The sequence below is a fragment of the Synechococcus sp. BO 8801 genome (assembly GCF_002252675.1).
In the GTDB taxonomy this organism is placed as follows: domain Bacteria; phylum Cyanobacteriota; class Cyanobacteriia; order PCC-6307; family Cyanobiaceae; genus Cyanobium.
In genome coordinates, this window is sequence record NZ_NQKY01000008.1 from 46,317 (window position 1) to 141,840 (window position 95,524).

89 protein-coding genes and 1 tRNA gene are annotated in these 95,524 nt (G+C 70.5%); 20 read left to right on the forward strand and 70 right to left on the reverse strand.

The window, feature by feature from the left end; translation table 11 throughout:
- Together CJZ86_RS08010 and queA are read left to right on the forward strand one after the other, a co-directional pair.
- Nucleotides 1-978, forward strand: a 978-nt coding sequence (locus tag CJZ86_RS08010; protein ID WP_233133914.1) for a dihydrolipoamide acetyltransferase family protein, incomplete at its 5' end; no start/stop codon positions are given.
- Between the two features lie 31 nt (nt 979-1,009).
- Nucleotides 1,010-2,131 carry a tRNA preQ1(34) S-adenosylmethionine ribosyltransferase-isomerase QueA gene (gene queA, locus CJZ86_RS08015; RefSeq protein ID WP_094585513.1) on the forward strand — a complete coding sequence of 374 codons (1,122 nt, stop codon included), beginning with the start codon at nt 1,010-1,012 and terminating at the stop codon, nt 2,129-2,131.
- A 51-nt stretch (nt 2,132-2,182) separates the two neighbouring features.
- Here the strand turns inward: queA and CJZ86_RS08020 are convergent, their stop codons facing one another.
- From CJZ86_RS08020 to CJZ86_RS08030, 3 genes are all read right to left on the reverse strand, one after another.
- The gene (locus CJZ86_RS08020) at nt 2,183-2,782 is read right to left on the reverse strand and encodes a superoxide dismutase (protein ID WP_094585426.1); all 600 of its coding nucleotides are present in this window, start codon (nt 2,780-2,782) and stop codon (nt 2,183-2,185) included.
- Nucleotides 2,783-2,851: 69 nt separating this feature from the next.
- On the reverse strand, nt 2,852-3,517 hold the full coding sequence (locus CJZ86_RS08025; RefSeq protein ID WP_094585427.1) for an FKBP-type peptidyl-prolyl cis-trans isomerase: 666 nt from the start codon (nt 3,515-3,517) through the stop codon (nt 2,852-2,854).
- Nucleotides 3,518-3,554: 37 nt separating this feature from the next.
- Nucleotides 3,555-3,896: a phasin family protein gene (locus tag CJZ86_RS08030; protein WP_094585428.1), complete on the reverse strand. Its 342-nt coding sequence runs from the start codon at nt 3,894-3,896 to the stop codon at nt 3,555-3,557.
- Nucleotides 3,897-3,964: 68 nt separating this feature from the next.
- On the opposite strand from CJZ86_RS08030, the gene CJZ86_RS08035 reads away from it, so the two are divergent.
- Nucleotides 3,965-5,536, forward strand: coding sequence for an apolipoprotein N-acyltransferase (locus tag CJZ86_RS08035; RefSeq protein ID WP_094585429.1), 1,572 nt, complete (start codon nt 3,965-3,967; stop codon nt 5,534-5,536).
- Here CJZ86_RS08035 and CJZ86_RS08040 read toward each other — a convergent pair.
- The 5 genes from CJZ86_RS08040 to CJZ86_RS08060 all read right to left on the reverse strand — a co-directional run bounded on the left by CJZ86_RS08040 (nt 5,484) and on the right by CJZ86_RS08060 (nt 10,545).
- Nucleotides 5,484-6,536 carry a mechanosensitive ion channel family protein gene (locus tag CJZ86_RS08040; RefSeq protein ID WP_094585430.1) on the reverse strand — a complete coding sequence of 351 codons (1,053 nt, stop codon included), beginning with the start codon at nt 6,534-6,536 and terminating at the stop codon, nt 5,484-5,486. The genes CJZ86_RS08035 and CJZ86_RS08040 overlap by 53 nt on opposite strands.
- An 89-nt stretch (nt 6,537-6,625) precedes the next feature.
- Nucleotides 6,626-8,203 (reverse strand): mechanosensitive ion channel family protein, encoded by a 1,578-nt coding sequence (locus CJZ86_RS08045; RefSeq protein WP_233133915.1) that lies wholly within the window; start codon nt 8,201-8,203, stop codon nt 6,626-6,628.
- Nucleotides 8,204-8,262: 59 nt separating this feature from the next.
- Nucleotides 8,263-8,916 carry a hypothetical protein gene (locus CJZ86_RS08050; protein ID WP_094585432.1) on the reverse strand — a complete coding sequence of 218 codons (654 nt, stop codon included), beginning with the start codon at nt 8,914-8,916 and terminating at the stop codon, nt 8,263-8,265.
- 97 nt (nt 8,917-9,013) lie between these two features.
- Entirely contained in the window at nt 9,014-10,024 is a 1,011-nt protein-coding gene (locus CJZ86_RS08055) for a helix-turn-helix domain-containing protein (RefSeq protein WP_094585433.1), read from the reverse strand.
- Nucleotides 10,021-10,545 (reverse strand): type IV pilin-like G/H family protein, encoded by a 525-nt coding sequence (locus CJZ86_RS08060; RefSeq protein WP_094585434.1) that lies wholly within the window; start codon nt 10,543-10,545, stop codon nt 10,021-10,023. The genes CJZ86_RS08055 and CJZ86_RS08060 overlap by 4 nt, the downstream gene beginning before the upstream one ends.
- A gap of 333 nt (nt 10,546-10,878) precedes the next feature.
- Between CJZ86_RS08060 and CJZ86_RS08065 the strand changes: the two genes are divergently transcribed.
- Complete coding sequence (locus CJZ86_RS08065; protein WP_502690427.1) at nt 10,879-11,898, forward strand: formylglycine-generating enzyme family protein; 1,020 nt, start codon at nt 10,879-10,881, stop codon at nt 11,896-11,898.
- The gene (locus CJZ86_RS08070; protein ID WP_198960102.1) at nt 11,891-14,455 is read left to right on the forward strand and encodes an arylsulfatase; all 2,565 of its coding nucleotides are present in this window, start codon (nt 11,891-11,893) and stop codon (nt 14,453-14,455) included. The genes CJZ86_RS08065 and CJZ86_RS08070 overlap by 8 nt, the downstream gene beginning before the upstream one ends.
- 31 nt (nt 14,456-14,486) lie before the next feature.
- On the opposite strand, the gene CJZ86_RS08075 is transcribed toward CJZ86_RS08070, so the two are convergent.
- The 6 genes from CJZ86_RS08075 to ftsH form a co-directional block, all read right to left on the reverse strand.
- Nucleotides 14,487-14,861, reverse strand: coding sequence for a hypothetical protein (locus CJZ86_RS08075; protein WP_094585435.1), 375 nt, complete (start codon nt 14,859-14,861; stop codon nt 14,487-14,489).
- Nucleotides 14,862-15,001: 140 nt separating this feature from the next.
- Nucleotides 15,002-15,074 (reverse strand) — tRNA-Ala (locus tag CJZ86_RS08080).
- A gap of 67 nt (nt 15,075-15,141) precedes the next feature.
- Nucleotides 15,142-15,756: a transcriptional repressor LexA gene (gene lexA, locus CJZ86_RS08085; protein ID WP_502690425.1), complete on the reverse strand. Its 615-nt coding sequence runs from the start codon at nt 15,754-15,756 to the stop codon at nt 15,142-15,144.
- 97 nt (nt 15,757-15,853) lie between these two features.
- Nucleotides 15,854-16,816 (reverse strand): ornithine carbamoyltransferase, encoded by a 963-nt coding sequence (argF, locus tag CJZ86_RS08090; protein ID WP_094585437.1) that lies wholly within the window; start codon nt 16,814-16,816, stop codon nt 15,854-15,856.
- A gap of 46 nt (nt 16,817-16,862) precedes the next feature.
- Entirely contained in the window at nt 16,863-18,398 is a 1,536-nt protein-coding gene (locus tag CJZ86_RS08095; protein ID WP_094585438.1) for a glycosyltransferase family protein, read from the reverse strand.
- A 69-nt stretch (nt 18,399-18,467) separates the two neighbouring features.
- On the reverse strand, nt 18,468-20,363 hold the full coding sequence (gene ftsH, locus CJZ86_RS08100; protein ID WP_094585439.1) for an ATP-dependent zinc metalloprotease FtsH: 1,896 nt from the start codon (nt 20,361-20,363) through the stop codon (nt 18,468-18,470).
- 105 nt (nt 20,364-20,468) lie between these two features.
- Here ftsH and CJZ86_RS08105 point away from each other — a divergent pair, with 105 nt between their 5' ends.
- The 3 genes from CJZ86_RS08105 to CJZ86_RS08115 are packed head-to-tail and all read left to right on the forward strand — an operon-like array spanning nt 20,469 to nt 21,954.
- A complete protein-coding gene (locus CJZ86_RS08105) occupies nt 20,469-21,185 on the forward strand; it encodes an SOS response-associated peptidase (RefSeq protein WP_094585440.1) in 717 nt (238 codons plus the stop codon).
- A 26-nt stretch (nt 21,186-21,211) separates the two neighbouring features.
- Nucleotides 21,212-21,466, forward strand: a complete 255-nt coding sequence (locus tag CJZ86_RS08110; protein ID WP_094585441.1) for a Nif11-like leader peptide family RiPP precursor — start codon at nt 21,212-21,214, stop codon at nt 21,464-21,466.
- A gap of 5 nt (nt 21,467-21,471) precedes the next feature.
- A complete protein-coding gene (locus CJZ86_RS08115; protein ID WP_094585442.1) occupies nt 21,472-21,954 on the forward strand; it encodes a DUF427 domain-containing protein in 483 nt (160 codons plus the stop codon).
- Here CJZ86_RS08115 and CJZ86_RS08120 read toward each other — a convergent pair.
- The 4 genes from CJZ86_RS08120 to CJZ86_RS08135 are packed head-to-tail and all read right to left on the reverse strand — an operon-like array spanning nt 21,920 to nt 27,166.
- A complete protein-coding gene (locus tag CJZ86_RS08120) occupies nt 21,920-23,005 on the reverse strand; it encodes a hypothetical protein (RefSeq protein WP_143594098.1) in 1,086 nt (361 codons plus the stop codon). The two genes, CJZ86_RS08115 and CJZ86_RS08120, sit on opposite strands and share 35 nt — an antisense overlap.
- Before the next feature lie 53 nt (nt 23,006-23,058).
- The gene (gene ribD / locus CJZ86_RS08125) at nt 23,059-24,156 is read right to left on the reverse strand and encodes a bifunctional diaminohydroxyphosphoribosylaminopyrimidine deaminase/5-amino-6-(5-phosphoribosylamino)uracil reductase RibD (RefSeq protein WP_233133916.1); all 1,098 of its coding nucleotides are present in this window, start codon (nt 24,154-24,156) and stop codon (nt 23,059-23,061) included.
- Entirely contained in the window at nt 24,153-24,662 is a 510-nt protein-coding gene (locus tag CJZ86_RS08130; protein WP_094585445.1) for a DUF3122 domain-containing protein, read from the reverse strand. The genes ribD and CJZ86_RS08130 overlap by 4 nt, the downstream gene beginning before the upstream one ends.
- Nucleotides 24,659-27,166 (reverse strand): GH116 family glycosyl hydrolase, encoded by a 2,508-nt coding sequence (locus CJZ86_RS08135; RefSeq protein WP_094585446.1) that lies wholly within the window; start codon nt 27,164-27,166, stop codon nt 24,659-24,661. The genes CJZ86_RS08130 and CJZ86_RS08135 overlap by 4 nt, the downstream gene beginning before the upstream one ends.
- A 95-nt stretch (nt 27,167-27,261) precedes the next feature.
- On the opposite strand from CJZ86_RS08135, the gene CJZ86_RS08140 reads away from it, so the two are divergent.
- A complete protein-coding gene (locus CJZ86_RS08140) occupies nt 27,262-29,376 on the forward strand; it encodes an acyltransferase family protein (protein WP_094585447.1) in 2,115 nt (704 codons plus the stop codon).
- Here CJZ86_RS08140 and CJZ86_RS08145 read toward each other — a convergent pair.
- Nucleotides 29,346-29,624 carry a DUF8678 family protein gene (locus CJZ86_RS08145; RefSeq protein WP_094585448.1) on the reverse strand — a complete coding sequence of 93 codons (279 nt, stop codon included), beginning with the start codon at nt 29,622-29,624 and terminating at the stop codon, nt 29,346-29,348. The genes CJZ86_RS08140 and CJZ86_RS08145 overlap by 31 nt on opposite strands.
- A 35-nt stretch (nt 29,625-29,659) precedes the next feature.
- Between CJZ86_RS08145 and cbiE the strand changes: the two genes are divergently transcribed.
- Nucleotides 29,660-30,955, forward strand: a complete 1,296-nt coding sequence (cbiE, locus tag CJZ86_RS08150) for a precorrin-6y C5,15-methyltransferase (decarboxylating) subunit CbiE (protein ID WP_094585449.1) — start codon at nt 29,660-29,662, stop codon at nt 30,953-30,955.
- Here the strand turns inward: cbiE and CJZ86_RS08155 are convergent.
- From CJZ86_RS08155 to CJZ86_RS08165, 3 genes are read right to left on the reverse strand one after another with little or no spacing between them, the layout of a single operon-like run.
- Nucleotides 30,909-31,418, reverse strand: a complete 510-nt coding sequence (locus CJZ86_RS08155) for a DUF192 domain-containing protein (protein WP_094585450.1) — start codon at nt 31,416-31,418, stop codon at nt 30,909-30,911. The genes cbiE and CJZ86_RS08155 overlap by 47 nt on opposite strands.
- A complete protein-coding gene (locus CJZ86_RS08160) occupies nt 31,415-32,125 on the reverse strand; it encodes a winged helix-turn-helix transcriptional regulator (RefSeq protein WP_094585451.1) in 711 nt (236 codons plus the stop codon). Before CJZ86_RS08160 ends, CJZ86_RS08155 begins: the two co-directional genes overlap by 4 nt.
- Complete coding sequence (locus CJZ86_RS08165) at nt 32,122-33,048, reverse strand: NAD(+) kinase (RefSeq protein ID WP_094585452.1); 927 nt, start codon at nt 33,046-33,048, stop codon at nt 32,122-32,124. The genes CJZ86_RS08160 and CJZ86_RS08165 overlap by 4 nt, the downstream gene beginning before the upstream one ends.
- Before the next feature lie 216 nt (nt 33,049-33,264).
- On the opposite strand from CJZ86_RS08165, the gene CJZ86_RS17105 reads away from it, so the two are divergent.
- A complete protein-coding gene (locus CJZ86_RS17105; RefSeq protein WP_094585453.1) occupies nt 33,265-34,131 on the forward strand; it encodes a sulfotransferase in 867 nt (288 codons plus the stop codon).
- Between the two features lie 61 nt (nt 34,132-34,192).
- On the opposite strand, the gene pheS is transcribed toward CJZ86_RS17105, so the two are convergent.
- Nucleotides 34,193-35,200 carry a phenylalanine--tRNA ligase subunit alpha gene (gene pheS, locus CJZ86_RS08175; RefSeq protein WP_094585454.1) on the reverse strand — a complete coding sequence of 336 codons (1,008 nt, stop codon included), beginning with the start codon at nt 35,198-35,200 and terminating at the stop codon, nt 34,193-34,195.
- A 74-nt stretch (nt 35,201-35,274) separates the two neighbouring features.
- Here pheS and surE point away from each other — a divergent pair, with 74 nt between their 5' ends.
- Nucleotides 35,275-36,087: a 5'/3'-nucleotidase SurE gene (gene surE / locus CJZ86_RS08180; RefSeq protein ID WP_094585455.1), complete on the forward strand. Its 813-nt coding sequence runs from the start codon at nt 35,275-35,277 to the stop codon at nt 36,085-36,087.
- Here the strand turns inward: surE and CJZ86_RS08185 are convergent.
- A complete protein-coding gene (locus tag CJZ86_RS08185; RefSeq protein ID WP_094585456.1) occupies nt 36,072-36,653 on the reverse strand; it encodes a DUF3611 family protein in 582 nt (193 codons plus the stop codon). The two genes, surE and CJZ86_RS08185, sit on opposite strands and share 16 nt — an antisense overlap.
- A gap of 63 nt (nt 36,654-36,716) precedes the next feature.
- Here CJZ86_RS08185 and CJZ86_RS08190 point away from each other — a divergent pair, with 63 nt between their 5' ends.
- The 5 genes from CJZ86_RS08190 to CJZ86_RS17110 all read left to right on the forward strand — a co-directional run bounded on the left by CJZ86_RS08190 (nt 36,717) and on the right by CJZ86_RS17110 (nt 40,284).
- Complete coding sequence (locus CJZ86_RS08190; protein ID WP_094585457.1) at nt 36,717-37,673, forward strand: bifunctional riboflavin kinase/FAD synthetase; 957 nt, start codon at nt 36,717-36,719, stop codon at nt 37,671-37,673.
- Between the two features lie 104 nt (nt 37,674-37,777).
- On the forward strand, nt 37,778-38,860 hold the full coding sequence (locus tag CJZ86_RS08195; RefSeq protein WP_094585516.1) for a thiamine phosphate synthase: 1,083 nt from the start codon (nt 37,778-37,780) through the stop codon (nt 38,858-38,860).
- 8 nt (nt 38,861-38,868) lie between these two features.
- A complete protein-coding gene (gene thiS / locus CJZ86_RS08200) occupies nt 38,869-39,084 on the forward strand; it encodes a sulfur carrier protein ThiS (RefSeq protein ID WP_094585458.1) in 216 nt (71 codons plus the stop codon).
- Nucleotides 39,085-39,111: 27 nt separating this feature from the next.
- Nucleotides 39,112-40,062 (forward strand): DUF1517 domain-containing protein, encoded by a 951-nt coding sequence (locus CJZ86_RS08205; protein WP_094585459.1) that lies wholly within the window; start codon nt 39,112-39,114, stop codon nt 40,060-40,062.
- A gap of 63 nt (nt 40,063-40,125) precedes the next feature.
- Nucleotides 40,126-40,284 carry a hypothetical protein gene (locus CJZ86_RS17110; protein ID WP_094585460.1) on the forward strand — a complete coding sequence of 53 codons (159 nt, stop codon included), beginning with the start codon at nt 40,126-40,128 and terminating at the stop codon, nt 40,282-40,284.
- Here the strand turns inward: CJZ86_RS17110 and larB are convergent, their stop codons facing one another.
- From larB to era, 6 genes are all read right to left on the reverse strand, one after another.
- Complete coding sequence (gene larB, locus CJZ86_RS08215) at nt 40,285-40,986, reverse strand: nickel pincer cofactor biosynthesis protein LarB (RefSeq protein WP_094585461.1); 702 nt, start codon at nt 40,984-40,986, stop codon at nt 40,285-40,287.
- Nucleotides 40,983-41,483: a TIGR03792 family protein gene (locus CJZ86_RS08220; RefSeq protein ID WP_233133917.1), complete on the reverse strand. Its 501-nt coding sequence runs from the start codon at nt 41,481-41,483 to the stop codon at nt 40,983-40,985. Before CJZ86_RS08220 ends, larB begins: the two co-directional genes overlap by 4 nt.
- Nucleotides 41,480-41,965, reverse strand: coding sequence for a 2-C-methyl-D-erythritol 2,4-cyclodiphosphate synthase (ispF, locus tag CJZ86_RS08225; RefSeq protein WP_094585463.1), 486 nt, complete (start codon nt 41,963-41,965; stop codon nt 41,480-41,482). Before ispF ends, CJZ86_RS08220 begins: the two co-directional genes overlap by 4 nt.
- Nucleotides 41,966-42,017: 52 nt before the next feature.
- Nucleotides 42,018-42,713 (reverse strand): tRNA (guanosine(37)-N1)-methyltransferase TrmD, encoded by a 696-nt coding sequence (gene trmD / locus CJZ86_RS08230; protein ID WP_094585464.1) that lies wholly within the window; start codon nt 42,711-42,713, stop codon nt 42,018-42,020.
- 7 nt (nt 42,714-42,720) lie between these two features.
- Complete coding sequence (locus tag CJZ86_RS08235; RefSeq protein WP_094585465.1) at nt 42,721-43,242, reverse strand: phycobiliprotein lyase; 522 nt, start codon at nt 43,240-43,242, stop codon at nt 42,721-42,723.
- Nucleotides 43,243-43,344: 102 nt separating this feature from the next.
- Nucleotides 43,345-44,328 carry a GTPase Era gene (era, locus tag CJZ86_RS08240; RefSeq protein WP_233133918.1) on the reverse strand — a complete coding sequence of 328 codons (984 nt, stop codon included), beginning with the start codon at nt 44,326-44,328 and terminating at the stop codon, nt 43,345-43,347.
- Nucleotides 44,329-44,374: 46 nt separating this feature from the next.
- On the opposite strand from era, the gene CJZ86_RS08245 reads away from it, so the two are divergent.
- The gene (locus CJZ86_RS08245; protein WP_094585466.1) at nt 44,375-44,950 is read left to right on the forward strand and encodes a sll1618 family protein; all 576 of its coding nucleotides are present in this window, start codon (nt 44,375-44,377) and stop codon (nt 44,948-44,950) included.
- Nucleotides 44,951-44,983: 33 nt separating this feature from the next.
- Here CJZ86_RS08245 and CJZ86_RS08250 read toward each other — a convergent pair whose 3' ends face one another.
- Genes CJZ86_RS08250 through CJZ86_RS08260 form a run of 3 tightly spaced genes read right to left on the reverse strand, consistent with a single transcriptional unit; the run spans nt 44,984 to nt 47,857 of the window.
- On the reverse strand, nt 44,984-45,664 hold the full coding sequence (locus CJZ86_RS08250; protein ID WP_094585467.1) for a hypothetical protein: 681 nt from the start codon (nt 45,662-45,664) through the stop codon (nt 44,984-44,986).
- Nucleotides 45,661-46,746 carry a hypothetical protein gene (locus CJZ86_RS08255; RefSeq protein WP_094585468.1) on the reverse strand — a complete coding sequence of 362 codons (1,086 nt, stop codon included), beginning with the start codon at nt 46,744-46,746 and terminating at the stop codon, nt 45,661-45,663. The genes CJZ86_RS08250 and CJZ86_RS08255 overlap by 4 nt, the downstream gene beginning before the upstream one ends.
- A 22-nt stretch (nt 46,747-46,768) precedes the next feature.
- On the reverse strand, nt 46,769-47,857 hold the full coding sequence (locus CJZ86_RS08260) for an SLBB domain-containing protein (RefSeq protein ID WP_094585469.1): 1,089 nt from the start codon (nt 47,855-47,857) through the stop codon (nt 46,769-46,771).
- A gap of 498 nt (nt 47,858-48,355) precedes the next feature.
- Between CJZ86_RS08260 and CJZ86_RS08265 the strand changes: the two genes are divergently transcribed.
- Nucleotides 48,356-50,716, forward strand: coding sequence for a GumC family protein (locus CJZ86_RS08265; RefSeq protein WP_094585470.1), 2,361 nt, complete (start codon nt 48,356-48,358; stop codon nt 50,714-50,716).
- 48 nt (nt 50,717-50,764) lie between these two features.
- On the opposite strand, the gene CJZ86_RS17115 is transcribed toward CJZ86_RS08265, so the two are convergent.
- From CJZ86_RS17115 to CJZ86_RS08405, 28 genes are all read right to left on the reverse strand, one after another.
- Nucleotides 50,765-51,292 carry a protein-tyrosine phosphatase family protein gene (locus tag CJZ86_RS17115; protein WP_190611074.1) on the reverse strand — a complete coding sequence of 176 codons (528 nt, stop codon included), beginning with the start codon at nt 51,290-51,292 and terminating at the stop codon, nt 50,765-50,767.
- 97 nt (nt 51,293-51,389) lie between these two features.
- A complete protein-coding gene (locus tag CJZ86_RS08275; RefSeq protein ID WP_094585472.1) occupies nt 51,390-52,055 on the reverse strand; it encodes a hypothetical protein in 666 nt (221 codons plus the stop codon).
- Nucleotides 52,052-52,990, reverse strand: coding sequence for an exosortase/archaeosortase family protein (locus CJZ86_RS08280; protein ID WP_094585473.1), 939 nt, complete (start codon nt 52,988-52,990; stop codon nt 52,052-52,054). The genes CJZ86_RS08275 and CJZ86_RS08280 overlap by 4 nt, the downstream gene beginning before the upstream one ends.
- Entirely contained in the window at nt 52,987-54,924 is a 1,938-nt protein-coding gene (locus CJZ86_RS08285) for a polysaccharide biosynthesis protein (RefSeq protein WP_094585474.1), read from the reverse strand. Before CJZ86_RS08285 ends, CJZ86_RS08280 begins: the two co-directional genes overlap by 4 nt.
- 331 nt (nt 54,925-55,255) lie before the next feature.
- Nucleotides 55,256-56,194, reverse strand: a complete 939-nt coding sequence (locus CJZ86_RS08290) for an MraY family glycosyltransferase (RefSeq protein ID WP_094585475.1) — start codon at nt 56,192-56,194, stop codon at nt 55,256-55,258.
- Nucleotides 56,191-57,114 (reverse strand): SDR family oxidoreductase, encoded by a 924-nt coding sequence (locus CJZ86_RS08295; protein WP_094585476.1) that lies wholly within the window; start codon nt 57,112-57,114, stop codon nt 56,191-56,193. The genes CJZ86_RS08290 and CJZ86_RS08295 overlap by 4 nt, the downstream gene beginning before the upstream one ends.
- A gap of 17 nt (nt 57,115-57,131) precedes the next feature.
- On the reverse strand, nt 57,132-57,866 hold the full coding sequence (locus CJZ86_RS16975) for a YdcF family protein (protein ID WP_094585477.1): 735 nt from the start codon (nt 57,864-57,866) through the stop codon (nt 57,132-57,134).
- 28 nt (nt 57,867-57,894) lie between these two features.
- The gene (locus CJZ86_RS08305) at nt 57,895-58,773 is read right to left on the reverse strand and encodes a glycosyltransferase (RefSeq protein ID WP_094585478.1); all 879 of its coding nucleotides are present in this window, start codon (nt 58,771-58,773) and stop codon (nt 57,895-57,897) included.
- Nucleotides 58,770-60,521 carry a carbamoyltransferase family protein gene (locus tag CJZ86_RS08310; protein ID WP_094585479.1) on the reverse strand — a complete coding sequence of 584 codons (1,752 nt, stop codon included), beginning with the start codon at nt 60,519-60,521 and terminating at the stop codon, nt 58,770-58,772. Before CJZ86_RS08310 ends, CJZ86_RS08305 begins: the two co-directional genes overlap by 4 nt.
- A 294-nt stretch (nt 60,522-60,815) precedes the next feature.
- Nucleotides 60,816-62,663, reverse strand: a complete 1,848-nt coding sequence (gene asnB, locus CJZ86_RS08315) for an asparagine synthase (glutamine-hydrolyzing) (protein WP_094585480.1) — start codon at nt 62,661-62,663, stop codon at nt 60,816-60,818.
- A 5-nt stretch (nt 62,664-62,668) separates the two neighbouring features.
- Nucleotides 62,669-63,889, reverse strand: a complete 1,221-nt coding sequence (locus CJZ86_RS08320; protein WP_094585481.1) for a glycosyltransferase family 4 protein — start codon at nt 63,887-63,889, stop codon at nt 62,669-62,671.
- A complete protein-coding gene (locus CJZ86_RS08325; RefSeq protein ID WP_094585482.1) occupies nt 63,886-64,920 on the reverse strand; it encodes a GDP-mannose 4,6-dehydratase in 1,035 nt (344 codons plus the stop codon). Before CJZ86_RS08325 ends, CJZ86_RS08320 begins: the two co-directional genes overlap by 4 nt.
- Before the next feature lie 106 nt (nt 64,921-65,026).
- Nucleotides 65,027-65,830 carry a glycosyltransferase family 2 protein gene (locus tag CJZ86_RS08330; protein WP_094585483.1) on the reverse strand — a complete coding sequence of 268 codons (804 nt, stop codon included), beginning with the start codon at nt 65,828-65,830 and terminating at the stop codon, nt 65,027-65,029.
- On the reverse strand, nt 65,827-67,284 hold the full coding sequence (locus CJZ86_RS08335; protein WP_094585484.1) for a hypothetical protein: 1,458 nt from the start codon (nt 67,282-67,284) through the stop codon (nt 65,827-65,829). The genes CJZ86_RS08330 and CJZ86_RS08335 overlap by 4 nt, the downstream gene beginning before the upstream one ends.
- Nucleotides 67,281-68,459, reverse strand: coding sequence for a glycosyltransferase (locus CJZ86_RS08340; RefSeq protein WP_094585485.1), 1,179 nt, complete (start codon nt 68,457-68,459; stop codon nt 67,281-67,283). The genes CJZ86_RS08335 and CJZ86_RS08340 overlap by 4 nt, the downstream gene beginning before the upstream one ends.
- Entirely contained in the window at nt 68,456-69,721 is a 1,266-nt protein-coding gene (locus CJZ86_RS08345) for a glycosyltransferase family protein (protein ID WP_094585486.1), read from the reverse strand. The genes CJZ86_RS08340 and CJZ86_RS08345 overlap by 4 nt, the downstream gene beginning before the upstream one ends.
- Nucleotide 69,722: 1 nt before the next feature.
- Complete coding sequence (locus CJZ86_RS08350; RefSeq protein ID WP_094585487.1) at nt 69,723-71,786, reverse strand: glycosyltransferase; 2,064 nt, start codon at nt 71,784-71,786, stop codon at nt 69,723-69,725.
- Nucleotides 71,783-72,718 carry a glycosyltransferase family 2 protein gene (locus CJZ86_RS08355; RefSeq protein ID WP_143594101.1) on the reverse strand — a complete coding sequence of 312 codons (936 nt, stop codon included), beginning with the start codon at nt 72,716-72,718 and terminating at the stop codon, nt 71,783-71,785. The genes CJZ86_RS08350 and CJZ86_RS08355 overlap by 4 nt, the downstream gene beginning before the upstream one ends.
- Before the next feature lie 4 nt (nt 72,719-72,722).
- A complete protein-coding gene (locus CJZ86_RS08360; protein WP_143594102.1) occupies nt 72,723-74,744 on the reverse strand; it encodes a glycosyltransferase family 2 protein in 2,022 nt (673 codons plus the stop codon).
- Nucleotides 74,737-76,092, reverse strand: coding sequence for a glycosyltransferase family 4 protein (locus tag CJZ86_RS08365; protein ID WP_094585490.1), 1,356 nt, complete (start codon nt 76,090-76,092; stop codon nt 74,737-74,739). Before CJZ86_RS08365 ends, CJZ86_RS08360 begins: the two co-directional genes overlap by 8 nt.
- Complete coding sequence (locus CJZ86_RS08370) at nt 76,089-76,973, reverse strand: glycosyltransferase family 2 protein (RefSeq protein ID WP_094585491.1); 885 nt, start codon at nt 76,971-76,973, stop codon at nt 76,089-76,091. Before CJZ86_RS08370 ends, CJZ86_RS08365 begins: the two co-directional genes overlap by 4 nt.
- A 22-nt stretch (nt 76,974-76,995) precedes the next feature.
- Nucleotides 76,996-78,117: a glycosyltransferase family protein gene (locus CJZ86_RS08375; protein ID WP_094585492.1), complete on the reverse strand. Its 1,122-nt coding sequence runs from the start codon at nt 78,115-78,117 to the stop codon at nt 76,996-76,998.
- Between the two features lie 16 nt (nt 78,118-78,133).
- Nucleotides 78,134-79,018: a glycosyltransferase gene (locus CJZ86_RS08380; protein WP_094585493.1), complete on the reverse strand. Its 885-nt coding sequence runs from the start codon at nt 79,016-79,018 to the stop codon at nt 78,134-78,136.
- Nucleotides 79,015-79,926: a glycosyltransferase family 2 protein gene (locus CJZ86_RS08385; RefSeq protein ID WP_094585494.1), complete on the reverse strand. Its 912-nt coding sequence runs from the start codon at nt 79,924-79,926 to the stop codon at nt 79,015-79,017. Before CJZ86_RS08385 ends, CJZ86_RS08380 begins: the two co-directional genes overlap by 4 nt.
- Nucleotides 79,919-81,133: a glycosyltransferase family 4 protein gene (locus CJZ86_RS08390; protein WP_094585495.1), complete on the reverse strand. Its 1,215-nt coding sequence runs from the start codon at nt 81,131-81,133 to the stop codon at nt 79,919-79,921. The genes CJZ86_RS08385 and CJZ86_RS08390 overlap by 8 nt, the downstream gene beginning before the upstream one ends.
- Nucleotides 81,130-82,680 (reverse strand): asparagine synthase-related protein, encoded by a 1,551-nt coding sequence (locus CJZ86_RS08395; protein WP_094585496.1) that lies wholly within the window; start codon nt 82,678-82,680, stop codon nt 81,130-81,132. The genes CJZ86_RS08390 and CJZ86_RS08395 overlap by 4 nt, the downstream gene beginning before the upstream one ends.
- A complete protein-coding gene (locus CJZ86_RS08400; protein ID WP_094585497.1) occupies nt 82,677-83,606 on the reverse strand; it encodes a glycosyltransferase family 8 protein in 930 nt (309 codons plus the stop codon). Before CJZ86_RS08400 ends, CJZ86_RS08395 begins: the two co-directional genes overlap by 4 nt.
- Nucleotides 83,607-83,655: 49 nt before the next feature.
- Nucleotides 83,656-85,575 (reverse strand): ABC transporter ATP-binding protein, encoded by a 1,920-nt coding sequence (locus CJZ86_RS08405; RefSeq protein WP_094585498.1) that lies wholly within the window; start codon nt 85,573-85,575, stop codon nt 83,656-83,658.
- Nucleotides 85,576-85,956: 381 nt separating this feature from the next.
- Here CJZ86_RS08405 and CJZ86_RS08410 point away from each other — a divergent pair, with 381 nt between their 5' ends.
- The gene (locus CJZ86_RS08410) at nt 85,957-87,090 is read left to right on the forward strand and encodes a TIGR03790 family protein (RefSeq protein ID WP_233133919.1); all 1,134 of its coding nucleotides are present in this window, start codon (nt 85,957-85,959) and stop codon (nt 87,088-87,090) included.
- Here CJZ86_RS08410 and galE read toward each other — a convergent pair.
- From galE to CJZ86_RS08455, 9 genes are all read right to left on the reverse strand, one after another.
- Nucleotides 87,044-88,090, reverse strand: coding sequence for a UDP-glucose 4-epimerase GalE (gene galE / locus CJZ86_RS08415; protein WP_094585499.1), 1,047 nt, complete (start codon nt 88,088-88,090; stop codon nt 87,044-87,046). The two genes, CJZ86_RS08410 and galE, sit on opposite strands and share 47 nt — an antisense overlap.
- Nucleotides 88,087-89,055, reverse strand: coding sequence for a GDP-L-fucose synthase family protein (locus tag CJZ86_RS08420; RefSeq protein WP_094585500.1), 969 nt, complete (start codon nt 89,053-89,055; stop codon nt 88,087-88,089). Before CJZ86_RS08420 ends, galE begins: the two co-directional genes overlap by 4 nt.
- A 130-nt stretch (nt 89,056-89,185) precedes the next feature.
- Nucleotides 89,186-90,310: a GDP-mannose 4,6-dehydratase gene (gmd, locus tag CJZ86_RS08425; RefSeq protein ID WP_094585501.1), complete on the reverse strand. Its 1,125-nt coding sequence runs from the start codon at nt 90,308-90,310 to the stop codon at nt 89,186-89,188.
- A gap of 329 nt (nt 90,311-90,639) precedes the next feature.
- Nucleotides 90,640-91,380 carry a Bax inhibitor-1/YccA family protein gene (locus tag CJZ86_RS08430; protein ID WP_094585502.1) on the reverse strand — a complete coding sequence of 247 codons (741 nt, stop codon included), beginning with the start codon at nt 91,378-91,380 and terminating at the stop codon, nt 90,640-90,642.
- 103 nt (nt 91,381-91,483) lie between these two features.
- Nucleotides 91,484-91,990 (reverse strand): FUSC family protein, encoded by a 507-nt coding sequence (locus tag CJZ86_RS08435; protein ID WP_094585503.1) that lies wholly within the window; start codon nt 91,988-91,990, stop codon nt 91,484-91,486.
- 10 nt (nt 91,991-92,000) lie between these two features.
- Nucleotides 92,001-93,017 carry a PhoH family protein gene (locus CJZ86_RS08440; protein WP_094585504.1) on the reverse strand — a complete coding sequence of 339 codons (1,017 nt, stop codon included), beginning with the start codon at nt 93,015-93,017 and terminating at the stop codon, nt 92,001-92,003.
- Nucleotides 93,014-93,439 (reverse strand): 30S ribosomal protein S16, encoded by a 426-nt coding sequence (gene rpsP, locus CJZ86_RS08445; protein ID WP_094585505.1) that lies wholly within the window; start codon nt 93,437-93,439, stop codon nt 93,014-93,016. The genes CJZ86_RS08440 and rpsP overlap by 4 nt, the downstream gene beginning before the upstream one ends.
- A 46-nt stretch (nt 93,440-93,485) precedes the next feature.
- Complete coding sequence (gene ffh / locus CJZ86_RS08450) at nt 93,486-94,961, reverse strand: signal recognition particle protein (protein WP_094585506.1); 1,476 nt, start codon at nt 94,959-94,961, stop codon at nt 93,486-93,488.
- Nucleotides 94,961-95,524: ARC6/PARC6 family protein (locus CJZ86_RS08455; RefSeq protein WP_143594103.1), on the reverse strand; the 564-nt coding region annotated here is incomplete at its 5' end. The genes CJZ86_RS08455 and ffh, both read right to left, overlap by 1 nt.

Below are 95,524 nucleotides of genomic sequence, written 5' to 3' on the forward strand. Positions count from 1 at the left end.
GCTCCGGCCCCCGTGGCCGCGCCCACCCCGGCGCCGGTGGCGGTTCCTGCCGCCGCCAGCGACGGCCGGGTGGTGGCCACCCCCCGGGCCCGCAAACTGGCGGCCCAGCTCGGTGTGGCCCTGGCCTCCGTTCGGGGCAGCGGCCCCAACGGCCGGATCCAGGCCGAGGACGTGGAGCAGGCCACCGGCCAGCCCGTCAGCGTGCCGCGGGTGGCCGAAGGCACCGCTCCGGCCATGGCCGCCCCGGCCGGCAACGGCGCGGCGGCCGCCCCTGCCGCCCCCGCCGGTCAGTCCTTCGGCCGTGCCGGCGAGACGGTGGCCTTCAACACCCTGCAGCAGGCGGTCGTCCGCAACATGAACGCCAGCCTGGCGGTCCCCTGCTTCCACGTCGGCTACACGATCACCACCGACCGGCTCGACGCCTTCTACAAGCAGGTGAAGGCCAAGGGCGTCACGATGACGGCCCTGCTGGCCAAGGCCGTGGGCGTCACCCTGGCCCGCCATCCCCAGGTGAATGCCTCCGCCAGCGACGCCGGCATGGCCTACCCCGCCTCCGTCAACGTGGCCGTGGCCGTCGCCATGGATGACGGCGGCCTGATCACCCCGGTGCTGGCTGCCGCCGACCGCACCGACCTCTATTCCCTCTCGCGCAACTGGGCCGATCTGGTCGCCCGCTCCCGCTCCAAGCAGCTCAAGCCGGAGGAGTACACCACCGGCACCTTCACCCTCTCCAACCTGGGCATGTTCGGGGTCGATCGCTTCGACGCGATCCTGCCCCCTGGCACCGGCGCCATCCTGGCGGTTGCCGCTTCCCGGCCCGTCGTCGCGGCCCTCAAGGACGGTTCGATCGCGGTGCGGCGCCAGATGCAGGTGAACCTCACTGCCGATCACCGCGTCATCTACGGCACCCATGCCGCCGCCTTCCTCAAGGATCTCGCCGACCTGATCGAGAACCGGCCCGAAAGCCTGGCCCTCTAGGACATCTCCCTTCCGCGTGGTCACCCCCGCCGTGCCGGATCCCGCCGACCTGCGCCTGTCGAGCTACGACTTCGCCCTGCCGCAGGAGCGGATCGCCCAGCGGCCGGTGGAGCCCCGGCACGCCGCGCGGCTGCTGGTGGTGGACCCGGCGGGGGCCGGGCCTGCCCCCCAGGCCCGCCACCTCAGCGCCTGGGATCTGCAGCACGAGCTCAGGCCCGGCGACCTGCTGGTGGTGAACGACACCCGGGTGCTGCGGGCCCGGCTGGAGGCACGGCGGCCCGGCGGCGGTGCGGTGGAGCTGCTGGTGCTCGAGCCCTGGCCGGGCGGGGCGGGGCAGTGGCTGTGCCTGGCGCGGCCCGCCAAGAAGCTGCGGCCCGGTGACCGCCTGGAGGTGGTGGCCGGCGGCCAGCCGCCCCTGACGGTGGCGGTGGTGGGCAGCGATCCCTCCACCGGCGGCCGCATCGTGCAGTTCCCGCCGGAATGCGCCGATGCGGCGGCCCTCGAGCCCCTGCTGGTGCAGTACGGCGCCATCCCCCTGCCGCCCTACATCCACGAACACGACGCCAGCGACAACGAGCGCTATCAGACCCGCTATGCCGCCCGTCCCGGCGCCGTGGCCGCCCCCACCGCCGGCCTGCACCTCAGCGACGAGCTGCTCTCGGCGATCAGGGAGCGGGGTGTCGGGGTGGCCACCACCACCCTGCACGTGGGCCTGGGCACGTTCCGGCCGATCGAAACGGAAGACCTCAGCGCTCTGGAGCTCCACAGCGAATGGGTGGAGGTCAGCCCGGCGCTGGTGGAGGCGGTGGCGGCCTGCCGGGAAGCCGGTGGCCGGGTGATCGCCATCGGCACCACCTCGGTGCGCAGCCTGGAGGCTGTGGCCCAGCTGCACGGCGGCGAGCTCCGGCCCCACACCGGCCCGGTGAACCTGGTGATCCAGCCCGGCTACCGCTTTGCCGTGGTGCAGGGCCTGCTCACCAACTTCCACCTGCCGAAGAGCTCGCTGCTGCTGCTGGTGAGTGCCCTGATCGGCCGCGAGCGCCTGCTGGCCCTCTACGGCGAGGCGATCGAGCGCCAGTACCGCTTCTTCTCCTACGGCGATGCCATGTGGATCGCGCCGGAGGCGGTGCTGCCAGGGGCCAGGCCAGCCTGAAAAAAAGCCCCCGGGGATCCCCGGGGGCTGGTGGTTGGTGCCGAAGCCTGATCAGGCGGCGGCCAGGTTCGCGGCCACGAAGTCCCAGTTGACCAGCTTGTCGAGGTAGGTGGTCATGTAGTCGGGACGGCGGTTCTGGTAGTCGAGGTAGTAGGCGTGCTCCCACACATCCATGGTGAGCAGGGCCTTCTGACCATGGGCCAGGGGCAGATCGGCGTTGGCGGTCTTGGTGATCTTCAGGGTGCCGCCATCGAGCACCAGCCAGGCCCAGCCGCTGCCGAACTGGGTGGCACCGGCCGCCTTGAACTGCTCGACGAAGGCGTCGAAGCTGCCGAAGTCGGCGGCGATCTTCTCGGCCAGGGCGCCGGTGGGGGCGCCGCCGCCACCGGGCTTGATGCACTGCCAGTAGAAGCTGTGGTTCCAGACCTGGGCGGCGTTGTTGAACACGCCCGCCTTGGAGGCATCACCGGCCACCGCCAGGATCACCTCTTCGAGGCTCTTGCCCTCGAGCTCGCCACCCTCGATCAGCTTGTTGAGGTTGGTGACGTAGGCGGCGTGGTGCTTTCCGTGGTGGAACTCGAGGGTCTGCCGGGAAATGTGGGGCTCGAGTGCGTCGAGGCCGTAGGGCAGTTCGGGCAGCTGGTGAGCCATGGGAGAGGGTTGGGGTTACGCGGCATTGTAACGATCGTCACCCGAATCCAGGCTGCCCGGGGCAGGGGCTCAGCCCTTGACCTCCAGCAGTTCCACCTCGAACACCAGGGTGGCGTTGGGGGGAATCACGCCACCGGCGCCACGCTCGCCGTAGGCCAGATCGGGGGGGATGACCAGCTTGCGCTTGCCGCCCACCTTCATGCCGGCGACGCCCTCGTCCCAGCCCCGGATCACCCGGCCGGCGCCGAGGGGGAAGGAGAAGGGGCCGCGGCCGTAGCTGCTGTCGAACTCCTTGCCGTTGGTGAGGGTGCCGCGGTAGTTGACCACCACGGTCTGGCCGCTTTTGGCCTCGGCGCCCTCGCCCATGGCCAGGTCGGTGATGCGCAGGCCGCTGGGGGTGGTGCGTTCGGTGGGGGAGACGAGCTCGCCGCCCAAGGCCGCGGCCCCGCTGGAGGCCAGATCGGCGCTGGAGGAATCGGGGGCCATGGTGAACAGGGTGGGGTTGGGGACGTCGGGGTCGAGTTCGAGCGGGGCCGCCACGGCCTGCTTCGCCGCCGGTGCGGGGTTGGCCTGGGGCGCGGTGGCGGGGCCGGAACGGGCCAGGGCCTGCTGGACGCCGGCCTCGGCCGGGGCCGGTGCGGCGGCCTCCACCTGGGAGGGCGACACCAGCTGGCTGACGAAGGCCAGCATCAGACAGGCCACGCAGACGAACGAACTGATCAGGATGTCGCGCATGCGGAAGGACCCGGATGGGGGGATTCTGCCAGTGCGATCAGTCGTTCCCTTCGCCGTTCGCCTGCCGCTGCCGCAGGGCCTGCTCCAGCCGGTCGATGCGACCGCGCAGTTCGTCGAGTTCACGCTGCCGGGCCAGGCCCAGGTCCTGCAGCAGCTGGTCACGGTTGCGCTCCAGCTGGCGTTCGGCCTGCTGTTCCACCTCCGGCGTCTCGCCCCGCAGGGCGCGCATGACGTCCTCCACCAGGGCGGAGGCGTGGCTGGGGTCGAGGCGGCCGCTGCTCACCCATTCCTGGCTGACGTACTTGAGCCGGTCGGCCACCAGCGAGGTGGTGCCGAGGCCGCGCAGCAGCAGCATCTGCAGCAGATTGCCCTGGTCCATGAAAGAGGTTTCCTTGGGGAAACGGCGTGACTCTTCCCTGACCTTGGCGCCTCCTGCGCCCGGCGACCATGGGCAATGACCGGCGTGCCGGCTGGGTCGCCGCCGCAGCCGGTGGGCTGCTGGCGGGGGCGGCCCTGCCGCCGGTGGGCTGGCCCTGGCTGCTCTGGCCCGCCGTGGTGCTGCTCTGGTCCCTGACGGAGAGTCGCATCGGCAGCGTCTCGGCGCCGCGGCGGTTCCGGCGCGGCGGGCTGTGGGGGCTGGCGGCGGTGCTGGTGAGCCATCGCTGGCTGCTCTGGCTCCACCCCCTCGACTGGATCGGGGTGCCGGGCCCCCTGAGCCTGCCCATCTGCCTGGCGCTGTGGCTGGCCATCGGCCTGGCCGGTGCCCTGCTGGTGGGGGCCTGGACGGCCCTGGTGGGTCGGCTTGATCCCGCACGACCCAGCACGGCCCTGCTGGCGGCGGCCCTCTGGGGCCTGAGCGAGGTGCTGCTGGCCAAGGGTCCCCTGTTCTGGCTGGGGCTGGGGGCGGCGGCCCTGCCGGGGGACCGGGCCCTGGCCGGCCTGGCGGCCCTTGGGGGAGCCGGGTTCCTGGCGGCGCTGCAGCTGCTGATCGGCTGGGGCCTCTGGCGGGCGCTGCGGGCCCTGCCCGCCCAGCGGGCCCGCTGGCTGCTGGTCACGCTGGCCCTGGTGGCCACCTGCCACCTGGCCGGTCTGGCCCTGCTGGCCCAGGCCGGGGCCGAGGGCCATCGCGATGGTGATGGCCGTGGCGATGGTGGCAGGACTGAGCGCTGGCTGGTGCTGCAGCCCGCCATCCCCACCCGGGAGAAGTTCGAGGCCGACCAGCAGCGCCGGCTGCTGCAGCGGCTGGCCTTCGCCCAGCGCCAGGCGGCCGCGGCCGAACCACCGGTGCAGGGGGTGCTGCTGCCCGAAGGATCCCTGGCCCTCGGCCAGCTCCTGCCGGAGGCGGCGCCGGTGGAGGTGCTCAGCGGCGGCTTCCGCCGCGAGGGCCTGGAGCTGCGCAGCAGCCTGCTGCGCTTCGAGCCCGACCAGCGCCAGGCCGGCGGCTGGGTGGACAAGCACCGGGTCGTGCCCCTGGGCGAATGGGTGCCCCTGGCGAGCCTGTGGCGCTGGAGCGGTCTTTCGGCGGTGGGGGGGATTGAACCGGGGACAGCCTCCCGGCTGCTGTCGCGGCCGGGGGGGGATGTGGCCGTGGCCATCTGCTACGAGCTCTCCGATGGGGCGGCCCTGGCCGCCGCCACCCGCCAGGGGGCCCGCTGGCTGCTGGCCAGCGCCAACCTCGATCCCTACCCCCTGCAGTTGCAGGGGCAGTTCGCCGCCCTGGCCCAGCTGCGCGCCATCGAGACCGGCCGCTGGCTGGTGAGTTCCGCCAACACCGGCCCGAGCCTGCTGGTGGACGCCGGCGGACAGGTGCTGGAGACGCTGCCCCCGGGCCGCCCCGCCACCGGCCTGCTCACCGTGCAGCAGCGCTCAACGCTCACCCCCTACGACCGCTGGGGCGAGAAGCCCCTGATCGGCCTCGCCCTGCTGGCGGGGGCCTGGCGCTGGATCGCCACGACCGCCAGCGGCGTCATGGCGACGGCGGTGGGTGGGGCGCCGCGGGGTCCTGGGGTGGGGCGGTGAAGGCGATGCCGCGGGACTGGAACGCCCGCAGGATGCCCAGATTGATGGCTTGCTGCAGGTCCAGAAATACCCCCACGTTGCTGTCTGGAACGAAGAACACGAACTGAAACTCCAGAGCGTCGTCAACGAAGCGGGTGAAGTGGCAGCGGTCGAACGTGGCCGGCGGATGGGCCTGGACGACGTTTTCCACGAGCCCTGGAATGGCGGCGGCTTGCTCCGCCGGCAGTTGGTCGGACACCAGAAGCGTGTGGGCGGCCCGGCGCCGGGGCAGATCACCGAAGTTGCGGATCGTCTTCTGAAGCAGCTCCTCGTTGCCGATCACGATCCGCTCTCCGCCCAGGCTGCGGATGGAAGACGAGCGGATTCCCACCCGCTCCACCGGCCCGAGGACATCGGCGAATCCGATCAGATCGCCGATCTGGAAAGGCTTGTCGATGACGATGGTGAGGTAGCTGAGGAAGTGGCTCAATGGCCCCCGCAGGGCCAGTCCAAGCCCGATGCCGGCACCCGCCAGTGAGGCGTAGATGGCGCCGAGTGGGACCCCCTGCTTCTGAAGAAACACCAGGCTCCCGAGCCCCCAGAAGAGGGCCCGGATCATTGGAGCCAGGGCCCTGAGGGTGCTGGTCTGCTCCTCCCTGCCCAGGCGCTGCAGAGACCGTTCCAGCAGCAGGAGCAGGCTGCGGTTGATCAGCCGCACCACCAGCACCACCGCCACCAGCAGGGCGGCGCCCTCCACCAGCCGATCGGGTCCCGGATCGATCCGCAGCACCTCCCAGCCGCGCACCAAGGAGCGCCAGCCCCAGACCACCATGGCCAGATAACCCAGCGAGGCCAGGCTGCGCAACAGCAGGGGAGCGATCAGTCCGTCCGGCAGGGTGTCCGGTCTGGGAACGGCACGCCGCAGCCAGCGGCTCAGTAACCGCACCAGAAGCCACACGCCCAGCGAACCCATCAAAACCCTGGCGAGGGCCATGAGCAGGGCGAATCCCGCGGCCTGCATCGATGGGTTCAAGAGCGGGTCCATCAGTCCAAGCAAGGATTCTGATCGGCTGATGTCCATCACCACATTGCCTTGGCGCTCGCGCAGGCTCAGGCTTCCCCGTCCGACGACGAAGCTGGCGGCGATGCTGGCGGTGGGGTCAGCCGACTCAACAAGGCGTCGGTGATGGCGAGGGGGAAGGTTACGTTGATGCTTTCGTTGCGCAGATGCAGATCTCTCTGGGGGAACGGAATGGTCAATTCGTGACGGCGCAGGATTGCTTCGATGCGGAAGTTGAGCTCGCTGCGGATCTCGTACTGTCGCCGGGGCTGGTTGATCCAGACCAGCAACTGAAAATCCAGGGAACTCTCCCCGAAGCCCTTGAAGAACACCTGGGGTGATGGGGTTGCCAGGATGTCGGAGACATCCTGGCAGGCCTCCAGCAGGGCCTCACGCACCACCTGGCAATCAGAACCGTAGGCCACTCCCACCGGAATCTTGAGACGTGCCACTGAACTCCCGTGGCTCCAGTTGACGACCCGGGACTCAAGAAACTCCACATTCGGAACGATGATCGAGATGCGGTCGAGGGTCACCACCTCGGTGCTGCGCAGATTGATGCGGGTGACGGTGCCCTGGAGGTCGCCCACTTCGACGAAATCATTCACTTTGATCGGCCGTTCGAACATGATGATCAGGCCACTGATCAGGTTCTTGGCGATCCCCTGCAGGCCAAGCCCCACTCCCACCCCCAGGACGCTGGCGAACAGGGCCAGGGAGGTGAGATCCAGGCCCCACAGCTGCAGCAGCACCAACGTGCCGAGGAACAACAGGCCGTACTGAACGATGAAGGCGATGGCCTCCTGGGAGCCGGGTTCGATGCCCGTGCGCTGCAGGACACGGACCCTGAGCAGGTCCTTGAGCAACGCCACCCCCCGCACCAGCACGAGGAACAGCCCCACCAGGACGACGGCGTCGAGCACGGAATAGCGGCGTCCCCCCAGGGGCAGGAAGGGGGATCCCAGGCTCTCGGTGAGGGCCTCCAGCAGACGGCTTGTCAGCAGCCGGGTGACCGGGAAGAAGCTGGAGATCAAAAGGATCGCGGCCACCCAGAGTCCAAGCCGCAGCACCACCAGTGCCCCATGGAGCAGCCAGTCCTTGGGGCCCAGAGGTTGGCTGCTGCCGGGTTCACTTCCCGACGACTGGGTGAGGGCCGAGGGCAGGTAGCGCCGCCACAGCAGCCACAGGAGCCGCTGCAGCAGGAGTGTTGCCCCAAGGATCCCCAGGGCAAAGGAGATCATGCGAACCACGTGGGCGGGCTGTCGCTCCGACCGTCCCCTGTTGATGGCTGCGGTGAGGCTTTGGCGCCACACCTCAGCCTGGCCCTGCACCGAAAGCCCCTCCTGCGTGTCGCGGCGGGTCACGGTGAGGATCACTTCGTCATCGAGGGTGATCACCGGCAGGTTATGGAGCTCCTGCACCCCGATCCTGGCCGGGCTACGGGTCGCCATCGCCTCCTGCAGCAGACGGTTGGCCCGCTCCACCCGTTGCTCGCTCGAGAAGTCCTTGGAGGTGCTGACCGGGAACAGGCGGATGCCGTCCAACTGGAGGTAGGCCGTGGGTTCCGGCCGCTCCTGGCCAACGGCTCCATGCAAGGGGGCCAGAACGAGCAGAAGGGCGAGGGCCACCAGGGCCAGCAGATGGCTGCCGCGGCGACAGGGCCGGACGCGCCTCGGCCGGGCGGACCTCAGGTGAGCACCGGCAGGGAGCCGTGGCCGGCCGGCCGGGAGACCAGGATCTTGCGCAGCGCCAGGCGGGCGGCCCCATCGGGGTGCTCGGGCTGGCCGATGGGACCGCCTTCCGTGCCCGTGTCGTCGGGCTCCGCCATGGTCCCGGCCCCCTCCAGGGTTTCGTCCTGGGGATCGAGAAGCTCGATCACGGCCTGGCGAACACCCGCCAGGCGCCGCTCCAGCCTCCGCCGTGCCCGCTGCTCCTGCTCCAGCTCCTGCAGCAGCGCCTGCCGCTGGCGTTCGGCGGCCTCCTCGCGCCGGAGGTCCCGCTCCCGCTCGGCCTCCTCCAGGGCGGCCTGCTCCGCTTCGGCGATGGCCAGCTGCTGCCGGATGGCCTCGTGGAAGCGCTCCACTTCCGCTTCCGCCAGGCGCCGGCCCTCAAGGGCCTCGGCCAGCTCGGCCGCGAGCCGTTCCCGCTCCAGCCGGGCCTCCTCCAGCTGGGCCGCCACCTCATGGGCCCTGATGGCGGCGGCGGACTCCAGGTGGCGACGGAAACGGCGCTCCTGCTCCAGTTCCTCCCGCAGGGCGTCGACTTCGCTGGTGGCGGCGGCGATCAGGCTCTGGGCCTGGGCGGTGAGGGCCTCGACCGCCTGGGTGAAGGAGCTGGACATCGGCGTGCGCAGGGGAAGGTGCTGTCCTTGCTCTAAGTCTGCGGGGGGAGGCCTGTCGGTAGCGAAGCGCTCCACCACCGGTGGGGTTCCGCTGGCCTCAGCCGCCGTCGAGGCGCGAACGGCGCAGCAGCACTGAGGGGGTGATGCCGTAGCGCTCCCGAAAGCTGGCAGCGAAGGAGGGCATCTGAACGAAGCCGTGGCGGCGGGCGATGGCGGCCACGGTCTCGCCCGGCTGGGCCCGCAGCAGATCGGCGCGCACCCCGCTCAGCCGCTGGCGCTTCACCCACTGCATGGGGCTGCAGCCGAACCGCCGCTGGAACAGAACCTGCAGGTTGCGCTGCGAGTAGGCGCTGCGCCGACTGAGCTCCGTGGGGGTGATCGGTGTGTGCAGGTTGGCCTGGATCCACTCCAGCAGGTCGTCGAAGGGGCGATCGCCGCGGTGGTCGGGAACAGCCCGATCCCTTCCCTTCAGCGTCTCCGGGCAGACGATCGCGGCCACCAGCCGGAACAGCAGATCTTCCAGCTGGCAGGTCCTGAGTCCTCCCACCGACCGCAGCAGCGGGGCCTCCAGCATCCGCAGGGCCAGGTGGAGATGGCGCAGCAGGTCGGCCTGCTCGGGTGAGGCGCTGCCGTCCACCCGCAGGGTGCGCTCGAAGGCCGGCGCCCGGCCACCGGGGCCGTCGCCGAAGCCGCCCATGGCCAAGGCCGTCTCGGTCAGCCGGCGGCGATCGAGGCAGATCATCACCTCCTCGAAAGTGCCTGTGCTGGCCTTGAAAGCGGCGCCGGGCAGGTAGGCCGCCATCGGGCCGGCCTCGAGCTTCAGCCGCTGGCCGTCGCTGGTCACCTCGCCAACGCCGGACAGGGGCAGGGTGAGGGTCGCGACGGGGGAATCGTCGAAACCGATCTCCAGGGGGGAGTGGCGGCTGCAGGACACCGCGATCTGCCCCACGTGGAGGATGCCGCTGCGATGGAAGAAGCCCCCGCTGCGTTGACTCTCCAGGAAGGCGTTGAGGGGGAAGTCCCGCGCCACCCGATTGAGCAGGGCGTCGGGGTCCCTCACCTCCACCGCCCGTGACTCCAGCAGCGTCAGCGGGGCTGCAGCCGTCATTCGTTGACGATTGAGGCCGTGATCTCGACCGAGGCATCTCCGCACTGCACGATCCGGCCGGTGGGATTGGCCACCAGGCTGCCGAGCACGAGCTGGGGGTCCGCCGGACGGATCTGGCCGGGCTGGATGTTCATGCAGATGATCGTGGTGATCCTCGGGTTCTGGGTGGGGGTGAGGAAAGCGGCTCCCACATAGGCATTGAGCTGGCCCATTTTGGGTGACTGGGCCGGAATCACATAGCTGTAGGCCGCTTCGGTGGTGGTGCGGACGGCGTAGTCGAAGGACGCCGGCAGGGTGATGCCGAAATCCTGCTGGATGTTTGAGACCGTGGCCCGGAAGGCGCCGTTCTTCTGGTAGTAGGTGCGCTGCGCCTCCATCATCCGGGCCACGGCGTTGAGCGCCGCCGTCTGATCAGGGCTCGCCTGCGGCTGCGCCCCTGCCCCGGGACAGGCCATGGCGATGCCGAGGCCCAGGGTGGCGAGCAGCGCCGAGCTGGCGTGGCGGAACAGGGGGGAGGTCATGGGTGAAGGTGCGGAACCAGGGCCGGGGCGTGAACGCAGGCAGGGCCGTGAAGGCAGGCGGCGGTCTGTGCCTCCGCCGCCTCCTGGCCTGGGTCTGATCTTGGGACGGATCAGCGTGCCACGTTTCACACCTTTTCTGACAGGATTCGCGCCGCATTTCTGCGCCGCTGCGACAGTCTTGCCGTCCTGCGTTCATGGGCCGCCGCAGCCTGTGCCAACGAGTGTGTCGAAGGTGATCGATGCGACCCTGAACCCCTCTTTCACGCCCCCACAATGCGGGCCGTGAGCCATCCGCAGGGCCCAGCGAATCCGTGCTTGTTCGAATCCTTGCTCGTGCATCGTCCTGAGGCCTGGAGCTTTCCGGTGCTGGCCGCCCTGCTGATCCTGGCTCTGGGGATGGGGGTGGTGCTGCTGTGGCCCGCTCCCGCCCCGGCGGCGGACCCATGCCCGCCGTCGATGGCCCCCATCCCCAGCGGTCGCTACCGCATCGGCGCGGCGGGCCGCCTGCCGGAGGAGGCGCCGTCGGAGGCGCCGGTGCGGCTGCAGCCCTTCTGCATCGCCCGCACGGAGGTGACCAACCGCGAGTTCGCCGCCTTCGTGGCCGCCACCGGCTACCGCACCCAGGCGGAGCAGCCCCTGCCCCAGGAGCAGTTCCCGGAGCTGTCCGCCGCCGAGCGCCGCCCCGGCTCGGTGGTGTTCCGGCCGGCGTCCCCCGGAGAGCCCCTGGCGGAGCTCAGCTGGTGGCAGTGGGTGCCGGGGGCCGACTGGCGCCACCCCGAGGGCCCCGGCAGTTCCATCGACGACCGTCTCGACCATCCGGTGGTGCAGGTGTCGCTGGCGGATGCGGAGGCCTACGCGGCCTGGGCCGGCGCCGCCCTCCCCAGCGAGGCCCAGTGGGAATTCGCCGCCCGGGGCGGCCTGCGGGATCGGGCCTTCAGCTGGGGCAACACCTGGCGGCCAGGCCAGGCCAACACCTGGCAGGGGGAGTTCCCCGTCAGCAACACCGCCGACGATGGCTTCACCGACACCGCTCCGGTGGGCAGCTTCCCCCCCAATGGCTACGGGCTCCACGACATGACCGGCAATGTCTGGGAGTGGACGGCGGACTGGTACCGGCCCGGCCACGATCGCCTCGCCGGCCAGGACGACCCGGTGCTGGCCGACCCGGCCGCCAGCAGCGACCCGCGGGAGCCCGGGGTGGCCAAGCACGTCATCAAGGGGGGCTCCTTCCTGTGCGCCCCGAACTACTGCAGCCGTTACCGGCCGGCGGCACGGGAGGCCGAAAGCCCCGACACCGGCACCTCCCACATCGGTTTCCGACTCGTTTCCCCTCTACTGACGACCCATGGCTGAACGGCCCCTGTCCCGCCTGAGCGTCGCGCTCGGCCGCCTGCTGCGGCGCCTGGTGCCGGCGTGCCTGGCCCTAGCCCTGGTGGGCTGGTCGTTCAGGGCCGTGCCGGCCCTGGCCCAGCGGATCACCGGCACGCCCGGAGCCCCCAATGCCACCACCACGATCTCCGGCACCCAGCTGCCCGCCCCGGCGCCCCCCTTCGGCGGGGTGATCAAGGACGGGGCGCTGCAGTCGAAGCCCTGGTGGGCGCCCCGTGTGGTGCCGCCCCAAAGCGCGCCCAACGTGCTGCTGATCATCACCGACGACGCCGGTTTCGGCGTGCCCAGCACCTTCGGCGGGGTGATCCCCACCCCGGCCATGGACCGCGTCGCCAAGGCGGGACTCCGGTACAACCGCATGTTCTCCACGGCGCTGTGCTCCCCCACCCGCGCCGCCCTGATCACCGGCCGCAACCACCACTCCGCCGGTTTCGGGGTGGTCTCGGAACAGTCCACCGGCTTCCCCGGCTACAACAGCATCATCGAGCCCGACAAGGCCACGATCGGCCGCCTGCTCAAGGACAACGGCTACTCCACGGCATGGTTCGGCAAGGATCACAACACCCCCGCCTTCCAGGCCAGCCAGAGCGGGCCCTTCGATCAGTGGCCCACCGGCATGGGGTTCGAATACTTCTACGGCTTTGTGGGCGGTGACGCCAACCAGTGGCAGCCCAACCTGTTCCGCAACACCACCCAGATCTATCCCTTTGAGGGAAAGGAGCCCGGCAGCTGGAACCTGGTGACAGAGATGGCCGATGACGCCATCGACTACATGGCGAGGATGCACCAGATCAACCCCAGCAAGCCGCTGTTCATCAAGTACGCCCCCGGGGCCACCCACGCGCCCCACCACCCCACCAAGGAGTGGGTGGAGCGGATCCATGCGATGCATCTGTTTGATGACGGCTACGAGAAACTGAGGGAGCGCATCTTCGCCAACCAGAAGAAGCTCGGCGTGATCCCCAAGGACGCCAAGCTCGATCCCTGGCCCGCCGATGTGATCACCCCCTGGGACAAATTGAGCCCGGAGGCTCAGAAGCTGTTCATCCGTCAGGTGGAGGTGTTCGCCGCCTATGCCGCCTACAGCGACTACGAAATCGGCCGGGTGATCCAGCAGTTCGACGACCTCGGCAAGCTCGACAACACGCTGATCATCTACATCAACGGCGACAACGGCACCAGTGCCGAAGGCGGTCCCCTGGGCACCCCCAATGAAGTGGCCTGGTTCAACGGCCTCAGCAAGCTGCCCGTCGAGGTGCAGATGAAGTTCTACGACGCGTGGGGCACCGAGCTCACCTACAACCACATGTCGGCGGGCTGGTCATGGGCCTTCGATACTCCGTTCAGCTGGTTCAAGCAGAACGCCTCCCGGCTCGGTGGTGTGAACCAGAACATGGTGGTGTCGTGGCCGGCGCGCATCAAGGACAAGGGCGGTCTGCGCGAGCAGTTCGTGCATGTGATCGATGTGGTGCCCACGATCCTCGAGGCGGCCGGCCTGAAGGCGCCGGAGGTGGTGGACGGCTTCCCGCAGAAGCCGATCGAAGGCACCAGTTTCCTATACACCTTCGATGGCAAGAATGCCAAGGTGCCCTCGCGCCACAAGACCCAGTACTTCGAGATGATGGGCCAGTGGGCGCTCTACAACGAGGGCTGGCTGCTGAGCACCAAGGTGAACCGGGCCCCCTGGGATGCCTTCGGCCCGGCGAACCCCGATCCGCTCAACAACCAGACGCTGGAGCTCTACGACCTCAACCGTGACTTCAGCCAGACCACCGACCTGGCGACCCAGAATCCGCAGAAGGTGAAGGAGATGAAGGCGGCGTTCATCGCCGAGGCCAACAAGTACCAGGTGTTCCCGCTCGATGCTTCGGTGGCGGCGCGCATCGTGGCGCCCCGGCCCAACATCACCGCCGGCCGCAGCGAATTCGTCTACACCCATCCAATGGTGGGCCTGCCCCAGGGGGCGTCGCCCATGCTGCTCAACACCTCCTACACCGTCAGCGCCGACATCGAGGTGCCGGCCGGCGGCGCCGAGGGCATGCTGCTCACCTCCGGCGGCCGCTTCGGCGGCTACGGCTTCTACCTTAAGAACAGCAGGCCTGTGTGGGTCTGGAACATGGTCGATCTGGAGCGCCTCAAGTGGGAGGGCACCGAGGCCCTTGCCCCCGGCAAGCACAAGGTGGAGTTCGATTTCGTCTATGACGGCAAGGGGGCCGGCACCCTGGCCTTCAACGACTTCAGTGGCGTCGGCCGCCCGGGCACCGGCACCCTAAAGGTGGACGGCAAGGCGGTGGCCACCAAAACCATGGCCAAGACCCTGCCGATGATCCTGCAGTGGGACGAAAGCTTCGACATCGGCTCCGACACCCTCACCGGCGTCAACGACGCCGACTACCAGCCGCCGTTCCGCTTCACCGGCACCCTCGACAAGCTCACTCTCAAGCTGGATCGGCCCAAGCTGTCGCCGGAGGAGATCAGGAGCCTGGAGGCGGCGATGCGCACGAAGGCGGCGAGTGAGTGAGTGAGGCGGGGGGCCACCCCCCTGACGGGGCTCAGGGCCTGGCTGGGCAGAGCCGCCGCCATTCCCCCAGGGCCTCTCCGGCGGGGTAGTACTTGCGCAGGCCCATCGCCGCGTCGTAGCGCTGCTTCTGCGGCGAGCCGGCCCAGGTGGCGGCGGGGCAGGGCTGGGGAGCGGCTCCAGCCTTGGGCAGCTGTTCGGCCGCATCCACCCCCAGCCGCAGCCGGAACAGGCCTTCCTGGCCGTACTGCTGGCGGAAGGCCTCCCGATCGATCGGTGCCAGGGAGCTGTTGTTGGGTTCCACGATCCCCTGCGCCTGGCCGATGGACGGGACGAGCAGGGCCAGTCCCGCCGCGAGGCCTGCGGCCCGACGTCGCCGCCATGGGGCCCGGGGGGAACGGGTGGTCAAGGGGCAGCGGGCAGGAGATCCGGCCATCCTGTCGGCTGCACTGGCGCCGGCCATTTCCGGCTCAGCCAGCTTGCCCACAGCACCAAGGCCCCCCAGGGGCCCGATCAAAAAACCCCCAGGGGAGCCCTGGATCAAGGAAATGGAGCCAAGCGGACTCGAACCGCTGACCCCCTGCATGCCATGCAGGTGCTCTACCAGCTGAGCTATGGCCCCATTGGTGCGCCGGTTTCCCGGTGCTTGAGGAGCTTACAACGTGGCCGATCCCACCCCTCGGGCGTGCTCACACCTGACGCCAGACCGCCACCAGGCGGCCCTGCACGCTCACCTGGTCGGCGGGCAGGAGGATCGGTGCGTAGGCGGGGTTGGCGGCCTCCAGCCGCACCTGGGCCCCCTGGCGGTGGAAGTGCTTGAGGGTGGTGCCGCTGCCGGGCACCAGGGCGCTCACGATCGTGCCCTCCCGTAGCCGGGAGGGATCAGCCACGGGCTCCATCAGCACCACGTCGCCATCGGCGATGTGGGCGTCCACCATCGAGTCGCCGTTGACGGTGAGGGCGAACAGGCCGCGGGTGTCGAGCACCGGGGCCAGATCGAGGTGCTCCTGCACGTCGTCGAAGGTTTCCACCAGGCCGCCGGCCGCCACGGCCCCGAGCACGGGGATGCCCGCGGGGGCGTGGCCCAGGAGCTGGAGCGTGCGGGCCTGGCCCTCCTGCCAGGTGATCCAGCCCTTCTGCTGCAGGTGGCGCAGGCGGCTCTGGATCGGCGCCGGCGACCGCAGGCCCATGGCCTCCATCATCTGGCGGATCGAGGGGCTGTGGCGGTGGCTGCCGATGTAGTCGGCGAGCCAGTCGTAGAGCTGCCGCTGGGCCTCGGTGAGCTCCTGGTGGGTGGCGACCACGGGCAGTACGGATGAACCACTCCCTTTCTGCCATCCCGCGCGCGGTTTGTCCAGGGCCGGGCCTGCCGCTGCCCTCCGGAGCCCGCCGGTGGCGCCCTCAGTCGCTGACGCCCCCCAGCAGGGTGGCGAGCAGGGCCTGCTGCACGTGCAGGCGGTTCTCCGCCTGGTCGAACACCCGGCTGGCGGCCCCCTCGATCACACCGGCGCTGATCTCCTCACCCCGGTGGGCGGGGAGACAGTGCAGCACGATCGCCCGCGGATCGGCCTCGGCCAGCAGGTCCTCGTCGAGGCACCAGCCGCTGAAGGCCTGCTCCCGCTGGGCCTGCTCCTCCTCCTGGCCCATGGAGGCCCAGACATCGGTGTAGAGGACATGGGCCCCCCGGGCCGTCGCCACGGGGTCCTGCAGCACCGTGATCGAGCTCCGCCCGCCGCTGAGGGTCCGGGCCTGCTCCACCACCGCCGGGCTGGGGGCGAAACCGTCGGGGCTGCCGATGCGCACGTCCATCCCCAGCAGGGCCCCGACGAGCATCAGCGAGTGGGCCATGTTGTTGCCATCGCCCACGTAGGCCAGGGTGAGGCCGTGCAGGTCGGTGGGGCCGTGGCCGAAGCTCTCCTGGATCGTCAGGGCATCGGCCAGGGCCTGGCAGGGGTGCTCCAGGTCGGTGAGGGCGTTGATCACCGGGATCGAGGCCCAGTGGGCGTAGTCGACCAGGTCCTCCTGGGCGAAGGTGCGGATCGCCAGGGCATCGCAGTAGCGGCTCAGCACCCGGGCCGTGTCGGCGATCGGCTCGCCCCGCCCCACCTGGGTGACGGCTGGGTTGAGGTCGATCGTCTGGCCGCCCAGCCGGGCCATGGCGACGATGAAGCTCACCCTCGTGCGGGTGGAGGCCTTGGAGAAGATCAGCCCCAGCACCCGGCCGGCCAGGTCGATACGCCGCTCACCGCCCTTCAGGTGGCGGGCCAGCTCCAGCAGGGCGAGGGTCTGGGGACCGTCGAGGTCGGCCGAGGAGAGCAGGTCGCCGCCCTTGAGGGCGGCGAGCGGGGCTGAGGGGGACACCATGGCCCACGTCCCAAAGAACCCTTATGCGAGATCGACCCCCCCCACGTCAAGGGGGACAGGGGCGCAGGCCGTGGCGCGCGGGCTGCGCCGGGCTGGTGCGGGGCAGCAGGATGAACGAGGTGGCCTGCCAGGCTCCCGGCGCTTCCCAGCAGGCCAGCTGCGGGTTGGCGGCGCCCAGCTCCTCCATCCATTCCCGGCTGCCGTGGAACGCCAGCAGCGGCTGCTGCAGGGGCCCGGGGTCCGCTGTGTCCCGTTCCGTCAGATCCCGCAGCTGGCCGGGCCGGAAGTAGGTGCCCATCAGGGCATCGGTGCGCCAGCCCGTGCTCCAGCAACCACCGGCGCAGAGGCCGGTGCTGTTCACGAAGGCCGCCATGGCCCGATAGTTCTCCAGTGGTGTCTGTTTCTCGGCCAGCAAGCGCTGGCCGGTCCGCAGCTGCAGCAGCAGCACGGCGGCGAGCAGAACGGCCAGGCAGCGGCGGCGGAAGCGGCCCAGACCGGCACTGAGCTCCCAGCCCGTCCCCACCAGGTAGGCCACGGCCGGCAGCACCACGATGGTGTAGCGGGCCTGGCTCATGGGCTTGATCGGATCGATCACCAGCATCAGCGCCAGGAACAGGCCGATCACCAGCAGCAGGTAGCGGGCCTCCCCCAGGGCCTGGGGCAGCTGGTGGGTCGGCCCCACGAGGAAGCGGCGCAGGTTCCGCCAGGAGCCGAAGGCGCAGCCGATCCCCACGGCCAGGCCGACCAGGCCCAGGACGGCCAGGTCTCTCTGGTCCAGGTCCAGCACGGGAAGCAGGCCGCGGCTGAACTGCTCCAGGGTGCCGATGATCGGCGTCACCTCGATCCAGTCGATCCGGTCGAACTTGGCGCTGATCGAACTGGTCAGCCCATGGCCGAGGGGCGGCAGCAGCAGCAGCAGCCCCAGGCCGAGCGCGTCCCGCCGTCGCCGCAGCACCCGTCCATCAGCGGCGCTCACCGCCAGCACCACCAGCACGAACAGCAGCGAGAAGTAGTGCGTCAGGGACAGCAGCACGCAGGCCAGAGCGAAGCCCCAGCGCAGGGCGGCCTCGTGGCGTCCCGGCCGCTGGCGCAGCAGCAGGGCCGTGCCCAGCATCAGCGTCGACAGCGCCAGTGAGAGGGCGTAACTGCGCGCCTCCTGGGCATAGAAGAGGAAGGAGGGGCTGGTGCCCAGGAAAGCCACCGTCGCAAGACGGCGACCGCTGCCGCGTCCGGAACTGCCCAGGGCCGCCGTCACCAGGCCGAGGGCGGCGATCAGAAAGCTGAGGCTGCGGGTGGCGCTCTCTCCGCCGCCGAAGATCCCGATCCAGAGCTTCAGCAGGACCTGGTAGAGGGGGGGATGGGTATCGGGGAGCAGCCAGTCCTGGAACAGCACGCCCCAGTCGGCGCTGCTGGCGGCCACCGACCAGATCTCATCGGACCAGTAGGAATAGGCCGTGGTCAGCCCCTGTCCGGCTGCCCAGAGGCAACCCAGGATCAGGACGGCGGTCAGAAGTCGCCGGGGAGGGCGCTGGAGCGGTCGGGTGGCGGGTGGGGGCCCCGAAGGCTCTGTCCCGACCACCATCACACCGCTGCAGGAGACCAGTTTCGGGACATTAGGCCTGATTCCCAGGCCCGTCCCGTCGTCTGCTCTTTAGGTAGCGGCCCCCTCCAGCACCGCCGCATCGGGCAGCTGGCTGGAGGCCAGCAGCTGCTTGAGTTCGTCGCCCTCGATCACCTCCTTCTCGAGGATCTTGTGGGAGATGGTTTCCAGCAGCTCGCGGTTGTGGTGCAGGATCGCCAGGGCCCGGTCATGGGCCCGATCCACCAGACCGCGCACCTCCTTGTCGATCTCCAGGGCGGTGGCGTCGCTCACGGCCCGGCGGGGGTTCGAGTTACCCCCCAGGAAGCGGCTGCCGCCCTGTTTGTCGTAGGCGAGGGGACCGAGGGTCTCGCTCATGCCGTAGGTGCCGATCATCTGCTCGGCGATGTCGGTGGCCCGCTGCAGGTCGTTGGCGGCGCCGGTGGTGACCTCACCGAAGACCACCTCCTCGGCGGACCGCCCGCCCAGCAGCGTGGCGATCTGGCCTTCGAGATCCTCCTTGGAGTTCAGGAACCGCTCCTCGGTGGGCAGCTGCAGGGTGTAGCCGAGGGCCGCCATGCCGCGGGGCACGATCGAGATCTTCGCCACCTTGCTGCCGCCGGGCATCAGGTGGCCCACGATCGCGTGGCCCACCTCGTGATACGCCACCACCTTCTTCTCATCGGGTTGCAGCACGCGGCTCTTCTTCTCGAGGCCCGCCACCACCCGTTCGATGGCTTCGTTGAGGTCGGCCTGCTCCACGGTGGTGCGGTAGGCCCGGGCCGCCAGCAGGGCCGCCTCGTTGACCAGGTTGGCCAGGTCGGCGCCGGCGAAGCCGCTGGTGGCCTGGGCGATCTTGTCGAGGTCGACGCCTTCGGCCAGCTTCACCTTCTTGCCGTAGATGTCGAGGATCATCTTGCGGCCGGAGAGGTCGGGACGGTCTACCAGCACCTGGCGGTCGAAGCGGCCTGGCCGCAGCAGGGCGGCATCCAGCGTTTCCGGCTGGTTGGTGGCCGCCAGCACGATCACCGGCTTGTCCTGGGCGGTGAAGCCGTCCATCTCGGTGAGCAGCTGGTTGAGGGTCTGCTCCCGCTCGTCGTTGCCTCCCACCACGCCCATGGAGCCCGAGCGGCTTTTGCCGATGGCATCGAGTTCGTCGATGAAGATGATGCACGGGGCCTTCTTCTTGGCTTCCTCGAACAGGTCGCGCACGCGGGCGGCGCCGGCGCCCACGAACAGCTCCACGAATTCGGAGCCGGAGATGATGAAGAAGGGCACGCTGGCTTCACCGGCCACGGCCTTGGAGAGCAGGGTCTTGCCGGTGCCGGGGGGGCCGACCAGCAGCACGCCCTTGGGGATGCGGGCGCCGATGTCCATGTAGCGCTGGGGCGTCTTGAGGAAGTCGACGATCTCGGTGAGCTCGGTCTTGGCTTCGTCGACGCCGGCCACATCGGCGAAGGTGACGCGCGACTCCTCATCGGGCACGTAGACCTTGGCCTTCGACTTGGTGAAGCTCAGGGCCCCCTGGGCGCCACCGCCACCCATGCCACTGCGGCGGGCGAAGAACTGCAGCACCAGGATGAAGATCAGCGGCGGCACCACCCAGCTCAGGGCCGTGGTGATGAAGCTGGGCCGCTTCGGCGGCGCCGCGGCGAACTCGACCCCGTGCTGCTCCAGTCGCTGGGGCAGCTCCATGTCGAAGATCGGCGTGGTGGAGAGCACCGTGGGGGCGCCTTCCTCGGGGGGCTTGGTGAGCTCGTAGCGGATCTGGTCCTGGGTGATGTACGCCCGCTTGACGTTGTCGTCGTTCACCTGATCGATGAACAGGGAGTAGGGCACCCGGGGCACCTGGGTGGCGGGGTTGGGCAGGAAGTTGCTGAACAGCAGCAGCACACCGAAGCCGATCAGGAGCAGGTTGACGATGCCGAAACGCCTGGTGGGGCGATTGTCGTCCTGACGGATGGCCATGCTGCGCGCAACGTCGAATGGGCCCAAGCTAGGTCTGGTCGTCACCCGCCGTTCCCACCCCCGGTCGGGAGAACCGAACGCCCCGCCCTCGGCTTCCCACCCCCCATGTGCGGCCGCTACTCCCTGGCCACCCGCCTCGACCGGCTGCTGCCCCGGCTGAAGGGCCCGCTGCCCCCGGGGCTGGAGGACCATTACGCCCCCCGGACCCAGGTGCGGCCGGGGGAGCCCGTGCTGCTGCAGCGCCAGGAGCACGGCCGCCTGGAGGTGGCCCTGGCCCTGTGGGGGCTGGTGCCGGACTGGTGCCCTGACCCGGCGGGTCGCCGCCGACCCATCAACGCCCGCAGCGAGACGGTGGGGGAGAAACCCTTCTTCCGCGGCGCCTGGCGCCACCGCCGGGCCCTGATCCCCGCCGATGGCTTCTACGAATGGCAGACGAGGACGGTGGACGGCCGTGCCGTCAAGCAGCCCTGGCTGTTCCGTCGCCGGGATCGGCGCCCCTTCTGGCTCGGCGGGCTCTGGGACCGCTGGCTGGGGGCGGACGGTGGTGAGCTCGAGACCTGCGTCGTGCTCACCACCGCCCCCAACGACCTGCTGGCCCGGGTACACGACCGCATGCCGGTGGTGATCCCCGACGGGCTGGAGGAGGCCTGGCTGGAGTCCGTCGATGGCCCGGCCCTGCGGGCCCTGGAACCCCTGATGGCCCCCTGGGACCCGGCGCCGTGGGAGGCGGTGAAGCTGGAGATGGGGCAGCCGGCCACCGTTCAGCTCGATCTGCTGGCCGCCACGACGGACGAGCCAGCGGGCGACCCGCCGGGCCGCTAGAGAGGGATGGCCCTGATGCCGGTCCCATGAGCCTCGACCAGCTGGATGCGTTTCTGGCCCACGCCAGGACGGATGCCGCCCTCGATCGCCGCCTCCACGACCCGGCCGACCCCCCGGATCTGGCGGCGTTTCTGGCCCTGGCCCGCGGCGCCGGTTTCGCCGTCGACGAGGCCGATGTGATCGCCGCCCAGCAACGGGCCGAGGCCGGCCTCAGCGACGAGGAGCTGCAGGCCCGGGCGGGGGCCGAGGCCCGGCGCCTGCGCCACTTCATTCCCGGCTGATCCCCATGGCCGAGCCCGTCGCCAGCTATCCCCGGCCCCCGGCACTGCTGACCTGCAGCCAGCACGTGCGGGTGGAGGCCCTGGGGCGGGTGCTGTGCGACACCCATCGCAGCCTGCAGGTGCTCGAAACCTTCCATCCCCCCGTCTTCTATCTCTCTCCGGAGGATGTGGATCTGACCCTGCTGGAGTCCGCGGCCGGCTCCAGCTTCTGCGAATGGAAGGGCGTGGCCCGCTACTTCGACCTGGTGGCCCCGGACGGCGCGGGCGGCGAGCGCCGCCTGCGAAGGGCGCTGTGGAGTTACCCCTCACCCACCCCGGCCTTCGAGGCCCTGGCCGGCTGGCTGGCCTGCTACCCGGCGCTGATGGACGGCTGCTGGGTGGATGGGGAGCGGGTGGTCCCCCAGCCCGGCGGCTTCTACGGCGGCTGGATCACCAGCGCCGTGGAGGGCCCGTTCAAGGGGGATCCGCGGCATCCGGAGCTGCGCTGAGTGCGGACCTCGCCCCTGCCCCCGTCGGGAGTCGCCAGTGGAGCAGCAGGTCGAGGCGGTTGGAGGAGCGCTGCCATGCATCGGCATAGCCAGGCAGCCGCAGCATCTCCACGTTCACCCGGTCGGAGTCCAGCATGGTTGGGTTCAGATGTTCGATCAGGAAGACATCCGTACAATGGAACTGGCGGATGCGCTCAGAGAGCAGGGCGGCGGCCAGGGCGAAGGTGCCGACTCCGGAGGTGGCCAGATGGGTGGCGTGGCGCAGAAGCTGGAAATCGTCTTCGACGGATCCGCAGACAAGGTCATGGATGGGGAACAACGAGAGCACGGCATCCAGCAGCGGGTGGGTGGTGCCTGGTTCCGTGACGATGATGGCCCTGCGGTGCCGTTCGCTGAGCTCTCGATAGAAGTGGAGAGGGTTGGTGATGTAGTACCGATTCTCCAGGTTCGCCACATCTCCACCACGCAGATGAATCACCAGCGTGCTCTCCAGTTGGGCGCCTGAAAACGTTCCCGGTAGAGGTTTGCGGATGTGCGGGAGCAGATGGGTGCGGGCGATGCGGTGCGCCTGCCGGTGGATGTACTGACGGCCGAGAAGGCAGTCACGACGTGGCTTATCGCCCTTCGCAAAGGCCATGCGTTGATGGCCTGAGCGGGAGAAACCGTACTCCATGTAGTGAAAGAAGAGGCCAGACAGATGCGTCCGGGCTGCCGCAGAGGTGTCGATACGGAAGTCAAGGCTGAACGCCTTCACGATGTTGCGCAGTGGGCCGGACTGGATGAAGTCCTCGTCCACCTGCACCGATCCCCGGAAGGCTTCGGCATGGGCGATCACCACGATCAGCTGCTGGATGTTGTTCCCGGTTCTTCCGTACCATTGGGCCAGCGTGAAGGTCGCGGCTCCGGAGGGAAGGCTCAGGCGCAGTTTCCTCCGTTGCAGCCGAAGCCGGCGCAGCAGGCCCCAGGCCTGCTGCGCCGCTCTCCACCCCACCACATGTCGTTTCGCCCGACGCTTCAGGTCTGACCAGCGCAGCGGGCGGATGGCGGGCATGGCGTCGGCGACGTCTTGTGGGGGTTCAGCAGCTGAGGCGCTGACTTTGCCCCTCAGGTTGGCCCGTCCACAGCACCCTGCCAGAGAAGGTCCCGGCCCAGCCAGCCGATGGCCGCGTCCCCCAGGGACCAGCCGTCCTCCAGGTTCTCCAGGCCCAGGTCCGCCAGGGGGGTGCGGGCGGCGTGGCCGCCGAGCAGCTTCGGTGCGATCACCGCGGCCAGCTGCTGCACGCAGTCCTGGCGCAGGGCCGCCGCCGCCAGCGCGGGCCCGCACTCCCACAGCACCCGGTTGCAGCCCCGCCGGGCCAGGGCGATCGCCAGCGCCGCCGGTTCGCAGGCCTCCAGGGCCAGGCGTTCCACCCCCAGCCGATCGAACCGGTCGCGGCGATCCTGGGGCGCCTCCGGTCCGTGGACCAGCAGCGTCGCCGCCGGGGCCGGATCCCAGAGTTGAGCCGCCGCCGGCAGATCCAGGCCGCGGCTGAGCACCACCCGCAGCGGTTCGGGCGTGCGCCGCCCCCGGCTGGTGAGCAGGGGGTCGTCGGCCCGCACCGTGCCGCCACCCACGATCACCGCATCGCAGCGGGCCCGCAGGCGGTGCACCCAGTCCCGGGCCCCCGGACCGCTGATCCACTGGCTGACGCCGTTGGGCAGCGCCGTGCGGCCATCCAGGCTCATGGCCCACTTGAGGATCCCCAGGGGCCGGGCGGTGGCGATCCGGTGCAGAAAGGGCCGGTTGAGCCGGCGCGCCTCGGCTTCCATCACCCCTTCGATCACCTCCAGGCCCGCCGCCCGCAGCCGGGCGATGCCGCCGCCGGCCACCCGGGGGTTGGGGTCGGCCATGGCCAGCACCACCCGGCCGATGCCGGCGGCGAGCACCGCCTCGCTGCAGGGGGGGGTGCGGCCGTGGTGGCAGCAGGGTTCCAGGGTCACGACCAGGGTGCCGCCCCGGGCCCGCTCCCCCGCCTGGGCCAGGGCCCCCACCTCCGCATGGGCCTCACCGGCGCGCGCATGGAATCCCTCCCCCACCAGCTGCCCGCCTGGGTCGAGCACCACGGCGCCCACCAGGGGATTGGGGCTGGTGCGGCCCTCGGCGAGGGCGGCCAGCTGCAGGGCCCGGGCCATCCACCGATGCCAGGGGGAACCGGGGCTCATGGGGCGGGGGCGTCCGGCAGGCTGCGCCATTCGGCCACCACGTAGGGGGGCACCGCCAGTTCACTGAACACCCGCGGCAGCCGCAGCCGCAGGGGCCGGTTGCGCTCCAGATCGGCCAGCAGCGGAGCCAGGTCGAACTCGGCCGCGGCGGAGCGGTTGTCCCGGGCCAGGGCGGCACTGGCCAGGGTGACGTCCTCCAGGTCCCAGCGCAGCCGGCCGCTGCGCACCTCCAGGGCGGTGGGATGGTCGAGGCGCACCTTGCCGGGGTAGCCCACGATCCGCAGCCGCAGCGGTCCACCCGGCGGCCCTTCCCGGTAGGCGACCACCTGCCAGCTCTGGTCGTCGAGGTCGCGCAGGCTCTCCAGGCTGCGCACCACCGGCGTGCCCTCGGCGTCCGGGTGGGCATGGACCTGGGCCAGGGCCGCCGACGGGGCGATGGCCAGGATCAGGGCCAGCAGGGGGGCCAGCAGCAGAACCTCGATCCGCCCGAACGTCCGCTGGCTCATGGCTGGCGCTCGGCGCCGGGGATCGGCTGCCAGCCGGTGTGGGTGGCCCAGAGGGCCCAGATCGCCATCGCCCGCAGGTAGTGGCAGGCCCGGAAGGTGCCGGCGGCGGTGATCGCCTCCGGGGTGCGGAACTGCAGGCCCCCCTCGTACACCTGGCGCACCACGGCGCCGGTGATGGCGAAGGCGGTGCCGCTCTGGTCCATCAGCCGGTAGTAGGCGGCCAGACCGAAGTTGATGCCGGTCCAGACCTCCAGTGGATGGGTGCCCTTCGGATCAAGGGGGGTGCCGTCGCGGCGCAGGCCGTTGGCCACCCCGAGGCGGCCCCCCTCGAACCCCTCGAAGCACGCCTCGCGGATCGCGTTCAGGGCCGAGCGGGCCCGCTCGTCGGCCACCACCGGCGGCAGCCCCAGCAGGCGGGCGTAGAAGTCGCCGCAGAGCTGGTCGGCCATCACCACCGGGGTGCCGCTGCCGGCATCGATTTTGTAGTACTCGCCGTTCCAGAGCAGGGCATCGAAATGGCTTCGGGACTGCTCCAGCCAGCCGCCGAAGCGCCGCTGCTCCTCGGCGGTGTCGAGCCCCAGCTCCAGCTGCAGTTGCTGGCCGATGGCCAGGGCCGCCTCCAGGGCGGCGATCCAGAGGGCACCGCAGTAGGCGCTCACCCCCTGCAGGGGCCAGTCGTCGAAGGTCTGGTCCGGGGCACCACCGTTGTCGGGCAGCCCGTCGTCGTTGACGTCGAACTGCTTGAGGTAGTCGAGGGCGGTCACCGCCGCCGGCCAGCAGTCCGCCAGGAAGGCGATGTCCGGGCCGCTGGGGGCCAGGCGGTAGGTGCGCCAGACCTGCAGCACGAAGTCGCTGGCCAGGTCCTTCCAGAGGTTGCAGTCCTGGTAGGCGGTGTAGTTGGTGGCGTCGAAGGGGCGCTCGTTCGGGGCCCCGAGGTCGTGGGGGGTGGCGCCGGCCACCTTGCGGGCCGCCTCCACCCGGCCCCGCCCCTGGGTGAAGTACCAGCCGATCGGCCGCGGCGTGGGATCGGCGGCGGGGATGGCGCGGGCGAAGCTGCGCAGCACGGCCTTGTCGAGTTCGGGCCAGAGCTGCAGCAGGGCGAAGGAGCCGTACAGCCGCACGTCGAGGCTTTCGTACCAGGCGTAGTCGAGGCACTCGAGCACCCCGAAGCGACCCACCGGATCGCCTGGGCTGGCGGCCGTCCAGAGGCTGCCGCCGCTGGCCAGGTCGTAGAGCTCGTTGAGCAGGGCCATGCGCAGGGGCTCCGCCAGGTCGTGGCGTTGCACCACCGGCGCCTGCCAGGCCTCGATCGCGGCCTGCCAATCGCGCCATTCGGCCAGGGCTTCACCGGCGATGGCGGCGGCGTTGTCGCCTTCGGCGGAGAAGAAGTCGGTGTAGCGCCGCAGGGCGCGGGTGCCGGTGGCGAAGGCCGTCACCGGCAGGTCCCAGCTGATCACCACCGGGATCTCGAGCGAGGCGCCCGGCTCCAGCCGGAAGCGCACCGCCAGGGCGGCGCTGAGGGGATCGTCGCCGGTGCTGCGGCGGTCGTTGTCGCTGTCGGGGATCGAGCCGTCACGGCTGAAGGGTTCCCAGAGTTCCGCCCCGTCGCCGCTGGGATCCCAGCGGCTGCAGCGGAACACCTCCAGCCCCGGGTGGTTCAGCGCCGCCTCGTCGGGCACCGCCAGACACCATTGCCCTTCCCCTTCGGCCAGGGGCTGGGAGCGTTCGCCCTCCAGCAGCAGGCCCTTGAGGCCGGCCCCGTCGACCCAGCGGTTGCGCTGCCCCTTGCCACGGCCGATCGCCGGCACGTAGTTGTGCTCCGGGCTGCCGTCATCCCGGAAGTGGACCTCCGCCGCCGGGTCGGTGTTGGTGAACCAGCCGACGGTGTTGCGCCAGCTCAGCAGCAGGGACAGATCCAGCGGCTGATCCGTTGGGTTGCTGAACGTCCAGGCGAAGACGGCGACGGGGTAGCTGGTGCGCTGATAGTCGCCGGGAAGGATCGGGCTGAAGGCCTCGCAGCGCACGTCGGCGCTGAACACCGCGGCGTAGTGGTGGGAGCTGATCGGGTAGCGCACCGCCACGGTGCCGCTCGGCTGCTCCCGCGTGGCGGCGGGGTACCAGCTCCAGGCGGCCAGCGGCGGGCCGGCGTCGGGGCGGGACGCGTCAGAGACGGGGGTGGTGGCCAGGGCATGGGCCCGCCGCCCTTCGCCGTCCTGCTCGAAGAGGGCGAACTGGCAGTCGGGCAGCACGCCGAACCAGTGCTCGCCTCCGTCGAGGTGCCAGAGGTTGAAGGCGCCGTCGATGCCCCGGCCCAGGCAGCCGGCGCCGAAGCCCCCCAGGGGCATGCCGTGGTTGGGGCCGTCGTCGAGGTTGCTGGCGTAACGCACCGTATAGGGCTGGCTCCAGCCCTGGCCGAAGGGTCGCGACCAGCTGGCCTCGGGGGGCTGCCAGGGACTCCTGCCGCGCCGCAGGTTGTGGAGAGCGGAGAGGCCGAAGGGCGCCATGGGGCCAGACGAGGTGGGCCCAGCTTGTCAGAGCTGGCCCCTCAGCGAGTGCCCATCCGGATCGCCATTACCCTGCCTGCAATCGTCGGGGCGGCGTGAATTCTCTTGTGCGGCTTTTCGGCACGGGCATCCTGCCGCCGCAGCGCTCCAGGGCCTATCGGCCCGAGATCGACGGCCTGCGGGCCGTGGCCGTCATTGCGGTGCTGATCAACCACCTCGATCCCCGCTGGTTGCCGGGTGGCTTCCTCGGCGTCGACATCTTCTTCGTGATCTCGGGCTATGTGGTCACCTCGTCGCTGCTGGCGCGGCGGGATGGCAGCCGCTGGCAGTTCCTGCGCCGCTTCTACGGCCGCCGGATCCGACGCCTGATGCCGGCGCTGGTGGTGAACATCGCCGTCGTCTCGGCCCTGTTCTCGATGCTGGTCTCGCCGCTCGATGATTTCTTCGCGCCGGTGATGCGGACCGGCACCGCGGCCCTGTTCGGGGTCTCCAATCTCTACCTGCTCCGTCAGGGCTCGAACTACTTCGCCACCGACAACCACTTCAACGCCTTCATGCACACCTGGTCGCTGGGGGTGGAGGAGCAGTTCTATCTGGTCTGGCCGGCGGTTCTGCTGCTCTGCGGTCTGGGGGTGGCCGGGGCCGGCAGCGGCGCCCTGCGGCGGCTCAAGCTGGCCAGCCTGCTGCTGCTGGCCCTGTCCCTGGCCCTCTATCTGGGCCTGAGCCTGGGCGGCAACGCCGAACGGGCCTTCTTCCTCACCACCGCCCGGTTCTGGGAACTGACGGCGGGTTGCGTGGCCTACCTGCTGCATCGCGGCAGCGGCAGCGCCCGCGACCTGGGCCAGAAGCTGGCCCTGCCCCGCTGGCGCCAGCCCCTGGCCCTGCTGGCCCTGGTGGCGTCGCTGGCCCTGCTGCTGCTGCCGGAGGCCTGGAGCCTGGGCACCACCGTTGGGATCACGGCGCTGACGGCGCTGCTGCTGCTGCTGCTCCAGCCCGCCGGGGGCATCGGCCGCTGGCTGTGCCATCCCGCCTGCCTGGCCATCGGCATGGTCTCCTACTCGCTCTATCTCTGGCACTGGCCGGTGATCGTGCTGGCCCGCTGGACGGTGGGCTTCAACGCCGTCACCCTGCTGCCGGTGCTGGTGCTGATCACCCTGTGCACGGCCCTCTCCTACCGGCTGGAGTGCCTGTTCCGCTACGGCCACCCCGCCATCCCCGGCCTTCTCTATCCGGCCATGACCGTGCTGGTCGCCGTCTTCAGTGCGGGCCTGCAGGGGCCGCTGCTGGGCCGGATCTTCGTCGGTGAGCGCCGCCACGCCATCGGCACCACGGCCAACATGAAGCGCATCGGCGGCACGACCGTCGACACGGTCCACTGCTTCCAGGAGCCCACCGATCCGGTGGCCAGGGGCGATGGGCCCGACCCCTGCCTGGCCCTGGGGCCGAAGGGGAAGGACCTTCCCACCCTCTTCTTCCTGGGGGACAGCCACACCCACGTGCTGATTCCCCTCGGGGAGAAGCTGCTGGCCAGCGGCCGCTTCAACGTGTCCTTCATGGCCCGGGGCGGCTGCCCGGTGCCCTTCTTCCCCCGCTGGGCGGAGGGCGCCCCGGAGCAGACCCGCTACCGCCGCTGCCGCCCCTATGCCGACAACGAGGAGCGCCGGGTGCTGGCCCGCCTGCGGCCTGGAGACCGGGTCGTGCTGGTGTCGAATCTGGCCGGCCACCTGAAGGGAATCCAGGGGGAGACCCGCTTGAACGCCGAGGCCTCCTATGCCGCCGCGCTGCGGCGATTCGATGCCGAGGTGCGTCGCCGTGGGGCGGACGTGGTGGTGTTCGGCCCCCTGCCCACCTTCCCCCAGCTGAAGATCGGCGGTCCGCTCACCCTCTGCCAGACGGAGTGGTTCCGTCCCGCCTGGTCCCTCGGTTCCCAGTGCCAGCCGGTGCTGCGGCCGCGCCGGCAGGAGCTGGCCGCGATCGCTCCGGCCCAGCGCCTGCAGGAGCGCACCATCCGCGACCTGGCCGGCACACGCCTGTTCACCCCTTTCGACAGCATCTGCCCGCCGACCCAGGCCGTCTGCTCCAGCGTCCGGGCCGGGACGCCCCTCTACAGCGACGAGACCCACCTCACCAACGCGGGTGCCCTGCTGCTCTATCCCCGCCTGATGGCCTTCCTCGAGGGTCAGGCGGACGGGGCGCCGCCACCCAGCTGATCGCTCCCCAGCTGATCGCTGCCCAGCTCCTGCTCGATCAGGGCATCGAGGGTCACGGCGCTGCGCACCAGGGACTGGTAGCGCTGCACCACCCGCCGGTTGCGCTCCAGCCAGCTGCCGGCGTCCCCACCGCCCCCGAGTGGGTGGCCGCCCGGGCCTGAGCGGTCGTCATCCAGCAGCTCGAGATCGCTCTGGTGGGCCAGCAGGGCGACCACCAGGCTGTGGATCCGCTGGCGTCGATCGCTCATGGGCAGGGGGTGGGGCCGGCACGTCCGGGAGCATCATGGCCATAAGTGGCACAGGGGCACGGCTGGAGGGTTCGCTGCTGGAGGTGCTGGGCACCGATGCCGCCGGCCTGGCGGGTCTCTCCCGCCACTGGCAGGACCGGATCCGGCAGGCCGATCTGGTGGCGGCCCCCCGGCGTCTCCTGGCGGACCTCGAGGCCTGGCGGGGTGAGGCCCCCGCGCCGGAGCTGCTGGCCAGCGACCGGCCCGCCGACCTGCTGCCCCGGCTGGAGCGGGCCCTTTCCACCGGCCAGCGGGTGGTTCTCCTCGCCAGCGGCGACCCCCTCTGGTTCGGCATCGGCCGTCTGCTGCTGCAGCACCTTCCGGCCGAACGCCTCCGCTTCCATCCGGCCCCCACCTCCCTGCAGCTCGCCTTCGCCCGTCTGGGGCGGCCCTGGCAGGACGCCTCCTGGATCAGCCTCCATGGCCGTGACCCCGAGCCGCTGGCGGCCCGTTTGCAGCAGCGGCCCGCCGCCCTGGCGGTGCTGACCGATCCGGCCCGGGGCGGCGCCGACGCCGTGCGCCGGATCCTGCGGGCGTCGGGGCTGGAGGCCGCCTATGAGCTCTGGCTGGGGGAGCGCCTGGGCCATCCGGCGGAGCGGCTGCAGCGGCTGGCGCCCGACGACCCCCTGCCGCCCGATCTCGATCCCCTGCACCTGGTGCTGCTGATCGCGCTCCAGCCCGCCGTGCCTCCGCCTCAGGCCCTGCCGCTGTTCGGCCTGGCCGATGGCCTCTGGTTGCAGCACCCCGATCAGCCGGGGCTGATGACCAAACGGGAGGTGCGTATCCAGCTGCTGGCCGATCTGGAGCTGCCCGAGACAGGGGTGCTCTGGGACATCGGCGCCGGGGTGGGGTCGGTGGGGCTGGAGGCGCTGCGCCTGCGCCCCGCCCTGGAGCTGTGGGCGGTGGAGCGCCGGCCCGGGGCCGCCGCCCTGATCGGCGCCAACGCGGACCGGCTGGGGGTGCGGCCTACGGCGGTGCTGGAGGGGGAGGCCCCGGCCGCCCTGGCCCCCCTGCCCGATCCCGACCGGGTGCTGATCGGCGGCGGCGGCCGGGACCGGCGCGTGGTGCTGGAGGCGGTGCTGGACCGGCTGCGGCCCGGCGGGGTGGTGGTTCTGCCCCTGGCCACGGTCGAAGCCCTGGCCCAGCTCAGGCCCCAGCTGGAGCAGGCCGGGCTGGCGGTGACGGTCAGCCAGATCCAGGCCTGGCGCGGCGCCCCCCTGGCGGAGGGCACCCGCCTGGCGCCCCTCAATCCCGTGCTGGTGCTGAAGGGGTCGCGCCCGGCAGCGGGGTGATCCGCACCGGGGTGCCCACGCTGATGCCGAGCACGGCGGCCTGGCCCGCCGCCAGTTCCAGCACTCCGTCCATCGGCGTGTCGGGGCCGTAGCTGCGGCAGGGCAGGTTCATGCAGGGGGGCACGTCCGTCTCCAGGGCCGCCACGCGACCGTCGCGGATGAACAGCATGTCCAGGGGTTCGGGCGTGCGGTGCATCCAGAAACGGGCCACGGCGGGGGGCGCATAGGGGAACCACATGCCACGCAGGTGGGGCAGGGGCGGGCGCATCTGCAGCCCCATGGCGTACTGGCGCTCGCCCCGGGGCACCTCCAGCTGGATGCAGCGCGCCGGTGGCGGCCCTTCCAGGCACCACTGGGCGGTGATGGGCAGGAACTGGGGCGGGCTCTGGCTCAGACCCGGCCCGCAGCCGAGCAGCCCGACGACGCCGGCGATGGTCAGGCTCCGGAGCAGGGAACGGCTCATGGCACGGGCCCCACGGGGGGACGCCCGTCGCTGAGGCAGTAGCCCCGCCCCCGCACGGTGTGGATCAGCCGCGGTTCCCCGTCCTGCTCCAGTTTCTGGCGCAGATAGCGCACGTAGACCTCGATCACGTTGCTGGCACCTCCGCCCTGGTCGGCCCAGATCTCCTCAAGGATCTGCTCCCGGCTCACGACCGTTCCCTTCTGACGCAGCAGCAGCAGCAGCAGCTGGTACTCCCGGGCCGTCAGGCTGAGCTGGCGCTGACCGCGCCACCCCTGGCAGGCCACCGGATCGATGCGCAGATCCGCCACCTTCAGCAGCGTGGACACCGGCATGGGGGCCTGGCGCCGGGCGAAGCCCAGGTGCAGCCGCAGCCGGGTGAGCAGGTCGCTCGTGCCCAGGCTGGGCAGCCAGAAATCATCGGCGCCCCACTCCAGGCAATGGCTGCGGCTCTCGACGCTGTCGCTGGTGATGCCGAGCAGCAGTGGGCGGGCCCCCAGCCGGCGACGCAGCTCCGGGATCCGCGCTTCGCTGCCGGGCGACAGGACCACCGCCGCCGGCAGCTCCTCCCCGGACTCCTGCAGCTGCGGCCGGTAACCGGAGACCTCCAGCCGCGGCGCGAGGCCTGCGGCCTCCGGGCCCACCAGCAGCACCACGGTCGGTGGTGAGGACGTGGTCGAGGGTGGCGTGGTCGAGGGTGGCGTGGTCACAGGGGGGCGTCGGCGTGGCTGCTGGAGGGCTTGGCCACGTGGGGCAGGCCCCAGCCCAGCTTGTTGCGCAGCACCTGGAAGAACTCGTGGTCGGCCAGCCGCACGAAGCGCACCGGATGCTCGCTGCGGCGCACCAGCACCCGGTCCTCGGGCCAGATGTAACAGCCGGCGCTGCCGTCGACCACCATCATCAGCCGCTCGGGGGTGGCGGGGAACACGGTCACCGGCTCCTGGTCGCTGAAGACCAGGGCCCGGGAGGCGAGGGAATGGGCGGCGATCGGTGTCAGCTGCAGCACCGGACAGTCGGGGGTGATCACCGGCCCTCCGGCGCTGAGGGCGTAGGCGGTGGAGCCGGTGGGGGAGGAGAGGATCACCCCGTCGGCGGCGATGTCCACGGGGGCGTGGCGGCCGATGGCGATCTCGAAGTGGCACATGCTGGTGAGCGGCTCCCGGTGCAGGGCCATCTCGTTGAGACAGAGCACCTCCCAGCGCCGCTGCTCGCCCCGCATCACGCTCACCACCAGCATGGAGCGCTCCTCCACGGTCCATTCCCCGGCCACCACCTGGGCCAGGGCCTGGTCCAGGTCCTTGAGGTAGGCCTCCGCCAGGAACCCCAGATGGCCGGTGTTGATCGTCAGGATCGGCACGCCGATCGGGGCGGTCTGGCGGGCGGCGGAGAGAACGGTGCCGTCCCCCCCCAGCACCAGGGCCAGGGCCATCTCCTCATCGAAGCTGGCGGGCACGCAGGCGGCGTAGCCCCGGGAGCGCAGGTGCTGGTCGGGATTGGCGAAACCCACCACGCCACCGGAGCTGCTCACCCGTGCGACCTCCAGCCCGGCGGCGGTCAGCCGGTTCTCGATCAGGTCGGCGGTGCTGATCGCCAGATCCTTGCCGTCATTGACGATCAGTCCGACCCGGGGCACCGATCGCAGGCTGAATGGCAGACAGACTCTAGGAGGACGCGGAACGGCAGCCACGGCTGCAGGGGACGGGCGAAACCAGGTTGGGGAGATGGCCTTTCGGCCTCCCTGGCCGTCGTCGCCGAACAGGGCCTGCAGGCCGAGTTGCCAGTGCCCGGATGGTTGAAGACAAAGCGACAGCGTTAACATCCGGGCACTTCGTCCCGTCGGCTGCTGCCGGTGAAGCTTCTTTACATCGGTGGTCTCGAGCACAGCGGGACCACCCTCACCGAGCAGTTGCTGAGCAGCCATTCCCGCAGCCTCAGCCTGGGAGAGATCGCTTCCTTCTTCTCTCCCTCCCACATGAAGGCCTATCTCCGTGCCTGGGGAGATCATGACGACGTGCGTCGCTGTTCCTGTGGCAGTGACTGGGAGGATTGTTCCTTCTGGGGACAGCTCACCCATCTCAATGGCCTGAATTCAGACCTTCCTCTGGACGAGAAATATGCCCAGCTGATCAGATTCATCCGACGCCAGCTTGGTGATGATGTGCTGGTGACGGATTCTTCCAAGTCCGTGGAAGCCCTGGGCGCCCTGCGCAGTGCCCTGCGGCGCGAAGCCGCCAGCCAGGATCGTTTCGGGCTGATCCTCGTGACCAAGGATGTGCGCAGCTTCACGGCTTCGATGAAGCGCAAGAGTGGCGGCAAGGGGCTGCTTTCCGATTTCCGTTCGATGAACTACTGGACCCATGCCAATACCAAGTGGTTGAAGGTTCTGGCCGCCGATCCTTCCATCCCCCATCGCATCAACCTTTACGAACACCTCTGTCTCGATACGCTGGGTCAGGTCAACGCGCTGCTGGCGATGGTTGAAGAAGCCCCCCTCCCCAGCCTGGACATCGCCAACACGCGATCGCACATCGCCATGGGGAACAAGGACTTCCTGATGCGCAATCGCAGCCGTGTCCGCTACGACCAGCGCTGGTTCACCGATGACGCCATTCTTTTGGCCTATCTCATCAACGGCCCGGCCAGACGTCTCAACCACCGTTTCTATCGAATGGGCCAGCAGCTCGCCGCAGACCTGCCCAGGAGTTCAGCGATCTGAGGAGGCTGAATCAGGAGGGTGCGATCGACCAGGGTGCACGGCCGATCTCAGAGAACGCGGCTCAGAACTGCTCCAGGAAGCGCAGATCGCTGTTGAACAGCCGGCGGATGTCGTCGATGCCGTGGCGCACCATGCAGAACCGCTCCACCCCCAGGCCGGCGGCGAAGCCGCTCCAGCGTTCCGGATCGATGCCCAGGCCCTCCAGCACTGCCGGGTCCACCATGCCGCAGCCCATCACCTCCAGCCAGCGGCCCCGCCACTGCACGTCCACCTCGGCGGAGGGCTCGGTGAAGGGGAAATAGCTGGCCCGGAACCGCACCGGCAGATCACCGAAGAACTGCTGCAGGAAGGTGGTGACCGTGCCGCGCAGGTGGCTGAAATCCAGCCCCTCGTCGAGGGCGAGCACCTCCACCTGGTGGAACACCGGCGAGTGGGTGGCATCCACCGCATCGCGCCGGTAGACCCGCCCGGGGGCGATCACCCGCACCGGCGGGGGGTTGGCCTCGAGGTGGCGGATCTGCACGGGGGAGGTGTGGGTGCGGAGCAGCCGGTCGCCCCCCAGGTAGAAGGTGTCCTGCATGTCCCGGGCCGGGTGGTGCTCCGGGATGTTGAGGGCGGTGAAGTTGTAGTGGTCGGTTTCGATCTCGGGCCCTTCGGAAACCCGGTAGCCGAGGCCGGCGAAGATGTCGACGATCTCCTCGATCGTGCTCTGCAGCGGATGGCGGTGGCCCGGCGGCACGTAGCTGCAGCCCGCCGTCACATCGATCCGCTCCCGCTCCAGCCGCTCCGCCATGGCGGCGCTGCGGACGGCCTCGAGCCTGGCGCCCAGCAGCTGCTGCACCTGGTCCTTGAGGAGGTTGGCCCGCTGGCCCACCAGGGGGCGCTCCTCACCGGGGAGGCGGCCCATGGCACCGAGCACCCCGGAGAGCCGTCCCTTCTTGCCCAGCAGGCCCACCCGCAGCTCCTCAAGGGCCGTGGCGTCCCCGGCGGCGGCGATGGCGGCGGCGGCCTCCGCCTCCAGGCGCTCCAGCTGGTCGGTGAGCTGCTGCAGGCTGACGGTGGTGCTCACGGCACGGATCGGGGGGAGGAAGCGACTGTAGGCAGCAGCGTCTAGCTTGCCGGCAGTCCACGCGGTCGAGGCCGATGGCACCGCTCCGGATCCTGATCAGCAACGACGACGGGGTGTTCGCCGACGGCATCCAGGCCCTGGCGGCCGAGGCCGTCGGCCGCGGCCACACCGTCACCGTGGTCTGCCCGGACCGGGAGCGCTCCGCCACCGGCCACGGACTCACCCTCCAGACCCCGTTGCGGGCGGAGCGGGCCGACGAACTCTTCGCGGCGGGCGTCACCGCCTGGGCCTGCAGCGGCACCCCCTCCGACTGCGTCAAGCTGGCCCTGTTCCGGCTGCTGGAGCAGCCGCCGGACCTGGTGCTCTCCGGCATCAACCACGGCCCCAACCTCGGCACCGACGTGCTCTATTCGGGCACCGTCTCGGCGGCGATGGAGGGCACGATCGAGGGACTGCCGGCCTTGGCGGTGAGCAGCGCCGACTTCCACTGGCGTCGCTTCGAGGCGGCGGCGGCCCTGGCCCTTGATGTGGCCGAGCGGATGCTGGCCACCAGCTGGCCCGAGGGGCTGCTGCTCAATCTCAACGTCCCGCCCCGGCCCGCCGCAGACCTCGCCCCGCTGCGCTGGTGCCGCACGGCCGTGCGGCGCTACATCGATCAGTTCGAGAAACGCACCGATCCCCGTGGCCGCACCTACTACTGGCTGGCCGGCGAAGTGGTCGACGACCTCGAGGGCACCGGCGCCGGTCCGGCCGAATGGCCCACCGATGTGGCCTGGGTGCAGCAGGGCGGACCGTCCCTGACGCCCCTGCAGCCCGAACTCTTCTGGCGGGGCTCCGTCGCCTCATTGCCGGCCGTGGAGGCCTTGGGCGATCAGGTCTTGCGATAGATCCGCTGCAGCAGCCACAAGCTGAGGATCAGGGCGATCAGGTGGGCGAACAGCACCTGGGTGTTGCTCAGCACCGAAAGCATCTCGATCGAGGTGATCGGCAGCCCCACCACCCGGCCGCCGCTGCCTGGGGTCCCCTGCATCTGGGCCCCGAAGAAGCCCGGCACCTGCTGGGAGGCCTGCACGAAGAGGCTGCCGGCCAGGGCCTGATAGCCCACCGCCGCGAGGGTGAGCCCGCCCAGGTCGGCCAATAGACCGCGTTTCACCAGGCGCGTGGTTTCGCCCTTGCTGGGGCGTGCCGGGCTGGCCAGGGCGCGGCCGCAGCGCACCACCAGCCAGGATTGCCACAGACTCCAGAGCAGAACCAGGAATGACAGGGTGGTGAGGGAAAGGCCGGGGCCCAGCCCCAGGGCACGGGAGGAGTTGGCCGCCATCTGGCCGCCGATGTTGTTGAAGATCAGCACCCCCACCACCACCACTCCGAGGGCGAGCTGGACCCAGAAGCGCACCCAGCCCATGCGGCGCAGGGCATCGGCCATGCGCTGCAGATCCAGCGTGTCGACCATGGGGAGAAGGGCGAAGGCCCCAAACTTGGCATGGGAGGATCCAGCCGGCGAGGGCCGAGGCCGTTGATCCCGCTTCACGACCCCTCCAGCGCCCTGCGCCCCACCGCCGTCGCCCTGGGCAGCTTTGATGGCCTGCATCGGGGTCACCGGAGCGTGATCGCCGCCGTCACCGCGCCCATGGCCGCCGGCCAGGAGCGGGCGGTGCCCACGGTGGTCAGCTTCTGGCCCCATCCCCGCGAGGTGCTCCACGGCGAAACGCGGCTGCGGCTCGATCTCCCGGAGGAGAAGCTGGAACTGCTCGAACCCCTCGGCATCGAGCAGCTGGTGCTGGTGCCCTTCACCCGCGAGCTGGCGGCGCTGACCCCGGAGCCCTTCGTGCGCCAGGTGCTGGCCGAACGGCTCCAGGCCCGCAGGATCGCGGTGGGCACCAACTTCCGCTTCGGCGTCGATCGCCGCGGGGACGTGGACGACCTGGCCCGCATCGGCGCCAGCTTCGGCATCGACGTGCAGGTGGTGCCGATGCTGTGGGATGGGGCCGAGCGGGTGAGCAGCAGTCGCATCCGGCGGGCCCTGGCGGCCGGCGACATCGACGAGGCGGCGCGGCTGCTGGAGCGTCCCTACCGTTTCAGCGGCCAGGTGGTGAGCGGTCGGGGCCTGGGGCGCCAGCTGGGCTGGCCCACCGCCAACCTGGCGGTGGACGGCCGAAAGTTCCTGCCGCTGGAAGGGGTCTATGCGGCCCTGGCCTGGCGCGACGGCGGCGAGGGACCGATGGCGGCGGTGATGAACCTGGGCCCCCAGCCCACCGTCGATCCCCTGGCCCCATCGGCGGTGGAGGTGCACCTGCTGGAGCGCCGGCTGGAGCTGGTGGGGGCCCATCTGACCGTGCAGCCCCTGCGGCTGCTGCGGCGCCAGCAGGCGTTCGCCAGCCTCGAGGCCCTCAGCGAGCAGATCCGGCTGGATGCCGATCGGGCCGGCGATCTCTGCCGGACACTCGGACCCCCTGGGGAGGCTTCCACCTAGGGGCAGGACATCAGTTCCTCCCGCCCGAAGAAGCCCTCCCATACCCTGGAGGCCTCACCCGCCCCGGTCCGGTGACGCCCCAGCCTCCAGTCCCGTCGCCGCCGCTGTCCGGCCGTGAGCGTGGTTCCACCCACCGTGCCGCCAGCGAGCGTGCCGCCATCGAGCGGCTGCTTGATGCCAACCTCGACCGGGCTCGGGAGGGGCTGCGGGTGCTGGAGGACTGGGCCCGCTTCGCCCTCGACCGTCCCGACCTGGTGGCCCGTACCAAGGACCTGCGCCAGCGCCTGGGGCGGCTGCACCGGACCTCCTACAAGCTGGCCCGGCACACCGCCAGCGACCCGGCCACGGGCCTGGCCCATCCGGCCCAGGCCGAACGGCAGGACGGCGCCAGTGTCCTGGCCGCCAACGCCGGACGGGTGCAGGAGGCCCTGCGGGTGCTGGAGGAGTTCGGCCGGCTTGAGGACCCGGAGCTGGCGGCCGAGGCGGCGTCGATCCGCTACGCCCTCTACGACGTGGAGGTGGATCTGCTCCAGGCCGGCCGTGACGGCGACGGGCGCCGGGCCCTGCTGCGCCGCTGCCATCTGTACCTGGTGACCAGCCCGGTGGACGGCCTGGAGGCCGTGGTGGCCGCCGCCCTGGCGGCGGGGCTGCAGCTGGTGCAGTACCGCGCCAAACCCGACGCCCCCCTGGATGACCGGAGTCGCTTCGCCCAGGCCAGCGCCCTGCGCCAGCTCTGCCACCGCCATGGCGCCCTGTTCCTGGTCAACGACCGCATCGACCTGGCCCTGGCGGTGGGGGCCGACGGCGTCCACCTCGGCCAGGGCGACCTGCCGCCCTCGGTGGCCCGCCGCCTGCTGGGGCCCGACCGGCTGATCGGCCGCAGCACCCACCGGCTCGAGGACTTGCGCCAGGCGGTCGCCGATGGCTGCGACTACGTGGGGGTGGGGCCCGTCAACGCCACGCCCACCAAGCCCGGCCGCGAGCCGGTGGGGCTGGCCTACGTGACCCAGGCGGCGGCGGAATCCCCCCTGCCCTTCTTCGCCATCGGCGGCATCGATCCGGGCAACCTGGCCGCCGTGCGCCGTGCCGGGGCGGATCGGGTGGCGGTGGTGCGGGCCATCACGGCCGCCGCCGACCCCGGCGCCGCGGTCGCCGCCCTGCTGGCGGGGCTGGAGGCTGAGGCATGACGGGTGGCATGACGGGAGACCTGCTGCTGCGGGTCAATGGGGAAGCGCGCCGCTGCCCCGCGGGTCTGTGTCTCGATGCCGTGCTCGTGGCGCTCGGCTACCAGCCGCGTCTGGTGGTGGTGGAGTTCAACGGTGAGATCCTGCCCAGGGATCGCTGGCCAGCCCAGGCTGTGGTGGAATCCGATGTGCTGGAAGTGGTCACCATCGTGGGGGGCGGTTCCTAGATTCCTGCCATCGCAACGTCGTACCCCATGGGTTCCCGCTTGTTCCGGCGCCTGGCCGGTCTGATGGTCGTGCCCGTGCTGGTGGCCGGCCTGGTGATCGCCTCCCCGCCGCCGGCCCAGGCCGCCAGCGGTGGTCGCATCGGTGGTGGCAGCTTCCGTTCGGCGCCCTCCATGCCCCGCAGCTACGGCGGCGGCGGTGGCTACGGGGGCGGCAGCTTCGGCGGCGGCGGCTACCGGGGCGGCGGCATCGGCTTCCCCTTCATCGTGCCGATCTTCGGTTTCGGTGGCGGCGGCCTGTTCGGTTTTCTGATCCTGATGGCCGTGGCCGGCGTGGTGGTCAACGCCCTGCGCGGCGGTGGCGGCGGCCCGGCCCTGGCGGGTTCCGGTTCCGAGCTTTCCTACAGGCCACGCCCGGACGGGCCGGTCTCGATCGCCCAGGTCCAGGTGGGCCTGCTGGCGTCCGCCCGCGATCTCCAGGACGATCTGCGCCGGCTGGCCGGTTCGTCGGACACCTCCAGCAGCAGCGGCCTGCAGCGGGTGCTGCAGGAAACCAGCCTCTCCCTGCTGCGCCATCCCGATCTCTGGGTGTACGCCAACGGCGAAGTGGGCCAGGTGCCCTTCGCCAGCGCCGAATCCACCTTCAACCGGCTCTCCATGCAGGAGCGCAGCAAGCTGGAACGCGAACTCACCGCCAACGTGGCCGGGCGCCGCTTCAGTGAGCCCGCCCCCGTGGCCCCCGGTGCCAGCGATGCCGCCAGCGATTTCATCGTCGTCACCCTGCTGGTGGCCAGCCGGCGCAACCTGGCGATCAAGGGGGCCGGCACCGCCGACGACCTGCGCGATTCGCTCCAGAAACTCGGTGCAGTCGGCGCGGACGATCTGCTGGCCATCGAGGTGATCTGGCAGCCGGAAGGGGCCGGCGAGGTGCTCACCACCGAGCAGGTGATCACGGCCTACCCCAACCTGCAGCATCTCTGAACCTGCGGCCTTGCCGGCCGGCCTGCCGTCCCCCACACTGCGCGGCAGAAGCCGCAGGCGCCGATGCCTCCCCATCGGATCAGCTGGATCAACTCCCCGGTGCTGCTGGAGGCCATCGAGCGTTACGAGCAGGGCCGTCTGCCGCGCCCCCTGGCCCTCTGGCTCCAGACCGTGCTGGAGCTGGAGGCTCCTCCGGCGGGTCCCCTGCGTCCCGGCGGCTGATCAGCCGGCCCGGTCCAGCTGCAGGATCCGCAGGGCGGCCATGGCGGCCCCGTAGCCGTTGTCGATGTTCACCACGGTGAGCCCGGGGGCGCAGCTGGCCAGCATGCCCATCAGGGCCGCCTGGCCGCCGGCGCTCACCCCATAGCCCACCGCCACCGGCACCCCGATCACCGGCTGGGGCAGCAGGCCGGCCAGCACGGTGGGCAGGGCCCCCTCCATGCCGGCGCAGGCGATCAGCACCCGGGCCTGGCGCAGCCCCTCCAGCTGCCCCAGGAGCCGGTGCAGTCCGGCCACGCCCACGTCGAGCACCAGGTCGCTGGCCACCCCATGGCAGGCCAGGCCCAGGCGCGCCTCGGCCGCCACCGTGAGGTCGCTGCTGCCGCCGCCGAGCACCGCCACCCGCCCGAGGGCCGGATCCGGCGGCGGCGGTGCGGGCCAGGTGAGGCAGCGGGCCAGCGGATGGTGGACGGGGGCTTCCCCGTCCCCGAGGGCCCCAAGGGCGTCCAAGCGCTCCTGGAGCCGCCGCTCCACCGCCGCGGCCTTCTCCGCCGACATGCGGGTCACCAGGGCCAGCTCCCCGGCCCGGCGCATCTCCAGCATCACGGCGGCGATCTGCTCGACGCTCTTGTGCTCGCCCCAGACCGCCTCCACCATGCCGAGCCGCCCGCGGCGGCCCAGGTCGAGCCGGGCGTCCTCGCTCAACGCCCCTCCTCCTCCACCGGCGGGGTCAGAGCCACCCACTCCAATTCGCCGGCGTGGACCAGGGGAAAGGGGTTGGCGGCCCCGGCCAGCCACCGGGCCTCAGGATCGCGGGACAGGGCCCGCCGGGCCGCGACCTCGAACCGACCCTGCACCGCATCGATCTCGCTGGCCGGGATGGCCAGCCACTGGCGGCGGCTGCGCCAGCGGATCAGCAGCAGACCTTCCTCCCGTTCCGCGTCCCAGAGCAGCTCCCGGCCCAGGAAGCCGTCCTGGCGTTGCAGCCACGGTCCCCAGCTCTCCTCCTCCGCCTGCAGCCAGGCCCCCCGGGCGTCGGCGGGCACCTTCACCCTCAGGTGCTCCACCACCGGCCCCTGGGGCTGGGCGAGGGCGGCCGGGGTGGCGGCCTGGGCCGTGGCGGGAAGGCCGACCAGCACGACAGTGAGCAGGAAGAACGCGGCCAGCAAGGTAGCCAGCCAGCGGTTCGGTCGACGGATCACGGCCGCTGCAGCAGCGCCACCGCATGGCAGGCGATGCCCTCCTGGCGGCCCGTGGGCCCGAGTCCCTCGTTGGTGGTCGCCTTGACCCCCACCTGCTCAGGGGCCAGGCCCATGCGGCCGGCGATCGCCTCCCGCATGGCGGCGATGTGGGGCTTGAGCCGGGGCCGCTCCGCCACCACCACCGTGTCGACGTTCAGCACGAGCCAGCCCCGCTCCGCCACCAGCGCCACCACCTGCTCCAGCAGCACCAGGCTGTCGGCGCCACGCCAGCGCTCGTCCTCCGGCGGAAAGTGGGTGCCGATGTCCCCCAGGCTGAGGGCCCCCAGCAGGGCATCCATCAGGGCGTGCACGAGTACGTCGGCGTCGCTGTGGCCGTCCAGCCCCAGGCCGTCGGGGTGCTCCAGGCGCACGCCGCCCAGGATCAGGGGACGGCCGGGGACGAGCCGGTGGATGTCGTAGCCGTTGCCGATGCGCAGCTGCATGGGGGGCGGTGGGGGCGGATCCAGTGTCGCCGGTGCGGGGCGATGGCGCGCCTCAGGTTTCCTGCTCCGCCTGCCACTGGGCCAGCAGGTCGGCGCGGCGCTCGCGGGTGCGGGCCACCTGCTGCTCCTGGCGCCAGCGGGCGATGGCGCCATGGTCGCCGCTGCGCAGCACCTCCGGCACCGCCATGCCGCGGAACTCCGCCGGCCGGGTGTAGTGGGGGTGCTCCAGCAGCAGGCTGCTGTGGCTTTCGGCTTCGAGGCAGTCCGGTGAACCCACGGTGCCGGGAAGCAGCCGCACCACGCCGCTGATCACCACCAGGGCCGGCAGCTCCCCGCCGGTGAGCACGAAATCGCCCAGGGACACCTCCTCGTCCGCCAGGGGCCGGATGCGCTCGTCGAAGCCCTCGTAGTGGCCGCAGAGCAGCACCAGCTGGTCGTGCTCGGAGGCCCAGCGGCGCAGGTCGCGCTGGTGCAGCGGCTGGCCCTGGGGGCTCATCAGCAGCACGCGGCGGCGCGGCAGCACCGGGATCGCCTCGAAGGCGGCGTAGACCGGCTCGGGCTTGAGCACCATGCCGGCACCGCCGCCGTAGGGCACGTCGTCCACCTTGCGGTAGCGATCGGTGGCGTGGTCGCGGGGGTTGTGGGTGTGGACCTCGGCGATGCCGGCGGCGAAGGCACGGCCGATCACCCCCAGCCCCAGCAGGGGCGTGAAGGCGTCCGGCACCAGGCTCACCACGTCGAAGCGCATGGGGAGCTCAGCCGGCGGGTCGGCTGACCCGCCGGATCTCGGAGCTGAAGCTGGCCCGGCCCGGGCGGCCGTCGGGGTGGTGCTCCACGCTGCTGCGCAGGCGCAGGTTGGCCTTGGTGAACCAGATCCGCTCCCGCACCGACGCCCCGGCCCGCTCGCTGGTCAGCTCCAGGCTCCCATCCGGCCACAGCTGCCAGTGCCCCGTGCTGGCGGCCCCGTCCGGGGCGCTGCCCTGGAAGCCGCCGTCGGGACGGAACAGCAGCCGGTGGCGGCCACCGCCGGGTGGGGTGATCTCCAGCCCTCCCGGCTCGCCGCTCTGCTCAGGGGCCAGGTAGGTGACCGTCAGTTCGCCCCGCTCGGAGCTGTGCCAGCTGGCCTCGTCCGCCTCGGCCTCCCGCGCCGCCTCTGCCGCCTCCTCGAGGCTGAAGCAGCTGCGCAGGGAGAGCCAGTCGCCGGCGCAGAAGGCCAGGAACGCCGCGATCGTCTCGGGAGGGAAGGGGGCGGCGGGCGGCTCGGTCGCGCTGGTCACGGAGGGGGCGGCGGGAGATCGGGGCCGGTGGGCCCCGGTTGGGATCCTCGCAAACCCCCCGCTGCAGGGGTGCGCTGTGGGGGCTGCAGAGCGCCGGCGGCCTCAGTCGCCCCGGTAGCCCAGCTCGGCCAGCCGGCCCGGATGGCTGCGCCAGTTGGGCACCACCTTGACGAACAGCTCGAGGTACACCGGACCGTCGAACACCTTCTGCATCTGCAGCCGCGCCCCCTGGCCGATCGCCTTGAGCATCTGCCCCCCCTTGCCGATCAGGATGCCCTTCTGGCTGCTGCGCTCCACCAGCACGGTGGCGAGCACGGCCGTGCGCACCTTGCCCTTCGCCTCCTCCTCCACGATCCGCTCGATCCGCACCGCCACCGAGTGGGGCACCTCCTCCCGGGTGAGGGTCAGCACCTGCTCCCGGATCAGCTCCGCCAGCAGCAGCTGCTCCGGCTGGTCGCTGACCGTGTCGGCCGGGTAGAGCAGGGGGCCCGGCGGCAGGTCGGCCGCCAGGGCCTCCACCAGGGCCTGGCAGCCATCGCCGTTGAGGGCGCTGCAGGGGTGCAGGGGCCAGGTCACGGGGCGATCGCCACCCTCCGCCATCAGCTCCCGGTAGGTGGCGGCCAGATCCTCGGCGTCGGCGCCGACCCGGTCGCTCTTGTTGAGGGCCACATGCACCGGCACGCGGCTGTGGCGGAGCAGGTCGACGATGAACCCGTCCCCCCGGCCGGCCGGCTGGCTGGCATCCACCAGCAGCAGCACCACATCCACCTCGCCGATGGCACCCCGGGCGCTCTGGACGAGGCGTTCCCCCAGCAGGTGATGGGGTTTGTGGATCCCCGGGGTGTCCAGCAGGATCAGCTGGGCGGCGGGGGTGGTGAGGATGGCCCGCAGCCGGTTGCGGGTGGTCTGGGCCACGGGGGAGGTGATGGCCACCTTCTGGCCCACCAGCTGGTTGAGCAGGGTGGATTTGCCCACGTTCGGCCGGCCGATCAGGGCCACGAAGCCGGAACGGAAGACAGGCGCTTCAGGGTTGCCCTCATCGGGCTGGGCATCGCCGGGGCTGGCGGTCGGGGCGCTCGGGTCCATAGCCTCAACACTGCCAGTCCGCGGGCCCCGCCGCCCGTCCGCCGCCATGACCGATGACGCCCCGCTGACCGAGACCCCCTTGAACGGGACCCCCCTGGCGCCGAGCTTCCCCCAGGCGATGGAGATCGCGGCCCAGTGGATCGGTCTCTGGGAAGCCGGGGAACTCAGCGATGAGGTGCTGGCCGATCGGGTGGGGGAGCTGGTGGCGAGCCGGGACGGGGCCCGTGGCTTTTTCGTGGTCGGCCTCACCGGCGAGGCGCCCCTGCTCGACCGGCTGCCGGAACCCCTGGTGGTCGCCCTGCGGCAGGTGGGTCCGGGGGTGGTGGATCTCACCGCGCGCAATCTGGCCATGAGCACGGCGATGGTGCTGCACCACCGCCGTTCAGGGGACCTGGAGCACCAGGCCGGCTCGGAGCGCGTCCAGCTGCGCAGCACCGAGCTGCTGCGCCAGCTGGAGCCGGTGGCCGTGAAGCAGCGCCTCGAGACCCTGCTGGCGGCCGCCGCGGAGGACGGTGCAACCGAGGCGGTGGTGGCGGAGGACAGGGCCTTCCTCGACCGCTGGGGGTACGACGCCGAACAGCGTCAGGCAATCGCCGCCGCCATCGAGGCCGTGGCTGACTGAGCCACGAACCCGGCAAACATCCTGGCCTGGGCCTCAGAACTTCAGGTAGAGCAGCGTCATGGCCTGAAGGGCGTCGAAAGTGACGCCATCGGGCAGGAAGACGTAGTTGACGTTGAACCCGAGGGTCACGTTCTGGGTGATGTTCAGATCGACGCCGCCGGTGAGCATGGCGTTCGTCTGGCCGGTGGAATAGGTGTTGGTGGCGATACCGCCCCCCAGGTAGGGGGAGACCACGGAGCGACGGAACAGATCCAGGGTGAGGGGCAACTGGAAGGAGGTCTGGCCGTTGTAGCGGCCCAGCACATCACGGTTGCCGAAGATCACACTGGGACGCAGGGAGACCGCCAGGGTTTCATTGAGTTTGTACCCGATCCGACCGGTGAACACCCCGCTGTTGGGCAGGTCACTGCCGAAATTGACGCCCCCACCGATGCCGTAGATGCCCACGTTCTCGATCGGTTTGCCCTGACGCGGCACGATCGCCAGCTCGGCGGGATCCCGGTTGGCCGGAGGCGGGAGGTAGTCGGCAGGAAGGGTGGCCGCGTCGGTGACGGGTTCCCAGCCGGCCGCCGCGGGCTCCGGGGCGATGGGGACCCAGGGAGCCGGTGGCGCCGGCAGCGACTGGGCCCGACCCGGATCGGCAGCCAGGGCCAGGGCCAGCCAGGCCAGACCGACCAGGGCGCCGCCGCCTGGGTGGAGCCGGATCCGCTTCACTGGGCCACCACGGCGCCGGCTGGACCGGCCGGGGCCGGGGTGGGGGCGGGAGCTTCCGCCACAGGGGCCACCGTGGCAGCGGCCGGGGGCGGTGGCGGGGCGATCGGGGCGCTGCTGGCCACCGGCGAGACCCGCACAGGGGCGGGGGTGGCCCTGTCCTCAGCAGGGAGCGGCTGCAGGTTCACGACCGTGGGGGTGACGGTCCCGGGGGCCTGGGCCGGCTGGCGGCTGGACCACTCCTTGATGTCCTCGATCACCGCGGGATCGTCCGGCTGGCTGAGCACATCGACGCTGCCGTCGGCCTGGATCGCAAGGGGCACCTGGGTGGGCTTGCTGACCCGGGTCGAGGGCACATGGATGACCCGGGCCTGCTGGAGCTTGGCCGTCTTGGTGGGCGTGGGGGTCGGCAGGGTGCGGATCGCCTGGCGCATCGGTTCCCTCAGGTTCTGGGGAATGGGAGCCATCGGATCGCCGCTGCTGGCCCAGCGGGCCCGCTCCGCCCGGGCCACGGTCGGCATGGCGGGCAGGCCAAGGTCCTGGATGGTGAGCACACCACCGAGGAGCTCGGAATTCGAGAAGTTGCGCTGCAGCAGGGTCTGGGCGCTGCCCAGGCCGGTGGTGCCGAGGGGAGGCCCATCGATGCGGAAGGACGCCGGGCGGGACGGGGCCTTGGCCAACTGGACCGGGGCGGTGCTCCGGCGGGCGACCGCCGGACGGCGACCGGGATCGGGCCGGGCGCGCGACACGTTGGAGGGACCGCTGAGATCGAGGCTGCGTGCGAGGGGGGCATCCAGCAGCGAACCGATCTTTTCGGAGGCCGAACTCAGCACATGGCCGGTGGTGGTGCCCAGGTCGTCGAGGGGCGAGGAGGTGTCGGGCGCTGGGGTGGTGGCCGTTGCTTCCGGCGCTGAGGCGATTGCTTCGTCCGTCCCCTTCGGATCAGCCGGCTGGGGGATGGTCATGTCCTTGACCCGCGACTGCCAGCGGTCGTGGGCATCGATGGCCAGCAGCGGCAGCCAGATGGACTGGCTCAGCAGGGCCCAGGCGATGGCTTTGGGGCTGATGGTGGGTTCGCGGTACATGGGAGGGCTCGAGAAGCGGTTTTCAGCGGAAGTTGTTGTTGTTTCTGTTGCCGTTGAATGTATCTCGGAAGAAATAATAGGAGCTGGCGGCCTGACTGAGGGGAACGATGACCTGATTGATGACGTCGAGGGCCTCGGCGTAGAAGGTGCGATTGACGATGATCGTGTCCCTGTCCCGGAGCGGGGGATTCAGCCCCTTGGAGACGCCGATCCCATCCCGGTAGCTGTAGACCTCCCGGGTGGTGGTGCCGTTGCGGTTGAGGCGGACGAGCTCGATGTCGTTCTTGTTGGCCCGCCAGTTCTCCGCACCACCGGCCCGGAAGATGGCCTCGGCCAGGGGGGTGTTGGCGGGAAGGCTGAGGTTGCCGGGGCTGCGGACCTCGCCGATCACCGAGACATTGATGGTGGCCGGGGCCAGGTTGGTGGCGCCGATCTGGAGGATTTCCTCGGGGATCAGATCCTCCGTGCGGGCGACCACGATCGTGTCGCCGTCGAACAGGATCGGGTTCTGCCGCTGGTTGCCGACCTGGAAGACCTGGGCCAGGTCCAGAACGGTCTGCTTCTGACTGCCGTCGGGCCCGGCCAGACGCCGCAGCAGCACCTTGCGGATGTCGGCGTTCAGGGTGACGCCGCCGGCGGTCTGGATCGCGGAAACTGGTGTGGAGAAGGAGGCCAGGGGGTAGAGGCCAGGACGACCCACCTCGCCGATGATGGTCACCTTCACGGGGCGGGGCGAAACGAGGCTGAGGATCAGCTCAGGCCGCACCAGCTGCTTCGCGTAGAGCGAGGTGAGCCAGCGGGTGGCCTGGCCGATGGTCAGGCCGGTGAGCTGCACCGATCCCAGGAGCGACAGGGTCGAAGTGCCGTCGGGAAGGATGGAGACCGCACCGCCGATGGCGGAGGCGGAAGGGTCGGTGAAGGTGAGTTGCAGACCATCCCCGGGGCCGAGGACGTAAAGATCGTTGTAGACCTCCGTGACCGTGAGGGGCAGAGGGGCCGAGGAGGCGGGGCCAGCCAGGGGAGCGGCGCTCACGGCCGCGGCACCGCGCCAGGGGGAATGGGGCGCCACCCCCTGGGGCACCGAGGCCTTCAGTCCTGTCGGAGCCACCATCGCACCGACCAGACCCAGTGCGCCGAGGGAGGAAAGACGCCGCCGGATCGTGGGGCGAAGGCTCCTGCCACGGGAGGTTCCGTCAGATGCTGCAGATCCCTGACCTGCGGCAGATTCCCGGCGTGCCGACTGGCCTGCAGATCCCTGGCGTACAGATGTTCTGGGAGGAGAAGCCACCGAAGGACATTAATCGGATTACCACCATAGACGCCCGAGTCAAGGGGGCATTCTTTGCTGGTTGCCATTATCATCGGCTCAACTTTCCCTGCGGTTCATAACGTGACAACGACGGGTGTTCCTCCTGAGACCTTTCCGGGTGGAACCGCGCGCCCGCTGTCCCTTCCCGCCGCGGGTGGTCCGGGTCCAGGCGCTTTCGATCCGTCGCAGCAGAGCCCCCTCAGCCCCATCGGCGAGGGCCAGTCCGGCGGCGGCGGCCTGGGGGGCCTCGTACGGACGGTCAAGCGCCGTCAGTCCATCTTTCTGATCACCTTCGCGGTGGTGACCGGCGTTCTGGCGATCAACACGCTGCGTCAGCGCATCTTCTCCCCCGTCTACCAGGGGGGGTTCCAGATGCAGATCAGCAACCCCTTCGACAACCCTGGCGGCGGCGGCGGCGGCGGTTCCGTTGAGACGATCGCCCGCAGCGAGATCAAGACCGATGTGCCCAGTCTCATCGTTCTGATGCGCAGCCCCCTGCTGCTCGGGCCGGTCGCCCAGCGTCAGGGCGTGCCGCTCCGGGCCCTGGAGAGCAACCTTTCCATCAACCAGGAGTCGGCCCGGGTCGACAACGTCCTCAACGTGTCGCTGCGCTGGCCCGATCCAGCCAAGGGCAAGGCGATCCTGCGGCAGCTCGCCAAGGATTACACCGCCTTCTCCCTGACCCAGCGCCAGGCGGCGGTCAACTCCGGCGTCCGCTTCCTCGACGAGCAGGCCCCCGCGATCGAGGAACGGGTCACCAAGCTCTCCCAGGAGATGCTCAGGTTCCGGGAACGCAACAATTTCGTTGACCCGGCCACGGCGGCCAGCCAGATCCTCGGGGCCCGCGAAGGTCTGGTCAACCAGCTGCGCACCCTTCAGAACGAGCAGGTGCAGCTCGACAGCCAGCTGAAATCGATCCAGACCGGCAAGCTGCAGTTCACCCCCAGCGGTGCCCCCACCGCCCTTGAGCAGCTGGGTCGGAACAGCGTTCTGGTGCCGGGCAGGGGGGGATCTTCCGGAGCCGAGGCTGCCAGCGGCACCAAGACGCCCCTTGACCTCCTCAACCAGTTTGAACAGGAACTGGCCACCGCCAAGGGCACGTTCAAGGACAACTCTCCGATCGTTCAGTCCCTGATCGCCCGCCGCAACCAGTTGCTCCCCGTTGTGCAGCGGCAGGCTGCCGACGCCGTCAAGGCCCGGCTGCTTTCCAACGTGGCCCAGCAGGATGAGATCAACCGTCAGATCCTTCTGCTGAGCGAGAACTTCCGGAACAATCCCCAGAAGATGTCGGAGTTCGAGAACATCAACCAACGGCTCTCGATCGCCAGGGAGCAGTACTCCTCCTACATCCAGGCCAGGGAGCGTTACCGGCTCGAGATGGCCCGTTCCATTTCCCCCTGGGAAGTGATCGGACCTCCCGATTTCGGCGGCAGTCCGGTGGAGCCCAACATCCAGCGCAACCTGCTGAGGGCGATCATGATCGGTCTTCTGGCCGGTCTCGGCGCCGCCATCCTCCGCGAGCGGACCGACAACGTTTTCCACACCCCCATGGAGGTGGAGAAGGACCTGCAGCTGCCGGTTCTGGGTCTGATCCCCTACCTGCCCCTCGAGCCCGGTGTCGACATCGCCACCAGCATCTCCAAGATGTCCTCGAGCGAGCGCTTCGCCATCAAGGAGTCGCTGCGCAGCCTGTTCACCACCTTCCGACTGCTCCGCGCCGACAGCAGCATCCGCATGGTGGGCATCACCTCCTCCACCCAGGGGGAAGGCAAGTCCCCCGCGGTCGCGGTGTTTTCCCGCACCCTGGCCGACCTCGGCCTCAAGGTGCTCGTCATCGACTCCGACATGCGGCTGCCGATGCAGGCCCGCTACCTGGGTGTGGAGCAGGGCGACGGCCTTTCCACCCTGCTCTCGGATTCAACGCGCAAACCGACGGATTTCATCCACTCCATCGCCGAGAACATGGACGTGCTTCCGGCCGGCCCGAAGCCGCCCGATCCGGCCAAGCTGCTCAACTCAACCCGCTGCAAGGAAGTCATGGACGAGATCCGTGCCCTTCCCGGCTACGACATCATCGTCGTGGATGCGCCTCCCTGCCTGATGCTGGCCGATCCGATCCTGCTGGGAGAGAAGCTCGACGGCATCCTCTTCCTGGTCGGCCTCGGCAAGGTGAGTCGTGAGCTGGCTCCCCAGGCCAGCCGTCGCATCCGGGCCTCCGGGGTGGATGTGCTCGGCATCATCTGCAACCAGGTCAATTTCCCCAGCCGCCTCAACGATTACGGCTACGAATACGGCTACTACTACCACTACGCCTACGCGTCGGCGTCGGGTTACGCCAAGAGCGCCAGCGAACCTTCCACCGGTGGATTCGGCAGTTATGTGCAGCGCTATCGCGACAGCTACATGAAGGGTGCCGCGACCAATTCCTACATCTCCGCCCGCTACAACGAGGGCGAATCCGACGTCAAGACCTACTACCGCGAGGACGAGGATCAGGGGTCTGCGCCCGTCGCCTCCAATGGCGGCCTCGGACCCAGCGCCGGCTCCTCCAGTTCCCTGCCTCCCGCCGAGAGGGTTTCCTCCCGTCGCCACCGTCCCTCCAGTGATGGTGGTGGCGGCCCGATGGGCTGGCTGCGCAAGCGCTTCGGGAACAGGGGCTGAGGGTTCGGTTCGTTTCAGCTCAGGGTTCGCTGCAGGTGAGGGCCCGTTTCAGGGGCCCTTCCCCCCGCCAAGGAGGGGCTCCACCGGCCCCGTCTCCAAACCGTCACCCATGGCTGGGCGGGCGCAGAGCAGCATTTCGAGCATCACCAGGTGGTCATAGATGGGCATGGCCATCGGGTGGCAGCGACGCACCCAGGCCAGGGCCGCCAGCGGATCGATGCCGCGCAGTCGGGCCGTCAGGCCAACCGCCAGAAGGGGGGAGCGTTCGTACCCCGCCATGCAGTGCAGATAGATGGGAGCGGCCTGGTTCACCAGCGCTTCCGCCCTCGCCAGGGCCAGGGCCAGTCGCTCCTGGCGCAGCGGCTCCTGCTGCCTGTGGTCGGGCAGGGAGACCCGGTCGCTGCTCCAGCCGGGGGGAACGATCAGGGCGCTTTCCTCCTCCGGATAGCAGCAGCTGAAGCGGCTGCGGATCCCGGCCTCCTCCAGCTGTTGCCAATGCCTGGCCGTGCGCGGCATGGGACCGATCGCCAGCTGACCGTTGAGCACCCAGCTGCAGGGCAGGGAGCGGTCGGGCATCGGCGGCAGGGGCCGGTCCTGCCTCAGGCTATGGAGAAACTGCCGCAGGGGGCCCATCATCGGCGTGCCCTCGACGGGTGGCGCTTGTCGGTTGCGCTCACGTCCGGGTTCGCAGCACCGGCTCCACCAGGGCCAGCACCTGCTGCCAGAGGCGGTCGGAAGGGGGCTTTCCCTTGGGCCCACGCAGGCTGATCAGGGTGCAGGCATAGGTGCGATGGGGCTGGAGCCCGATCACCTTCTCGATGGCGGACTCCCTCCCGACCGCCAGACGATCGGCGAGGGTGGTGAGCTGTTCACGGGTGACCCCGAAGGGCTTCTCCGGGCCAGGGCCTGACATCAGGCAGGTCTGGAGGGTGGGGCGGTCCTTGGTCAGTCCCCTTGCCGTCGGGACCGGGCTGCCGATCAGGCGGCGCTGGATGAGATTCAGGCTGGCCTGGTCCCGCCCGATGACACTGGTCTGGAAGTTGAAACGCTGGCGCACCGTGCCGCCCATCAGGGTCAGCTCGAACCCCTCCTGCAGGGGCAGGACGACCGGCGCCGTGGTGGAAAGTTCGTAGCTGCGCTTCGCCGGCCAGGGGGGGGCGAGGCTGGGGGCCGTCTCCGGCAGCAGCTGGGCCCCGCGCAGCGCCGCTTCCAGCTGCTCAGCCGGCAGGGCACGCGGTGCCGCGGGCCAGCGCGGCAGCAGGATCGCCTGGGTCGCCAGAAGGGCCGCAGCGACGGCGAAGGTGCCGTACCAGCGGACCAGAAGGGGAGGGGTGATCACGCTCCTTCCCCCGGTTGCGGCGGGGCGGGCAGGGGGGGAAGTTCCCGCTCGAGCAGCCGCATGTAGACCATGCCGAAGATCATCACCGCCACTCCGGAAAAGACCAGGGAGCCGGTGCTCTCGTGGAAGAAATCGAACAGCCAGCTGCCCTTGCCTTGGCCGTTGCCCGCGAACACCGCCAGCAGGGCGATGCGGAAGGTGTTGCAGACCAGGCCGATCACCGGCGCCATCAGCAGCACCACGGCACGGCTGGTCCAGGAGCGGATCGGAAAGGCCAGCAGGAAGATGACGCCCACGCACAGGATCTGGGCCATCAGGTCCACCCCGTTGCAGGGGCCGAGCACCCGTACGCCGCCGCCTGGCAGCAGCACGCTGCGAGCGTTCACCGTGACGTCGAGTCCGAGCACGCTCAGCCAGAGACCGGAGAGGCTCGCGGTGAGCAGGCTGATGGGGGCTTCCGGCAGGGTCCGCATCAGCAGGGCGAAGCTTGGAAGCAGCATCAGGCAGAGCAGCGGATCGCGGAAACGGCCCAGGCTGGCCGGTTTCTCCGCCATCAGACCCAGGCTGAGGCCGCCGATCGGCGCCAGGGCGAACAGCAGACCGTCCCAGTGGAGGATCAGCGCCGAGCGGGCCAGGACCCAGACCAGCAGCAGGCTGCCGATGACCAGTCCCCAGGCGCCTGGCCTGGGCCGGAGGTCCTCGAACTGGTCCTCCATGCAGATCACCGCCCCCCCCCACACCAGCACCGCGAACACGGTGATGTGCTCGCTCTGGCTGCTCTGGAAGACGGCGATGTTCTGGACCGCCACCGCAGCGGCCAGGGCCAGCCAGAGGTTGCGGGGCGTGGGCGGGGGAACGGCCGGGATCGCGGCCCGCCAGCCCGGAGGAATCCTCTGAAGGAGGCCGCTGAAGAGTCGCTCGATGGTGTTGCTCATCGGGCCAGGGCGTCGAGCAGAGGGGAGGCCGGGAGACCCTCTTCAGGATCGTATTCCGGGACCAGGCGCCGCAGCAGCTGGCTCGAGGCGGCTTCGTCCCACTGGGCGAGCGCCTCATGCAGCTGCTGGATCAGGGGCCCCAGCTGTTCGCTGTCCCGATGGGGTTCGGTGGCCCTGCGGATCAGCGGGTGCTGGGTGGGCTGGTCGGCGGCGCTGATCAGGAGCTCCTCGTAGAGCTTTTCCCCCGGCCGCAGGCCGGTGTACTGGATGGCGATGTCCCCGTCGCTGTTGTGCTCGTCGCGCACCCGCAGCCCGGACAGCTCGATCATCTGGCGGGCCAGGTCGGCGATCCGGACCGGTTCGCCCATGTCGAGCAGGAAGAGATCGCCGCCCATGGCCATGCCGGTGGCCTGCAGCACCAGCTGGACGGCCTCCGGGATGGTCATGAAGTAGCGGGTGATGGCCGGATGGGTGACGGTGACCGGCCCACCTCTGGAGATCTGCTGATGGAACAGGGGGATCACCGAGCCGGAGGAGCCCAGCACGTTGCCGAACCGGACCATCGAGAGGATCGGGCCACCGTCCTCGATCTCGGCAGCAGCGGCCTGGATCAGCAGTTCGCAGATGCGCTTGCTCGCTCCCATGACATTGGTGGGGCGAACGGCCTTGTCGGTGGAGATCAGGGTGAGCCGGCTCACGCCCGAGGCCCGGGTGGCGGCGATCACGGCCTCGGTGGCGCCGATGTTGTTGGCGATGCCGGCGCAGAGGTTGGCCTCAACGAGGGGAACGTGCTTGTAGGCGGCGGCATGGAAGATCGTGTCGACCCGGTGCTGACGGCAGATCAGGGTGAGGCGGGCCGCGTCACAGGCATCGCCGAGGACGGCATGGAGCTCGACGCCGCAGGGTTTGGAGCCCAGCTCCCGCTCGATGGCGTAGAGGGCGAATTCGTTGCGCTCGACCAGCAGCAGCCTGGCGGCACCCAGGCCCACGACCTGGCGGCACAGCTCGCTGCCGATCGAGCCACCGGCGCCCGTCACCAGCACCACCTTCCCCTCGACGCCGGCCTTGAGCAGCACCGGGTCGGGGTTAGAGGGTTCGCGGCCAAGAAGATCCTCGATCGCCACCGGCTGCAGGTCGGAGACGATCCTCTGGCCGGTGGCCATCTGGGCCAGCGAGGGGACCGAGAGGACTTCCAGTCCCCGGTGGGTGAGCTGATCCACCAGCAGGCGTTTGCGCCGCCGCGACATGGTGGGCATCGCCAGCAGGACCTTGCGGACGCCGTGACGCTCGATCAGACGGGGCAGCCGCAGGGGCGAGTGGATGGCCATGTTCTGGAGGGTCCGGCCCTGCAGGCCCTCATCGTCATCAAGGAAGCCGACGATGCGGAAGCGGGGGTCGTTGCGCAGGGCCAGCAGCAGACCCATGCCGGAGGCGCCGGCGCCGTAGATGAGGGTGCCATCACCCTGGGAGCCGCCGGGGGAGTGGTTCTCCCGTTGATCGAGGTGATGGACCAGGACGTCACGCAGCACGATGCGGCTGGCGATGGCCCCGCCGGTGAACAGCAGCCAGTAGAGAATCCAGAAGGATCTTGGTGGCTGGGCACCGCCGATCAGGGTGCTGCTCAACAGCAGGATCAGCACCATCGCGCCGGAGCGGGGCACCAGCCCGTAGAGGGAGTGGCTGCCGGCGTAGCGGGTGAGCCCCCGATACCAGCCCGAGACCACCAGGACGGGCAGGCCGGTGATGACGGCCAGGGGCAGCAGCAGGATCGTGGAGGGCATGAAGCCCTTCAGGGTGGTGGCGTCCGGCAGACGCAGGATGAAGGCGCCGAGATAGGAGGCGACGATCATCAGACCATCGAAGACCACCAACAGCAGCCGGCGGGCCAGCAGCTGCTTCTGCACGTAACGAAGAAATGAGAGCTGGGGAATCAATCGTTCAGTTCGGCGGTGATCGACGAATCAGGAAATGCAGTGGGGATGCAGTGGGAATGCAACGGTGAAAAAAACAGCTGCGGCGAAGAGAAGGAAGCGACGTCTGAATGGCTGCCCACCAGTGTTGACTTACCTCGATGACTTGCCCGTGCAACGCTTCCGCTCAAGCGAACAGGAGGCCAGCAGATGCATGAGAGGGGTGATTGGCGCCGACTGGACGGAGCAAGGCTAGGCAATCACATGGAGATCGTCATTCTCACACACCAATAGTGTGATGCCGGAATGGATCATGGCCGTGGCAATACCTGCACCTTTTGACGTTACTGCCCATTCAGGGGGAGAAGGGGACGGCCTGGTGCCGATCGAGCCACAGGCCCAGAGCCAGCTCCAGCAGCAGCAGGCCGAGCTCCAGGGGCAGGCCCTGGAGGAGCAGGGCCGCCCCCAGCAGGGCGGTGGCGCCGATGTAAAGCAGGGCCACCCGGGCATGGGGCCAGCCGGCCTGATGCAGGCGCTGATAAAGGTGCAGGCGGTGGGCCTGGAAGATGGGTTGCCCCGCAGCCAGCCGGCGCAGGACGCAGAGGCAGGCGTCCCCCAGCAGCGGGAAGCCCGCCAGCAGCAGACCCAGGGCCAGGGCTGGCGTGGCCTGCTGCAGCACCATCCCGGCGATGACCGCCCCCAGGAAGGTGCTGCCCACATCCCCCATGAACACCCGTGCCGGGCTCCAGTTCCAGGCCAGGAAGCTCAGCAGGGCTCCGATCAGCGGCACCAGCGCGTGGCCGCCATCGGGGGTCATGGCCAGGAAGGCCACGATCAGCAGCACCGCGGCGCAGCCGGCGACGAGGCCGTCGAGCCCGTCGCTGAAGTTGACGAAGTTGATCACCGCCGTGGCCGCGAACACCGCCACCGGCACCAGCCACCAGGGCAGGGCCAGGGGTGAGATCGCCACCAGCGCCAGGGCCGTGGCGATCTGCACGCCGTAGCGCCAGGCGGCCGGCAGATCGAGGCGGTCGTCCAGCAGGCCCACCAGGGCCAGCGGCAGACAGATCAGGGGGACCCAGGCCGGCCAGCCCTCCCCGGCGAACGGAGCCAGTCCGCTGCCAACGAGGACGAAGGCCAGCCCCCCGCCCCTGGGGGTGGGTCGCTGATGGGAGCTGCGGGCGTTGGGCTGATCCACCAGCCGGCGCCGCAGCAGGGGCAGGAGCCGGTGCAGCAGCAGCGCGCCGAGGCCGGCGCCCAGCAGCAGGAAGGCCAGGCCGTGCAGGGGGGTCATGGCACCAGCGGCAGCACGGGAAAGGGTTCGGGGGATCCCCCGAGAAGGTGGTGGGCCGGCGTGAAGCCGGCCAGGTCGGCGCCCATGCGCAGCACCGCCTCAAAGCGCTTCGGGGAGAGCAGCAGCAGCGGCGAGGCGAGGGACAGGAACAGGCGCGGCGGCAACGCCAGCAGGCGGCAGCGGCGGGCCCGATCCCCCCGGTCGGTCGCGTCCTGGAGGCGCCGGAGCATGGCCGCGTAGCTCAGGGTGTCGTCGCCGCCGAGGGGGAGGTGCACCGGCTGGGACGGGTCGAAGCCGTCCTCGGCCAGGCGGTCGGCCAGGTGCAGGGCCACGGCGGCCAGCTGGCGGCAGTGGATGGGCTGGCGCAGCCCTCCTTCGCCGGGCAGGGGCAGCAGGGGCAGGCGGCGCAGCAGCTGGCGCAGCCGGCTGAGGTTGCGATCACCCAGGGGGCCGGCCTGGCCGTAGATGAGGGTGGGGGCCAGGATCCGCAGGGGGCGGGCGTGGGCGGCGCAGGTCCGGCTCAGCGACTCCTCCGCCTGCCGCAGCCGCCGCACCAGATCGCGGTCAAAGCGGTTGGCGGCGAAGCGCTTGGTGATCACCGAGGAGGAGGAGCAGGCGATCACCCCCTGCAGCCGGCCGAAGCGGGCAGGGTCGCGGCCGGCGAACCGCTCCAGCCAGGGGGCGAACGACCAGATCGGGGCAAAGCTGACCAGCAGCCCCGCCGGCACCTCGGCCCCGGCACCGGTGTCCTCGAGGTCGCAGCGCAGGAACGGCGGTGCCTCGCCACCGCCGCTGCCGCCGCTGGCCGGGGGCAGCGGCGGCCGGCGCCCCGCCACCACCAGCTCCCGCCCTGCCGCCAGAGCGATCAGGGCCTGGCCGCTCGGGCTGGTGGCCCCGAAGAGCGTGATCGGCGCAGGCATGGGGGGGACCAAGGGGATCAGACGCAGTCGTTGCCGTCGAGGCGGCCATCCCATCCTGTGAGGCGCCAGAGGGAGGCGCGCAGCTGGTCGCGCCGGAGGCGAAACTCGGATTCGGGCCGCAGATCACCGGTCTCGGCTTCGGAGCCGACCACCCGCCAACCGGTGCCGGCATAGACGATCCGGGCGATCGCCAGGGTGCGCTCCATGTGGGTCGGGGCGGTCACGATCGTGACCTGGCCGGGTTTCGGCCACGTCTCCAGCAGCTTGGCCAGATGGGTGACCAGGCCCACCGTGTCGCAGGCCGGCAGCAGTCGCACGATCCTGGAGGTGTCCTTTGGCCAGAGCTGGCGATCCTTCAGGTGGTTGGTGGTGATGGCCTGGTACTCGGCGTTGCCCTGGAGCACCAGATAAGCGCCCGGCCGGTCCCGCCAGAGCAGCATGGCGGACTGGCTGCGCCAGGGATCCTCGATGAAGGCGGAGATGACGTCCGGGCCCGTGGCGGGGGCCTTCGGGACGTTCGTGACGGCCTGCCGCGACGGCCGGGGGGAGGCGCCCCGTGTCCCCTGCCAGGCGGGAGCGAAGAACCAGGCGAGGCCGCCGGCGACACCCAGGGCCAGGACCCCCAGCCGGGTCTTCCGGTTCCACCAGAGCCGCTGCAGCAGGGAGCCCTCCCGCTGCCGCGGCTTTTTCCTGCGGACCCGTTGCCGCCGCGGTTCCCGGTCGTCCCCAGGTGGCCTCTCCTCCTCGGGCAAGGGAATCGCTGCGCAGGCCTGGCCAAGCTTATCGGTCCCGTCTGGGGGGTCTCGGCCCCTGTCCGGCCCCGGGCCGGCGACTCCAGAGCCGCCGGACGTAGCGCAGGCCGAAGGGGAGCCCCCAGAGCCACCCGAAGGACCGGCGATAGGCCAGGGCGACCTCCTGAAGCCGCCGGCCGGTCTGCTGGCCGCTGGCCCCCGCTACCCCCATGTGGACCAGTTCCAGATCCAGGCCCTTGGCGGTCAGGTCCCGGCTGGTGCTGAGGCGCAGGAAGTAGTCGAGGTCGGCGGAGAGCCGGAAGGGTTCGGCGTAATGGTCGAGGCGCCGCCGGGCCCCGGGGCCGATCAGGGTGGCCTGGTGGGGAGGGGTGGACCCCAGGAACAGGCTGAGGCGGAAGGCCCTGCAGCTGGAGAAGGCGGTGCGCCGTCCCAGCCGCGTGGCCCCGTCCGGCCCCTTGCCCGCATAGCGGCCGCTGCAGACCACCAGATCCGGCGGCTGAACCCCGCGGGGCCCCCGCTGCGTCGCCTCCATGGCCTCCTCGAGCACGGTGCGGGAGGGCGCCCAGTCGTCACTGCCCCAGAACAGCAGCCAGTCCTCCGGGGGCGCTTCCCGGAAGCCCTGGTTCATGGCCCCGAAGATGCCGGGGAGCGCCGGATCCTGGGGTTGCCAGCGGAAGCGGTGGTCCCGGTGGCAGAGGGCCTCCAGCCAGGCCCGGTGCTCCGCTCCGCTGGGCCCGTCGATGAACAGCACCTTCCAGTGGGGCCAGCTCTGGCGCTGCAGGGAGTTCACCAGCCGCGGCAGCAACTGGTGGGAATCGAGGGTGGGAACGATCAGGCTGAGCCCGGTGGCGGCGCCGTCGGGCGGCGTGGCGCCGGTGGCGGGGCCGGGTGGCGGTGTGGCGCTCACCCCTGCCGGCGGATCAGCACGTCGCCGAGCACGAGCAGGTCCATGCGGGTGCGCAGGAAGCAGTCGAGGGCCTGGGCGGGGGTGCAGACGATCGGTTCGTTCTCGTTGAACGAGGTGTTGAGCACCATCGGTACGCCCGTGAGGTCGGCGAAGGCTCGGATCAGGCGGTAGTAGCGGCCGTTGTCGGCGGCATTGACGGTCTGGAGCCGCCCGCTGCCGTCCACGTGGGTGACGGCCGGGATGCGGGGGCGCTGCTCCTCCCGGATCGGGTACACCTGCATCATGAAAGGGACCTCCCCGTCGAGGCTGAACCATTCGCCCACTGCCTCGGCCAGCACCGAAGGGGCGAAGGGGCGGAACGATTCCCGGCGCTTGATCTTCAGGTTGAGGATGTCCTTCATGTCGGCGCGGCGCGGGTCCCCGAGGATCGAGCGGTGCCCCAGCGCCCTGGGTCCCCATTCCATGCGGCCGTCGAACCAGCCGATCACCAGCCCCTCGGCGATCGCCGCGGCCACCTGCTCGCACAGGACCCCCTCCTCCGGCCGCTCCATGCTGCATCCGGCCTGCTCCAGGGCTGTGCGGGTGTCCGCTCTGGCCAGCAGTTCCTCCACTTCACCGGGGGCCGGCTGACTGCCCAGGTAGGCATGGCGCATCGGCGTGGAACGGGGCTGGCCCAGGCCGTGCCAGACCTCAAGGGCGGCGCCGAGGGCTCCCCCCGCATCGCCGGCGGCCGCCTGGACGTAGACGCGCCGGAAGGGGGTGGCCAGGGTCACCTTGCCGTTGGCCACCGAGTTGGCGCCGCAGCCCCCGGCGATGCAGAGCTGGTCGCTGGGGTGGTTTCGGTGCAGGGCCCGGAGCAGGTGGAAGAAGGCCTCCTCATACATCGCCTGGGCCGAGCGGGCGATGTCCATGTGGTGCTGCTCCAGCGGCTGATCCGCGCGGCGGGCGGGGCCGAGCAGGGCTTCCAGCTCCGGACTCCAGTGGCTGCCCACCACTGGGGCGCCGTTGCTCCATTGGTGCGGCAGCTTCTGGGTGGCATGGAGGAAGTAGCGCAGATCCAGGCGGTAGGTGCCGTCGTCCTGCAGCCGCACGATGCGGCGCATCGCCTCCATCCGGGTGGGCTGGCCGTAGGGCGCCAGTCCCATCACCTTGTATTCGTCGCCGTAGTTGGGGAAGCCCAGGTACTGGGTGATGGCCGTGTAGAAGGCGCCCAGGGAATGGGGGAACCAGATCTGGCCATCGAGGCTGAGCTGGTTCCCCTGGCCATACCCCCAGGCACCGCTGGCGAAGTCACCGAAGCCGTCCACCGAGATCACCGCCGCCTCCTCGAAGGGGGAGGCGAAGAAGGCCGAGGCCAGGTGGGCCCGGTGGTGCTCCACGAAGTGCAGCTGGGCCCTGATCGCCGCCCCGGGGAAGGCCTGGGCCAGCTGCTGGCCCAGATCGGCCCGTTCCCGCTTGTTGCGCCAGCGGGCGACCAGGAAGCGGGGATCGGGACGGTGCCCCAGGGTGTAGGCCACCTTGCGCCAGCGGTGGGCCCCCGGCTGGGAATTGATGGCGACGTGGTCGAGGTCGGCGGGGCCCACGCCGGCATCGGCCAGGCACCAGGCGATGGCCTCCGATGGGAACCCGGCCCAGTGCTTGATGCGGCGGAAGCGCTCCTCCTCGGCGGCGGCGACGATCACCCCATCCCGCACCAGGGCGGCGGCCGCATCGGCGTGGAAGGCATTGATGCCCAGGATGAGCGTCATGGAGCTGCGGAACCGGATGGCGGGTGGAGGACGGTCTGGAGGGGAGCGGTCCCGCAATGGGGGGTGGGCGGAACCCTGTCCGGGCCAGAGGCGCTGGGGCCGTCCCGATGGTTCCCACCACCCGGTCGGCCTCGACATCCCCGGTCGGACGGCCGGATCAAGGGATGGACCGGATCAAGGGATGGAGATGGGCAGCGGATGAAACCGCGGAGACGAGGTCCGCCGGCGGCGGGATTCTAGGCGACCTTTCCGAAGCCATCCCTGACATCGCCGCCGGCCACGCCGGGAACCGGCTCACGGGCGGGGCGCCGGCGAGAGGCTGAGGCCGAGGTGCACCTCCAGCCAGTGCTGGAGGACCATCAGGCTCCAGCGCCGGTACCAGGGCGCCAGATCGATCCCCCGGGGTGTCGAGGGCAGCCGCAGGGCCAGGGGCGAGGCCGGGTCGTCCAGCCACAGCTGGAACGGGAAGCGGAACCCCTGCTTGGGGCGGTTCAGGAACCAGTCGGGCAGTTCCGGCACGCTGCGGGCCAGCAGTTGTTTGCCCTCCGCCAGCCGCAGGGCGGCGGGGATCGGGGCCAGCCGGCGCTGCAGCTGGGCATCCACCAGGGGCAGGCGCAGCTCCAGCCCGGCGGCCATCGCCATCACGTCGCTGTCCGGCAGCAGCTGGTTGCGCAGGTAGCGGCTGCCCTCCAGCCAGGCGACCCCCTCGCGGCCCCCCGGCGCAACGCCGCCGTCGCCAAGGCTGTTCCCGATCCCGCCGCGACCCGCCGTCGGCACCGCGGCAGCGGGCTCGGGACGGAGCCCCCAGTGCGCCAGCAGACGCTGGGTTTCGGAGGGGGAGAACAGCCCCCGGAAGCAGCCGTAGGCCTCCGCCAGGGAGGCGGGCGCTTCCAGGAGTCCGCTGATCCGCTGCAGTCGGGCGCCACGCCCCTGGGGCAGCCGCTGCAGCAGCCACGCCGCCGGCGGCCCGGCGGGGCCGATCAGGCTCCGCCAGCGCCGCAGTTTCGGCACCATCCGGAAGCTGGGGTAGCCACCGAACAGCTCATCCCCGCCGAGCCCGGAGAGGGCCACCTTCAGCCCGTGCTCCGTGGCCAGCCGGGCCACGCACCAGGTGTTGTACCCGTCGATGGAGGGCTGGTCCTGGCTGGCCAGGAAGGCCGGCAGCCACTGGCGGGCCTGGTCGGCCGTGAGGTTCAGGGGCGTGTGATGGGCGCCGAAGTGGGCGGCGATGCGGGCCGCCGGCCCGGATTCATCGAAGCCGCCGGCGCCCGGCGTCGCGAAGCCGATCGTGAAGGTGTGCAGGCCCCGGGGGGCGAGCGCCAGCAGGGAGGCGGAATCGAGCCCGGCGCTGAGGAACAGCCCCACCGGCACATCGCTGACCATGTGGGCCGCCACCGAATCCTCGAGGGCCGAGCGGGTGAGGGCCACCGCCTCGGCCGCCGTCATGGCGCCGGCGCCGGTGGCGCCCACAAGGCTCTCGGGCAGGGCCCCCCAGGGCTGCACCGTCAGCCGACCCTGGCGCCAGGTGGCGGCGTGGCCGCAGGGAAGGCGCTGCACCCCCGCCACCAGGGTGTCGGGCTCGCTCACCGATCCGGTGGCCAGGTAGCGCCCCAGGGCCTGGCGGTTCAGGCTCGGCGGCTGGCCGTCGGCCGCCAGCAGGGCCCGCAGCTCCGAGGCGAAGGCGAGGCTGCCCCCCGGGCCGCTGCGCAGATAGAGGGGCTTGATGCCGTGGGGATCGCGGGCGAGCAGGGCGCTGCGCTCCCGGGTGTCGTAGAGGCAGAAGGCGAACATGCCCCGCAGCGCCCCCAGCCCGTCCAGGCCCCGGCTGACCAGCCAGGCCAGCAGCACCTCCGTGTCGCCGCTGCCCCGGAAGCGCTGCCCCTCCGCCTCGAGCCGGCGCCGCAGCTCGGCATGGTTGTAGATCTCGCCGTTGAACACCAGCTGCCAGCGGCCGCAGGCGGAGGCCATCGGCTGGTGGCCCAGGGGGGAGAGATCCAGGATCGCCAGGCGCCGGTGCACCAGGCAGGCCCCGGCGTCCTGCCAGACGCCGGCATCATCCGGGCCCCGGTGGGCGAGACGCGGGCCGACCCGGGCGGCGAAGTCGCCCGGGTCCCTGCCCAGCTGGCCCGCGATGCCGCACATCGGCCCTAGGCCTCCCGCAGGGTGGGGATCCGGCCGGGGGGGGCAATCGCCTCCAGGTGGGCGAGGAAAGTCCGCCGGGCCGCCTGGGGGCTCGCCTGCTCCCGCACCCACGTGAGAGCGCCGGTGGAGAGGCGTTTGCGCCGGTCCCGGTCGGCGCCGATCGCCGCGATCGCCGCCGCCATGGCGGCGGGATCACTGGCCACCAGCTGGCCGGTGCGGTCGTCGATCACGTAGTCCTCCGGGCCGCCGCAGCGGGTGCTGACGACCGGAACGCCGCAGGCCATCGCCTCCAGGGCCGCGATGCACAGCCCTTCCTGGTGGGAGGGGATCACGAACACATCCAGGGTCTGCAGCAGCTCCGCCAGGGCGGCGGGGCCCAGAGAGGGGAGGCAGCGCACCCGCTCGGCCAGTCCCATCGCCACCAGGGGGCCGCGCAGGCGATCGACGTCCTGTTCGCCGGCCAGCACGAGTTCGACGGGGTGGCCGGCGGCGACGAGGCGGGCCACGGCCTCCAGCAGCAGGGTGATGTGCTTGCGGGGATCGCCGTAGCGCCCGGCGAAGCCGACGCGCCAGGGCACCACCCGTTCGGGGGCGGGACGGAAGACGGCGGGATTGACCGGCATCCGCATCACGCCGTCCATGGGGCGGTGGGCCAGCGCCTCCAGGGCCCTGGCCGTGTAGCCGCTCAACGCCAGGATCCGCCCGCGGGGGGCCCGCAGCACCTGGCGCTCCAGCCGCTGCAGCACCGGTCCGTTGAGCATCCGGTCGAGCAGCCGCCGGGGCCGGGAGAAGCCCCTGACGCGGTCGACGCGATCCTCCTTCCAGGGGGTGGCCACCCAGGCCAGGAAGGGAATCCCCAGGCGGGCGAAGGGGGTGGCGCAGAGGGGATTCCCCGTCACCGAAAGGTGCAGGTCGCAGCCGGCCACCAGCTCCCGCCAGGCCCGCCGCGGCAGGTAGTGGGTGAACTCCAGCTCCGGCAGCCAGGCCCCCAGGCCATGGCCCTCATGGTCGCCGTAGACGCGGCGCTGCATCTGGCCCGGCTTTCGGCCGCTGGGGACCGCATGCAGCGGCACCGACAGACGCGGATGGGCGCTCCAGGGGGCATACCAGGCGAAGACGGGCTCGATGTCGAGCTCCTCGAGCATCCGGGTGACCGCGGTGGTCATGGCGGGCACGCCGCCGTCCACCGGTTCGATGGTGCTGACCAGGGCACGGGGCCGCCTCATTGCCTGAGCCAGCCGAACAGATCGCGGTTGTCGCGGACCCAGCGGATCAGGTGGCGCACGCCGGCATCGACGCTGATCTCCGGCGTCCAGCCCAGCTGCTCGGCGGCCTTGCTGACGTCACAGATGAACACCGGCTGGTCGCCGGGGCGGGACTGGCCGCTGAGGGGGGAGAGCGTGATGGCCAGCTCCTCCTCCAGGAAGCGCAGCAGATCCCGCAGGCAGAGGGTGTTGACGGGGCCGCCGCCGATGTTGAAGGCCTGGCCGCTGATGCGGTCGCGGCTGTGCCACGCGGCTTCGTAGGCCCGGGCCAGGTCGCGCACATCGAGCACGTCCCGGGTCTGCCAGCCGTCGCCGTAGAGGGTGATCGGCCGTTCCAGCAGGGCGGCGATGCTGAACCAGGCCACCCAGCCCTGGTCCTCGATGCCGAACTGGCGGGTGCCGTAGATGCAGGACTGGCGGAAGGCGCAGGTGTGCAGGTCGTAGATGCGGGCGTAGTCGATCGTGTACTGGTCGGCGACCCCCTTGGAGCAGCCGTAGGGGGAGTGGAAATCCAGGGGCTGGGTTTCCGGCACGCCGGAGGGGAGATCGCGGAAGCGATAGCCGTGGGGGGTCATCTCCACCGGCACCGATTCCATGCCGCCGTAGACCTTGTTGGTGGAGGCATAGAGCACGAAACTCTCGGGCGAATGGAGCCGCACGGCCTCCATCACGTTGAACGTGCCCAGGGCGTTGATCTCGAAATCCTCCCGGGGGTTGGTGTAGGAGGTGGTCACCGCCACCTGGGCCGCCAGGTGCAGCAACATGGATGGCCGGACGGCGGCCACCACCTCGGCGAGGGCGTCCGCCTGGCGGATGTCGACCCGGTGGAAGGCAATGGCGGGATGCTGATCGAGCAGCCAGCGGAGGTTGTCCTCGGTGCCCCGGCGGGAGAGGTTGTCGAGGATCGCCACCTCCCACCCCAGGGAAGCGAAGTGCTGGGCGGCGTTGACGCCGATGAAACCGGCGCCGCCGGTGATCAGGATCGAGGGCATCGAGAAGAGCGAGACGGGGGGATCGACGGGTGACTCGAAGCGGGCAGACCGGCGGTCAGGGCGGACCTTAGGGCAACCTCCAGATCCTGCAGGGTCCTGTGGGCATTCAAGGGGGAGTCGAGAGGCTGCAGCGGCCCTCCAGGAGCATCAGATGGAGCAGCAGTTCGGCATACATGCGCTGCTGGGCGTAGGCCCAGCCGCGCCAGCCCTCCAGCACCCCCCCCTTCCAGACCAGGCAGAACAGCAGAGCCGCGAAGGGGGCCAGGGGGGTGTGCTTCCGCAGCCGATCCGCCAGGGACAGCTGGCGCCAGGGGGTGGTCCGCAGCTTGGCCGCCTCGATCGCCAGGTAGGAGCCCTGGGAGGCCAGCCAGCGCTGCAGGGGCTTGCGGTCGTCGTGGAAGATCGGCTGCCGCAGCCGTCCCACGGGTCCCGACAGGACGATGCGGTGGCCGTGGCCGTCGTTGCGGTAGCGGCCCAGGCCACGGCGATAGAGGCTGGTGCGCGGGGGCAGCATGCCGCTGCGCAGGGGCCGGCCGCCGATGCAGTAGCGGAACGGGATGGCATAGCCGGCCATCGCGGTGGCGGCCGGATCCCTGATCACCGCCTGGATTTCGGCGGCCAGCGGCGGCGGGATCAGGTAGTCCGCATCCAGGCTCAGCACCCAGGGGGAACTGATCTGGTCGAGGCCGAAGTTGCACTGGTCGGCGAAGCTGTCGAACGGCCGGTGCAGCACCCGGACGGACCCATGGCCGGCGAGGATCGTGAGGGTGGCGTCGCTGCTGCCGCTGTCGATCACCAGGATGGAATCCAGCCAGCCCAGATGGTCGAGGGTGCGGCCGATGTTGGCCTCTTCGTTGTGGGTGAGGATCAGGGCGGTGAGGAGCGCGGCAGGGGGCTCGGACAGACTCATGCCTGGGGCTGGGAGTGCTGCTCCAGGAAGATCTGCCGCTGGCGCTGCTGCTCCTGCCACAGGGCCCATTGCTCCTGCTGCTGGGACACCAGGGTGGGGATGGCCAGGAAGGAACCCAGGCAAAGGCTCATCAGGATGAGCACGAAGGGGTCGCCGTAGAGCTGGGCCGCCGAGAAGAACGCCGGCACGTTGGCCAGGGCGAAGGACATCAGCCCCATCAGCAGGGCGGAGGTGGACTGGGGCAGCTGCTTCAGCAGACGGAAGTTGCGCAGCAGCACCAGGGCCAGCAGCACGAAGATCACCCCGAGCACCACGATGCCCGGGATGCCGAGTTCGAGGATGAGGCGGCCGCCGCCCCCTTCGGAGACGAAGCCCACGCTCTGGATGGCATCGCGGGCGGCATTCCTGACCAGGCCGCCGGTGCTGGCCCCGGCACCCACCCCCATGCCGATGCCGTCGGAGATCTCGATGGCCCTCAGGGTGGCGCCGATGCCCTGGGAATCGAAGCGCTCGACCAGGTCCTGCTGGATGGTCAGGGAGCGGTTGGTGTACTCGCCGAAGTTCTCGCCGAGATTCTCCGAGAGGATGAAGGCATAGAGGGGATAGGCGATCCCGGCAACCCCGAGCACACTGGTGATGACCCGCTCCTTGGAGGCGGGGCTGGCCCGGCGGCTGAAGAGCAGCAGATAGATGGCCACGAAGGCCAGGATCAGCACCTGGGCCTTGCGTCGGCCGGTGAGGATCGTCAGGAAGGCGAAGCCCGCGGCCAGCAGCAGCAGCCCGAACTGGTTGGTGGATTTCTGGCTGGCGATGCCCATCGACGCGGCGATGCAGGCCGCCGCCGAGAGCTGCCATGAGGCGATCTCACTGGTGCGCCAGAAGCCGGAGGCCCCCTGGGCGGAGAAGCCGTGGCGGAACGTGATCAGCAGGCCCTCACCCACCTCCTGGAGGGTGGGATGGTCGACCCCCTGGAAGCTGAGATAGACGGTGAAGGCCATCACCGTCGAGCCGATCAGGTAGAGCGTCAGCAGGCGCTTGAGGAACGGCAGGGAGCAGCCCACCTGGAAGCCCACCCAGAGACCGAAGGCCGGGGCCAGGAAGAAGGCGGCCCCGATGGCGGTGAGGCGGATGTCGGAGAAGCGGGCGAAGCTGTTGAGGCTCTGCAGGGCGATCAGGGTGAAGTAGACGGTCACCCAGGCGTCGAACTGCGGCACGGTCCAGAACATCGCCCGCAGATTGAAGCGACCGGCCCGCTCGAGCAGCACCACGCCGCACAGGGCAAAGCCGATCAGCACGAGGCCGACCATCCAGCCGGGCTGGTCCGGGGTGATCTTGCGCAGGGGATCCTGCACGAAGCCGATCAGCAGGGTGACCATCAGGCCGGCCCGCCAGTCGCCGTCGAGCAGCACGGCGGCCAGGGCGCCGAAGAGCACGATCAGCAGCAGGATGGTCATCGGCCGGCGGAAGAGGTCAGCACCTGGCGGTAAGCGTCACGCAGCTGAAGGGCGATCGTGCTCCAGGAAAATTCCATCTGAGCCAGGTTAAGGGCGGACGCCCGCATTGACAGGGACGGCCGCACCAGGGCGGTGGCCAGGGCCTGGGCGAGGGCTTCGGGGTCGCTGCCGCAGACCAGGCCGGCACCGCAGCGGTCCACATCGGCGGCCACGGCCACCTCCGGGGACAGGATCACCGGGGTGCCGGCGGCCAGGGCCTCCACGGCGGCGATGCCGAAGTTCTCCGCCGCCGACGGCAGCACGTACCAGTCAGCCGCCTGCAGCGCCCGCCACTTGGCCTCCCCCTCCACGAACCCCAGCCAGCGGCAGCGGGTTTCGAGGCCCAGCCGACGGCTGCGCTCCTGCAGGCCGGCGACGTACCGCGGCTCGCCGTCGCCGGCGATGGCCAGCTCCCACGGGGCGTCGGGCTGGCGCCGCTGCAGCAGGGCCAGGGCGTCCAGCAGGTTCTCCAGCCGCTTCTTGGGGTGCAGCCGCGACAGGAACAGGAACCGGACCGGTGCGGCGCCGTCCCGGCCGGCCGCCGCCGCGGTCCCTGGCTCGGGGCCACGCACCCCCAGGGGGAGGACCAGGGAGGGGGGAGCCAGGCCGAGGGCGGCGGCCTCATCCCGTTCGGCGCCTGTCGTGAAGTGCAGGGCGGCCGCCCGCTGCAGGTTGCGCCGTTCGATCAGGCGCAGCATCAGACGTTTGCGGCCGCGGCTCTGGGCCAGGCTCCACGGGCTCAGCTGGCCGATGCTGCGCAGGATGTAGGGAACGCCGGCCCAGCGGGCCTGGGCCATGGCACTGGTGGACGGGTAGGAGAACAGGGCATGGACGTGGAGCAGGTCGTAGTCCTTCAGGTGGCGGGCCAGCCAGAGGCTGAGACCGGGACTGACGGCGAACTCCCGCAGGGCGGCCACCGGTGGACTCCAGCGGGGAAAGGCCAGCACCGGCACCCCCTGGTGCTGCTGCCAGCGGCCGGTGACCAGATCGGGGTGCAGCCCGGGGCCATGGTCGTTGGTGGTGAGGATGGCCGCGTCCACCTCCCGGAGCCGCAGGGCCGTCACCATCTCGATCACGGCCCGGCTGGGGCCGCCCCGCAGCGGGCTGATCGAGGGGATGACATGCAGAACCTTCATGGCGCCGGGCGAGCCGCCAGGAAGCCGTCGAAGGCCGCCCCCCAGGCCGCGGCCACCGCCGGGGCGGCATAGGCGGCGATGGCGTCACGGTTGTGGCGAGGGCGCTCCCGGAACCAGCCGGCCCGGCGCCGCAGCTCCACCAGGGCGTCGAAGATGGCCGCGCTGCTCTCGATGTCGCAGTAGATCCCCTTCTCCAGGCCTTCGACGATCCCCTGCAGCGGGTTGCCCGCCGGTCCGGCCACCAGCACCGGCGTGGCGTGGGGCAGGTATTCGAAGAACTTTGAGGGCAGGTTGTCGTTGTGGCGGGGGCCGATCAGCACCAGCAGGCCATCGGCCGCCTCCGCCAGCTGGTGGGAGCGCTCGTTGCTCACCGCGGCATGGACCTGCACGATCTGGCGCAGGCGGGGGTCGCTGCGGATGGCCGTGCGCGCCGCTTCGTAGAGATAGCCGTAGAGCTGGATCCGCAGCCCGCCCTGCTCCTCGGGCCGCCAGCGCCGCACGGCCTCGAGCAGGGGCTCGATCGGTCGCCAGGGGCCCAGGTTGCCGGGGTGGAACAACGTCAGGGTCGCGGGGTCTGGAAGGGCAGCCGGCGGAGCTTCGCCGACCTCGAAGCAGTCGGGCAGGAACCGGGCCGGGGTGGATCCCAGCAGCCCCTGCTCGCGGTAGCGCTCCAGGGTGAGGGGTGAGGCGAACACGGCCCCCGCGCTGGCGGCCAGCACGGCCCGCTGGCGCTCGGGGTGGGCCGGATGGAAGTGGCCCTTCTCCCGGTGGCCGAAGGGATCGTCGTAGATGGCGATGAAGGGTTTGCCGAGCCGCCCGGCCACCTCCCGGGCCACCTCAAGGACGCGGAAATCCGGGCAGATGCCGGCCACCACATCGCAGGGGAGGCGCGCCGCCGTCGCCAGGGCGGTGGCCCTGAGGCCCTCGAGGGCATGGGCCTGGGGGTCGTGGCGCCCCAGGCGCTCCAGCCACCGGTGGATCAGCTGGCGCAGGCCGAACCAGAGATGGAGCGGGGTGCCTGGCCGGCGCCGGTTCCTGCGGATGGCGCAGCGCTGGGAGCGGGAGACCCGCCGGCTGTAGTGGCAGAAGCGCTCCTGGCCGGGGAAGGGCTCCGGGGTGACCGCATCGAGCCGGGGGTCGGGGCCGACGACATGGAATTCCCAGCCGGCCGCCGGCAGATGGGGCAGGAGCTTGGCGTAGCGGCGGGCCTGGACGCCGCCGCCCCCGGGCGGCTGGAGGGAGAGGATCAGGGCCCTGGCCATCTCAGGGGCGCTCCAGCAGGGTCAGCCCCGCCAGGATGCCGTCTGCGGCCTTCCGCACACTGAAGTGGCTGTTGACGAGCTCCCGCGCCGTCTCCCCCATCCGGGCGGCGGCGGCCGGATCGGCGGCCATCCGCCCCATGGCCGCGGCCAGGGCCGCCGGCTGGCCGACGGGGCTCACCAGGCCCGTGCGGCCCTCGAAGATCAGATCCTCGGCACAGCCCACCTGGTCGCTCACGATCGCCGGCAGACCGCAGGCCATCGCCTCGTTCACCACCAGCCCCCAGGTCTCGCCGTGGTCGGAGGGCAGCACCAGGGCGTCGGCCACCGCATAGGCCGAGGGCATGCCCGACTGGTTCACGAAGCCGGCGAAACTCACCGGCAGGCCGTGCTGGCTGGCCAGTGCCCTGCAGGCTTCTTCGAGGGGGCCGGTGCCCACGATCAACAGATGCATCGGGTGGGACAGGGGCTCCATCACCAGCTGCCGGAGCGCTTCGAGCAGGTCGAGCGGACGCTTCTTGGGCTGGAGCTTGCCGGCGAACAGAAAACAGAAGGCCTCCCGGGGGATGGCCCAGTCCTGGCGCAGCGCGTCCCGGCGGGGGCGCAGGGCCGCGGCCCGCTCGCCGAAGTAGGCGTTGTCGACGAAGTGGGGCGAGGGCACCAGCCGGATCTGGGGCACACCGAACTGGCGGTACCAGCGGGCATTGGCCGTGCCCACGGGAAGGCCCACCGACACCCCGCGGAACAGGATCCAGTAGGTGAGGTTCAGGGGCCAGGGCCTGGGACGGAAGGCATTGGAGTCCATCCGCAGCAGCACCGGCAGGCCCTGCAGCCGGGCGGCGATGAACAGCTGCACCATGCCCAGGAAGTGCCAGCCGGTCAGCAGCAGGGCATCGGGTCGCTGCCGGGCCGGGCCGAAGCCCAGTTCCCCCAGGGGCCGGGTCAGCCAGACGCCCCGGTAGCCGGAGGTAATCCCGCGTCCCCGGCCACTGGCGGCGCGGTGCCAGGGGTAGCCCTCCAGCAGCGGCACGTCCCACTCGAAGGAGACGCCGAACCCCAGGCCCTGGGTGCGGGCGTCCGGAAGGGTGAGGTAGAGCACGTCCGTGGCCACGCCGGGGTCGGCGGCGAGGGCCTGGAACAGGGGCGTCTGGTACTGCACCGGGTGGCTGCCGGCGATCAGCAGCCGCCGCCGGCGGCTGGGCAGCAGGGCCGGCCCCTTGCGCTGCAGGCGCAGGGCCCAGAGCAGGCCGCGTCCTTCGGCGATGAGGGTGGGGGGGATCCACCAGGGATGGCGCAGGTGGTGGCGGCTGCGCACCGACCCCAGCCAGCCGCCCAGGCAGGCCCCCAGGGCCGCCGGCAGGGGCTGGGTGCGCAACTGGAAGTAGTAGCGCCCCACGGCATGGTCGGGCTTGACGGTGGTGAGGTGCTTGCCGTAGCTGCGGGTGCCGCCCCGTTCGGCCCGGAGGTGGTGGATCAGGGCACCGGGCACGTACTGGATCGGATGGCCGGCCTGGCGCCAGCGGAAGGCGAATTCAGCCTCGAAGCGGTAGGCCACCCGCACGAAGTTCTGGTCGAATCCCCCCAGTTCCAGGGCCAGCCGGCGGGGGATGGCCACGTTGCCCCCCATGAATTCCTCCACGGAGCGGGGCCGCAGGCTGTTGAACAGGAACGGCCCCTCCTCCGGGTCGCTCTCGCCCCGGTGCCAGGGCTGCAGCACCCGCCCGGCCAGCATGGCGTCGGGGTCAGCGGCACCGGCCCGTTCGTGGGCGTTGAGCAGCTCCGGGTCCGGCAGGATGTCGTCGTCGAGGAACAGCACCCGATCGCCGCGGGCCTCCTGCAGGGCCACGTTCATGGCGCCGGTGATCGAGGGGGTCGGCAAGCGCAGCCAGCGGATCCGTCCCTCCGCCTGCCAGGCGCCCAGCCGCGCTTCGCAGTCGGGATCGTGGCGGGGCGTCTGGTCGACCACCAGCAGCTCGAACGGGGGTGGATCCAGGGCCAGCAGGGCGGCGACGCTGTCGATCAGTACCTGATCGCGGCCGAAGGTGGGAATCGCGACGCTGAGGGTCATGGCAAGGCGGCCAGCTTGAGCCTGGCCTTGAGGTGCCAGGGGTTGAGGGCCAGGGCCTGGCGCAGGTACTGACGGGCCAGGTCCGGGCGCTCGTGGCTGAGGCAGGCGCCGATGAAGTAGGCCCCATCGGCCTGCCGGCGCGGTTGGGCCCGCAGGCCCCGGCAGCGTTCGCTCAGGGCCTCGGCCTCCTCCAGGACGGGCGCCTCCGGCTGCCCGCTGCGGCGGGCCCGGGTGGCCGCCACGATCAGGGCATGGAAGGCCTCCTGCTCCCGGCGCCGGGAGCCGCTGATCGATCCGGGGGAGAGGGTGGCCTCGTAGAGCACCTCCGGCACCACCAAGTGACCGCCGAGCTCCACCATGCGGCTCCAGAGATCGATGTCCTGGGCGAAATAGAACATCGGCCGATAGCCTCCGGCACGCTCATAGGCGCTGCGCCGCATCATCACCGAGCCGTGGATGGCCGGCCCGGTCAGCCCATCGGCCAGCTCCCCGGGATCCGGCGCGTTCACGCGGACCGTGGCGCCTTCCGGCACCACCAGCCGCACATGGGTGGAGCAGAGGCTGGCTTCCGGGTTCTGCTCGAGGCAGCGCACCTGCCGCAGCAGCCGGCCCGGCAGGGAGATGTCACCGGCGTCCTGGCGGGCGATGAAGACCCCGCAGGCCACCTGGCAGCCCTCGATCAGGGAGCGGGTCAGGCCCCGGCCCGGCCGCTCCAGCACCCGCAGCCGCGGGTCGGCGGCGGCCCGCGCCGCCAGCAGGGCGCCGGTGTCGTCGCTGGAGCCGTCGTTGACGACCACCACCTCCAGGCTCACCCCCTCCTGGCCGGTGAGCGAATCGAGGGTCGCGGCGAGGCTGGCCCCGCCGTTGCGAACCCCCATCACCACCGACACCAGCGGGGCCGTGCCGGATTCGTGCTCCACAGGCTCCTGCATCACCTCAGGTCATGTTCCCCCCTGGGCGGGGTCCTGGCCGCAGCCGTGTCCGGACTCCCATGCTCAGCCGGGCCGCCCGGCCCCAGCCCAGGGCCGTGGCCAGCAACCCGTAGAGCAGGAACTCCAGCTGCCGCCGCGGCTGGCGGGCTCCGTGGCGCCGGGCCAGCTGGAACAGTCGGCGGGCGGCCTGCTCGGCGCCGGCGGCGCCGCACTGGCGGCTGAGCAGGAAGGCGGAGCGGCAGAAGCGCGCCATCTCGGGACCATCGGGGTCGACGCCGGCGGCCAGGGCGCTGCGCAGCAGGGAGTCCTGGGCCCGGGCCCGGTCCGCCAGCTTGCGGGGGTCGAGGTGGCCCCGGTCGCTGAGGTGGTCGTCGCCCATGTGGATCCGCCGCACCGACACCTCGCCCGGCACCCACACCAGGGACGTTCCGGTCGCACCGGCCCGGCCGTCGTACTCCCAGTCCTCCTCGTTGATCCAGGGCTGCCAGGGGCCGATGCGGTCGAGCAGGTCGCGCCGGTAGAGGGGACAGCTGGTGGTCCACCAGCGCTCCAGCAGCAGCCGGGGGAACAGCCGCTCCAGGTGCTGGCCGGTGGCCCGCATCGGGCCGCGCCGTTCGACGGGCCGCCGGGAATGGTCCTCCTCCAGGCTGGGGCCGTAGGCGATCCCTGCCCCAGGAGAGCGCTGCAGGGCCCCCACCTGGGCGCTGAACTTGCCGGGCAGCAGCAGGTCGTCGCTGTCGAGGTACTGGACGAATTCACCGCGGCTGTGGTCCAGGCCCCGCTGGCGGGCGGCGCCGGGCCCGCCGTTGGGCTGGTGGATCACCCGGATGAGGTCCGGATGGGCGGCGGCCAGGCCATCGGCCACCGCGGCAGTGTCGTCGCTGGAGCCGTCGTCGACGATGACGACCTCGATCGGCCGGTGGTCCTGCTCGAGCACGCTGGCCACCGCTTCGCGCAGCAGGACGGCGCGGTTGTGCACCGGGATGATCGTGCTGACCAGGCCGCTCACCGGGGAGGGCCGCAGGGCGGCGATGCGCTCGAGGGCGGGGCGCCGCATCACGGCCCGGGCCCGCTCCAGGTTGGGATTGTCCTTCTGGTGCTTGAGGGGCTGGCCGCGGTGCCAGAGGTGCACGATCGGCTCGTAGCCCCAGATCCAGGTGGGCCTGGTGAGGCAGCGGTCCCAGAACTCGTTGTCCTCGCCCCCCCAGCCGACGAAGCCCTCATCCATGCCGCCGATGGCGGCATAGGCCTCGGCGGTGATCGCCATCGAGCCGCCGGCCTCCAGGTTCTGCACGATCGCCTCCGCCGGCCTGGCGTCATAGGCGCCCGAGCCGGCCAGCACGGCCGCGCTGTGGGCCTCGTCGAGGTAAAAGACGAACCGCTTCGGGTTCACCACCGCGTAGCCGCGGGCGATCCGCTCCAGCAGGCGGCGGGCGTAGCCGGTGGGCACGAGCATGTCGTTGTCGTGCAGGAGCAGCACCGGGGCCAGGGCCTCGCGGGCGCCGAGGTTGAAGGTGTGGGAGCGGTTGTAGGGGGCGGCCGGGTCCGGCAAGGGCCCATGGACGTGGCGCACCCAGGGGGGAAGTCGGTCGGCGATGCGGGGCTCGCTGTCCTGCTCGATCACCAGGCATTCGAGCCGCACGTCCTCCTGGGCGGCGAGGGATTCGAGGGTGGCCAGCAGCAGGGGCAGCCGCTCGGTGCCCCGGTGGCCGATCAGCACGCTCAGCTCCGGCGGCCCATCGGCCCAGCCGGGGCTGGTGCGGCGCCGGATCGGCGCCGTCGCCAGGCAGCGGCGCAGCAGGCGTCGGCCCAGCTCCGTCTGGATGGCCGGCGCATGCAGGCGGGAGGTGTAGCGCCACAGGCAGGCCTGGCCGAGGCCATCGGGGGCGGCCTCCAGCCGCTCGCGGCGGTTGGCGATCCGGAGCTGGGCCGGTGCCGGGCGGCGCAGCAGTCCCTCGTAGCGGAGCCGGTCCATCAGCCACACCCCCAGCCGCTCCCGCCGGGTGGGCCGCGCCGCTTCAGCCATGGGACGCACCGGGGTCGTCGAGGCGGGCCGCTTCCGTCAGCAGATCCTCCAGCAAGTCATTGGCCGCCACCGCCCCGCCTGCGGCACTGCCGGCGCCTGCGCCGCCCGAATGGGGCCATTCGCTGCCGGCGCTGGCGTGGCGGAAGCGGAGCCCCAGCAGCCGGCGCAGCCCCTCGCCCCGCCGGCGGCCCAGCCAGCGGTCCAGCCGTCCGGCGGGGGCCGGCGCCGGCTCGGAGGGGGCGTCCGGCAGGGGGGGCAGTTCCATCACCTGGTCGAGGGCGTGCCGCCACGCGGCCAGCGAGGCCGCCCCGCTGTAGCGCCCCGCCACCAGGGCGTGACCGGCCCTGGACAGCCGCTCCAGGAGGGCCGAGTCCCGCAGCCGCGCCAGTTCGCCGGCTGCGGCGTCCGTATCCCCGCAGGGGAACAGCAGGGCCGTGGCGTCGTGCACCAGGGCCCCCTCCAGGCCCGCTCCCACGTAGCGGCTGCTCACCACCGCCATGCCACTGGCCATGGCCTGCCAGGCCACGATCGGGCCCGTCTCCCAGGAGGAGGTGATCACCAGGGCATGGTGATGGCCGTAGATCTCCGCCGCCAGCCGGCCCTGGTCGACATGGCCGAGCATCCGCACGCGGCCGCGTTCGATCCAGGGGGCCAGGGAGGCCTCCAGGGCCGGACGCTCCCTGCCGTCACCGGCGATGCTGAGCTGGACGTCGATGCCCCTGGCCTGCAGCGCCTCCAGCAACGGCGGCAGATCGTGGACCCGCTTCTGGGGCTGCTCCAGCCGCCCCACCCAGGCCAGCCGCAGGGTGGTGGCCGGATCGCCGCCGGGGAGCTGCCAGGCCGGCACCGGCACGCCGTAGGGGGCGTAGAGCACCCGGGTCGGATCCATCCCGCTCCGCCCGCTCGCCAGCCGGCAGGCCAGGCGGTTGGTGGCGATCACCGCGTCGATGCCGGCGCCGTGAACGCGTAGGTCGCCGAAGTAGTCCGCCTGCAGCGCATGCAGGGTCATCACCACCCGTCCGTGGAACCGGCCCTGGCGCCGGGCCCGCTGGGCCGCGGGGTAGAGGTCGACCAGGTTGACGCCGAGCACGAGCTCCGGGTCGAGCCGTCCGAGCAGGGTGGCGATGGCGCGGATCCGGCCTTCGGCGCTGCCGCTGGGGTTGACGATCGGCTCGGCCGCCAGGGCCGGATAGGCCCGGGCGTAGGGGCCATGGCGGTGATGGTCCCCGTCGGGCACCGCCACGGTCACCTCCAGCCCCCCCTCCCGCAGGCCCGGCACCAGGTTCGCCAGCCAGTCCTGGACACCGCCGAGCAGGTAGGCGGAGGGGGCGAGCACCAGCACCCTCATGGCGTCCGATCCAGGTGCACGATCCCCGGGCCGGCCGCGTTCAGGGGCGGCACGGGCAGGTGCGGAAGGGGGGCGACGGGCCGCACGTGGTGGCCGAGCTGGCGGATGTAGGTCCCCTCCGGCTCCGGGCAGCGTTCCCACTTGCGGACGAACACCTCCTGGTTGGCGGAGGTGTACTTGCCCCAGACGCGCTCCGACTGGCCGTCGAAGGAGGTGGTGGCGGGCTGGTCGTTCGCATGGTGCAGATAGGGACAGGCCACTCCGCCGATCCGCACCCCCGCGAGGGACGCCCGGGCGGTGTAGTCCATGTCCTCGAAGCCGATGCCGCTGAAGCTCTGGTCGAAGGCGCCGATCTTCTCCCAGCAGCGGCGGGCGATGGCGAAGTGGGACCAGGTGTTGTTCAGCAGGCTGAGGTCCACCGACTCCCAGTCCATCGCTTCGGCCCAGCGCCGCAGGTAGGGGTCGATGCGCAGATCGTCGTTGAGCACCAGGGTGGTGGCGGTGGGGCTGGCCTGGAGCAGCTCGTTCCACATCTGGCAGAGCCCCACCACCCGCTCATGCAGCAGGAAGCGGCGATGGGGCGGCTCGCCGTCGGCCAGCTCGCGGCACAGCCGCTCCAGGTAGCGGCTCTGGCTGGCCCCATCGCCGTGGCCGTTGACCACCACCAGGATCGGCACCTCGGGAAAGCTGCGCCGCAGGGAGCGGTAGAGGGGACGGAAGTAGGTCTCGTAGCGGGCCTCGAAGGTGGTGATTGCGAAGCTGAAGCGGCCGCCGAGGGGCCGCCGCGGCGGCAGCAGGACCCTGGGGATGCGGCGGCGGCTGCCGTGGACCACGGCGCGGGCGGCGAGGTAGAGGCGCAGGTTGAGGGAGGAGCGGTTCATGGCGGCGGTGGTGGGTGCTCCCTCAGGCGCGCCCCAGGGCGCCGATCGCCTCCACCAGGGCGCGATAGCGCTCCTGGGGGCGGATGTGATCGCGGAAGCAGCGGGCGCAGTCCTCCCGCCGGGCGTCCAGGTCGGCCCCCAGGTGGTGGGCCGCCGCCAGGAAGCCGGCGCCGTCGTCGACCATCACCCCGCAGCCGAAGTCCTCGACGAACTGGAAGCTGGGCTGGCGGCTGCAGATCACCGGCACCCCCATGGCCAGGTACATGCACAGCCGGTTCGAGCTCACGCCCATGGCCTGGAACTGGGGCGCCGGATTGGTGTAGACGGCCAGGCCGATGTCGTAGCCCACGGCCGATCGCCAGGCTTCCTGCCAGGACAGCCGGCCGGTCTCGATGTGGAGCCGGCCCCCCAGGCTCAGGCGCCGCAGCAGGTAGAGCGCCAGGGGATCCACCCCCAGGGGCTGGACCACGGCGCAGAGCGCCGGATCCTCGTGCAGGGCGTCGAGCAGCCAGTCGGCGCCGGCGGTGAGGTTGAAGCCCCCGGAGATGGCCAGGGTGAGGGCGTCCGGTGGCAGGCCCCAGCGCTGGCGAAGCTCCCGGCGCAGGACCTGATCCCGCTGTGGGGGCTGCCGGAAACAGCCGGGGTAGACCAGAACGGGCCGGGCCGGCGGCAGGCCGGCGTAGTCGCGCACCAGATCCACCCGGTGGGTGTCGTTGACGATGGTGAAGCGCGCCCGCCGGTAGGCCTGCAGGCAGAGCCCTTTCCAGCGTTCCGAGCGGGGGCCCCGGTAGCTGCCGGCGCGGATCTCGTCCCCCAGGACGAAGGAGGGACGGCGGTGCAGGCGGGCCAGCACGCCCACCACGGCGATCGGATCCTCGGTGGTGCCCGAGAAGCAGGCGTAGCGGCGCCAGCGCGGCCGCCAGGCCTGGCTGAGCAGCCAGCGCATCGAGTAGGCCACCGGGTGGGTGCTGACCCGGTCGCCGTAGGGGGCGGTGCTGCCGCAGGGCCCGGGGGCGAAGACGTGGACGTCGTAGCCGTTCTCCAGCAGGGCGGAGATGATCGCCTCGTTGGGGGGCGAGTGCAGCAGCTCCGGCACCAGCAGGAAGTGGGCGGCGATCGGCCGTGGCGACGAGGGACCGGTCATGGAGGAAACGATGGGGCTAGAGCGCCCTGGGGGTGCGGGTGGTGCTGAGGTCGGTGGGAAGCTCCAGCCTGCCGGCGCTGTAGTCCTCCAGCAGCCGGTGGGTGTAGGAGCGGATGAAGTCCACCGGGAAATCCTTGCGCGAGGGGTTCGGCGCCGTTTCGGTCTTCTCCCGGGCGGCGATCCGGTCGTACCAGTTGTGGTAGTGGGTGATCGTGCCGTCGAGCCCGTAGAAGTTGCCCAGGCCGTAGCGCAGGTAGGCCAGCTCGTCGCTCCAGATCGCCGGTGGGGAGGCCGGCGTGAACAACGGCTCGCTGGCCCGGTTGGACACATAGACGTCCATGGGCACCCAGCTGAGCCGGCGCTGCTTCAGTTCCATCGGCAGGTGGTGGGTGATGTGGGGGCCCTGGAAGTCCACCTCGTAGCGCGGCCGCGGGAACCGCCCCTTGCGCCGCCAGTGGAGGCGCCGGCAGCGGCGGAACCGCTGGGTGTGCATCAGCAGGAAGGAGCTCTCCGGCATGCCGGCACCGAAGGGGCGGGTGAGCGGTCCGCAGCCGATGTCCTGCGGTGACACCAGCGCCACCCCCTCGCTGAAACGCGAACGGCACAGCTGGAACCAGTCCGGTGCCAGCAGGATCACGTCCGCATGCAACAGCAGCGTGTACGGCGAACGGGAACGGTTCAGCAGGGCATTGAGCGCGGCCGGCTGGCTGCAGCGGCGCTGCACCACCTCGGCCCCCCGCTCTCTGGCGATCGCCACGGAGCGGTCGGTGGAGCCGTTGTCCAGCACGCAGACGTGCGTCTCCAGGCCCCGGGTGGTGCTCTGGAGCGCCTCCAGGCAGTGGGGCAGGAACAGCTCGCTGTTCCAGCTGGTGATGCCGACGAAGAGTTCGGGGGTCGTCATGGTCGGGGGAGGAGCCGCAGGCGGCGCAGCAGCCGCACCGGCAGCTGGCGCTCCAGGGCCGAGAGCCGCTCGCCGAGGGCGGACTTCTCGGCCAGCAGCCGCTGCACCAGGCGATCGAGTGAGGCGCTGGCGCCGTAGCGGGCGTAGATGGTGGCCAGTTCGGCCGGAAAACGTTCCCCCTGGCGCCGGGTCTTCACGGTGGGGTAGTAGCGCATCGCCCCCAGTTTCTCCTGGGTGACGCTGCCGGAGCAGCGCTGCGAGAAGCGCCACCAGAGGTCGTAGTCCATCAGCAGGCTGAGGGACTCGTCCACCTGCCCGCCGGCCTCCTGCCAGAGGGATGCGCTCCAGAAGCAGCTCTGCTGCAGCAGGAAGCAGCCATTCTCGATCGCCAGCAGGGTCTCCTCGGATCCCTCCCGGCCCGGCACATGGCGCAGGAACTGCTGGTCGGCGCTGATGATGTCGCCGCTGCCGATCACCCAGCGGCGGCCGGGCTGGGCGGCGAAGCAGGCCAGCACGGTGTGGAAGGCACCGGGCAGGTAGAAATCGTCGGAGTTGAGCCAGGCCAGGATCGAACCGCTGGCCCGGCGGAACCCCTTGTTGATCGCGTCCGACTGGCCCCGGTCGGGCTCGCTGATCAGCACCGAGATCCAGGGGCGGTAGCGCTCCAGCACCGCCGGGGTGTCGTCGGTGCTGCCACCGTCCACGACGATGATCTCGACGTTGTCGTAGCCCTGCCAGAGGATCGAGAGCAGGGTGTCCTCGATGTAGGCCCCCTGGTTGAGGGTGGGGATGACGATGGAGAAGAGCGGCCGGTCCGGGTCGCTGCGGAACCGATCGGGCACGGAAATCTCCGCGTCTGCGGACCAGCCGTAGAGGGGACGGGTTTCGGGCAGGGGCACCTCAGCCATGGTGGGGTCCGGCCGCGACGGCCCGTTCCATGCAGGCCAGCAGACGGGGCGCCACGTCGTCGATGCCGGACTCCCGCCACACCCTGGCCCGGCTGCGCTCCCCCAGGCGGCGCCGGCTGTCCGGGTCGTTGCTGAGCCGGTGCAGGGCGGCGGCGAAGGCTGCCAGGTCGAGGTAGGGGACGGCCAGCCCGCAGCCGTCGGCCACGAAGTCGACGATGCCGCCCCCGCCCTCGAAGCAGATGGTCGGCACGGCCGAGGCGGCGGCCTCGAGGGCCACCAGGGGATAGGGGTCCTCCCGCGACAGCAGGCCATGGACGGCGAAGCGGCCGATGACGCCGATGGCGGAGGGCCTCGGTGGCAGCAGCAGGACCCGGTGCTCGAGTCCCAGCAGCTGCAGATCCCGCCGGGCCATCAGCACTTGCTCCTGCCCGGGGGAGGCCCCGAGCCAGACGGCCAGGAAGGGCTGGCCGGCGAAGACCCGCTCACATTCCTTGACCAGCAGGGGGAAGAGGTCGAAACCCTTGCGGGTGATCGCCTGGCCCGCGAAGCCGAACACGAAGGTGCCCGCCGCCAGGGCGGCGTCCAGGGGCTCCAGTGCGGGCTCCCCGCCGGGCTCCGCCTGCAGCGGCTCCGGCCCGGGCTGGCCCTGCCCGGGGGCGGAGAAGGGCAGGAATCCCGGAATCACCGTGCAGCGCTGCAGGGGCAGGCCGTGGTGGGTGTGCAGGGATTGCTTCACCCCTTCGGCGCAGGCCACCACGACGCTGGAGATGGACAGCTGGCGGGCCACGGCCTCCGGGCTGCTCATTGTGGCCAGGGTGGTTTCCAGTTCATGGACATGGCTGAGGCAGGCCGGGCGGGCCGGATCGGCGGCCAGGCCCCGGAGGTGCTGGCCCAGCACCAGGGTGTTCAGATAGATCAGCTCGGGTCTGTGGCGCTGCACCGCCGCCTCCAGCAGTGCGGCAGGACTGCTGGCCCTTCCCCGCCCCAGCCGGGCGGCAACACGCTCGCGCAGGGGCTGGAAGAGCGGCCGGCTCCAGGCCTCGGTGGGCGCCAGGGCTTCGAAATCGGGGCGCAGGGGGCCATCGCTGAGCAGCACCACCGCCGGTTCGATGCCGCGCTTCTGCGCCATCAGCCAGCGCAGCAGCCAGAGCAGCAGCAGGGGGGCACCACTGCGGGTGGCCATGTGGGAGACGAACAGCACCCTCATGGGGCGATCACCTGCTTCCAGACGATCAGGGTGAGCAGGAAGGCCAGGGTCCTGGTCCGGTCGGTGCCGCTGCGGTGGGCCTCCAGGATGCGCCCGATCAGCTCGGGATCGACCAGATCGTCGATCCGGCCGGCGTGCTCGAGCAGAAAGGCATGCATCCGCGGGTCGCGGTACCAGTCGGCGCTGAGGTCGTAGCTCACGTAGCGGGCCCGCCGCATCGGCGGCGTCCAGTAGAGGGGAGGGGCCTTGGGCAGCATGCGACGCCGGTCGAAGCCGTTCTCCTCCGGAAACGTCAGCAGCTCGGGGCAGTTGCGGGCGATGGCATGGCGGTGCCAGTTGGAGCCCAGCTTCCAGCCATCGGGGAGGTTCCAGATCGCCTCGATCCAGCGGCGGTCGTGGAACGGGGAGCGCCAGGCACTGGAGGCCCGGTACATGCGGATGCCGTTGGCGTAGAAGTTGGGCACCCGCTGCTCGAAGTAGTAGCGGGTCAGGCCTTCCAGGAACCCACCGCGGCAGAAGCCCGCCAGGCGAGCGGCCCGACGGTCGCGACCCTCGGCCACCAGCTCGGCGGCCAGCGGCGGCGCCAGGTGCTGCAGCTCCTCGGCGGAGAAACTGGGGTGCCGGTTCAGTTTCATCCTCCAGAACCGGCCGAGGGCGACGTCGGGGGCCAGGGAAGCGAAGCGGCCCAGCCAGCCGCGGTCGAAGTAGTAGGAACGGGCGAATTCCCCCAGGGTGCCGACGAAGAACGTGGCCTCGGCGGGGATCTCGGCCTTGAGGGGATAGAGGAAGGTGTGCCAGTGCCAGGCGGTCTTGGTGCCGTTGGTGACGCTGGAGATGGTGGGCGCGTGGGCGAAGACGTCGTCGAGCTCCAGGCTGATCAGCTGGTGGGGCAGATCGAAGCGCTGGGCCATGCGGCGGGCCACCTGGACGTCGGTCGCGTCCTCCCGCCCCATCGTGATCAGATGGGGACGCAGGCCCTGGCGCAGCATCGACGCCAGGATCACCCGCGAATCGAACCCGCCCGAAAGCGACAGATAGGGGTTGTCTCCCGCCAGCCGCAGGACCGAGGCGTTGAGTGCGTCGACGGCGTCATCGGGGTCGGCGGGGGCCGGCGGGATGTGGTCGAGAACCGCGACGGAGTGGAGGGAGACCCTGCCATCGGTGAAGTGGAGGATGCTGCCGGGGGGCACCCGGCGGATCGCCGGGTGGAGGGTCTGGTTGTCGGTCAGGTTCTCCAGCTGGCAGAGATCGCCGAGGGCCTGCCAGTTCCAGCTCCAGGCCAGGCCACTGCGGCGCAGGATCTCGACGACCCGGTCGCCATGGAAGAGGCGGCCGTCGTGCTCGAGGACGTAGTAATGCGTGGCCCCCACCGGCGAGGTGACCACGGTCACGTCCCCGGCGTCGGTCTCGATCACCAGCGCGTACTCCCCCTGGGTCTCGGCCAGGGCGCGGCTTCCCTGGCGCAGGAAGCGACCCAGCAGATCCGCCTCGGTGCTGTCGGCGTAGCCGATGCAGGTGAGCCGGTGGTCACCGATCTGGATGGTCATCGGTTGGGCGGGACCAGCCTGCCGAGCATCGCCTTGCCGGCCCGCCTGACCCGGGAGCGCAGGCTTCGGAACCCCTCCCCCTGGGAGGGGTTGGGGATGCCCTCCAGGGGCAGGTGGCCCCAGGGGGTCTGCTGGCGGATCTCCAGGTAGCGCTGGCGCCAGGGGTGGGTGCAGCGATGGTGCCAGGGCTTGGCCACGCCCGAGCCCGCGAAGTGGATCACGGCGGGGTTCGCCCGGGCCAGTTCCGCCTGCCGGCCCAGGGGGGTGTCGGCAGCGGTGTACTCCGGATGCATCCAGAGGTGGGGCAGGGCATTGAAGCGCCAGTCGAGGGGACGCCAGCGGGCCTCGAGCAGGGAATTGAGCACGTCCTGGTCCCAGTGCTTGATCCGCTCGGGATGGGTGCGGGCGAACTCCAGTCCGTTGGCCAGGATGTTTTCCCGGCGCCAGCGGCCCAGATCGATGAGCATCGCTCCGGCATTGAAGACGAGGGAGCCTTCCGCCAGGCCGAGGCGGTTGCGGTCGAAGTCCTGGTTGTGCTCCTCCACCGCACCGATGCTGTTCCCCTCCAGGGGCGACTCCCAGAGGTCCCGCAGCGCGTCGACCACGATCAGGTCGGAATCCAGGTAGAGGACCTTCTCCACCGCATGGGGAAGGGCCGCCGGCAGCAGCAGCCGGAAATAGGTGGCCAGGCTGATGTGGCCGAAGACGGGAAAACCCGCGAGCATCTGCTCATCCAGCTGCAGAAAGGAGACTGAAGGAAGGAACTCACCGAGATAGGCCGCCAGCCGTGCCCGTTCCCCGGCATCGATGACACCGTGGAGGATATAGACACTGAGGCTTTCTGTTGGATTGGAGAGCTGCAGGGACTTCAGCATCACGGCGCAGTGCCGGATGTAGTTGTTGTCGATCGTGCAGGCAATGATCATGAGAACGTTTCGGGCTCCTGCAAGGTCGGCTCAGTGAGTGGGAAAGCCATCAGACGGGTGCTGTCGACAGGGACGTTTGCTGGGGGTGTTTGGATTGGTCACTCCAAAGTCTGGCGTAAATACCCTCCTGGGCCAGCAGCTCATGGTGGCGGCCCCGTTCCACGATTCTTCCTTCGGAGAGCACACAGATCACGTCGGCATTGACGATCGTACTGAGACGGTGGGCGATCACCAGAACGGTGTGCTGGCGCTCGAACTGTTCGATCGCCTGTTGCACCAGACGTTCGCTCTGGCTGTCGAGGGCACTGGTGGCCTCATCGAGGATCAGCAGTTCAGGTCGGCGCAGAATCGCCCTGGCCAGGGAGATTCTCTGGCGTTGGCCGCCGCTGAGCCGGTAGCCCCGTTCTCCGATCTTGGTGTCGTAGCCCTCGGGAAGGTCGCTGATGAAGCGGGACGCCTGGGCCTTGGCGGCCGCCGCCATGATGTCGTCCATGGAGGCGTTGTCGACGCCGAAGCCGATGTTGCTGGCGATGCTGGCGTTGAACAGGAAGGTGTCCTGGCTGACGACCCCCAGCCGCTGCTGCCAGCTGGCCAGATTGATCGTCCGGATATCGACGCCGTCGACGAGGATTCGGCCGCCGGTGGGTTCGTACAGACCCACCAGCAGATCGGCGATGGAGCTCTTGCCGGCGCCGCTGGAGCCGACCAGGGCGACTGTTTGGCCGCGGCCGATCGTCAGCTGGATGGAGGAGAGGGCCTCCGGCAGATTGGGGCTGTAGCGCAAGGAAACGTCGTCCAGCTGAATCCGATCGCGGAGTGCCGTAAAGGGCACGCCGCCGTTGCGGATGAATTCCTTGTCGTCATCGCGCAGGATCTCGTTCAGACGCTCCACATTGGCACTGTTGGCCGCATAGCCCGTGGCCAGGCCTGTGAGAGTGCCGACCCTCTGGTTGAGTCTCTGGAGGGCGATGATGAAGGTCACCAAGCTCGGCAGGACGCCGCTGCTGCGATCCTTGAACACCATCAGACTGAGTGCCGCGATGATGGCGATCGAGATGATCGGCAGCATGTTGGAAATCGGCTGAACGACGTTCGAAAGCTTGCTCTGCCGGATGGACAGACGTTTGCTTTCGCCGAGCAGTGCCTTCAGTTTCTGCCTGGAACTTTCCAGCTGACCCGTGCTGTGCAGCAGCCGCAGACCCTGGATCTGCTCGTTCTGATGGCTGGACAGTTCGACGCCCACCTTTTGCTGCTCGCGTGAGTTCCTGCGAATCCGGGGCAGCAGCACTTTCTGGATGGCCTGCATGACGCTGGCCATGGCGAAGGCCACCAGCAGAAGCCATGGGGAGATGGCCACCAGGATGGCCAGGTAGATGATCAGCTGCAGGCTGTTCATCAACAGCCCGTTGGCCAGGTTGATCTCCTTCTGAACGGTGCTGCCGCCGGAGCCGACATAATTCAGCAGGTCGCCCACCCGGTACCGGCTGGCACAGCCGAAGGTCAGGGAGAGGACCCGATCGTTCAGTTTGGCGGTGATTTCGGTGCCCATCCGGGCCCCCATCACGGCGGTGCTGACGCTGTTGATGTAACTGGTCGCGGCCATCAGGCCCTGCAGGGCCACGGCGGTGGCCAGGAGCAGGATGAAGATGCCGTCGCGACCGGAGCGGCTGCTGAGGGTGCTGTTCAGCCAGTCCTGCAGCCAGGGAAGCTGGTTCAGGTATCCGAGGACGGAAATCTTGCTCCAGTCACTGTTCTCGGGAGCACTGATCAGGCTGACCGAAAGAAAGATGATCCCGAGGGTGGCGCCCTCACTGAGGCTGGCGACCAGGCTGGTGGAGAAGTTGAGCGCCAGAAGCTTCCAGTATTTCTTCGCCGAATGCCGGATCAGACGTGCTGCGGGTCTCTGGTCGGTCAGGGGGGCTAGCAGGGGGCTGGGGAGTCGTCTGGCGATGCGATGGAGAAGCGGCATCAACGGTGAGGCGGAAAGGGAGCTGGAATCGGCGGCTGGGGAATCGGGGCTGTGGCGGGGTGCCGATTCCGGTCGGGGAGTCGCCTCCGGGTCACACGAGGGGAGCTCAGATCTGAGGCTTGCATCAGCCCGGCGGACCAGGGGATCGGGATGGCAACGATCTGGGGCGCCGGTGACCTCAAATCTAGGCCGCTACCGGAGTCCTGCACGACGTTGGGCTGGTCCTACGATTGGACTCGCCGCAGGGCAGGACGTCGTCTGGATCGCCGTCCGACAGCCCTTGAACTCGTGTCACCCACTCCCTTCGCCCCTCCTTCCCAGGACTGATCCGGCTGCGCAGCCGCCACTGCCGGCCCAGCCCCCAGCCTCACCGCTTCCGCCATGGCCCCTCCTCCGCCACGTGCGTGGCGTCGCCGCCTGGCCGTGGGGGTGGCGCTGCTGCTGCCCCTGGCCCTGGCGGCCAGTGGCAGCCCCTGGAGCGGGAAACGCTCCCTCGGCCCCGGGCCGCCCTCCCGCGGTCCCCTCGACCACCGGCACCTGGCGATCATCATCAACGCCGCCGATCCCCTCAGCGAGACCATCGGGCGGCAGTACCAGGCGGCCCGGCTGATCCCCCCGGACCAGGTGATCAGGGTGCGCTTCCCGTCCGGGGAGGCCTCGCTCAGCCCTGGGCTGTTCCGCCGCATCAAGGCCAGCGTCGACCGGCAGACCCCGGCCCATGTCCAGGTCTATGCGCTGGCCTGGGCGGCCCCGTACCGGGTCGGCTGCCAGTCGATCACCAGCGCCTTCAGCTTGGGCCTCGATGCGCGCTTCTGCGCCAGCGGTTGCCGCACCACCGCCCTGAGCCCCCTGTTCGCCCGCGGTGACGTGCGCCGCCCCTGGGATCAGCTGCGGGTGCGGCCCAGCATGATGCTGGCGGCCACCAGCGCCGCGGCGGCCAGGCGCCTGATCCAGCAGGGCGTGGCCTCGGACGGGACCGCACCGCCGGGGACGGCCTACCTGCTGAGCACCAGTGATGCCAGGCGCAACCGACGGGCCGCCGGCTACGACCGGGTCATGGCGGCCATCGGCTCCCGCCTGCGGGTGCGGATCATCGAGAGCGACACCCTGGTGGGCGCCCAGGACGTGATGGCTTACGTCACCGGGCTGGCCTTCCCCGTGGGCCTGCGCACCAACCGCTTCCGGCCCGGAGCCGTCGCCGACCATCTCACTTCGTTCGGGGGGCAGCTGACCGACAGCCCGCAGATGAGTGCGCTCCGCTGGCTCGAGGCCGGCGCCACCGGCAGTTACGGCACCGTTGTGGAACCATGCAGTTTCCCGGCCAAGTTTCCCGATCCCGGCCTGCTGCTCACCTACTACCTCCGCGGCGACACCCTGATCGAGAGCTACTGGCGCAGCGTGGCCATGCCCGGTCAGGGGGTGTTCATCGGCGAGCCCCTGGCCAGGCCCTGGCCGGTGGACGGTGGCCTCAGCCCTGGTGACGCCGCTGGTGCCAGGCCCAGGCGTGCTCGATGATCGTTTCCAGCTCCGGGAAGCGGGGTCGCCAGCCGAGTTCCTGGTGGGCCCGGGTGGCCCCGGCCACCAGCTGGGGAGGGTCACCGTCGCGGCGCTTGGCCACATGGGCCAGCAGGCCGCGGCCGGTGACGGCCTTGGCGGTCTCGATCACCTGCTGGACCGAGTAGCCGGTGCCGTTGCCGAGGTTGTAGATCAGCGGTCGGCGCTCGCTCTCCTCCCGTTCCCGCAGCCGCAGCAGCCGCTCCAGCCCCAGGACATGGGCGTCGGCCAGGTCGGCCACGTGGATGTAATCGCGGATGCAGGTGCCGTCCGGGGTGGGGTAGTCGTCGCCGAAGATCTGCAGGTAGGGCTCCCGGCCGCTCATGGTGTCGAGCACCCTGGGGATCAGGTGGGTCTCCGGGTTGTGGTCCTCCCCCAGATCGCCGTCGGGGTCGGCACCGGCGGCATTGAAGTAGCGGAAGATCACGCTGGGCAGGCCGTAGGCCGCCGCGAAGTCGGTGAGCAGCTGCTCCACCATCCACTTGCTGCGGCCGTAGGGATTGATCGGGGCCTGGGGGTGGTCCTCGGTGATCGGCACCTGCTGGGGGATGCCGTAGGTGGCGCAGGTGGAGGAGAACACGATCGGCAGCGGCCGCTCGGTGGCCACCAGGGCCTCGAGCAGGGTGAGGGTGTCGCCCAGGTTGTTGCGGTAGTACTTGGCGGGATCGGTCACCGATTCGCCCACATAGGCGTAGGCGGCGAAGTGCAGCACCGCCTCGATCGGCTTGCCCTCCAGGGCGGTGCCGTCCAGGGCGGGATGGCGGCCGCGCAGCAGGGGTTCGAGCACCTCACGGTCGCCCACCTGGCCCAGCACCAGCGGCACCTTCAGGGTCTTTTCGACGATGTCGGCATGGCCGTAGACCAGGTTGTCGAGCACCACGGGCTGGTGCCCCGCCCTGGTCAGGGCCCGGACGGCATGGCTGCCGATGTAGCCGGCGCCCCCGGTGACGAGGATCCTCACAGCCGCACCTCGGCGCCGCTGGCCCGCTCGCTGACGAATTCCGCCACGGTGCGGCGCAGCCCGTCCGGCAGGGGGATCGTCGCCCGCCAGCCCAGGGCGGCCAGGCGGCCCACATCCAGGAGCTTGCGGGGGGTGCCGTCCGGCTTGGAGGTGTCCCAGGCGATCCGTCCGCGGAACCCGACCGCCTCGGCCACCATGGTGGCCAGCTCCTTGATGCTCACGTCCGTTCCCGTTCCCACGTTGATGTGCTGCAGCTCCTCGGCGCCCGGCTGCCAGTGGCGCAGGCAGAACAGGGCCGCATCCGCCAGATCATCGACGTGGAGGAACTCCCGCCTCGGGCTGCCGCTGCCCCAGCAGACCACCTCCTCGGCGCCGCTCTCCCGGGCCTCCTGGAAGCGGCGGATCAGGCCGGGCAGCACATGGCTGTTGGTGGGGTGGTAGTTGTCGCCCGGGCCATAGAGATTGGTGGGCATCAGGCTGATGGCATCGAAGCCGTGCTGCTGCCGCAGGGCGCGACACAGCTGGATGCCGGTGATCTTGGCGATGGCGTACCACTCGTTGGTGGGCTCCAGGGGCCCGCCGAGCAGGGCCTCCTCCCGGATCGGCTGCTCGGCCAGCTTGGGGTAGATGCAGCTGCTGCCCAGGAACAGCAGGCGCCGGGTGCCCTGCCGCCAGGCGCTCTCGATCACGTTCTGCTGGATCTTGAGGTTGTCGAGCAGGAAGTCGGCCGGATAGGTGGCGTTGGCGAGGATGCCCCCCACCCGGGCCGCCGCCAGCACCACCACGTCGGGCCGCTGGTCGGCGAACCAGGCCGCCACAGCGGGGCCGTCCATGAGGTCGAGTTCCGAGCGGCCGACGCGGAGCAGGTGGCGGTGGCCTTCCGCCTCCAGGCGCCGGGCGATGGCCGAGCCGGCCATGCCGCGATGGCCGGCGATGAAGATCCGATCGTTCGTTGAGATCAGCATGGGGAAATCGTCAGGCCCCCGCGCTGCCGGGCGGGGTTGCGGACCGCGGGAGGGGGCGTCGTTCCAGCGAAGGTCCGCTTCGACGAGAACGGGTCACGGCCCTGACCATAGCGGCGTTTCGCGGGCCGATTCACGGGGCGGCCGTCACTCCGACCTGGGGGGGATTCTCCATCGAGCCGACGACGGTGAACCCTTCCCGCCGCAGGGTGGCCTCCTTGGCGGCCTCCTCCTTGTCGGTGGCCACCATCTCCGCCACCAGTTCCTCCAGGGTGGTGGTGGGGGTCCAGCCCAGCCGCTCCCGGGCCCGGGTGGGATCCCCCAGCAGGGTCTCCACCTCCGCCGGCCGGAAGTAGCGCCGGTCGATGCGTACCACCGTGGCGCCGGTGTCGCGCCGGGCGCCCGTCTCCTCGACGCCGCTGCCGCTCCAGAGGATGCCGCCCCAGCCGAGTTCCTCGGCGGTGAGCTCGATGAAACGGCGCACCGACTCCTGCCGCCCCGTGGCGATGACGAAGTCCTCGGGTTTCTCCTGCTGCAGCATCCGCCACTGCATCTCCACGTAATCCCGGGCGTGACCCCAGTCCCGCAGGGAGTCGAGGTTGCCCATGAACAGGCCCTGATCCAGACCGGCATCGATGCGGGCCAGACCCCGGGTGATCTTGCGGGTGACGAAGGTCTCTCCCCGCCGGGGGCTTTCGTGGTTGAACAGGATGCCGTTGCAGGCGTACATGCCGTAGGCCTCCCGGTAGTTGACCGTGATCCAGTAGGCGTAGAGCTTGGCCACGCCGTAGGGACTGCGGGGATAGAAGGGGGTGGTTTCCTTCTGGGGAATCTCCTGCACCAGCCCATAGAGTTCGCTGGTGCTGGCCTGGTAGATGCGGGTCTTGTCGGTCAGCCCAAGGATGCGGACGGCCTCCAGAATCCGCAGGGTGCCGAGGGCATCGGAGTTGGCCGTGTATTCGGGACTTTCGAAGCTCACCGCCACGTGGCTCTGGGCTCCGAGGTTGTAGATCTCGTCCGGCTGGATCTGTTGAACGATCCTGATCAGATTGGTGGAGTCCGTCAGATCGCCGTAGTGCAGAACCAGGCGGGGATTCTGTTCGTGGGGATCCTGGTAGAGGTGGTCGATCCTGTCGGTGTTGAAGCTGCTGGCCCTCCGTTTGATCCCATGCACCACATACCCTTTCTCCAGGAGCAACTCCGCCAGGTAGGAACCGTCCTGGCCGGTGATCCCGGTGATCAGAGCCGTTTTGGTCATGGGGTTTCCGTTGTGTTCAGAAGGTGATGGGGCCACGCCTGCCGAGGCGGCGTGCAGGTTGCCCCTGGTGCTGGGCCATGCCTGGCGGGTCGGGCAGGAGTCGGTGGGAGCTTAGCCGGGCCGTCGGGGGGCGTCCGCCGATGGTCGCCACAGCGGCGGCTGGAGATGGGAGGTGATGGCGGCCGTGACGGTGGCTGTGAAGGTGGCCGTGACGGTAGTGGGGCGGGAGATCGTGCTGACCGGCGCCGATGGATCGCGACAAAAAAAGAAGGACCCATCCGGAACGGACAGGCCCATGGGAAGAATTGACTGAGAAGAACGATCGGTGCTCAGTCGCGGCGGCCGCCACCCTGGAGGGCAATGATGAGCTGCAGGATGAATGCGAATAGGTTGATGTAGGTGAGGTACATGCCCAGGGCGCCGACGAGGTACTGGTCGTCGCTGTAGGTGCGGGGCATGGTGTAGAAGTCGACGAAGGCTAATCCCACGAATACCACCGTGCCAAAGCCGGCGATCATCAGAGACAAAGCATTGCCGCCGAACATGCCGGGAGCAAAGATGCTGCCCACAATTTGAACGACCATGGCGATGAGCAGACCCACCAAGCCGAGGCTCACCACTCCGCTCAAGGCCTGGCCAATGCTGTCGCTCATTCGACGGCCCACAAAAGAGGCGATCACAAACGTGATCCCGGTGGCAAGGGCCGCAGTACCGATGGCCCCGGCCCCCGCAACGGCCACAGCGCGCACCACCAGTGAGGTGAGCGTGAAGCCTGTGAGCAGGCTGAAGGTCACGAGGAGTGGCAGGGCTGTGCCGTTGTTTCCCCTGTTGGCCGCGTTCTGAGCGACGAAGAACAGAATGAACCAGGGGATGATCGCCACGAAGGAGATTCCCTGGAAGCCGACTGGACCCAGGGAGGCGAGGGTGGCAAGACCACCGGCCACCCCGGCAGCGGTGAGCACCATGCCGCCGCCCACATAGGGGAGGGCCTTGTTGACCACGTTGGGTCCGACCAGGGCGCTGGACTGGGCTTCGCGAATCGCTTCCTGAAAGTTGCTGCGGGCCGGCATGGCGCTGGCATTTCAAACTGAATCCATCTTGCCAGCGGCCCCAGGGTTGCGGCGGGGGCGCCGGTTCGGATCTCCCCATGCGGGCCCCTTGTGCGGACAGGCTTCAGGCCTCGTCCAGAGGCTGGCGCAGCGATCCGGGCCAGAGCCACACCGCCAGCAGGGCCACGCCCGTGCCAATGCAGGATTCCAGGAAGCGCAGCAGGGCATTCACCCCCGGACTCAGGGCTGGATCGAGGCTGCCGGTGACCATCACGACGATCACCGTGATCGCCGCCAGACGGCCGTGGCTGGGCACGTTGATGGCCGCACAGATCATCACCGTGGCGAAGATCGCCAGGGCCATGCCGAGGGGGTGAAAGGGCAGCAGCGTCAGGTACACCGCACTGGTGATGGCGCCGATCGCCGACCCCAGAATCCGCAGCGAGGCCGAGGAGGCCGCATCCTTGCGGGTGACCTGGGTGACGACGACGGCGGAGATCGCCGACCAGAGCCCGCCGATCTTGGGCAGGTAGCCGGGAAACAGGCTCGTGAACCAGAAGCCCAGGGAGTAGGCCACCAGGGCGGCCACCGCGATCTGGGCCGGGATGCGCAGACTTTCAGCGCTCTTCATGGTTTCGAGTTCATGGTTCCGATCGGGCAGGGGGGGCGTCCGTCCGCTTCCTGGCTGGGGGTTGGCCTGGGCGGGCATCGCGGCGGGCGTAGGCCTGCACCAGCCGCTGCACCAGCGGATGGCGCACCACATCGGCGTCGGAGAAGCGGCAGATCGCCACCCCTTCGATCCCGGCCAGCACCTGCTCCGCCTCCACCAGGCCGCTCAGCTGGCCCGGAGGCAGATCGATCTGGGTGGTGTCACCGGTCACGACCATGCGGGAGTTCTCCCCCAGCCGGGTGAGCACCATGCGCATCTGGGCGCAGGTGGTGTTCTGGGCCTCATCGAGGATCACGAAGGCATCGGCCAGGGTGCGTCCGCGCATGAAGGCCAGGGGGGCCACCTCGATCACGCCCTTCTCCAGGAGCTGGCTGGTGCGCTCCTGACCCAGGAGCCCGTGGAGGGCGTCGTAGAGGGGACGCAGATAGGGATCCACCTTCTGCTGCAGGTCGCCGGGCAGGAAGCCCAGCCGTTCGCCCGCCTCCACCGCGGGCCGGGTCAGCACCAGCCGCTCCACCTTGCGCTCCTGCAGCATCCGCACGGCCAGGATCGTGGCCAGGAAGGTCTTGCCGGTGCCGGCGGGCCCGATCGCCAGGGTCAGGTCGTGGCGTTCAATCGCCTCGACATAGCTGTTCTGCCGCAGGGTGCGGGGACGCAGGGGGCGTCCGGTGACGCTCGTGGCCAGCACCTGGAGCCCCATGCTGCGGTGCTGGTCGGAGCGCCCCGTGTCCAGGGCCGTCAGGGCCGCCTGGATGTCCACCGGTCCGATGGGCTCGCCCCGTTGCCACAGCGGCTCCAGAAGATGGACTAGGGCCTGCAGCCGCTCCACCTGGGAGCTGCGGCCCCGGATCTGAAGATCGAGGCCCCTCAGGACGATCTGGGCACCCGTGAGGGCTTCAAGCCGACGCAGCGAAGCACCGTCCGTGCCGGCCAGGGCGATGGCGGCGGCGCTGTCGGGCAGGGCGAACGTGGAGGAGAGCTCGCTCAGGCCTCGGCGGCGGCAGGTTCGGCGGCGGCGGCAGCAGCCGCTTCGGCGGCGGCGGCGGCCTCAGCGGCCTGCTTGGCGGCCTCGGCTTCCTTGGCGGCGGCCGCTTCCTTGACCGCAGCAGCGGCGGCCTCTTCACGGGCCGCAGCCTGCTTGAGCTTGCCGACGGTCTCGGCGGGGCGGGTGGTCTTCTCGATCAGACCGCCCTTCTCGAGCAGGCTGCGCACGGTGTCGGTGGGCTGGGCTCCCTGGCCCAGGCGGACGCGGATGGCCTCGGCGTCGAGGCGGGTTTCCTTGGTGCGGGGGTTGTAGAAGCCCAGTTCCTCGAGCGGACGGCCGTCGCGGCGGGAGGTGCTGTTGGTGGCCACCAGACGGAAACTCGCTTCCCGTTTCTTGCCGAACCGCTTCAGCCGGAGCTTGATCATCTGGAAAAGGGTGCTCGAAATGCAGCACGCAATCCTACAGGCCGGCTCAGAGCTGGCCGAATCCCTTGCGCTTCTTGGCCGGCTTGGGGGGTTTGCGGGGCTGGCCGCCGCCGCGGCCACCGGGACCGCCCATCCCCGGCATGCCACCCATCCCCGGCATCCCCGGCATGCCGCCCATCCCGGGCATGCCGCCCATGCCCGGCATCCCTGGCATCCCCGGCATCCCGCCCCGGGTCATCTGCTGCATGAAGCCGCGCATCTTCTGGAAGTCCTGGAGCACCTTGTCCACATCCGCCGGGGTGTGGCCGCTGCCGGCGGCGATGCGGCGGCGGCGGGAGGGCTGGGCGGCCAGCAGTTCGGGCTGGCGGCGTTCGGCCTCGGTCATCGAGCCGATCATGGCCTCGATGCGCTTCAGCTGGCTCTCTCCCTGGCGGAGCATGCCGTCGTCGATCTTGTTCATGCCGGGGATCAGCTTCATCAGCCCGCCCAGGGAGCCCATGCGCTTGATCAGGCGCATCTGCTGCACGAAATCGGAGAAATCGAAGCTGGCTTCCTGCAGCTTGCGCTGCATCTTCTCCACATCGGCCAGCTCCACCTCCTTGGTGGCCTTCTCCACCAGGGTGAGCACATCGCCCATGCCCAGGATCCGGCTGGCCATCCGCTCCGGGTGGAACGGCTGCAGGGCCTCCACCTTCTCGCCGGTGCCGATGAACTTGATCGGGGCGCCGCTCACCTTGCGGATCGAGAGCGCCGCCCCGCCGCGGGAATCGCCGTCCAGCTTGGTGAGCACGGCGCCGGTGATGCCCACCTGCTCGTGGAAGGCCCTGGTCAGATCGGCCGCCTCCTGGCCGATCATCGAATCCACCACCAGCAGCACCTCATCCGGGGCCGCCGCCTCCCGGATCCGGACCATCTCCTCCATCATCGAGGTGTCGATCTGGAGGCGGCCGGCGGTGTCCACCAGAACGGTGTCGAAGCCTTCCTCCCGCCCCTTGGCCACGCCGGCGGCGGCGATCGCCTCCGGGGCGGCGTCGCTGCCCAGGCTGAACACCTCCACACCGATCTGGCGGCCCAGGGTCTGGAGCTGGTCGATGGCGGCCGGCCGGTAGACGTCGGCGGCCACCAGCAGCGCGCGCCGCCCCTGCTCCTTGAGGTGCAGGCCCAGCTTGGCGGTGGCGGTGGTTTTGCCGGCCCCCTGCAGGCCGGCCATCAGGATCACGGTGGGCCCTTCCGCGGCCCGGGCCAGGGGGGCATTGGCGCCGCCCATGGTCTCGACGAGCTGGGCGTGCACCAGCTGGATGAACTGCTGGTCCGGGCTCACCCCGCGCACCACCTCGGCGCCCACTGCCTTGCGCCGCACCTCCTCGATGAACTCCTTCACCACCGGCAGGCTGACATCGGCCTCCAGCAGGGCCCGCCTCACATCGCGGAGGGCGCCATCGACGTTCGTCTCCGAGATGGCCGCCTGGCCCCGCAGTCCCTTGACCGCGTCTTCAAAGCGCTGGGAGAGTTCGTCGAACATCAGTTGAGGGATTGGGTGGCCACCAGGCGCCAGCTGTCGCCGTCGCGTCCGAATACATAACCATTGCGCAGCTCCATGGGCGCCGTGGTCTCCACCACCGTCCCCTTGTCATCGAGGCGCCGGTCGCTGTAGCGGAGCCGGGCGACGGCGACGATGCGCCTGGGCCCGCTTTCCGAAAGGGTCAGGTCGGTGATCCGCACGTCCAGCCGCTGGGTCTGGCCCTTGGCGGCATCACTGCGGCGCTCGCTGGCGAGCCGCTCCACCGGCCCTTCCCGGGCGATGCGATCCAGGCCCTGGGGCATGGGCTCACCGGCGAGCACATCGCCCTTGACCGTCAGCCAGTTCTCCAGCAGCCGGCGGACCTGAGCCGCATCCGGACGGGGGCTGGTGAGGGGCGTGAGGCTCTGGCTGATCGCCGGCCCGGGGGTGGCTGCCGGGGCGGCTGGGGGTTTGGCGGCTGGAGGCTTGGCGGGGGGAGCCGGCAGTGGAGCCGGCGGCGGGGGCGGTGGCGGCGCGCTCTGGCGCTGCCGCAGCACCCAGGCGCCGGCCAGCAGCAGCAGCAG

Excerpts from the sequence above, each read along its gene's own strand:
- CJZ86_RS08020 (WP_094585426.1), bottom strand. The coding sequence starts at position 2,782 with ATGGCTCACCAGCTGCCCGAACTGCCCTACGGCCTCGACGCACTCGAG.
- CJZ86_RS08025 (WP_094585427.1), bottom strand. The coding sequence starts at position 3,517 with ATGCGCGACATCCTGATCAGTTCGTTCGTCTGCGTGGCCTGTCTGATG.
- CJZ86_RS08030 (WP_094585428.1), bottom strand. The coding sequence starts at position 3,896 with ATGGACCAGGGCAATCTGCTGCAGATGCTGCTGCTGCGCGGCCTCGGC.
- CJZ86_RS08035 (WP_094585429.1), top strand. The coding sequence starts at position 3,965 with ATGGGCAATGACCGGCGTGCCGGCTGGGTCGCCGCCGCAGCCGGTGGG.
- CJZ86_RS08040 (WP_094585430.1), bottom strand. The coding sequence starts at position 6,536 with ATGCAGGCCGCGGGATTCGCCCTGCTCATGGCCCTCGCCAGGGTTTTG.
- CJZ86_RS08050 (WP_094585432.1), bottom strand. The coding sequence starts at position 8,916 with ATGTCCAGCTCCTTCACCCAGGCGGTCGAGGCCCTCACCGCCCAGGCC.
- CJZ86_RS08055 (WP_094585433.1), bottom strand. The coding sequence starts at position 10,024 with ATGACGGCTGCAGCCCCGCTGACGCTGCTGGAGTCACGGGCGGTGGAG.
- CJZ86_RS08060 (WP_094585434.1), bottom strand. The coding sequence starts at position 10,545 with ATGACCTCCCCCCTGTTCCGCCACGCCAGCTCGGCGCTGCTCGCCACC.
- CJZ86_RS08070 (WP_198960102.1), top strand. The coding sequence starts at position 11,891 with ATGGCTGAACGGCCCCTGTCCCGCCTGAGCGTCGCGCTCGGCCGCCTG.
- argF (WP_094585437.1), bottom strand. The coding sequence starts at position 16,816 with ATGGTGTCCCCCTCAGCCCCGCTCGCCGCCCTCAAGGGCGGCGACCTG.
- CJZ86_RS08095 (WP_094585438.1), bottom strand. The coding sequence starts at position 18,398 with ATGGTGGTCGGGACAGAGCCTTCGGGGCCCCCACCCGCCACCCGACCG.
- ftsH (WP_094585439.1), bottom strand. The coding sequence starts at position 20,363 with ATGGCCATCCGTCAGGACGACAATCGCCCCACCAGGCGTTTCGGCATC.
- CJZ86_RS08105 (WP_094585440.1), top strand. The coding sequence starts at position 20,469 with ATGTGCGGCCGCTACTCCCTGGCCACCCGCCTCGACCGGCTGCTGCCC.
- CJZ86_RS08110 (WP_094585441.1), top strand. The coding sequence starts at position 21,212 with ATGAGCCTCGACCAGCTGGATGCGTTTCTGGCCCACGCCAGGACGGAT.
- CJZ86_RS08115 (WP_094585442.1), top strand. The coding sequence starts at position 21,472 with ATGGCCGAGCCCGTCGCCAGCTATCCCCGGCCCCCGGCACTGCTGACC.
- CJZ86_RS08120 (WP_143594098.1), bottom strand. The coding sequence starts at position 23,005 with ATGCCCGCCATCCGCCCGCTGCGCTGGTCAGACCTGAAGCGTCGGGCG.
- ribD (WP_233133916.1), bottom strand. The coding sequence starts at position 24,156 with ATGAGCCCCGGTTCCCCCTGGCATCGGTGGATGGCCCGGGCCCTGCAG.
- CJZ86_RS08130 (WP_094585445.1), bottom strand. The coding sequence starts at position 24,662 with ATGAGCCAGCGGACGTTCGGGCGGATCGAGGTTCTGCTGCTGGCCCCC.
- CJZ86_RS08135 (WP_094585446.1), bottom strand. The coding sequence starts at position 27,166 with ATGGCGCCCTTCGGCCTCTCCGCTCTCCACAACCTGCGGCGCGGCAGG.
- CJZ86_RS08145 (WP_094585448.1), bottom strand. The coding sequence starts at position 29,624 with ATGAGCGATCGACGCCAGCGGATCCACAGCCTGGTGGTCGCCCTGCTG.
- cbiE (WP_094585449.1), top strand. The coding sequence starts at position 29,660 with ATGGCCATAAGTGGCACAGGGGCACGGCTGGAGGGTTCGCTGCTGGAG.
- CJZ86_RS08155 (WP_094585450.1), bottom strand. The coding sequence starts at position 31,418 with ATGAGCCGTTCCCTGCTCCGGAGCCTGACCATCGCCGGCGTCGTCGGG.
- surE (WP_094585455.1), top strand. The coding sequence starts at position 35,275 with ATGGCACCGCTCCGGATCCTGATCAGCAACGACGACGGGGTGTTCGCC.
- CJZ86_RS08185 (WP_094585456.1), bottom strand. The coding sequence starts at position 36,653 with ATGGTCGACACGCTGGATCTGCAGCGCATGGCCGATGCCCTGCGCCGC.
- thiS (WP_094585458.1), top strand. The coding sequence starts at position 38,869 with ATGACGGGAGACCTGCTGCTGCGGGTCAATGGGGAAGCGCGCCGCTGC.
- CJZ86_RS08205 (WP_094585459.1), top strand. The coding sequence starts at position 39,112 with ATGGGTTCCCGCTTGTTCCGGCGCCTGGCCGGTCTGATGGTCGTGCCC.
- CJZ86_RS17110 (WP_094585460.1), top strand. The coding sequence starts at position 40,126 with ATGCCTCCCCATCGGATCAGCTGGATCAACTCCCCGGTGCTGCTGGAG.
- ispF (WP_094585463.1), bottom strand. The coding sequence starts at position 41,965 with ATGCAGCTGCGCATCGGCAACGGCTACGACATCCACCGGCTCGTCCCC.
- trmD (WP_094585464.1), bottom strand. The coding sequence starts at position 42,713 with ATGCGCTTCGACGTGGTGAGCCTGGTGCCGGACGCCTTCACGCCCCTG.
- era (WP_233133918.1), bottom strand. The coding sequence starts at position 44,328 with ATGGACCCGAGCGCCCCGACCGCCAGCCCCGGCGATGCCCAGCCCGAT.
- CJZ86_RS08245 (WP_094585466.1), top strand. The coding sequence starts at position 44,375 with ATGACCGATGACGCCCCGCTGACCGAGACCCCCTTGAACGGGACCCCC.
- CJZ86_RS08255 (WP_094585468.1), bottom strand. The coding sequence starts at position 46,746 with ATGTACCGCGAACCCACCATCAGCCCCAAAGCCATCGCCTGGGCCCTG.
- CJZ86_RS08260 (WP_094585469.1), bottom strand. The coding sequence starts at position 47,857 with ATGGTGGCTCCGACAGGACTGAAGGCCTCGGTGCCCCAGGGGGTGGCG.
- CJZ86_RS17115 (WP_190611074.1), bottom strand. The coding sequence starts at position 51,292 with ATGCCCGACCGCTCCCTGCCCTGCAGCTGGGTGCTCAACGGTCAGCTG.
- CJZ86_RS08280 (WP_094585473.1), bottom strand. The coding sequence starts at position 52,990 with ATGAGCAACACCATCGAGCGACTCTTCAGCGGCCTCCTTCAGAGGATT.
- CJZ86_RS08290 (WP_094585475.1), bottom strand. The coding sequence starts at position 56,194 with ATGACCCCCCTGCACGGCCTGGCCTTCCTGCTGCTGGGCGCCGGCCTC.
- CJZ86_RS08295 (WP_094585476.1), bottom strand. The coding sequence starts at position 57,114 with ATGCCTGCGCCGATCACGCTCTTCGGGGCCACCAGCCCGAGCGGCCAG.
- CJZ86_RS08310 (WP_094585479.1), bottom strand. The coding sequence starts at position 60,521 with ATGACGCTCATCCTGGGCATCAATGCCTTCCACGCCGATGCGGCCGCC.
- asnB (WP_094585480.1), bottom strand. The coding sequence starts at position 62,663 with ATGTGCGGCATCGCGGGCCAGCTGGGCAGGGACCCGGGCGACTTCGCC.
- CJZ86_RS08320 (WP_094585481.1), bottom strand. The coding sequence starts at position 63,889 with ATGAGGCGGCCCCGTGCCCTGGTCAGCACCATCGAACCGGTGGACGGC.
- CJZ86_RS08325 (WP_094585482.1), bottom strand. The coding sequence starts at position 64,920 with ATGCCCTCGATCCTGATCACCGGCGGCGCCGGTTTCATCGGCGTCAAC.
- CJZ86_RS08330 (WP_094585483.1), bottom strand. The coding sequence starts at position 65,830 with ATGAGTCTGTCCGAGCCCCCTGCCGCGCTCCTCACCGCCCTGATCCTC.
- CJZ86_RS08335 (WP_094585484.1), bottom strand. The coding sequence starts at position 67,284 with ATGACCATCCTGCTGCTGATCGTGCTCTTCGGCGCCCTGGCCGCCGTG.
- CJZ86_RS08340 (WP_094585485.1), bottom strand. The coding sequence starts at position 68,459 with ATGAAGGTTCTGCATGTCATCCCCTCGATCAGCCCGCTGCGGGGCGGC.
- CJZ86_RS08345 (WP_094585486.1), bottom strand. The coding sequence starts at position 69,721 with ATGGCCAGGGCCCTGATCCTCTCCCTCCAGCCGCCCGGGGGCGGCGGC.
- CJZ86_RS08350 (WP_094585487.1), bottom strand. The coding sequence starts at position 71,786 with ATGACCCTCAGCGTCGCGATTCCCACCTTCGGCCGCGATCAGGTACTG.
- CJZ86_RS08355 (WP_143594101.1), bottom strand. The coding sequence starts at position 72,718 with ATGCAGGAGCCTGTGGAGCACGAATCCGGCACGGCCCCGCTGGTGTCG.
- CJZ86_RS08360 (WP_143594102.1), bottom strand. The coding sequence starts at position 74,744 with ATGGCTGAAGCGGCGCGGCCCACCCGGCGGGAGCGGCTGGGGGTGTGG.
- CJZ86_RS08365 (WP_094585490.1), bottom strand. The coding sequence starts at position 76,092 with ATGAGGGTGCTGGTGCTCGCCCCCTCCGCCTACCTGCTCGGCGGTGTC.
- CJZ86_RS08370 (WP_094585491.1), bottom strand. The coding sequence starts at position 76,973 with ATGAACCGCTCCTCCCTCAACCTGCGCCTCTACCTCGCCGCCCGCGCC.
- CJZ86_RS08375 (WP_094585492.1), bottom strand. The coding sequence starts at position 78,117 with ATGACCGGTCCCTCGTCGCCACGGCCGATCGCCGCCCACTTCCTGCTG.
- CJZ86_RS08380 (WP_094585493.1), bottom strand. The coding sequence starts at position 79,018 with ATGACGACCCCCGAACTCTTCGTCGGCATCACCAGCTGGAACAGCGAG.
- CJZ86_RS08385 (WP_094585494.1), bottom strand. The coding sequence starts at position 79,926 with ATGGCTGAGGTGCCCCTGCCCGAAACCCGTCCCCTCTACGGCTGGTCC.
- CJZ86_RS08390 (WP_094585495.1), bottom strand. The coding sequence starts at position 81,133 with ATGAGGGTGCTGTTCGTCTCCCACATGGCCACCCGCAGTGGTGCCCCC.
- CJZ86_RS08395 (WP_094585496.1), bottom strand. The coding sequence starts at position 82,680 with ATGACCATCCAGATCGGTGACCACCGGCTCACCTGCATCGGCTACGCC.
- CJZ86_RS08400 (WP_094585497.1), bottom strand. The coding sequence starts at position 83,606 with ATGATCATTGCCTGCACGATCGACAACAACTACATCCGGCACTGCGCC.
- CJZ86_RS08405 (WP_094585498.1), bottom strand. The coding sequence starts at position 85,575 with ATGCCGCTTCTCCATCGCATCGCCAGACGACTCCCCAGCCCCCTGCTA.
- CJZ86_RS08410 (WP_233133919.1), top strand. The coding sequence starts at position 85,957 with ATGGCCCCTCCTCCGCCACGTGCGTGGCGTCGCCGCCTGGCCGTGGGG.
- CJZ86_RS08420 (WP_094585500.1), bottom strand. The coding sequence starts at position 89,055 with ATGCTGATCTCAACGAACGATCGGATCTTCATCGCCGGCCATCGCGGC.
- gmd (WP_094585501.1), bottom strand. The coding sequence starts at position 90,310 with ATGACCAAAACGGCTCTGATCACCGGGATCACCGGCCAGGACGGTTCC.
- CJZ86_RS08430 (WP_094585502.1), bottom strand. The coding sequence starts at position 91,380 with ATGCCGGCCCGCAGCAACTTTCAGGAAGCGATTCGCGAAGCCCAGTCC.
- CJZ86_RS08435 (WP_094585503.1), bottom strand. The coding sequence starts at position 91,990 with ATGAAGAGCGCTGAAAGTCTGCGCATCCCGGCCCAGATCGCGGTGGCC.
- rpsP (WP_094585505.1), bottom strand. The coding sequence starts at position 93,439 with ATGATCAAGCTCCGGCTGAAGCGGTTCGGCAAGAAACGGGAAGCGAGT.
- ffh (WP_094585506.1), bottom strand. The coding sequence starts at position 94,961 with ATGTTCGACGAACTCTCCCAGCGCTTTGAAGACGCGGTCAAGGGACTG.